The 112,125-nt window shown below is 73.7% G+C and carries 102 protein-coding genes, 3 tRNA genes and 3 pseudogenes (1 of these 108 running past the window's edge); 67 read left to right on the top strand and 41 right to left on the bottom strand.

Annotation, left to right across the window (positions count from 1 at the left end):
* Together ACGFI2_RS01575 and ACGFI2_RS01570 are read left to right on the top strand one after the other, a co-directional pair.
* Positions 1-449 carry the 3' portion of an ABC transporter ATP-binding protein gene (locus ACGFI2_RS01575; protein ID WP_393508875.1) on the top strand. 391 nt of this gene lie to the left of the window's left edge, so only the last 449 of its 840 coding nucleotides appear in the window; the start codon falls outside the window, past its left edge; the stop codon is at positions 447-449.
* 18 nt (positions 450-467) lie between these two features.
* Positions 468-1,364: a ribokinase gene (locus tag ACGFI2_RS01570; RefSeq protein WP_393508872.1), complete on the top strand. Its 897-nt coding sequence runs from the start codon at positions 468-470 to the stop codon at positions 1,362-1,364.
* Between the two features lie 70 nt (positions 1,365-1,434).
* On the opposite strand, the gene ACGFI2_RS01565 is transcribed toward ACGFI2_RS01570, so the two are convergent.
* Together ACGFI2_RS01565 and ACGFI2_RS01560 are read right to left on the bottom strand one after the other, a co-directional pair.
* Positions 1,435-2,193, bottom strand: coding sequence for a hypothetical protein (locus ACGFI2_RS01565; RefSeq protein ID WP_393508869.1), 759 nt, complete (start codon positions 2,191-2,193; stop codon positions 1,435-1,437).
* A gap of 87 nt (positions 2,194-2,280) precedes the next feature.
* Positions 2,281-2,763 carry a DUF6232 family protein gene (locus ACGFI2_RS01560; RefSeq protein ID WP_393508867.1) on the bottom strand — a complete coding sequence of 161 codons (483 nt, stop codon included), beginning with the start codon at positions 2,761-2,763 and terminating at the stop codon, positions 2,281-2,283.
* Positions 2,764-2,885: 122 nt separating this feature from the next.
* On the opposite strand from ACGFI2_RS01560, the gene ACGFI2_RS01555 reads away from it, so the two are divergent.
* Positions 2,886-3,296 carry a nuclear transport factor 2 family protein gene (locus ACGFI2_RS01555; RefSeq protein ID WP_393508864.1) on the top strand — a complete coding sequence of 137 codons (411 nt, stop codon included), beginning with the start codon at positions 2,886-2,888 and terminating at the stop codon, positions 3,294-3,296.
* Here ACGFI2_RS01555 and ACGFI2_RS01550 read toward each other — a convergent pair.
* On the bottom strand, positions 3,242-3,760 hold the full coding sequence (locus ACGFI2_RS01550) for a DUF6232 family protein (protein WP_393508861.1): 519 nt from the start codon (positions 3,758-3,760) through the stop codon (positions 3,242-3,244). The two genes, ACGFI2_RS01555 and ACGFI2_RS01550, sit on opposite strands and share 55 nt — an antisense overlap.
* 97 nt (positions 3,761-3,857) lie before the next feature.
* Here ACGFI2_RS01550 and ACGFI2_RS01545 point away from each other — a divergent pair, with 97 nt between their 5' ends.
* Entirely contained in the window at positions 3,858-4,631 is a 774-nt protein-coding gene (locus tag ACGFI2_RS01545; protein WP_393508858.1) for an enoyl-CoA hydratase/isomerase family protein, read from the top strand.
* A gap of 73 nt (positions 4,632-4,704) precedes the next feature.
* Entirely contained in the window at positions 4,705-6,327 is a 1,623-nt protein-coding gene (locus ACGFI2_RS01540; RefSeq protein WP_393508855.1) for an acetolactate synthase, read from the top strand.
* Positions 6,328-6,380: 53 nt separating this feature from the next.
* On the opposite strand, the gene ACGFI2_RS01535 is transcribed toward ACGFI2_RS01540, so the two are convergent.
* Genes ACGFI2_RS01535 through ACGFI2_RS01525 form a run of 3 tightly spaced genes read right to left on the bottom strand, consistent with a single transcriptional unit; the run spans position 6,381 to position 7,500 of the window.
* On the bottom strand, positions 6,381-6,770 hold the full coding sequence (locus ACGFI2_RS01535) for a PLD nuclease N-terminal domain-containing protein (RefSeq protein WP_393508852.1): 390 nt from the start codon (positions 6,768-6,770) through the stop codon (positions 6,381-6,383).
* 26 nt (positions 6,771-6,796) lie between these two features.
* Positions 6,797-7,093 (bottom strand): DUF202 domain-containing protein, encoded by a 297-nt coding sequence (locus tag ACGFI2_RS01530; protein WP_393508849.1) that lies wholly within the window; start codon positions 7,091-7,093, stop codon positions 6,797-6,799.
* 20 nt (positions 7,094-7,113) lie between these two features.
* Entirely contained in the window at positions 7,114-7,500 is a 387-nt protein-coding gene (locus tag ACGFI2_RS01525) for a YidH family protein (RefSeq protein ID WP_393508847.1), read from the bottom strand.
* 41 nt (positions 7,501-7,541) lie between these two features.
* Between ACGFI2_RS01525 and ACGFI2_RS01520 the strand changes: the two genes are divergently transcribed.
* The 4 genes from ACGFI2_RS01520 to ACGFI2_RS01505 all read left to right on the top strand — a co-directional run bounded on the left by ACGFI2_RS01520 (position 7,542) and on the right by ACGFI2_RS01505 (position 10,684).
* A complete protein-coding gene (locus ACGFI2_RS01520) occupies positions 7,542-8,339 on the top strand; it encodes a GNAT family N-acetyltransferase (protein WP_393508845.1) in 798 nt (265 codons plus the stop codon).
* Between the two features lie 2 nt (positions 8,340-8,341).
* Complete coding sequence (locus tag ACGFI2_RS01515) at positions 8,342-8,746, top strand: hypothetical protein (RefSeq protein ID WP_393508842.1); 405 nt, start codon at positions 8,342-8,344, stop codon at positions 8,744-8,746.
* 187 nt (positions 8,747-8,933) lie between these two features.
* Positions 8,934-9,713: an electron transfer flavoprotein subunit beta/FixA family protein gene (locus ACGFI2_RS01510; RefSeq protein WP_393508839.1), complete on the top strand. Its 780-nt coding sequence runs from the start codon at positions 8,934-8,936 to the stop codon at positions 9,711-9,713.
* A gap of 11 nt (positions 9,714-9,724) precedes the next feature.
* A complete protein-coding gene (locus tag ACGFI2_RS01505) occupies positions 9,725-10,684 on the top strand; it encodes an electron transfer flavoprotein subunit alpha/FixB family protein (RefSeq protein WP_393508836.1) in 960 nt (319 codons plus the stop codon).
* Positions 10,685-10,788: 104 nt separating this feature from the next.
* Here ACGFI2_RS01505 and ACGFI2_RS01500 read toward each other — a convergent pair whose 3' ends face one another.
* Both ACGFI2_RS01500 and ACGFI2_RS01495 read right to left on the bottom strand, forming a co-directional pair.
* A complete protein-coding gene (locus ACGFI2_RS01500) occupies positions 10,789-11,550 on the bottom strand; it encodes an anti-sigma factor (RefSeq protein WP_393508833.1) in 762 nt (253 codons plus the stop codon).
* Positions 11,504-12,109: an RNA polymerase sigma factor gene (locus tag ACGFI2_RS01495; RefSeq protein WP_393508830.1), complete on the bottom strand. Its 606-nt coding sequence runs from the start codon at positions 12,107-12,109 to the stop codon at positions 11,504-11,506. Before ACGFI2_RS01495 ends, ACGFI2_RS01500 begins: the two co-directional genes overlap by 47 nt.
* A 241-nt stretch (positions 12,110-12,350) precedes the next feature.
* Here ACGFI2_RS01495 and ACGFI2_RS01490 point away from each other — a divergent pair, with 241 nt between their 5' ends.
* From ACGFI2_RS01490 to ACGFI2_RS01460, 7 genes are all read left to right on the top strand, one after another.
* On the top strand, positions 12,351-13,181 hold the full coding sequence (locus ACGFI2_RS01490) for a DUF4397 domain-containing protein (protein ID WP_393508827.1): 831 nt from the start codon (positions 12,351-12,353) through the stop codon (positions 13,179-13,181).
* Positions 13,178-13,849: a class F sortase gene (locus ACGFI2_RS01485; protein ID WP_393508824.1), complete on the top strand. Its 672-nt coding sequence runs from the start codon at positions 13,178-13,180 to the stop codon at positions 13,847-13,849. Before ACGFI2_RS01490 ends, ACGFI2_RS01485 begins: the two co-directional genes overlap by 4 nt.
* An 85-nt stretch (positions 13,850-13,934) precedes the next feature.
* A complete protein-coding gene (locus ACGFI2_RS01480; RefSeq protein WP_393508821.1) occupies positions 13,935-15,110 on the top strand; it encodes a cysteine desulfurase family protein in 1,176 nt (391 codons plus the stop codon).
* A gap of 40 nt (positions 15,111-15,150) precedes the next feature.
* Entirely contained in the window at positions 15,151-16,224 is a 1,074-nt protein-coding gene (mnmA, locus tag ACGFI2_RS01475) for a tRNA 2-thiouridine(34) synthase MnmA (RefSeq protein WP_393508818.1), read from the top strand.
* 383 nt (positions 16,225-16,607) lie between these two features.
* A complete protein-coding gene (locus ACGFI2_RS01470; RefSeq protein ID WP_393508816.1) occupies positions 16,608-17,612 on the top strand; it encodes a methionine synthase in 1,005 nt (334 codons plus the stop codon).
* A 37-nt stretch (positions 17,613-17,649) separates the two neighbouring features.
* Positions 17,650-18,018 (top strand): VOC family protein, encoded by a 369-nt coding sequence (locus ACGFI2_RS01465; protein ID WP_393508813.1) that lies wholly within the window; start codon positions 17,650-17,652, stop codon positions 18,016-18,018.
* A 26-nt stretch (positions 18,019-18,044) separates the two neighbouring features.
* Positions 18,045-19,058: an ADP-ribosylglycohydrolase family protein gene (locus tag ACGFI2_RS01460; protein WP_393508810.1), complete on the top strand. Its 1,014-nt coding sequence runs from the start codon at positions 18,045-18,047 to the stop codon at positions 19,056-19,058.
* Between the two features lie 47 nt (positions 19,059-19,105).
* Here the strand turns inward: ACGFI2_RS01460 and ACGFI2_RS01455 are convergent, their stop codons facing one another.
* The 3 genes from ACGFI2_RS01455 to ACGFI2_RS01445 all read right to left on the bottom strand — a co-directional run bounded on the left by ACGFI2_RS01455 (position 19,106) and on the right by ACGFI2_RS01445 (position 24,484).
* Entirely contained in the window at positions 19,106-23,410 is a 4,305-nt protein-coding gene (locus ACGFI2_RS01455) for a fibronectin type III domain-containing protein (RefSeq protein WP_393508807.1), read from the bottom strand.
* 148 nt (positions 23,411-23,558) lie between these two features.
* A complete protein-coding gene (locus ACGFI2_RS01450) occupies positions 23,559-23,879 on the bottom strand; it encodes a hypothetical protein (RefSeq protein WP_393508804.1) in 321 nt (106 codons plus the stop codon).
* A gap of 23 nt (positions 23,880-23,902) precedes the next feature.
* On the bottom strand, positions 23,903-24,484 hold the full coding sequence (locus ACGFI2_RS01445; protein ID WP_393508801.1) for a type II toxin-antitoxin system PemK/MazF family toxin: 582 nt from the start codon (positions 24,482-24,484) through the stop codon (positions 23,903-23,905).
* Positions 24,485-24,691: 207 nt separating this feature from the next.
* On the opposite strand from ACGFI2_RS01445, the gene ligA reads away from it, so the two are divergent.
* The 4 genes from ligA to gatA all read left to right on the top strand — a co-directional run bounded on the left by ligA (position 24,692) and on the right by gatA (position 31,406).
* The gene (ligA, locus tag ACGFI2_RS01440) at positions 24,692-26,827 is read left to right on the top strand and encodes an NAD-dependent DNA ligase LigA (protein WP_393508798.1); all 2,136 of its coding nucleotides are present in this window, start codon (positions 24,692-24,694) and stop codon (positions 26,825-26,827) included.
* A 139-nt stretch (positions 26,828-26,966) separates the two neighbouring features.
* On the top strand, positions 26,967-29,525 hold the full coding sequence (locus ACGFI2_RS01435; RefSeq protein WP_393508795.1) for a putative bifunctional diguanylate cyclase/phosphodiesterase: 2,559 nt from the start codon (positions 26,967-26,969) through the stop codon (positions 29,523-29,525).
* Positions 29,526-29,628: 103 nt separating this feature from the next.
* Complete coding sequence (gatC, locus tag ACGFI2_RS01430) at positions 29,629-29,934, top strand: Asp-tRNA(Asn)/Glu-tRNA(Gln) amidotransferase subunit GatC (protein ID WP_091580658.1); 306 nt, start codon at positions 29,629-29,631, stop codon at positions 29,932-29,934.
* Positions 29,931-31,406, top strand: coding sequence for an Asp-tRNA(Asn)/Glu-tRNA(Gln) amidotransferase subunit GatA (gene gatA / locus ACGFI2_RS01425; protein WP_393508792.1), 1,476 nt, complete (start codon positions 29,931-29,933; stop codon positions 31,404-31,406). The genes gatC and gatA overlap by 4 nt, the downstream gene beginning before the upstream one ends.
* Here gatA and ACGFI2_RS01420 read toward each other — a convergent pair.
* Both ACGFI2_RS01420 and ACGFI2_RS01415 read right to left on the bottom strand, forming a co-directional pair.
* On the bottom strand, positions 31,387-31,953 hold the full coding sequence (locus ACGFI2_RS01420) for a hypothetical protein (protein ID WP_393508789.1): 567 nt from the start codon (positions 31,951-31,953) through the stop codon (positions 31,387-31,389). The two genes, gatA and ACGFI2_RS01420, sit on opposite strands and share 20 nt — an antisense overlap.
* A 44-nt stretch (positions 31,954-31,997) precedes the next feature.
* Positions 31,998-32,231, bottom strand: coding sequence for a hypothetical protein (locus tag ACGFI2_RS01415; RefSeq protein WP_393508786.1), 234 nt, complete (start codon positions 32,229-32,231; stop codon positions 31,998-32,000).
* A gap of 140 nt (positions 32,232-32,371) precedes the next feature.
* Between ACGFI2_RS01415 and gatB the strand changes: the two genes are divergently transcribed.
* On the top strand, positions 32,372-33,868 hold the full coding sequence (gene gatB / locus ACGFI2_RS01410; protein WP_393508783.1) for an Asp-tRNA(Asn)/Glu-tRNA(Gln) amidotransferase subunit GatB: 1,497 nt from the start codon (positions 32,372-32,374) through the stop codon (positions 33,866-33,868).
* Between the two features lie 108 nt (positions 33,869-33,976).
* Complete coding sequence (locus tag ACGFI2_RS01405) at positions 33,977-36,325, top strand: pyruvate dehydrogenase (RefSeq protein WP_393508780.1); 2,349 nt, start codon at positions 33,977-33,979, stop codon at positions 36,323-36,325.
* Between the two features lies 1 nt (position 36,326).
* Here ACGFI2_RS01405 and ACGFI2_RS01400 read toward each other — a convergent pair whose 3' ends face one another.
* From ACGFI2_RS01400 to ACGFI2_RS01390, 3 genes are read right to left on the bottom strand one after another with little or no spacing between them, the layout of a single operon-like run.
* Positions 36,327-37,934 (bottom strand): metallophosphoesterase, encoded by a 1,608-nt coding sequence (locus ACGFI2_RS01400; RefSeq protein ID WP_393508777.1) that lies wholly within the window; start codon positions 37,932-37,934, stop codon positions 36,327-36,329.
* Between the two features lie 52 nt (positions 37,935-37,986).
* Positions 37,987-39,162: a PQQ-dependent sugar dehydrogenase gene (locus ACGFI2_RS01395; protein ID WP_393508774.1), complete on the bottom strand. Its 1,176-nt coding sequence runs from the start codon at positions 39,160-39,162 to the stop codon at positions 37,987-37,989.
* A gap of 57 nt (positions 39,163-39,219) precedes the next feature.
* Complete coding sequence (locus ACGFI2_RS01390; protein ID WP_393508771.1) at positions 39,220-41,028, bottom strand: SpoIIE family protein phosphatase; 1,809 nt, start codon at positions 41,026-41,028, stop codon at positions 39,220-39,222.
* Between the two features lie 141 nt (positions 41,029-41,169).
* Between ACGFI2_RS01390 and ACGFI2_RS01385 the strand changes: the two genes are divergently transcribed.
* Positions 41,170-42,096, top strand: coding sequence for a 2-hydroxyacid dehydrogenase (locus ACGFI2_RS01385; RefSeq protein WP_393508769.1), 927 nt, complete (start codon positions 41,170-41,172; stop codon positions 42,094-42,096).
* Here the strand turns inward: ACGFI2_RS01385 and ACGFI2_RS01380 are convergent.
* Positions 42,090-42,500 (bottom strand): PH domain-containing protein, encoded by a 411-nt coding sequence (locus ACGFI2_RS01380; protein WP_393508766.1) that lies wholly within the window; start codon positions 42,498-42,500, stop codon positions 42,090-42,092. The two genes, ACGFI2_RS01385 and ACGFI2_RS01380, sit on opposite strands and share 7 nt — an antisense overlap.
* Positions 42,501-43,042: 542 nt before the next feature.
* Here ACGFI2_RS01380 and ACGFI2_RS01375 point away from each other — a divergent pair.
* On the top strand, positions 43,043-45,370 hold the full coding sequence (locus ACGFI2_RS01375; RefSeq protein ID WP_393508763.1) for a putative bifunctional diguanylate cyclase/phosphodiesterase: 2,328 nt from the start codon (positions 43,043-43,045) through the stop codon (positions 45,368-45,370).
* An 18-nt stretch (positions 45,371-45,388) separates the two neighbouring features.
* On the opposite strand, the gene ACGFI2_RS01370 is transcribed toward ACGFI2_RS01375, so the two are convergent.
* Positions 45,389-46,408, bottom strand: coding sequence for a LacI family DNA-binding transcriptional regulator (locus tag ACGFI2_RS01370; RefSeq protein ID WP_393508760.1), 1,020 nt, complete (start codon positions 46,406-46,408; stop codon positions 45,389-45,391).
* 381 nt (positions 46,409-46,789) lie between these two features.
* On the opposite strand from ACGFI2_RS01370, the gene ACGFI2_RS01365 reads away from it, so the two are divergent.
* From ACGFI2_RS01365 to ACGFI2_RS01340, 6 genes are all read left to right on the top strand, one after another.
* Entirely contained in the window at positions 46,790-48,073 is a 1,284-nt protein-coding gene (locus tag ACGFI2_RS01365) for an ABC transporter substrate-binding protein (RefSeq protein WP_393508757.1), read from the top strand.
* Positions 48,074-48,155: 82 nt separating this feature from the next.
* Positions 48,156-49,169, top strand: a complete 1,014-nt coding sequence (locus ACGFI2_RS01360; protein WP_393508754.1) for a carbohydrate ABC transporter permease — start codon at positions 48,156-48,158, stop codon at positions 49,167-49,169.
* Positions 49,166-50,053, top strand: a complete 888-nt coding sequence (locus ACGFI2_RS01355; RefSeq protein WP_393508751.1) for a carbohydrate ABC transporter permease — start codon at positions 49,166-49,168, stop codon at positions 50,051-50,053. Before ACGFI2_RS01360 ends, ACGFI2_RS01355 begins: the two co-directional genes overlap by 4 nt.
* Entirely contained in the window at positions 50,050-52,500 is a 2,451-nt protein-coding gene (locus tag ACGFI2_RS01350) for a glycoside hydrolase family 2 protein (RefSeq protein ID WP_393508748.1), read from the top strand. Before ACGFI2_RS01355 ends, ACGFI2_RS01350 begins: the two co-directional genes overlap by 4 nt.
* 75 nt (positions 52,501-52,575) lie before the next feature.
* On the top strand, positions 52,576-52,914 hold the full coding sequence (locus tag ACGFI2_RS01345; RefSeq protein ID WP_184682872.1) for a helix-turn-helix transcriptional regulator: 339 nt from the start codon (positions 52,576-52,578) through the stop codon (positions 52,912-52,914).
* Complete coding sequence (locus tag ACGFI2_RS01340; RefSeq protein ID WP_393508745.1) at positions 52,911-54,611, top strand: SulP family inorganic anion transporter; 1,701 nt, start codon at positions 52,911-52,913, stop codon at positions 54,609-54,611. Before ACGFI2_RS01345 ends, ACGFI2_RS01340 begins: the two co-directional genes overlap by 4 nt.
* Here ACGFI2_RS01340 and ACGFI2_RS01335 read toward each other — a convergent pair.
* Positions 54,608-54,838 carry a DUF4386 domain-containing protein gene (locus ACGFI2_RS01335; RefSeq protein WP_393510040.1) on the bottom strand — a complete coding sequence of 77 codons (231 nt, stop codon included), beginning with the start codon at positions 54,836-54,838 and terminating at the stop codon, positions 54,608-54,610. The genes ACGFI2_RS01340 and ACGFI2_RS01335 overlap by 4 nt on opposite strands.
* A gap of 39 nt (positions 54,839-54,877) precedes the next feature.
* On the opposite strand from ACGFI2_RS01335, the gene ACGFI2_RS01330 reads away from it, so the two are divergent.
* On the top strand, positions 54,878-55,096 hold the full coding sequence (locus ACGFI2_RS01330; RefSeq protein WP_393508742.1) for a TetR/AcrR family transcriptional regulator C-terminal domain-containing protein: 219 nt from the start codon (positions 54,878-54,880) through the stop codon (positions 55,094-55,096).
* Between the two features lie 108 nt (positions 55,097-55,204).
* Here the strand turns inward: ACGFI2_RS01330 and ACGFI2_RS01325 are convergent, their stop codons facing one another.
* Together ACGFI2_RS01325 and ilvD are read right to left on the bottom strand one after the other, a co-directional pair.
* Positions 55,205-55,915 (bottom strand): hypothetical protein, encoded by a 711-nt coding sequence (locus ACGFI2_RS01325; RefSeq protein ID WP_393508739.1) that lies wholly within the window; start codon positions 55,913-55,915, stop codon positions 55,205-55,207.
* An 88-nt stretch (positions 55,916-56,003) separates the two neighbouring features.
* Entirely contained in the window at positions 56,004-57,851 is a 1,848-nt protein-coding gene (ilvD, locus tag ACGFI2_RS01320; RefSeq protein WP_393508736.1) for a dihydroxy-acid dehydratase, read from the bottom strand.
* A gap of 128 nt (positions 57,852-57,979) precedes the next feature.
* On the opposite strand from ilvD, the gene ACGFI2_RS01315 reads away from it, so the two are divergent.
* From ACGFI2_RS01315 to serA, 5 genes are all read left to right on the top strand, one after another.
* Positions 57,980-60,397 carry a putative bifunctional diguanylate cyclase/phosphodiesterase gene (locus ACGFI2_RS01315; protein WP_393510037.1) on the top strand — a complete coding sequence of 806 codons (2,418 nt, stop codon included), beginning with the start codon at positions 57,980-57,982 and terminating at the stop codon, positions 60,395-60,397.
* A 180-nt stretch (positions 60,398-60,577) separates the two neighbouring features.
* The gene (locus ACGFI2_RS01310) at positions 60,578-62,497 is read left to right on the top strand and encodes an acetolactate synthase large subunit (RefSeq protein WP_393508733.1); all 1,920 of its coding nucleotides are present in this window, start codon (positions 60,578-60,580) and stop codon (positions 62,495-62,497) included.
* A gap of 61 nt (positions 62,498-62,558) precedes the next feature.
* Entirely contained in the window at positions 62,559-63,074 is a 516-nt protein-coding gene (gene ilvN / locus ACGFI2_RS01305) for an acetolactate synthase small subunit (RefSeq protein ID WP_393508730.1), read from the top strand.
* Positions 63,075-63,132: 58 nt separating this feature from the next.
* Positions 63,133-64,146 (top strand): ketol-acid reductoisomerase, encoded by a 1,014-nt coding sequence (ilvC, locus tag ACGFI2_RS01300; RefSeq protein WP_393508727.1) that lies wholly within the window; start codon positions 63,133-63,135, stop codon positions 64,144-64,146.
* Between the two features lie 480 nt (positions 64,147-64,626).
* Positions 64,627-66,225, top strand: coding sequence for a phosphoglycerate dehydrogenase (gene serA / locus ACGFI2_RS01295; RefSeq protein ID WP_393508724.1), 1,599 nt, complete (start codon positions 64,627-64,629; stop codon positions 66,223-66,225).
* Between the two features lie 58 nt (positions 66,226-66,283).
* Here the strand turns inward: serA and ACGFI2_RS01290 are convergent, their stop codons facing one another.
* Together ACGFI2_RS01290 and ACGFI2_RS01285 are read right to left on the bottom strand one after the other, a co-directional pair.
* Positions 66,284-66,640 (bottom strand): hypothetical protein, encoded by a 357-nt coding sequence (locus ACGFI2_RS01290; protein WP_393508721.1) that lies wholly within the window; start codon positions 66,638-66,640, stop codon positions 66,284-66,286.
* 332 nt (positions 66,641-66,972) lie between these two features.
* Entirely contained in the window at positions 66,973-67,845 is an 873-nt protein-coding gene (locus ACGFI2_RS01285; RefSeq protein WP_393508718.1) for an FAD:protein FMN transferase, read from the bottom strand.
* 219 nt (positions 67,846-68,064) lie between these two features.
* Between ACGFI2_RS01285 and ACGFI2_RS01280 the strand changes: the two genes are divergently transcribed.
* Both ACGFI2_RS01280 and ACGFI2_RS01275 read left to right on the top strand, forming a co-directional pair.
* Positions 68,065-69,096, top strand: a complete 1,032-nt coding sequence (locus tag ACGFI2_RS01280) for a 3-isopropylmalate dehydrogenase (RefSeq protein ID WP_393508715.1) — start codon at positions 68,065-68,067, stop codon at positions 69,094-69,096.
* 190 nt (positions 69,097-69,286) lie between these two features.
* Complete coding sequence (locus ACGFI2_RS01275) at positions 69,287-70,384, top strand: branched-chain amino acid aminotransferase (RefSeq protein ID WP_393508712.1); 1,098 nt, start codon at positions 69,287-69,289, stop codon at positions 70,382-70,384.
* A gap of 5 nt (positions 70,385-70,389) precedes the next feature.
* Here ACGFI2_RS01275 and ACGFI2_RS01270 read toward each other — a convergent pair whose 3' ends face one another.
* Together ACGFI2_RS01270 and ACGFI2_RS01265 are read right to left on the bottom strand one after the other, a co-directional pair.
* A complete protein-coding gene (locus tag ACGFI2_RS01270; RefSeq protein ID WP_393508709.1) occupies positions 70,390-71,175 on the bottom strand; it encodes a tyrosine-protein phosphatase in 786 nt (261 codons plus the stop codon).
* A gap of 51 nt (positions 71,176-71,226) precedes the next feature.
* Complete coding sequence (locus ACGFI2_RS01265; RefSeq protein ID WP_393508706.1) at positions 71,227-71,691, bottom strand: PRC-barrel domain-containing protein; 465 nt, start codon at positions 71,689-71,691, stop codon at positions 71,227-71,229.
* A gap of 285 nt (positions 71,692-71,976) precedes the next feature.
* On the opposite strand from ACGFI2_RS01265, the gene cimA reads away from it, so the two are divergent.
* On the top strand, positions 71,977-73,578 hold the full coding sequence (cimA, locus tag ACGFI2_RS01260; protein WP_393508703.1) for a citramalate synthase: 1,602 nt from the start codon (positions 71,977-71,979) through the stop codon (positions 73,576-73,578).
* A gap of 6 nt (positions 73,579-73,584) precedes the next feature.
* On the opposite strand, the gene ACGFI2_RS01255 is transcribed toward cimA, so the two are convergent.
* Positions 73,585-74,577: an endonuclease/exonuclease/phosphatase family protein gene (locus tag ACGFI2_RS01255; RefSeq protein WP_393508700.1), complete on the bottom strand. Its 993-nt coding sequence runs from the start codon at positions 74,575-74,577 to the stop codon at positions 73,585-73,587.
* Between the two features lie 269 nt (positions 74,578-74,846).
* Between ACGFI2_RS01255 and ACGFI2_RS01250 the strand changes: the two genes are divergently transcribed.
* The 9 genes from ACGFI2_RS01250 (at position 74,847) to ACGFI2_RS01210 (ending at position 82,228) form a co-directional block, all read left to right on the top strand.
* Positions 74,847-75,368, top strand: coding sequence for a hypothetical protein (locus tag ACGFI2_RS01250; protein WP_393508697.1), 522 nt, complete (start codon positions 74,847-74,849; stop codon positions 75,366-75,368).
* 192 nt (positions 75,369-75,560) lie between these two features.
* On the top strand, positions 75,561-76,610 hold the full coding sequence (locus ACGFI2_RS01245) for an AAA family ATPase (RefSeq protein WP_393508694.1): 1,050 nt from the start codon (positions 75,561-75,563) through the stop codon (positions 76,608-76,610).
* Positions 76,607-77,659, top strand: a complete 1,053-nt coding sequence (locus ACGFI2_RS01240; RefSeq protein WP_393508691.1) for a DUF58 domain-containing protein — start codon at positions 76,607-76,609, stop codon at positions 77,657-77,659. The genes ACGFI2_RS01245 and ACGFI2_RS01240 overlap by 4 nt, the downstream gene beginning before the upstream one ends.
* Complete coding sequence (locus ACGFI2_RS01235; protein ID WP_393508688.1) at positions 77,656-78,615, top strand: VWA domain-containing protein; 960 nt, start codon at positions 77,656-77,658, stop codon at positions 78,613-78,615. Before ACGFI2_RS01240 ends, ACGFI2_RS01235 begins: the two co-directional genes overlap by 4 nt.
* Before the next feature lie 44 nt (positions 78,616-78,659).
* Positions 78,660-79,520 carry a S1C family serine protease gene (locus ACGFI2_RS01230; protein ID WP_393508685.1) on the top strand — a complete coding sequence of 287 codons (861 nt, stop codon included), beginning with the start codon at positions 78,660-78,662 and terminating at the stop codon, positions 79,518-79,520.
* An 88-nt stretch (positions 79,521-79,608) separates the two neighbouring features.
* Complete coding sequence (locus tag ACGFI2_RS01225; protein ID WP_393508682.1) at positions 79,609-79,905, top strand: hypothetical protein; 297 nt, start codon at positions 79,609-79,611, stop codon at positions 79,903-79,905.
* Between the two features lie 9 nt (positions 79,906-79,914).
* Positions 79,915-80,340: an alternative ribosome rescue aminoacyl-tRNA hydrolase ArfB gene (arfB, locus tag ACGFI2_RS01220; RefSeq protein WP_393508679.1), complete on the top strand. Its 426-nt coding sequence runs from the start codon at positions 79,915-79,917 to the stop codon at positions 80,338-80,340.
* A gap of 51 nt (positions 80,341-80,391) precedes the next feature.
* Positions 80,392-80,964 carry a GNAT family N-acetyltransferase gene (locus ACGFI2_RS01215; protein WP_393510034.1) on the top strand — a complete coding sequence of 191 codons (573 nt, stop codon included), beginning with the start codon at positions 80,392-80,394 and terminating at the stop codon, positions 80,962-80,964.
* An 85-nt stretch (positions 80,965-81,049) separates the two neighbouring features.
* Positions 81,050-82,228, top strand: a complete 1,179-nt coding sequence (locus ACGFI2_RS01210; RefSeq protein WP_393508676.1) for a cellulose binding domain-containing protein — start codon at positions 81,050-81,052, stop codon at positions 82,226-82,228.
* Between the two features lie 33 nt (positions 82,229-82,261).
* Here ACGFI2_RS01210 and ACGFI2_RS01205 read toward each other — a convergent pair.
* Positions 82,262-82,531, bottom strand: a pseudogene (locus ACGFI2_RS01205) (3-methyladenine DNA glycosylase); the annotation flags it as partial.
* Positions 82,532-82,571: 40 nt separating this feature from the next.
* Between ACGFI2_RS01205 and ACGFI2_RS01200 the strand changes: the two are divergent.
* Both ACGFI2_RS01200 and ACGFI2_RS01195 read left to right on the top strand, forming a co-directional pair.
* On the top strand, positions 82,572-83,966 hold the full coding sequence (locus ACGFI2_RS01200; protein WP_393508673.1) for a recombinase family protein: 1,395 nt from the start codon (positions 82,572-82,574) through the stop codon (positions 83,964-83,966).
* A 460-nt stretch (positions 83,967-84,426) separates the two neighbouring features.
* Positions 84,427-84,804, top strand: coding sequence for a hypothetical protein (locus ACGFI2_RS01195; protein WP_393508670.1), 378 nt, complete (start codon positions 84,427-84,429; stop codon positions 84,802-84,804).
* Positions 84,805-85,036: 232 nt separating this feature from the next.
* On the opposite strand, the gene ACGFI2_RS01190 is transcribed toward ACGFI2_RS01195, so the two are convergent.
* From ACGFI2_RS01190 to ACGFI2_RS01180, 3 genes and pseudogenes are all read right to left on the bottom strand, one after another.
* A complete protein-coding gene (locus ACGFI2_RS01190; RefSeq protein WP_393508667.1) occupies positions 85,037-85,969 on the bottom strand; it encodes a 3-methyladenine DNA glycosylase in 933 nt (310 codons plus the stop codon).
* A 32-nt stretch (positions 85,970-86,001) separates the two neighbouring features.
* Positions 86,002-86,631, bottom strand: a pseudogene (locus tag ACGFI2_RS01185) (3-methyladenine DNA glycosylase); the annotation flags it as partial.
* Between the two features lie 34 nt (positions 86,632-86,665).
* Positions 86,666-88,066 (bottom strand): hypothetical protein, encoded by a 1,401-nt coding sequence (locus tag ACGFI2_RS01180; RefSeq protein ID WP_393508664.1) that lies wholly within the window; start codon positions 88,064-88,066, stop codon positions 86,666-86,668.
* 172 nt (positions 88,067-88,238) lie between these two features.
* Between ACGFI2_RS01180 and ACGFI2_RS01175 the strand changes: the two genes are divergently transcribed.
* The 4 genes from ACGFI2_RS01175 to ACGFI2_RS01160 all read left to right on the top strand — a co-directional run bounded on the left by ACGFI2_RS01175 (position 88,239) and on the right by ACGFI2_RS01160 (position 89,593).
* Positions 88,239-89,042, top strand: a complete 804-nt coding sequence (locus ACGFI2_RS01175) for a fumarylacetoacetate hydrolase family protein (protein ID WP_393508661.1) — start codon at positions 88,239-88,241, stop codon at positions 89,040-89,042.
* Positions 89,043-89,151: 109 nt separating this feature from the next.
* A tRNA-Gln gene (locus tag ACGFI2_RS01170) sits at positions 89,152-89,223 on the top strand.
* Between the two features lie 74 nt (positions 89,224-89,297).
* Positions 89,298-89,370: transfer RNA gene (locus ACGFI2_RS01165), tRNA-Glu, on the top strand.
* A 150-nt stretch (positions 89,371-89,520) separates the two neighbouring features.
* Positions 89,521-89,593: transfer RNA gene (locus ACGFI2_RS01160), tRNA-Glu, on the top strand.
* Between the two features lie 311 nt (positions 89,594-89,904).
* Here ACGFI2_RS01160 and ACGFI2_RS01155 read toward each other — a convergent pair.
* Positions 89,905-90,591, bottom strand: coding sequence for an IclR family transcriptional regulator (locus tag ACGFI2_RS01155; RefSeq protein ID WP_091063967.1), 687 nt, complete (start codon positions 90,589-90,591; stop codon positions 89,905-89,907).
* Positions 90,592-90,640: 49 nt separating this feature from the next.
* Between ACGFI2_RS01155 and leuC the strand changes: the two genes are divergently transcribed.
* The 4 genes from leuC to ACGFI2_RS01135 all read left to right on the top strand — a co-directional run bounded on the left by leuC (position 90,641) and on the right by ACGFI2_RS01135 (position 95,692).
* Positions 90,641-92,083: a 3-isopropylmalate dehydratase large subunit gene (leuC, locus tag ACGFI2_RS01150; RefSeq protein ID WP_393508658.1), complete on the top strand. Its 1,443-nt coding sequence runs from the start codon at positions 90,641-90,643 to the stop codon at positions 92,081-92,083.
* 15 nt (positions 92,084-92,098) lie between these two features.
* On the top strand, positions 92,099-92,686 hold the full coding sequence (gene leuD / locus ACGFI2_RS01145; protein ID WP_393508655.1) for a 3-isopropylmalate dehydratase small subunit: 588 nt from the start codon (positions 92,099-92,101) through the stop codon (positions 92,684-92,686).
* 160 nt (positions 92,687-92,846) lie between these two features.
* Entirely contained in the window at positions 92,847-93,488 is a 642-nt protein-coding gene (locus ACGFI2_RS01140; protein WP_393508652.1) for an HU family DNA-binding protein, read from the top strand.
* A gap of 131 nt (positions 93,489-93,619) precedes the next feature.
* Positions 93,620-95,692, top strand: a complete 2,073-nt coding sequence (locus tag ACGFI2_RS01135) for an endonuclease/exonuclease/phosphatase family protein (RefSeq protein ID WP_393508649.1) — start codon at positions 93,620-93,622, stop codon at positions 95,690-95,692.
* Between the two features lie 44 nt (positions 95,693-95,736).
* Here the strand turns inward: ACGFI2_RS01135 and ACGFI2_RS01130 are convergent, their stop codons facing one another.
* From ACGFI2_RS01130 to cofC, 4 genes and pseudogenes are all read right to left on the bottom strand, one after another.
* A complete protein-coding gene (locus ACGFI2_RS01130; protein ID WP_393508646.1) occupies positions 95,737-96,618 on the bottom strand; it encodes an NUDIX domain-containing protein in 882 nt (293 codons plus the stop codon).
* A gap of 40 nt (positions 96,619-96,658) precedes the next feature.
* Positions 96,659-98,965 (bottom strand): RNA degradosome polyphosphate kinase, encoded by a 2,307-nt coding sequence (locus tag ACGFI2_RS01125; RefSeq protein ID WP_393508643.1) that lies wholly within the window; start codon positions 98,963-98,965, stop codon positions 96,659-96,661.
* 54 nt (positions 98,966-99,019) lie between these two features.
* Positions 99,020-99,217, bottom strand: coding sequence for a cold-shock protein (locus tag ACGFI2_RS01120; protein ID WP_174528381.1), 198 nt, complete (start codon positions 99,215-99,217; stop codon positions 99,020-99,022).
* 27 nt (positions 99,218-99,244) lie between these two features.
* Positions 99,245-99,865: pseudogene (gene cofC, locus ACGFI2_RS01115) on the bottom strand (2-phospho-L-lactate guanylyltransferase); the annotation flags it as partial.
* Positions 99,866-99,961: 96 nt separating this feature from the next.
* Between cofC and ACGFI2_RS01110 the strand changes: the two are divergent.
* The 5 genes from ACGFI2_RS01110 (at position 99,962) to ACGFI2_RS01090 (ending at position 104,871) form a co-directional block, all read left to right on the top strand.
* A complete protein-coding gene (locus ACGFI2_RS01110; protein WP_393508640.1) occupies positions 99,962-100,687 on the top strand; it encodes a lysophospholipid acyltransferase family protein in 726 nt (241 codons plus the stop codon).
* Complete coding sequence (locus ACGFI2_RS01105) at positions 100,684-101,691, top strand: NAD(P)H-dependent glycerol-3-phosphate dehydrogenase (protein WP_393508637.1); 1,008 nt, start codon at positions 100,684-100,686, stop codon at positions 101,689-101,691. Before ACGFI2_RS01110 ends, ACGFI2_RS01105 begins: the two co-directional genes overlap by 4 nt.
* Positions 101,688-102,806 (top strand): cystathionine gamma-lyase, encoded by a 1,119-nt coding sequence (locus tag ACGFI2_RS01100; protein WP_393508634.1) that lies wholly within the window; start codon positions 101,688-101,690, stop codon positions 102,804-102,806. Before ACGFI2_RS01105 ends, ACGFI2_RS01100 begins: the two co-directional genes overlap by 4 nt.
* A gap of 172 nt (positions 102,807-102,978) precedes the next feature.
* A complete protein-coding gene (locus ACGFI2_RS01095) occupies positions 102,979-103,770 on the top strand; it encodes a putative protein N(5)-glutamine methyltransferase (protein ID WP_393508631.1) in 792 nt (263 codons plus the stop codon).
* A 66-nt stretch (positions 103,771-103,836) separates the two neighbouring features.
* Complete coding sequence (locus tag ACGFI2_RS01090) at positions 103,837-104,871, top strand: ROK family protein (protein ID WP_393508628.1); 1,035 nt, start codon at positions 103,837-103,839, stop codon at positions 104,869-104,871.
* A 40-nt stretch (positions 104,872-104,911) separates the two neighbouring features.
* On the opposite strand, the gene ACGFI2_RS01085 is transcribed toward ACGFI2_RS01090, so the two are convergent.
* Complete coding sequence (locus ACGFI2_RS01085; RefSeq protein WP_393508625.1) at positions 104,912-105,112, bottom strand: DUF397 domain-containing protein; 201 nt, start codon at positions 105,110-105,112, stop codon at positions 104,912-104,914.
* A gap of 4 nt (positions 105,113-105,116) precedes the next feature.
* Positions 105,117-105,962 (bottom strand): helix-turn-helix domain-containing protein, encoded by an 846-nt coding sequence (locus tag ACGFI2_RS01080; RefSeq protein ID WP_393508623.1) that lies wholly within the window; start codon positions 105,960-105,962, stop codon positions 105,117-105,119.
* Positions 105,963-106,239: 277 nt separating this feature from the next.
* Between ACGFI2_RS01080 and ACGFI2_RS01075 the strand changes: the two genes are divergently transcribed.
* Positions 106,240-106,464 carry a hypothetical protein gene (locus tag ACGFI2_RS01075; RefSeq protein WP_393508620.1) on the top strand — a complete coding sequence of 75 codons (225 nt, stop codon included), beginning with the start codon at positions 106,240-106,242 and terminating at the stop codon, positions 106,462-106,464.
* 242 nt (positions 106,465-106,706) lie between these two features.
* The gene (locus ACGFI2_RS01070; RefSeq protein ID WP_393508617.1) at positions 106,707-107,810 is read left to right on the top strand and encodes a D-alanine--D-alanine ligase family protein; all 1,104 of its coding nucleotides are present in this window, start codon (positions 106,707-106,709) and stop codon (positions 107,808-107,810) included.
* Positions 107,811-107,826: 16 nt separating this feature from the next.
* Here ACGFI2_RS01070 and ACGFI2_RS01065 read toward each other — a convergent pair whose 3' ends face one another.
* On the bottom strand, positions 107,827-108,414 hold the full coding sequence (locus tag ACGFI2_RS01065) for a DUF3515 family protein (protein WP_393508613.1): 588 nt from the start codon (positions 108,412-108,414) through the stop codon (positions 107,827-107,829).
* Positions 108,415-108,648 (bottom strand): Lrp/AsnC ligand binding domain-containing protein, encoded by a 234-nt coding sequence (locus ACGFI2_RS01060; RefSeq protein ID WP_013284547.1) that lies wholly within the window; start codon positions 108,646-108,648, stop codon positions 108,415-108,417.
* Positions 108,649-108,813: 165 nt separating this feature from the next.
* Here ACGFI2_RS01060 and ACGFI2_RS01055 point away from each other — a divergent pair, with 165 nt between their 5' ends.
* Together ACGFI2_RS01055 and ACGFI2_RS01050 are read left to right on the top strand one after the other, a co-directional pair.
* Positions 108,814-109,752 (top strand): thiamine-phosphate kinase, encoded by a 939-nt coding sequence (locus ACGFI2_RS01055; RefSeq protein WP_393508607.1) that lies wholly within the window; start codon positions 108,814-108,816, stop codon positions 109,750-109,752.
* Positions 109,753-109,840: 88 nt separating this feature from the next.
* A complete protein-coding gene (locus tag ACGFI2_RS01050; protein ID WP_393508604.1) occupies positions 109,841-110,308 on the top strand; it encodes a GNAT family N-acetyltransferase in 468 nt (155 codons plus the stop codon).
* 3 nt (positions 110,309-110,311) lie between these two features.
* On the opposite strand, the gene ACGFI2_RS01045 is transcribed toward ACGFI2_RS01050, so the two are convergent.
* Positions 110,312-111,568, bottom strand: a complete 1,257-nt coding sequence (locus ACGFI2_RS01045) for an ATP-grasp domain-containing protein (protein WP_393508601.1) — start codon at positions 111,566-111,568, stop codon at positions 110,312-110,314.
* A 183-nt stretch (positions 111,569-111,751) separates the two neighbouring features.
* Positions 111,752-111,943 (bottom strand): 50S ribosomal protein L28, encoded by a 192-nt coding sequence (rpmB, locus tag ACGFI2_RS01040; RefSeq protein ID WP_046569512.1) that lies wholly within the window; start codon positions 111,941-111,943, stop codon positions 111,752-111,754.
* Between the last annotated feature and the right edge of the window lie 182 nt (positions 111,944-112,125).

Genomic DNA, 112,125 nt, shown 5'->3' with positions numbered 1-112,125 from the left:
GGCGGGAGAACTACGACCGCATCGACGAGGCACGCGCCGCCGCGTTGCTCGGCCAGCTCGGCGTCGGCCACCTCGCCGACCGCGCGTACGGCACCCTCTCCGAGGGCGAGCGCAAGCGGGTGCAGATCGCGCGGGCCCTGATGACCGACCCGGAGCTGCTGCTGCTCGACGAGCCCGCCGCCGGGCTCGACCTGGGCGCTCGGGAGGACCTGGTCGCCCGGCTCGCCGAGCTGGCGTACGACCCGGACGCGCCGGCCATGGTGCTGGTCACCCACCACGTGGAGGAGATCCCGCCCGGCTTCACCCACGCGCTGCTGCTGCGCGAGGGCGGCGTGGTGGCGCAGGGCCTGCTCGCCGACGTGCTCACCGCCGACAACCTGTCCAAGACCTTCGGCCTGCCGCTGCTCGTCTCGCGCGCCGGCGACCGGTGGACCGCGCGCGCCGCCTGAGCCGACCGGACGCCCACCGTGCCGCAGACCCGCGTCGCCGTCGTCGGCAGCGCCAACATGGACCTCGTCGGGACCGCCGCCGCGCTGCCCCGGCCGGGTGAGACGGTGCTCGGCACCGACTTCGTCATGCTTCCCGGCGGCAAGGGCGCCAACCAGGCCGTCGCCGCGGTACGCGCCGGCGCCTCCTGCGTCTTCCTCGGCGCGATCGGGTCGGACGCGTTCGGCGTCACGCTCCGGGCCCGGATCACCGCGGCCGGCGTGGACACCAGCCACCTCCGGGTGGCGTACGGCCCGTCCGGCGTCGCCCTGGTCATGGTCGGCGGCGCGGGGGAGAACGCCATCCTGGTCACCCCCGGCGCGAACGAGGCGTTCGTCGCGCCGACCGAGGACGAGCTGGCCGCCGTACGCGAGGCGGACGTGCTGGTCGCGCAGCTGGAGGTGCCGGTCGAGACGGTGACCGAGGCGGCGCTGGTGGCCCGGTCGGCCGGCACCCGGGTGGTGCTCAACGCGGCGCCGGCCCGGTCGCTGCCGGCCGAGCTGCTGGCCGCGACCGACCTGCTGGTGGTCAACGAGCCGGAGGCGCAGGCGTTGACCGGCCGCGGTCGGGACGAGCCGGCGGCGCTGCTCGATCTGGTGCCCCGAGCGGTGCTCACGCTCGGCGGCGACGGCGCCTGGTACGTCGACCGGGAGCGGGCCGCCGTGCACGTGCCGGCCGTGCCGGTGGACGTGGTCGACTCCACCGCGGCCGGGGACGCCTTCACCGCCGCGCTCGCGGTGGCCTGGGGCGAGGGGCGGGACCTGGCCGAGGCGGTGCGGTGGGCCGCCGCGGCCGGGGCGGCCTGCGTCCGCAGGCTGGGCGCCTCGGTGGCGCTGCCGCACCGCGCCGAGATCGACGCGCTGTTCGGCGAGGGCTGAGCGGGTCCTCGCTGTCAACAGGGGGCCCCGCCTCTACCGAACGCGTCAACCGGGGGCCCCTCCTTGCGCCTCAGCCCTCGGCGCGCTCGCCCCGGCGGCGCAGCATGGCGAGGCCGGGGATGCCGGCCACCGCGAGCTTCAGGTCGCGGGTGACGTCCAGCAGGTCGTGCAGATCCGGGCCGACCCGGTCCAGCGTGGCCAGGATCGGCAGCACGTCCGAGGTGAGGTGCTCCTTCAACTTCGGCAGCTCGTCGACGAGCCGGATCGCCGCGGTCACCTCCTCCGGGCTGAGCTGCTCGACGAAGCGGGCCGCCATCGGCGCCGCCCGGCGCAGCGTCGCCTCGTACGCCGCCAGCAGCTCGGCCGCGGTGCCGGCCGCCGCCTCGGCGGTGGCCACCGTGCCGGCGGCCCGGGCCGCCACCGTGTCCGCCTCGGCGACCACACCGGCCGCCGCCCGGGCCACCCGGTCGGCCTCGCCGACCACCGTGCCGGCGGCGGCGGAGACCCGCTCCGCCTCGCCGACCACCACCGCGGCCGCGGCGGCCACCTCGGTCGCGGTGTCGATCGCGGTGGTGGCGGCCGCGCTGATCACACCCACCTCGCGCACCGCCGTCTCCGCGTCGGTGAGCACCCGGTCGGTGCGGTCGAGGGTGCCCTCGATCCGGTCGACCACCCCGTTGATCCGCCGGAGCAGCGCCTCCACCTCGTCGAGCACGGCGAAGGCGCGGGCGGGCACGGCGGCGAACGCGGCGGCCGAACCCAACGCCTGGTCCAGGGCGGAACGGGTGAGGCCGACGACGGCACCGGGCCGGGGGAGTGGGATCGCCATGCCCACCAGTGTGCGTGGTGCCGGCCAGCGGTGCCCGTCGACGCGGGGCGGCGCACGTCACGCGGGCCCTCCCGCCGGGGGCGCACGTCATCGTCGGTCCCCCTGCTGTTCGACGGCGCGTTGCACGGCCCGGTAGATCTGCCCGAACCGTAAGGCGTCGGGCGTCCGGACCAGCATCGTCTCCCGCCCGTGGACCTGCACCCACAGCTCGTGCACCCGGTTGCCGCGCTCGTAGGAGCGGTCCAGCCAACCGAGCGGCACCTCCAGGAACGGGGTGAGCGCCAGCCCGACCACCACGAACGCGGCCACGATGATCAGGGCCAGCTTCCAGTCGCCCCGGTCCTGCGCCGCCCAGGCCAGCGAGAGCACGCAGACCAGCGCCACCAGCGGTGGCAGCGACAGCAGCAGGACCAGCGCGCCCCGACCCAGCACCCGCCCGCGTACCGCCAGCGTGGTCTGGCCCCGGGCGTGCCAGACGTACGTGACGTCGGCGAGCGCGACGACCTGCCCGCCGGCGTGGATGGCCCGCGAGGTGACCTGTACCGCGTCGTCCCGGTAATAGAGGGTCATAAATAAGCCTAACCATCCGTACGCCACCTCGCCGGGATGGTCAGGTCCGCGTTCTTGGTTCACGCCACCTCGGCGAGATGGAGTGGATCATGGAAAGAAGGTGAGCCGGTAGCGTGGCCGGCATGACGGACGGGGACGAGCGGGCGCGCAACATCGAGGCGGTTCGCCGTTACCTGCGGACCTTCGTCACCAAGGACCTGGCCGAACTGGCCGAGGTGGTGGACGAGGACGTGGAGGTCTACGGCTCCGGCACGGCGGTACGCGGCCGGCGGTGGCCGGAGGCGGCCGTCTCCTCGCCCGGCCTGACGGTCCTCGACCAGGAGATCCTGGAGATCTTCGCGGCCGGTGACCGGGTGGTGGTGTCGATGGCGCAGACCTACCGGCGGGACGCGACCGGGGCGACCACGGTGCAGAGCGCGTGCAAGATGTATCGGTTGGCCGGCGGCCGGATCGTGCAGTTCTGGGGCGAGCAGGACACCTACGGCCTGCTGCGCGGGCTCGGCCTGCTGCCGGACGAGCCGATCACGTTCTGAGCGGGGGCGGCGGGTACGCGCTCCATGGCCCGCTGCACCGCGCGGTAGATCTGGCCGAAGCGCAGCGCGTCGCCGGTGCTCAACAGCCGCACCGGCCGGCCCTGCCAGGTCGCCCACATCTCCAGCTCCCGGCTGCCCCGCACGTAGGAGCGGTCCAGGTGCTCGAAGAGCACGTCGGCGAGGGGCCCGACGGCGAGGCCGACCAGCAGGGAGGCACCGACGATGGCGATGGTGACGGTGAGCGAGCGGTGCAGCCAGACGGCGAGCGCGATGCCCAGCAGCGCGGCCACCAGCGGCCCGGCGAGCGCGGCGCCGATCGCGCCGCGGCCGGCGAGCACGCGCCAGGAGCGGCTGCCCCGCCGGTGCCAGACCGTGGTCAGCTCGGCCAGCGGGTAGCTGCGGTCGTCGACCCGCAACGCGGTGGCGGTGACCCGGACCGACCGGTCGTCGTAGTAGGTGGTCATGGCCTCACTCCCGGTGCTCGGCGTCTACCGCAATGTCTACCCCAACGAGGCGGGCCGTAAGGTTGGCACGCGACTTCGACGAGGAAGTGAGGGCAGCGTGGGCGAGTTCGTCAGGCTGGAAGTGAAGGACGGCGTCGGCACCATCCGGCTGGAGCGGCCGCCGATGAACGCGCTCAACACGCAGGTGCAGGAGGAGTTGCGCGCCGCCGCCGCGGCGGCCACCGCCGACGCCGAGGTCCGCGCCGTCGTCGTGTACGGCGGCGAGAAGGTCTTCGCGGCCGGCGCGGACATCAAGGAGATGGCCGACATGTCCTACGTGGACATGGCGGAGCGGGCCGCCGACCTGTCCAGCGCGCTGGGCGCGATCGCCCGGATCCCCAAGCCGGTCGTCGCCGCGATCACCGGGTACGCGGTGGGCGGCGGCTGCGAGCTGGCGCTGGCCTGTGACTGGCGGATCGTGGCCGAGGACGCCAAGCTCGGCCAGCCGGAGATCAAGCTCGGCGTCATCCCGGGCGCGGGCGGCACCCAGCGGCTGGCCCGGCTGGTCGGCCCGGCCCGCGCCAAGGAACTGATCATGACGGGGCGGATGGTCGACGCCGAGGAGGCGCTGCGCATCGGCCTGGCCGACCGGGTGGTCCCGGCCGCTGAGGTCTACGACGCCGCGCTGGCGTACGTCAAGCCGTTCCTGACCGGGCCGGTGCAGGCGCTGCGGGCGGCGAAGGCGGCGGTCGACGCCGGTCTGGACATGGATCTCACCTCCGGTCTGGCCTGGGAGAGCCAGCTCTTCGCGGCGCTGTTCGCCACCGAGGACCGACGCGAGGGCATGGCCGCGTTCGTGGAGAAGCGCAAGCCGGGCTTCACCGGGCGCTGACGCGAGAGCTGTTCACATCTCGTCTACCGGCCAGTAGCGTGTGACTCCGGTCGCGCGACGAAAGGGGAGTGGCATGACGGAACGGGTCGAGGGGCACGGCGGCGAGCTGGCGCTGGCGGCACTGCGCGCGCACGGCGTACGGGAGATGTTCACCCTCTCCGGCGGGCACGTCTTCCCGCTCTACGACGCGGCGCACTCCGCCGGCTTCCCGCTCTACGACGTCCGGCACGAGCAGTCGGCCGTCTTCGCCGCCGAGGCGGTGGCCAAGCTCCAGCGCCGCCCCGGCCTGGCCGTGCTCACCGCCGGCCCCGGCGTCACCAACGGCGTGTCCGGGTTGACCAGCGCATTCTTCAACGCCTCGCCGGTGCTGGTGATGGGCGGGCGGGCCCCGCAGTTCCGCTGGGGCGCCGGCAGCCTCCAGGAGATGGACCACCTGCCGCTGGTCGCCCCGGTGACCAAGCACGCCGAGACGGTGTTCAGCGCCGACGACATCCCGCGGGCCGTCTCCGCGGCGCTGACCACCGCGCTCACCCCGCACCGCGGCCCGGTCTTCCTGGACTTCCCGCTGGAGGCGGTCTTCTCCGTCGGCGACGCCGACCTGCCGGCGGTCGTCGCGCCGGCGCCGATCGAGCCCGACCCGGACGAGGTGGCGAAGGCGGCCGGCCTGATCGCCGGCGCGTCCCGGCCGGTGATCATCGCCGGCTCCGACGTGTACGCCGGGGACGCCGTCGACGCCCTGCGCGCCGCCGCCGAGGCGCTGCGGGTGCCGGTGTTCACCAACGGGATGGGCCGGGGCGCGCTGCCGCCCACGCATCCGCTCGCCTTCGCCAAGGCCCGCCGCGTCGCGGTGAAGGGCGCCGACGTGGTGGTGGTGATCGGCACGCCGCTGGACTTCCGGCTCTCCTTCGGCGACTTCGGCGACGCGAAGGTCGTGCACGTGGTGGACGCGCCCAGCCAGCGCGCCGGGCACGTGCAGCCCGCCGCCGCGCCCGCCGGCGACCTGCGGCTGATCCTCGGCGCGTTCGCCGAGCACCCCGGCGACCGGGCCGACCACGACGACTGGATCGCCGAGCTGCGTACCGCCGAGGACGCGGCGAAGGCGCGCGACGCCGAGGCGATGGGGGCCGAGACCGACCCGATCCGGCCGGCCCGGGTCTACGGCGAGCTGCGCAAGGTGCTCGCCCCGGACGCCATCACCATCGGCGACGGCGGCGACTTCGTCTCGTACGCCGGGAAGTACCTGGAGCCCGCCCAGCCCGGCACCTGGCTCGACCCCGGCCCGTACGGCTGCCTCGGCACCGGCATGGGTTACGCGATGGGCGCCCGGGTCAGCCACCCGGACCGGCAGATCTGCGTGCTGATGGGCGACGGCGCGGCCGGCTTCTCGCTGATGGACGTGGAGTCGCTGGCCCGGCAGAAGCTGCCGGTGGTGATCGTGGTCGGCAACAACGGCATCTGGGGGTTGGAGAAGCACCCGATGCGCGCCATGTACGGCTACGACGTGGCGGCCGACCTCCAGCCCGGGCTGCGCTACGACAAGGTGGTCGAGGCGCTCGGTGGCGCGGGCGAGACGGTGGAGAAGGCCGCCGACCTTCAGCCGGCGCTCGGCCGCGCGTTCGACGCCGGGGTGCCGTACCTGGTCAACGTGCTGACCGATCCGGCCGACGCGTACCCCCGCTCGTCGAACCTGGCCTGACCGCGACGCCGCCACGGCCGCTCGCCGGGTGACCGGCGGCGGCCGTGCGGCGCTCAGACCTCCGGGCGGTCCCGGTCGTCCGGGCGGCGGCGCAGCTCCTCCTCGCGGCGGCGCAGGTCGTCCTCCCAGCGCTGGAGACGCTCCCGGTCCTCGGTGCGGGAGCGCTCGTCGAGCGAGGCGAGGAAGTCCGGGTCGTCGTCCGGCGCGATCGGGCGGCGGGCCGGGGCGGCGGGCCCGCCGGACGCGGTGACGCCGGTCGGCCGCTCACGACCGGCCACGAACCAGGCGATCGAGCCGACCAGCGGGAAGAACAGGATGACCAGCACCCAGACCAGCCGGGGCAGCGCCTTGACCTGCCCGTCCTCGGCGGAGAGGCAGCTGATCAGCGCGCACACGGCGAGCACGACCTGGACCAGGAACAGCAGTACGTAGAGGCGGGCCATGCCTCATGATGGCGCACCGGGCGCGGTCAGCGCACCTTCCCGAGCACGTGCGCCACGCCGAGCAGGGCCAGGGCGGCCGCGCCGAGCGCGGCCAGCGGCATCGACATGCGGCCGAGCCGGCGTGGGCCGGCGCCGGTGGCCCGCCGCCAGGCGGCCGCCAGCACGGCCAGCCAGACCACGACCGCGGCCCCGGCCAGCACCGCGTCCACGACGCGGCCGGTGAACGCCGGCCGGAGCTGGAGCAGCAGCACCGCGGTCAGGGTGAGCAGGGTGCGCCGCCAGGAGAGCCGGGTACGTTCCGCGGGCAGCCCGATGTCCGTCATGGGGTCCCCCGGAGTGTCCGTCATGGGGTCCCCCGGAGCAGCACGGCGATCACCAGCAGCAGCGCGCCGGCCGCGACGATCAGCGCCAGTACGGCCGGGAAGCGGGACGCCGGCAGTTCCTCGCCCAGCCGGATCGCGCGTTCGGTGCGGGCCCAGTGGTCCACCGCGCGGATCGACACGGTGGCGCCGAGCAGCAGCAGCCCGACGGCGAGCGCCTCCCGCAGGTGGGCCAGGGGCAGCGGGGGGAGGAACTGCGCGGCGGCCAACCCGCCCGCGACCAGCGCCAACCCGGTACGCAGCCAGGCCAGGAACGTCCGCTCGTTGGCCAGCGAGAAACGGTAGTCCGGCGGGGTGCCGACCGAACGCAGCTCCCGCGGGTCGAACCAGCGCCTGATCGACTCCCACACGGCACCGATTATCCGCTTGGCCTCCGGCCTAGCCTGGGGGGATGACCGATCTTGACGCGCGCGCCCTGCGTGAGGCCTACGACAGCCAGATCCGCCCGGAGCTGCCCGACCCGGTGCCCGCCGGGGTGACCGTGGACCGGGACGGCCCGCTGTTCCGGGTGCTCGGCCTGGACCAGCGCGGCTTCCTCACCTACCGGACGCTGGACGGCCTGGCCGGCGCCGAGCTGGACGCGCTGATCGCCCGGCAGGTCGAGTTCTTCCGGGCCCGGGGCGAGGCGGTCGAGTGGAAGCTCGCCGGCCACGACGAGCCGGCCGATCTGGGTGACCGGCTGCGCGCGGCCGGCTTCGTCCCGGAGGACCAGGAGACCGTCGTGATCGGCCCGGTGGCGCCGCTGGCCGCCGCCGTCCCGGTGCTCCCCGAGGGGGTACGCCTGCGCGAGGTCACCAGCCGGGCCGACCTGGAGCGGATCGCCGCCATGGAGGAGGAGGTCTGGCACTCCGACCGCGGTCACCTGGTGACCGGGCTGGCCCGCGAGATCGAGGCGGACCCGCAGTCGATCGCGATCGTGGTGGCCGAGGCCGGGGAGACGGTGGTCAGCGCCGGGTGGATCCGCTACGAGGGCGACGGCGGCTTCGTCAGCCTCTGGGGCGGGTCGACGCTGCCGCAGTGGCGGCGCAAGGGCATCTACCGGGCGCTGGTGGCCTACCGGGCGCGGCTGGCGCAGCAGCGCGGCAAGACGCTGGTGCAGGTGGACTGCTCGCCGGACAGCCGGCCCATTTTGGAGCGACTCGGGCTCGTTGCGGTCACCACCACCACGCCGTACGTCTACACTCCGTGATCATGGACCGGTTGACGGCGGACGAGCAGCTCACCCTCAAGACCGGCGCGTTCGGGGCGGTCTTCCTGGTCTCCAACGCGGTGCCGGGGATGCTGGCCATGGTGCGGGAGAGCATCGCCGCCTCCGGGGCGCTCGGCGACGCCGGCGGCGTGGTCAAGGAGGCGCTCACCACCGGCCCGCTGCCGCAGCTGCCCCGCGACTCGGCGCTGGAGATCGAGTCGGTGGTGCTGCCCGCGCTGGGCCGGGCGGTGGAGATCCTGCGGGCCAAGTCGCCGGGGGACGTCGAGGCGTACCGGTCGGTGGTGCTGGCGGCGGCGGACCGGGTGGCGCAGGCGCACCGGGGGATGGAGCCGGCCGAGGCGGCGGCGATCGACAAGGTCCGGGCGGCGCTTGCCGACGCGGCCTGAGCCCCCTCGGCTACGGTGAGTTGCGTCACCCCGGGTCCCCGGGGAGTCGATGCTACTTGCGGGTAACATTGCTCCGTGGGCAAGTGCACAGCGTCTCGCGGTTGACCGAGCGTTAAGTCACGCGGGAGGCTGCGCCCGTGACCGGGCGAGTGATCGCTACACCAAACAGGAGGGTCGTCGAAGCGCGATGAACATCGTCGTACTCGTCAAGCAGGTGCCCGATTCGGGCGCGGACCGCAACCTGCGTCCTGACGACAACACCGTCGACCGCGGCTCGGCGAACAACGTCATCAACGAGATGGACGAGTACGCCATCGAAGAGGCGTTGAAGATCAAGGAGGCGCACGGCGGCGAGGTCACCATCCTGACCATGGGGCCGGACCGGGCGACCGAGTCGATCCGCAAGGCGCTCTCCATGGGGCCGGACAAGGCCGTCCACGTCGTCGACGACGCGCTGCACGGCTCCTGCGCGGTGGCCACCTCGAAGGTGCTCGCGGCCGCCCTCGGGCAGCTCAACGCCGACCTGGTCATCTGCGGCGCCGAGTCCACCGACGGTCGGGTGCAGGTCATGCCGCACATGATCGCCGAGCGGCTGGGCGTGGCCGCCCTGACCGGCGCGCGCAAGCTCACCGTCGACGGCTCCACCCTCACCGCCGAGCGGCAGACCGAGGAGGGCTACGAGGTGGTCACCGCCTCCACCCCGGCCGTGGTCTCCGTCTGGGACACCATCAACGAGCCGCGCTACCCGTCCTTCAAGGGCATCATGGCCGCGAAGAAGAAGCCGGTGCAGACGCTCTCCCTGGGTGACCTGGGCGTGGCTCCGACCGAGGTGGGCCTCGACGGCGCTACCAGCGCGGTGCTGGAGCACACCAAGCGTCCGCCGCGCTCCGGCGGCGAGAAGATCACCGACGAGGGCGAGGGCGGCGTCAAGCTGGTCGAGTTCCTCGCCACCGAGAAGTTCGTGTGAGAGGTCTGGACATGTCTGAGGTTCTCGTCGTCGTCGAAGCCACCCGGGAATTCGGCGTCAAGAAGGTCACCCTGGAGATGCTCACCCTCGCCCGCGAGCTGGGCACCCCGAGCGCGGTCGTGCTCGGCGGCGCCGGCGCGGCCGACGCGTTGAGCGCCAAGCTTGGCGAGTACGGCGCGGAGAAGATCTACGCCGCCGAGGGCGAGGAGATCGACGGCTTCCTGGTGGCCCCGAAGGCAACCGTGGTCGCCGAGCTGGTCAAGCGGGTGCAGCCGGCTGCCGTGCTGCTCGCCTCCTCGCAGGAGGGCAAGGAGATCGCCGCCCGCCTGGCGGTCAAGCTGGGCAACGGCATCCTGACCGACGTGGTCGGCCTGGACGCCGACGGCACCGCCACCCAGGTCGCGTTCGCCGGCTCCACCATCGTCAAGGCCAAGGTCACCAAGGGCCTGCCGCTGGTCACCGTCCGGCCCAACTCGCTCAACCCGACTCCGGCCGCGGCCACCTCGGCCGTCGAGCAGCTCACCGTGTCGGTCACCGACGCGGACAAGCTGGCCAAGGTCGTCGAGCGGGTCGCCGAGCAGAAGGGCTCCCGCCCCGAGCTGACCGAGGCCTCGATCGTCGTCTCCGGCGGCCGCGGTGTCGGCAACGCCGACAACTTCAAGCTGGTGGAGGAGTTGGCCGACCTGCTCGGCGGCGCGGTCGGCGCGTCCCGCGCGGCGGTCGACTCCGGCTTCTACCCGCACCAGTTCCAGGTCGGCCAGACCGGCAAGACGGTCTCCCCGCAGCTCTACGTCGCGCTCGGCATCTCCGGCGCGATCCAGCACCGGGCCGGCATGCAGACCTCGAAGACCATCGTCGCGGTGAACAAGGACGGCGAGGCGCCGATCTTCGAGCTGGCCGACTACGGCGTGGTCGGCGACCTGTTCAAGATCGTTCCGCAGGCCGCCGAGGAGATCCGCAAGCGCAAGTGACCTCCGGGTCCGCAGGAAGAGGCCGCCGTCCGGTGATCCGGGCGGCGGCCTTCTGCCACGTAGGGAGCTGATCGGCGGGCCGGGGAGCTGAGCCGGCCCGCCGATCAGCCCGTCAGGGTGCCCCTCAGCAGGCTGTCGCCGGAGTGGGCGGGCTTGTTGTCGTACTGCTCGGCGCTGACGTCGACGACGGAGAAGGTGCCCAGGTCCACGTTGCGGGGGATCGGCAGCAACGCGTCCCCCGATCCCTTGCTCAACGTGCCCACCGAGAACATCCTCATCGTCTTCGGGTCGATCAGCCAGACCTCGTAGTACCCCGGAACGCTCGGGAGATTCGCCACATGCAGATGCAGTTGGTCGTCACCGAGCACCCGGGCGTCGCCCGAGGCGTCCTTCGGGGTCGAGCCGAACGCGGCCAGGGGCGCGCTGGCCAGCACCGTCGGCTGCGGCGCGGGTTCGTCGCCGCCGCCGAGCACCACGGCGGTGCCCGCCACCCCGATGATCGCGGCGGCGGTGGCGGTGACCGCCGTGCTCGCCCAGCGGGGCCACCGACGGCCACGGGTCGCGACAGCCGCCCGTCCGGCCGGGTCACCGGCCTCGTCGCCGGCCCGCGGCGGGCGGCGACCGTTCAACGTGGGCAGTTCCTCGGCGGCCCGGATCTCGGCGACGATGCCCTGCCAGACGTGCTCCGGCGGAGCCGGCAGGTCGGTCAGGCCCTGGGTGCCGGCGCCGAGCCCGGCGACGTGCCGGAGCGTCTCCAGTTCGCCCCGACAGTGACCGCAGGTGTCGAGATGGGTGGATTCTCCGTCGGCCGCCTCGCTCTCACCGAGCGCCAGAAAGACCAGCCGGTCGTGGTCCAGGTGCTGCACCGTCCACCTCCCATCTGCGTTTCAGGCTCTGCATTCCGCGTCGGATGTGGCTCTTCACCGTGCCGAGCGGCACTCCTGTGACGGTCGAGATCTGCTGATGTGTCAGGTCGTCGTAGAACGCCAGCTCCAGCATCCGACGTTGCTCGTCGGGTAGCCGGGCCAGCTCGTCGGCGACCACCAGCCGGTCGACCACCGTGTCGGGGTCGGGGCCGGTGTCCACCGGCTCGGGCAGTTGCTTCACCGTCTCGACCACCCGGGTCTCCCGGGCCGCGGCCCGGATCCGGTCGACCACCTTGCGTCGCGCGATGCCGAGCAGCCAGCCGATCAGTGAGCCTTTCGCCGGGTCGAACGTCTCCCGGCCGAGCCAGGCGGCGACGAACGTCGCCTGGGTCACGTCCTCGGCGTCACTCCGGTTGACAAGCGTCGTGCTGGCCAGATGCAGCACCGCTCGGCCGAACCGGTCGTACGCCTCGCGCAGGGCGGCCTCGTCGCCGTCGCGGAACCGCGTCGCGAGATCGTCCTCGACCGGCGGCTCGGGGCCCTGCCTGGCCGCCGTCACCGGGCGGCTCGCCTTCCGTGGGGCATACCCGACTGTAACTCCCACCGCCCCCGCCCCACTCTCCCGGTGTGCGTCGCGCAACCCCCGTCACCTCCCCTTCGTCGCCGAGGGCGCCGGCGGATGCGTCCGCGGCCGGAAAAAGAAACCCGATCCGGAGCGCATCCGGCGGCGTCCGGGCCGGCGTAACCCGTTCTGCAAGCCAGGCCTGACGAATCAGCACCAACCACCAGGAGGCAGTCAAATGCAGCTCGCCATGTTCCGTCGGGTCGCCGCAGGCGGCGCGGTGGCCGCCCTCACCTTCGCCGGCGTGGGCGCCGCCACCATGAGCCCGGCCTACGCCGCCTCGTCGAAGGTCTCCGTGGTCCACGGCATCCCGGACACCCCGGTCGACGTCTACGTCAACGGCAAGAAGACGCTGAACAACTTCAAGCCCGGCGACGTGGCCGGCCCGCTCACCCTCCCCGAGGGCGAGTACGACATCGCGCTGACCAAGCCCGGTGAGGCGATCGACAAGGCGATCCTCAAGGTCGACGACGCCGCGGTGCCGGGTGGGGCCAACATCAGCCTCGCCGCCCACCTGAGCGCCGACGGCAAGCCGCAGATCACCCCGTTCGTCAACGACGTGTCCAAGGTGGGCGCCGGCAAGGCCCGGCTGATCGTCCGGCACACCGCCGCCGCCCCGGCCGTCGACGTGCGGGCCGGCGGCAAGCCGGTCTTCGAGGGTCTGACCAACCCGAAGGAGGCCAAGGCCGACCTGGCCGCCGGCACCGTCAAGGCGGACGTGGTGCTCGCCGGCACCGACACCGTCGCCATCGGCCCGGCCGACCTGAACCTGAAGGAGGGCACCGCCACCATCGTCTACGCGATCGGCTCCGCCGACGCCAAGAACCTGGACCTGGTCGCGCAGACCATCAGCGGTCTGCACTCGGCCCCGGGCGGCGTGCCCAGCGGCACCGGTGGCCAGGCCGGCACCGGCGTGGACACCTGGTGGTACGTGCTGGCCGGCGCCGGCGTGCTGCTCCTGGTCGGCGGCGGGGCGCGGGTGGCGACCGCCCGGGCCGGTCGCCGATGACGGTGCGCAACCGCGGGGCGCTGGCGGCCATCGCCGCCGGCGCCGCCGCGCTCACCGTGGCGACCCTTGTCGCCTGCGGGTCCCAACCCGCCGAGGACGTCGGCGGCGACGAGGCGGCGGCGCTGGCCAGCAGCACCCCCGCCGCGACGCCGACGGCGGCGGCGACCGGGGACGCGTCCGTGCCGGTCGGCGCCGGCACGCTGCCGGCGGACGACAAGCCCGTGCCACCGGTACGGCTGCGCATCCCGCCGATCGGGGTCACCGCCTCGGTCAACCCGGTCGGCATCAACGAGCGCACCGACGAGTTCGAGGTGCCGCCCAGCGTCGACCAGGTCGGCTGGTACCGCTACGGCCCGGGCCTGGAGGCGGCCGTTGGCTCGGTGGTGATCGCCGGGCACGTGGACAGCGCCGACCAGGGCAAGGGGGCGTTCTTCCGGCTCCGCGAGCTGGACCGGGGGGACACCCTGACCGCCACCGGCTCGGACGGGAAGGAACTGCGCTACCGGGTGGTGGCCCGGGAGGAGTACACGAAGACGAAGATCCCGCTGGAGCGGTACTTCGCCCGCGACGGAAAGCCGCGCCTGACGCTGATCACCTGCGGCGGCCCGTTCGATGCGAGGACCCGGCACTACCGCGACAACATCGTGGTCACCGCGGTTCCCGCATGAAGGGCCGGACCGCCCGTCCCGGCGAGTGCGGGACGGGCGGTCCGGCCAGCGGTGGCCGGTCCACCGGCCGTTAGGCTGAGCCGTGATGGCATACCTGGATCACGCGGCGACGACCCCGATGCTCGACGAGGCACTCGAGGCGTACGTCGCCACCGCTCGCGAGGTGGGAAACGCGTCGTCGCTGCACGCGGCGGGCCGTCGTGCCCGACGCCGGGTGGAGGAGTCCCGCGAGCGGGTGGCCGCCGCGCTCGGCGCCCGCCCGTCCGAGGTGATCTTCACCGGCGGCGGCACGGAGAGCGACAACCTCGCCGTGAAGGGCATCTTCTGGGCCCGCCGTGACGCCCGGGCCGAGCGGGTCCGGGTGGTTTCCAGCGCGGTCGAGCACCACGCGGTGCTGGACTCGGTGGACTGGCTGGTCGGTCACGAGGGCGCGGAGGTCGGCTGGCTCTCCGTCGACGCGACCGGCCGGCTCGACCCGGAGCGGCTCCGCGCCGAGCTGGCCGATCACGGCGACCGGGTGGCGGTGGCCACCGCCATGTGGGCCAACAACGAGGTCGGCACCGTCCAGCCGGTGGCCGAGCTGGCCGCGGTCGCCGCCGCGCACGGGGTGCCGTTCCACACCGACGCGATCCAGGCGGTCGGGCAGGTGCCTGTCGACTTCGCCGCCAGCGGGGTGTCCGCGCTCACCGTGACCGGGCACAAGCTCGGCGGGCCGACCGGCGTGGGCGCGCTGCTGCTGGCCCGCGACGTCGCCGCGACGCCGCTGCTGCACGGCGGCGGCCAGGAGCGGGACGTCCGCTCCGGCACGCTGGACACCGCCGGCATCGTCGCGTTCGCGGTCGCCGTCGAGGCCGCGGTGAAGGGCCAGCAGGAGTACGCGGCCCGCGTCGCCGCGCTCCGCGACGAGCTGGTCGAGCGCGTCCGGCGGGCGGTGCCCGAGGTGGTCTTCAACGGCGACCCGACGGATCGGCTCCCCGGCAACGCGCACTTCTCCTTCCCCGGCTGCGAGGGGGACGCGCTGCTGCTGCTCCTCGACGCCCAGGGCATCGCCTGCTCGACCGGCTCGGCCTGCTCGGCGGGTGTGGCCCAGCCCTCGCACGTGCTGATGGCGATGGGCGCCGACGACGACCGGGCCCGCTCCTCGCTGCGTTTCACGCTCGGTCACACCAGCACCGACGCGGACGTCGACGCGCTCATCGCCGCGCTGCCGGCCGCCGTGGAGCGGGCCCGCCGCGCGGCCGCCCTCCGCACCCCCCGCTGAGCCGGATACCCTCGGTGCTGAGGACGAGGGGAGTCGGCTGGTGAGGGTTCTGGCGGCGATGTCGGGCGGGGTGGACTCCGCCGTCGCGGCGGCGCGGGCGGTGGAGGCCGGGCACGACGTGACCGGGGTGCACCTGGCGCTGGCGCGCAACCCGCAGACCTACCGCACCGGCGCCCGGGGCTGCTGCACGCTTGAGGACTCCCGGGACGCCCGGCGCGCCGCGGACGTGCTCGGCATCCCGTTCTACGTGTGGGACATGGCGGACCGGTTCCACGACGACGTGGTCGACGACTTCGTCGCCGAGTACGCCGCCGGTCGTACCCCGAACCCGTGCCTGCGCTGCAACGAGAAGATCAAGTTCGCCGCGGTGCTGGACCGGGCCGTGGCCCTGGGCTTCGACGCGGTGGTGACCGGCCACCACGCCCGGCTCGGCCCGGACGGCCTGCTGCGGCGCAGCGTCGACCCGGCCAAGGACCAGTCGTACGTGCTGGCGGTGCTGACCCGCGCGCAGCTCGACCGGTCGGTCTTCCCGCTCGGCGACTCCACCAAGGCCGAGGTGCGCGCCGAGGCGGCCCGGCGCGGCCTGGCCGTGGCCGACAAGCCGGACTCGCACGACATCTGCTTCATCGCCGACGGCGACACCCGTGGTTTCCTGGCCCAGCGGCTCGGCGAGGCGCCGGGCCAGGTGGTGGACGCGCTCACCGGCGCGGTCGTGGGCAACCACAGCGGCGCCTACCAGTACACCGTCGGGCAGCGGCGCGGGCTGCACCTGGATCGGCCGGCGCCGGACGGTCGACCCCGCTACGTGCTCTCCATCACGCCGAAGACCAACACCGTGACGGTCGGCCCGGCGGAGGCGCTGGAGGTCTCCTCGGTGCGGGCCACCCGCCCGGTCTGGACCGGCGGGCCGCGCCCGGACGGGCCGATCGAGTGCGAGGTGCAGCTGCGGGCCCACGGCGACGTGGTGCCGGCCGCCGTCTCGGTGGACGCCGACGGGCTGCACGCCTCACTGCGTCGCCCGCTGCGCGGGGTCGCCGCCGGCCAGGCGATCGTGGCCTACCGGCCGGACCCGGCCGGCGACGTGGTCCTCGGCTCCGCCACCATCGCCGCCTGACGGATCACCGCCCGGACGCGCCGCTCCGCTTCCGCCTGAGCCGCTCCGGTGCTTCCTGTCTCTCCGGCACGGACATGCCGACACGGCGGGAGCGCACCTCGCCGCGGATGCCTACAAACCTGATGGCACGGATGAGTCACCGCGACGAACGGCGGTGGACCTCCCGTCGGCGCGAACCCGTGCCCGGACTGTTTCCCACCGAGTCATCCACGCCATCAAGTTCGTAGGCACTCGGGGCGTCGATGCCGCTGGTCCACGGCGCATCGGTCGTCCGCCCGCACCCCGCGTCACCATTGGCTGTCCGTGCCTGCCCGCGCCGGCCGTGCCTGCCTGCGCCGGCCCGCGTTGCCCGCGCCGCACGGCACGGTGGATAGGCTTCGGCGGTGACTGATCAGCAGTGGCCCTGGCCGGCCGGAGCGGCGACCGGAATCGGTTCGTTGCCCGGCACCGACATCGCCGAAGCGCAGCGGATCGTGCTCGGTGAGCTGCCCGCCCTGCCGCACCTGCCGGAGCTGCCCGCCCGGGGTCCGGGCGCGGACCTCGTCGGACGCACCGCCGGCCTACTGGTCGAACTGCCGGTCGAGCTGTACGCGGCCCGTTGGCGGATCGCCCCACGGCCCGGGCGGGACCTGCGCCGGGCGCGTGACCTCATGGAACGCGACCTCGACCAGCTCGCCGAGCAGGCCGAGGAGTACGCGGGTCCGGTGAAGGTCCAGGCCGCCGGCCCGTTCACCCTGGCCGCCACGCTGGAACTGCCGCTCGGCGGCCGGGTGCTGCGTGACCCGGGCGCGGTGCGCGACCTCGCCGGCTCGCTGGGCGAAGGGTTGCGAGGGCACCTGACGGCGGTGACCCGGCGGCTGCCCCGCGCCTCGGTGCTGCTCCAGCTCGACGAGCCGTCGCTGCCGGCGGTGCTGGCCGGCCGGGTGCCCACCGAGAGCGGCTTCGGCACCCACCGTGCGGTGGAGGCGGAGGTGGCACGGGCGCTGCTGGGCGACGTGCTCGACGCGGCCGGGGTCCCCACGTTGGTGCACTGCTGCGCGCCGGACGTGCCGTTGGAGCTGATCCGCTCGGCCGGCGCCACCGGCGTCGCCCTCGACCTGTCCCTGGTCACCGACCTGGACCCGCTCGGTGCGGCGATCGACGCCGGGTTCGGTCTGCTGGCCGGCGCCGCGCCGACCCTGCCGCCGCCGTCCGGCCGGGCGCCGACGTCGGCCGAGGTCGCCGACCGGGTCCGCCGGGTCTGGGACCAGCTCGGCTTCCCCCGCCGCCGGCTGGCCGAGCAGGTGGTGGTCACGCCCGCGTGCGGCCTGGCCGGCGCCACCCCGGCGTACGCCCGGGCGGTGCTTGCCGCCTGCCGCGACGCCGGCCGGCGACTCGCCGAGGAGTGACGTTCTCCTGTCGTACCCCGGGGGCAGGATGGCTCACATGATCGGACGACTGCGTTCCACCGTGATCGACTGCCCCGATCCGCGCGCGCTGGCCGGCTTCTACGCCGAGCTGCTCGGCCTGCCGCTGATCGAGGAGAACTCCGACGGCGACGAGTGGGTGGTGCTCGGCGGCCCACCCGGGCACCTGCCGCGGCTGGCCTTCCAGAAGGCGCTCGACCTGCGCGCCCCCGCCTGGCCCGACCCGGAGCGGCCGCAGCAGTTCCACCTGGACGTGACGGTGGACGACATCGAGGTGGCCGAGAAGGCGGCGCTGGCGCTGGGCGCGCGGCGGCTGCCCGGCGAGGGGGAGGACTTCCGGGTCTACGCCGACCCGGTCGGCCACCCGTTCTGCCTCTGCTGGGACTGACCGCGCCGAGTTTGCGCGGTCGGTGCATGATCACCACCGTGACCGCCTCCACCGACCGTCGCGCCGCCGGCTCGCTCTTCGGCCTGGCCTACGGCGACGCCCTGGGCAAGCCGACCGAGTTCCTCACCGTCGCCGAGATCGTCAAGCGCTACGGCCCGGCCGGCCCGCGCGAACTGGAGGGTGACCCGGCGCAGGTCACCGACGACACCCAGATGGCGTTGGCCGTGGCCTGGGCGCTGCACGACGCGCCCACCCACACGGCCGAGGCGGTGGAGCCGCTGCTGCGGCGGCGCTTCGTCGACTGGTCGGTCAGCCCGGAGAACAACCGCGCGCCGGGCATGACCTGCCTGCGCGCCTGCGCCGAGCTGAGCCGCGGCACCCGCTGGCAGGAGGCCACGGTCGCCGGCTCGAAGGGCTGCGGCGCGAACATGCGGGTCACCCCGGTCGGGCTGATCGACGTCGACCTCGACACGATGGCCGGCCTGGCCCAGCTCCAGGCCGGGCTCACCCACGGTCACCCGACCGGGCTGGCGGCGAGCGAGCTGACCGCGTACGCGGTCCGGCTGCTGCGCGACGGCGCCGCGCTGCCCGAGCTGCCCGGCCTGCTCACCGCGCGGGCCCACGAGCAGCGCACGGTCTACCGGGGCGACTGGCTCGGCGACCTGTGGCAGCGTCCCGGCGGCACCACCGGCGCCGAGTTCATCGCCCGGGGTTGGGACGACTGCCTGCGGGTGCTCGGTCGGCTCGACGCTGCCCTGGCCCGCCCCGACGACGGCGGTGACCCGTGCCGGCTCACCGGCGAGGGCTGGATCGCCGAGGAGGCGCTGGCCACCGCGCTGCTCTGCGCGCTGCGGCACCCCGACGACCCGGTCGGCGCGCTGGCCCGCGGCGCCACCACGGCCGGCGACTCCGACTCCATCGCCGCGCTGGCCGGCGCATTCGTCGGGGCCGCGCACGGCATGGCCGCCTGGCCGGCGGCCTGGTCCACCCGCATCGAGTACGCCGACCAGCTCACCACCCTGGCCGCCGCCGCCGACTGACCTGGCGGGCGGGGCCGGGCGGACGCGCCCGCCCGGCCCCGCGCCTGTCACATCACCGACAGGTAGTTGTCCACGCTGGACGCCAGGATCCGGCGTCGTGAGTAGGCGCTCTCGTTGGTGTAGTTGTACTCCTCGATGATGATGTAGGACCCGTCGATGCCGGCCACCCAGGCGACGTGGCCGTAGTCGCCGCCGTTCCACTGGGCGATCGCACCCACCGCCGGCGTCTGCGACACCATGCCGCCGTGGTCCGGGGCGGCGTTGTCCCAGTTCTTCGCGTGCCAGTAGTTCAGCGCGGTGAAGCCCGGCGGGTCGTGCGCGATGTACTTGTAGACCCGGGACGCCACGAACGACGTGCACTGTTGCAGCACGAAGCCGTACCGGTCGATCCAGGGGAAGCCGGAACCCCACGGGTAGTCGTCGACCGTGCCGAAGGCGAACTTGCCGGAGGAGGCGGATCCCTGCTTGCCGTACCGGTCGGCGATGACCCGGTACTGGTAGCAGCCGGCGGAGTACCGGACGGTGGCGTACGTGCTGGTGATCATGATGCCGACCACTCGCCACGAGTCACCCCGGCAGGCCTTCACCTCGACCGTGTAGCCGGTCGCCGCGCTCACCGCGTTCCACGACACCCGGACGTCCGAGGAGGTGGTCTGCGGCACCGCCCGCACGTCCTGCGGGGTGCCGGGGGCGGTGATGGTGAGCGTCACGCTCGCCGTGTTCGACGCCGAGCTGTAGCCGGTGAGATTCTCCGCCCGGAGCTGGAAGTCGTACGTCTTGCCCGGGGTGAGCAGGCTCATCGTGAACGTGCAGCAGGTGCTCAGCGGGTACCGCGCCTTGGTCCAGGCCGACTGCCCGGCGAGCCGGTAGTAGATCCAGTAATAGACGTTGCCGGTGCTGCTGGCCCGCCAGGAAAGCTTGGCGGCGGTGTCCCCGGAGGCGGTCGCGGTCAAGCTGGTCGGCGGCTGTGGCAGCGGCGGCATGGGCCGGGCGCTGGCCGTGTTCGACGCCCCCGAGTCGCCGGCGAGGTTGTTGGCCCGGACCCGGAACTCGTAGGTGGTGCCGTTGTCGAGCAGTTCGGCGGTGAAGGAGCAGCAGGTGCTGTCCGGGTACGGGAGGCGTTTCCAGGCGCCGCCGGAGGGGCGCATCTCGATCCAGTAGTAGACGTTGGCCGTGGGGCTGGCGGTCCAGCGCAGCGTCACTTTCCCGTCGCCCGCGCTCGCGCTCAGCCCGGACGGCGCCTGCGGCAGCGGCGGCAGCGGCCGGGCGCTGGCCACGTTGGAGGCTCCCGAGTCACCCGAGACGTTGTTGGCCCGGAGTCGGAAGTCGTACGTGGTGCCGTTGGCGAGCAGGTCGACGGTGAAGGAGCAGCAGGTGCTGACCGGGTACGGGAGGCGTTTCCAGGCGCCGCCGGAGGAACGCATCTCGATCCAGTAGTAGACGTTGGCCGTGGGGCTGGCGGTCCAGCGCAACGTCACCTTCCCGTCGCCCGCGCTTGCGCTCAGCCCGGACGGCGGCTGTGGCAGTCCGCCGAGCGCCGTCGCTCGCACGGCGCCGGAAGCGGTTCCCTCACCACCGGCGTTGCTGGCGGCCACCTTGAACTCGTACACGTGCCCGTGCACCAGCGAGCCCCAGGTGGCCGAGGTGCGGTCGGTGGGGTACACCGACCGGGTGAAGGCGGTCTGCCCGGCGGTCACGTCCCGGAAGTAGATCCAGTAGAAGAGGTCCGGCCCCAGCGCGTCCCAGTCCAGGTCGATGCTGCCGTCACCGGCGGCCACCGCGGTGAGCCCGGCCGGGGCGGCGGGTGGCTGGTAGAACGCGGTGGCCCGGGCCACCGTCGAGGTCGGCCCGTCGCCGGTCTCGTTGTTCGCGGCCACCTTGAACTCGTAGACGTGGTTGTGGGCGAGCAGCCCGAGACTGATGGTGCAGCAGGTGGTCACCGGGTACGCCAGCTTGGTGAAGCTCGTCTGGCCGGCGGTGACGTCGCGCTGGTAGACCCAGTAGTAGAGGTTGTCCTCCGGTTTGGTCCAGCTCAGCTTGATCTTCCCGTCGCTGAGCGCGGTCGCCGACAGCGCGGTCACCTGGCCGGGGAGCGGGCGGCGCGGCGTCGCCCGCACCAGGTTCGACGGCAGGGACTCGCCGCCCTGCGCCGTGGTGGTCACCTTGAACTCGTAGGTGTGCCCGTTGGCCAGGTAACCGATGTCCACCGTGCAGCACGTCGCGACCGGCAGCGGCAGTTGGGTGAACTCGGTCTCCTCCGCGGTGACGTCCCGCCGGTAGATCCAGTACCAGGCGCTCGGTGTCGCGCTCGCGCCCCACGTCAGCTGGACCTGGCCGTTACCGGCCACGGCGGTCAGGGTGCCCGGCGCCGACGGCCTCGGGTACGTGGAGGTGGCCCGGGCGGTGTTCGACACCGCCGAGTCGCCGCCCAGGTTGCTCGCGCTGACGGTGTACTCGTACTCGTGACCGTGGGTCAGGTAGCCGGCGGTCATCGCGCAGCAACTGGTGATCGGCAGCGGCAGTTGGGTGAACTCGGTCTCGCCGGCCGTCACGTCCCGCTGGCGTACCAGGAACTGCACCCCCTCGGACGGGCCCTGCCAGGCGAGGTCGATCTGGCCGTCGGCGCGGGCCGTGGCGGTCAGGTTCGCCGGCGCGGCCGGCACCGCGTACCGGGCGGTGGCGCGGACCGACGCCGACCGGGGCGACTCACCACCGCCGTGGCTCGCGGTGATGACGAACTCGTACTCGTGGTCCCGGGCGAGCCAGGTGGCGGTGGCGGTCAGGTCGATCGGGTTGTCGTCGTTGACCGGGGCGAATTCGGTCTCCCCGGCGGTGACGTCCCGTCGCAGCACGTCGTAGCGCCAGGCGTACGGGACGGCGGACCAGGTGAGCTTGACCGAGCCGTCGGTGCCGGCGGTCGCGGTCAGGTTGGTGGGCGTGGGCGGTGGCGCGATGGTCACCGCGACGTTGCGGGTCGGCGAGGGCTGTCCCACGCCTGTGGAGTTGCGCGCGGCCACCTTGAACTCGTAGGTGTGCCCGGTCTTCGTGCCGCCCACGTCGGCGGTGGTCCCGGTCGGCTGTGCCACCCGGGCGAAGTGGGTCTGGCCGACGGTGACGTCGCGCTGGTGGACCTCGTAGCTGATCCCGGTGCCGGCTACCGCCGGCCACGACAGGTGGATCGCGCCGGTCGGGTCGGTGGTGGCGGTCAGCGCGGTCGGGGCGGCGGGCAGCAGCGCCGGGTCGGGCACCGGCCGGGGCCAGGCCACGTCGACGAAGCGGGGCCGGTAGATCCGGGCGTCGGTGTAGAGGTCGTCGGCGTTGAGGCTGTGCACGTTGTACGACACCAGCAGCCGGCCGGACGGGGCCAGCTCCGGGTGGAGCCGGGCGTCGTAGACGATCACGCCCTGCCGCGCCGCCGGTTCGGGCGCGGTGAACAGGTCGATCGGGCCGCTGAACGGGCCGGTCGGCGCGGCGGCGGTGTAGGCGATCACCTGGGTGCCGAACGTGACGTTGCCCTGCACCGTGACGATCACGTACTGGTCGCCCACCCGCTGCGCGCCGAACGCGGTGCCGACGCCGGAGAGCGGCAGCCGCGCCGAGTCGGCGACCGCGCCGGACCAGCCGGTCCCGGTCCAGAACTGCCAGCCGCCGGCGAGCCCGCCGGCGGGCACCCGGGCCAGGTGCGCGAAGCGCTGCTGGTCGGCGGCCACGTACTCGGAGCCGTAGACGTACGTCCAGGGGCCGTCCTCCAGGACGGCGGCGCCCCAGGCGATCGCGCTGCCCAACGGCAGCTCGGTGACCGAGGTGGTGGTGAGGCCGGGCAGCGCCAGGGTGGCCAGCGCGGTGCCGGTCAGCGCGACGTCGAGACTGCCCTCGCCGGTCCGCTTGTAGCGGTTGACCAGCGCCCGGACCGAGTTGCCCTCCACCGTCGCGTCGGCGATCCAGTACCACTCGCCGGGCACCCCGGAGGGGATCAGCGACTGCGGGGAGGTGGTGTTGCCACCGTGGACGGTCGCCGTGAGCGCCGCGCCGTCCTGCACCACCGCCGAGTTGTTGATCATCGGGCTGCTCCGCGGCCGGCTGAGGTCCGCGTTGACGGTGCCCAGCATGGTGTCGGAGAAGAGCCACGCCACCCGGCCGTCCGGAAGCGCCACCGAGGCGGTGCTGTCCGCGCCGCTCCACCGTCCGCTGGTGTTGCCGTAGTCGTTGAAGAGCGTCGTGAGTTGCGCTCCGGTCATCCCGCCCGACGGCAACTCCGCGGCGCGGGCCGGCGCGGCCGGCACCGCCAGCCCGGCCCAGCCGACCGCGGCAACCAGGGCCGCCGCGATTCGGGCACGCCAGTGTCCCCCCATGGTCCGTCCTCATTTCCCGGCGCCCGGGCGCCCCCCGTCGAGCGCCTAGACGCGCTCGGTCCTGGGAAGTTATCAGCGCCCGGTGGCTGCGGGGATCATCCGGATGGATCGATCGGGAGATATGTACGCCGGTTGCCCGCCGGGTGGCTCAGAGCAGTGCGCCGGCCGCGAGCCAGCCCACCGCCAGCGCCGCCGCGACGCCGACCGGCCAGGGCCACCAGCGCCCCGGCCGGCCCAGTCGGAGCCAGCCGCCGAGCAGGCAGCCGGCTGCCGCCACGCAGGTCGCCAACAGGACCACCCAGAGGACCGCGCCGCGGTCGGCGGCCCGGTCCGAGGTCACCTCGGGGCTGAACCAGGCCAGCAGATAGCCGTAGAGCAGCAGCAGCGGCCCGCCGGCGAGCGATGCCAGCACCGCCAGCACCCGGCGGGTCCGCACGGCCGGCCCGGTGTCGGGGGTACGAGTCGTCACCGCACCACTATGGCGGGTCCTGCTCAGGCGGCGAGGTGGGGGAGCCGGCGCACCTGCCGCCACAGCTCCGGGGCGCAGTCGCCGGCCTTGTCGGCGAAGTCGGCGACCGGCACCGGGATCGGTTCGCTGACGTCCAGCCAGCTGTCGTGCTCGGCGTCGGCGTCCCAGCTCCGGGTGGGGATGGCCACGTGGTCGTCCCGGTCCGACTTGTCCTGGCTGGTGATCTTCAGGACCTCGGCGTCGGCGCCGTCGACCCGCAACACCAGGCAGGGCCGCACCTTCGAGCCGGTGCCGTCGGCATAGGGCACGTCGGCCCACCAGATCTCCCCCGGGCGCGGGGCGCCCCGGTCCGGCCGCCCGGCGGCACGCGGCCGGGGCGGGGCGCTGGTCCGGCCGCCACCGGGCCCGCCCGCGGCGCGGCCACCGCGGGGCGGTCTCCCGGGCCGGCCGCCGTCCCCGGGGCCCGGTCGCCGGCCGTCCCCGGCCCGGCCGCGCCGGCCCGTCCCGGCCGTCCGGTCGGCGGACCGGCGGCGCCACTCGCTCCACAGCCATCCCGCGGCCACGCAGGCCACGATCACCAGCGCCCAGATCAACCCGTCGCGCATCAGTCGTCGCCTTCCGTCCGTTTCGGCCCACCGCCGCCGTCGCGATCGTCGCACGGTCGCGACCCATCCGCCCGGCCGGCGCGAGGCGCGCCGCCGGCACGCCCGCACGCCTGCTCAGCGCGGGTGGCCGGACGGTTGTCACCCCCGACCGCTACGGTTCTCGGGTAGCGCGAGCACGGGAGGTCGACAGCGGTGTCCGAAGGCGGCGTGTCCGAAGAAGCGGTTCCCCAGACGGTCGACGCCGCCCAGGAGGCAGCGGCCGGCGCCGAGCCGACCCCGGCGGTCCGGGAGCGGCACGCCACGTTGAGCCAGGAGCTCACCGAGCACCAATACCGCTACTACGTGCTGGACGCGCCGACGATCACCGACGCCGAGTTCGACAGGCAGTTGCGCGAGCTGGAGGCGCTGGAGGCGGAATACCCGGCGTTGCGCACCCCCGACTCGCCCACCCAGCGGGTCGGCGGCACGTTCTCCACCGACTTCACCCCGGTCACCCACGCCGAGCGGATGCTCTCGCTCGACAACGCGTTCGCCGACGAGGAGCTGGCGGCCTGGGCCGAGCGGGTCGAGCGCGACGCCGGCGGCCCGGTGCCCTACCTGTGCGAGCTGAAGGTCGACGGGCTGGCCATCAACCTGACCTACGAGAAGGGCCGGCTGGTGCGGGCGGCCACCCGCGGCGACGGCCGCACCGGTGAGGACGTCACCGCCAACGTGCGCAGCATCCGGGGCGTGCCGGCGCGACTCACCCCGGCCGACGACTTCCCCGACGTGCCGGAGCTGCTCGAGGTCCGTGGCGAGATCTACTTCCCGGTGGCCGGGTTCGCCGACCTCAACGCGAGCCTGGTCGAGCAGGGCAAGGCGCCGTTCGCCAACCCGCGCAACGCCGCCGCCGGCAGCCTCCGGCAGAAGGACCCGAGGGTCACCGCCTCCCGGCCGCTGCGCCTGGTCGTGCACGGGATCGGCGCCCGCCGGGGCTACCGGCCGGCCGCGCAGTCCGCGGCCTACGCCGCGCTCAAGGCGTGGGGGCTGCCCACCAGCGACCGCTGGAAGGTGGTGGAGGACCTGGCCGGCGTGGCGGAATACATCGCCCACTACGGCGAGCACCGCCACGACGTCGAGCACGAGATCGACGGCGTGGTGGTCAAGGTCGACCCGGTCTCCATCCAGGGCCGCCTCGGCTCCACCAGCCGCGCGCCGCGCTGGGCGATCGCCTTCAAATACCCACCGGAAGAAGTCAACACCAAGCTGCTCGACATCGACGTCAACGTCGGGCGCACCGGCCGGGTCACCCCGTTCGCCGTCCTGGAGCCGGTCCGGGTGGCCGGTTCCACGGTCGCGCTCGCCACCCTGCACAACGCCCGCGAGGTGGAACGCAAGGGCGTGCTCATCGGCGACACCGTGGTTCTGCGCAAGGCCGGCGACGTCATCCCCGAGGTGCTCGGCCCGGTGGTCGAGCTGCGCCCGCCCGACGCCCGGGCGTTCGTCATGCCGACCACCTGCCCGGCCTGCGGCACCCCGCTGGCGCCGGCCAAGGAGAGCGACGTCGACATCCGCTGCCCCAACTCGCGCAGCTGCCCGGCGCAGTTGCGGGAGCGGGTCTTCCACCTGGCCGGTCGCGGCGCCTTCGACATTGAGGTGCTCGGCTACAAGGGCGCCGCCGCGCTGCTCGACGCCGGGATCATCACCGACGAGGGCGACCTGTTCGCGCTCGACGCCGAGCAGCTGAGCCGCTCGCCGTTCTTCGTCAACAAGGACGGCACGCTCGGCAGCAACGCCACCAAGCTGCTCGACAACCTCGCCGTGGCCAAGGAACGCGACCTGTGGCGGGTGCTGGTGGCGCTCTCCATCCGGCACGTCGGCCCGACCGCGGCCCAGGCGCTGGCCCGGCACTTCCGGTCGATCACCGTGATCGAGGAGGCCGCCGAGGAGGAGCTGTCCTCGGTGGACGGCGTCGGTCCGACCATCGCCGCGAGCCTCAAGGAGTGGTTCGCCGTCGACTGGCACCGCGACGTGGTCCGCAAGTGGGCCGAGGCGGGCGTCCGGATGGTCGAGGAGGCCGGTGACGAGGGGCCCCGGCCGCTCGACGGGATCACCGTCGTGGTCACCGGCACGCTGTCCGGGTTCAGCCGCGACCAGGCCGCCGAGGAGATCCAGAGCCGGGGCGGAAAGGTCACCGGGTCGGTCTCCAAGAAGACCGGTTTCGTGGTGGTCGGCGACAATCCCGGCTCGAAGGCCGACAAGGCGGCGACGCTGAAGCTGCCGATCCTCGACGAGGACGGGTTCCGGGTGCTGCTGGATTCCGGCCCGGAGGCGGCCCGGGCGGTGGCCCGGGTGGAGGGCTGAGGGCCGCACGCGGCGTATACCAACTTAATTACGACTGCGACCGATTCGTGGCTGTCATGTCGGGGAAACCGGCCCGGAGGGCGTTTCATTGGCGTACGGCGTGTGACGGCGCGCGCCACGACCGCTCCCGGGGGGTGCGATGGCGACGGGCGACCCACGCAACTCCGTCCCGCCCGGGCGGGCCCGGCCGTTCTTCGGCTTCGTCGGTGCGGTCGGCGCGGTTGCCGTGCTCGTCTCGGCCGGGCCGCTGGCCGCGCTCCCGGGCCGGCTGACCGAGCTGCCGGTCGCGTTCTGGACCATGGCGACGCTCGCCGTGGCCTGCGACGCCCGTCCGTTCGTCCCGCCCGGGCGGCGGCAGACCTCGGCGCTCTTCCCGTCGACCTGCTTCACCTTCGCCATCCTGCTCGGCTGGGGTCTCGGCCCGGCCGTGGCGGTGCAGGCCGTGGCGGTGGCCGTGTCCGGCTGGCGGCTCGGTTACGCCGCCTGGCGCACCGGCTTCAACGCCGCCCAGTACGCGTGCGCGCTCGCCGCCGCGTACGCGGTCAGCCGGCTCGGCGCGGGCGAGCTGTTCGGCGGCGGCCGGCTGCACTGGACCGACGTGGCGGCGCTGGGCGGCGCCACGGTGGCCTGGTTCGTGGTCAACTACGGCCTGGTCAACTCCGCCATCCGGCTGCGTTTCGGCGACCGGTGGTGGCCCACCGTCCGGCTCGGGCTGGCCTACGAACTGCTCTCCACCGGTTCGCTGCTGCTGCTCGCGCCGGTGCTGGTGGCCGCCGCCCGGGTCAGCGCGGCGCTGATCCCGCTGGTGCTGGTGCCGCTCTTCGCGGTCTACCGGATGGCCCGGCTCTCCGCCGAGCGGGAACAGCTCGCCGACGTCGACCCGCTCACCGGGCTGCCCAACCGCAAGGCGCTGCTCACCGAGGTCGCCGAGCAGGTGCACCTGCACGCCGAACGGGCCGCCCGGGGCGAGCCGGACGCCCACCTCGCCCTGCTGCTGCTCGACCTCGACCGGTTCAAGCACGTCAACGACGCGCTCGGGCACGCGGTGGGCGACCGGCTGCTGGTCGAGGTGAGCGCCCGGCTGAGCGACGTGGCCGACGAGGGTGAGCTGGTGGCGCGGCTCGGCGGTGACGAGTTCGCCATCGTCGTGCCCCGGCTGGCCGGGGTCGACGAGGCCCGGGAGCGGGCCGACCGGGTGGTCGCCGCGCTCGCCGAGCCGGTGCCGCTGGACGGGCTGCCGCTGGACGTCGGCGGTTCGATAGGCGTCGCGCTCTTCCCCGACCACGGCGAGGACTTCGCCACCCTGATGCGGCACGCCGACGTCGCCATGTACGACGCCAAGCACCGCACCGACACCGTCGCGGTCTACGCGCCGGAGTCCGACCACAACTCGGCCGAGCGGCTGAGTCTCCTGGCCGACCTGCGCCGGGTGCTGGAGTCCCCGCTGTCCGCGCCGGCCGGTGAGCCGGCGGGCGTACGCGGGGGCGACGGCGCCGCGCTGGGGCCGAGCCTGCCCGCCGCCCGGCCGGCCCGCGACGAGCGACGGTCCCACGAGGACGGCCCGGGCCGGGTGCGACCCGACGCCGGTCCGGCCCGGTGGCGGCTGCGACGCCGCCGGGAGCGTGTCGAGGCGCGGCCCGACGACGACCTGATCGAGCGGATCCTGACCGGCGCCGACCCGATCCGCCGCCGGGCCGCCCACACCGGCGACCCGGCCGGCCCGGCCGCCTCCGCGGGTGGCGACACCACGCCGGCCGCGAGGGCCGCGCAGGCGGCGTCGTCCGCGTCGGCGGACCCGGCCACGGCGGCCGTCGGGCGGTCGGGCGGCGAGCCGGCCGCACCCGGCGTCGTTCCCGCCGTGCCCGGCGCGCGCGACCCGGACGACCCGGCCGGCGACCCGGGCGAGATCACCATGTACTACCAGCCGCAGATCGCCATCGCGACCGGTGAGGTGGTCGGCGTGGAGGCGCTGCTGCGCTGGCGGCACCCGCGCCGGGGGATGGTCGACCCGGGGGAGCTGATCCAGGTCGCCGAGCAGAGCGCGGTCATGCGCCTGCTCACCCGCCGGGTGGTGGACGACGTGGTGGAGCAGCTCGCCAAGTGGTCAGCGGCCGGCCTCACGCTGCGCGCGGCGCTCAACGTCAGCGTGCGGGACCTGCACACCGGCGAGATCGCCGACCAGATCGCCGACCGGTTGACCCGGTACGGTGTGCCGCCGCAGCGGCTCCAGGTGGAGATCACCGAGGGCGCGCTGATGGCCGACCCGAGACGGGTGCTGGCCAGCATCACCCAGTTGCACCGGATCGGGGTGGGCATCGCGCTCGACGACTTCGGCACCGGCTACTCCTCGTTGCAGCACCTGCGCCGGCTGCCGCTCTCCGAGGTGAAGGTGGACCGGTCGTTCGTGCTGGGGATGGCCGACGACCCGGACGACGCGGCGATCGTCCGGTCGATGATCGAGCTGGCCGGGGCGCTCGGGTTGCGGGTGGTCGCCGAGGGCGTGGAGGACGAACGCACCTGGCGGCTGTTGCACGCGGCCGGCTGCGACGTGGCGCAGGGCTGGTTCCACGCCCGGCCGATGCCGGCGGACGACCTGATCACCTGGTTGTCGCGTTACCGCCCGGTCCGCCCGGCGGCGGGGGAGGCCGAGGGGCGGGGTGGCCCGGCGGCGGAGGGGGAGTCGAGGGCGTCGTCGTGACGGCGGGACAATAGACTCGCTCCGGTCACCGCGCGTCATCGTTCGCCTCGCGCGCGGCCGGCACACCGAAGACGTCTCAGGACAGCCACGAAGGGGGCACCCGATGGCCGCCATCTCCCGCGAGGAGGTCGCGCACCTCGCGCGACTGTCGCGGCTCGCCGTCACCGAGGAGGAGTTGGACACCTTCGCCGGCCAGCTGGACGTGATCCTCCAGTCGGTCGCGCAGGTCGGCGAGGTCGCCGCGGCGGACATCCCGCCGACGTCCCACTCGGTGCCGTTGACGAACGTGCTCCGCGAGGACGTGGTGACGCCCAGCCTGACCCCGCAGGAGGTGCTGTCGGGCGCACCCGACGCCGAGGAGCAGCGGTTCCGCGTCCCGCGGATCCTGGACGAGGATGTGGCCTCATGACCGACCTGACCAAGCTCAGCGCCGTCGAGATCGCCGGGCTCGTCGCGAACGGTGACGCCTCCGCGGTCGAGGTCACCCGCGCCCACCTCGACCGGATCGGCGCCGTCGACGACCGGGTGCACGCGTTCCTGCACGTCGACACCGACGGCGCCCTGGCCGCCGCCCGGGCCGTGGACGAGCGCCGGGCCGCCGGCGAGGAGTTGGGCCCGCTGGCCGGCGTGCCGGTCGCGGTCAAGGACGTGCTCGCCACCAAGGGCGTGCCGACCACCGTCGGGTCGAAGATCCTCGAGGGCTGGCGCCCGCCGTACGACTCGACCATCGTCGAGCGGCTGCGCGCCGCCGGCACGGTGATGCTCGGCAAGACGAACATGGACGAGTTCGCCATGGGCTCCTCCACCGAATACTCCGCGTACGGGCCGACCCGCAACCCGTGGGACACCGAGCGCATCCCCGGCGGCTCCGGCGGCGGCAGCGCCGCGGCGCTCGCCGCGTACGAGGCGCCGCTGTCGATCGGCTCGGACACCGGCGGCTCGATCCGCCAGCCCGGCGCGGTCACCGGCACGGTCGGCGCGAAGCCCACCTACGGCGGCACCTCCCGGTACGGCCTGGTGGCGTTCTCCTCGTCGCTGGACACGCCCGGCCCGTGCGCGCGCAACGTGCTGGACGCCGCGCTGCTGCACCGGGTGATCGGCGGCCACGACCCGCGCGACTCCACCTCGATCCCGGCCCCGGTGCCGGACGTGGTGGGCGCCGCGAAGCTGGGCGCGAGCGGTGACCTGACCGGCGTGAAGCTCGGCGTGGTCACCGAGTTCGCCGGCGAGGGCACCGAGCCGGGCGTGATGGCCGCGTTCCGCGAGTCGGTCGAGGCGCTGGCCAAGCTGGGCGCCGAGATCGTCGAGATCTCCTGCCCGCACTTCAAGTACGCGCTGCCGGCCTACTACCTGATCGCGCCGAGCGAGTGCTCCTCCAACCTGGCCCGGTTCGACGGCGTCCGCTTCGGCCTGCGGGTCGGCGACGACGGCAACCGGTCGCTGGAGGAGGTCATGTCGCTGACCCGCGAGGCCGGTTTCGGGCCCGAGGTGAAGCGCCGCATCATGATCGGCACGTACGCGCTGTCGTCGGGCTACTACGACGCCTACTACGGCCAGGCGCAGAAGGTCCGCACGCTGATCACCCGCGACTTCACCACCGCGTTCGAGCAGGTGGACGCGCTTATCTCGCCGACCACCCCGTTCGTGGCGTTCCCGATCGGCGCGCGCACCTCCGACCCCTACCAGATGTACCTGGCGGACCTGTTCACCATCCCGACCAACCTCTACGGCGGTCCGGCCATCTCGGTGCCGTGCGGGCTGTCCGAGGGGCTTCCGGTGGGCCTGCAGATCATGGCCCCGACGATGGCCGACGACCGGATGTACCGGGTCGCCGCCGCGCTGGAGTCAAGCGTCGGCACGTTCACCCCGCCGGCCCTGTAACGCCACCGCCGACCGGCGTCGACGGATCCCCGTCGGCGCCGGTCGCCGTGTCCGGGTGGGCCGGCGTCGCGTCGAGGTAGCGGCGGGCCTCCCGGACGCCGCGCCCGCGCCACCAAGCCGTGGCCGACCAGAGCACGACGAGCACGCCTGCGGTCAGCCGGGTGGACCACCGGGTGGCGCCGACGAGCACCACCGCCTGGAGCGCCGCCAGCACCACGCAGAACCACACGTACCAGCGTTGGCCGAGCCGGCGGCGGGCCTCCCGGCGGGCGGCGGCGTCGACGGCCGGGTCGGTGGCCCGGCCCGCCCGCAACGCCTCCCGCGCCGAGCCGGTCGGGCCTCCGGCCGGGGTACGCATCCGCGGCACCAGCCACCGGCCGAGCAGCAGCGCCGCCCCGGCCCCGACGACGGCGGGCATGGCCGTCAGGACGAACAGGCCCACCACGCCGTGGAAGTCGTGGTCGCCGTCCGCCGCCCAGATCCCGGTCAGCAGTGCGGGCAGGCCGAGCGCCACCGCTCCGGCGACGAGCAGCGCGCCGGTCGTCACCGGCCCCTTTCTCGCCCACCCGTCCCGACCCCGGTCCGTCCCGGTCACCGCCGGCCCCGGGTGCGCCGGGTCACCAGCAGGGCGACGGCGATCCCCACCAACCCGGGCAACGCCGTGCCGGCCACCATCAGGGCCAGGTTGTCCGGATCGCGGTCGTCGTCGATCAGCCACTGCGCCCACGCGATCAGCGCGGCCAGCAGCCACACCGCCACCACCGCCAGCAGCACCGTCCCGGTCCGCCCGAGCCGTGCCGTCGAGTTGTCCCCCGTATTCGTCATGGTCGACACGTACCCCCGGGTCGTTTTTCCCATGCCGGCGCGGCGGGCCCCCGCGCGGCGATCTCGAAGCCCGGCAGCGGGGTGGCCGAACCAGCCGATTAGGCTGGAACGGTTCTGTCCGGATCGCGCCTGGAGCTCAGATGACGACGACACTGCCCGCGTACGACGAGGTCGTCGCGCGCTACGAACCGGTGATCGGCCTGGAGACCCACGTCGAGCTGGGCACGAACACCAAGATGTGGTGCGGCTGCCCGACCGACTTCGGCGGCGAGCCGAACACCCGGGTCTGCCCGGTCTGCCTGGGGCTGCCCGGTTCGCTGCCGGTGGCCAACAAGGCGGCCATCGAGGCGACGATCCGGATCGGCCTGGCGCTGAACTGCTCGATCGCCGAGTGGTCCCGGTTCGCCCGGAAGAACTACTTCTACCCGGACATGCCGAAGAACTTCCAGATCAGCCAGTACGACGAGCCGCTCTGCTTCGACGGCTACCTGGACGTCGAGGTCAACGGCGAGCTGGTGCGAATCGGCATCGAGCGGGTGCACCTGGAGGAGGACACCGGCAAGACGCTGCACGTCGGCGGCGCCACCGGTCGCATCCACGGCGCCACCGAGTCGCTCGTCGACTACAACCGGGCCGGCATTCCGCTGGTCGAGATCGTCACCAAGCCGATCCCCGGCACCGGCGCGCTCGCCCCGGAGATCGCCCGGGCGTACGTCGCCGAGCTGCGCGACGTGATCCGCTCGCTGGGCGTCTCGGACGTGCGGATGGAGGAGGGCTCGCTGCGCTGCGACGTCAACACCTCGCTGAACCTGCCGGGCGAGGAGTGGGGCACGCGCACCGAGACCAAGAACGTCAACTCGCTGCGCTCGGTCGAGCGGGCGGTCCGTTCGGAGATGCTGCGCCAGGCGTCCGTGCTGGACGCGGGCGGCCGGATCGTCCAGGAGACCCGGCACTTCCACGAGGACACCGGGGACACCACCTCGGGCCGGTCCAAGGAGACCGCCACCGACTACCGCTACTTCCCGGAGCCGGACCTGGTGCCGCTCGCGCCGGACACCGCCTGGGTGGCCGAGTTGAAGGCCGCCCTGCCGGAGCTGCCGCGGCTGCGCCGCAAGCGGATCCAGCAGGACTGGGGCCTGTCCGACCTGGACATGGAGTCGGTGGTCAACGCCGGCGCGGTCGAGCTGATCGAGGCGACCGTCGCCGCCGGCGCCACCCCGGCCGCGGCCCGCAAGTGGTGGCTGGGCGAGCTGTCCCGCCGGGCCAACGAGACCGGCGTGGAGCTGGCCGACGTGGGCGCCACCCCGGCGCAGGTCGCCGAGCTGCAGGGCCTGGTCGACGCGGGCAAGCTCAACGACAAGCTGGCCCGGGCCGTGCTGGAGGGCGTGGTGGCCGGCGAGGGCTCGCCGACCGAGATCATGACCAACCGCAACCTGGAGGTCGTCTCGGACACCGGCGCGCTCACCGCAGCCGTGGACGAGGCGATCGCCGCCAACCCGGGCATCGCCGACAAGATCCGCAGCGGCAAGGTCGCGGCGGCCGGCGCGCTGGTCGGCGCGGTCATGAAGACCACCCGCGGCCAGGCGGACGCGAAGACCGTCCGCGAGCTGATCCTGGAGCGCCTCGGCGCTGCCTGAGAAGTGTTGAAAGGGGCCCCCGCCTATGCAGAATGCGTTAAGCGGGGGCCCCTCCTTACCCCCACCCCTGGAGAGGGCGTCAACGGCGACGCCCCGGATGGAGTCACCGTGAACGAGGACGTCCTCGACGAGATCCAGCGCCGGGTGCTCTGGCTCGCCACCCGCATCGTCGACGCCGCCAACCACGACCGGGACACCGGCGACGGCGTCAAGGTCGGCGGCCACCAGGCGTCGAGCGCCTCGCTGGTCACCGCGATGACCGCGCTCTGGTTCCAGCACCTCGACGCCGAGGACCGGGTCGCGGTGAAACCGCACGCCTCCCCGGTGTTCCACGCCATCCAGTACCTGCTCGGCAACCTGGACCGGTCCTACCTGCCGAGGCTGCGCGCCCGCGGCGGCCTCCAGTCGTACCCGTCGCGGACCAAGGACCCGGACCAGGTGGACTTCTCCACCGGCTCGGTCGGCCTGGGCGCCGCCGCGCCGCTGTTCGCCGCCGTCACCCGCCGCTACGTCGACGCGCACTTCGGCGAGCGGCCGCACTCCCGGTTCATCGCGCTGATCGGCGACGCCGAGCTGGACGAGGGCAACATCTGGGAGGCGGTCGCCGACCCGGCCACCACCGGGCTGGGCAACGTGATGTGGCTTGTCGACTTCAACCGGCAGTCGCTGGACCGGGTCGTGCCCGGCATCCGGATCAACCAGTGGCGGGGCCAGTTCGAGGCCGCCGGCTGGCACGTCGTCGAGGTCAAGTACGGCCGCAAGCTCGCCGAGGCGTACGCCCGGCCGGGCGGGGCGGCGTTGCGCGACTGGATCGACCTGATGCCGAACGAGCAGTACCAGTCGCTGTTCGGGCTGGCCGGGCCGGCCCTGCGCAAGCAGTTCCTGGACGGCGCGCCGGCCGAGGTGGCCGCGTTCGTCGCCGACATCGCCGACGACGAGCTGGGTCCGCTCGTCACCGACCTGGGCGGGCACGACGCCCAGGCGATGCTGGACGCGTACGCCCAGTGCGACGCGGTGACCGACCGGCCCAGCGTGGTCTTCGCCTACACGGTCAAGGGCTGGGGCCTGCCCATCGCCGGCAACCCGCGCAACCACTCGGCGCTGCTCAGCACCGAGCAGGTGGACGCGCTGCGGGCCGCGAACGGCCTGACCGCGGAGACCGAGTGGGACCGCCTCGACCCGGCGTCGGCGGCCGGCATCCGGGCCGGCGAGCGCCGGGAGGCGCTGTCCCGCGCGCCGCGCGAGCGGGCGCTCGGCGTCACCGTTCCGGAAACCACCCGGGTACGCGCGAACAAGCCGGTCTCCACCCAGGAGGTGTTCGGCCGGGTGCTGGTCGACCTGGCCCGCGACCCGCAGGTGGCGCCGTACCTGGTGACCACCGCGCCGGACGTGGCCACCTCCACCAACCTGGCCGGGTTCATCAACAAGACCGGTGTGTTCGCGCCCACCGAGCAGCGGTCCTGGACCGAGGACCGGATGCTGCGCTGGACGGAGAGCCCCGCCGGGCAGCACATCGAGCTGGGCATCTCCGAGATGAACCTGTTCCTGCTGCTGGGCCAGCTCGGCCTGTCGTGGGACCTGTCCGGCCAGCCGCTGCTGCCGGTCGGCACGGTCTACGACCCGTTCGTGCTGCGCGGGCTGGACGCGTTCCTCTACGGCACCTACTCGGGCTCCCGGTTCGTGGTGGCCGGCACCCCGTCCGGCATCACGCTGGCCCCCGAGGGCGGCGCGCACCAGTCCACCATCACCGCCTCGGTCGGCTTGGAGCTGCCCGGGGTGACGTTCCTGGAGCCCGCGTACGCCGGCAGCCTCGACTGGCTGCTCTGCGACGCGCTCGGGCAGATCGCCGGCGGCGGCGCGCCGGCCGCCACCGCCGCGCCGGCCGAGGACGGGGCGTACTACTTCCGGCTGAGCACCCGGCCGATCGACCAGGCCCCGTTCGAGGCGGCCCGGGCCCGGCTCGGCGACGCGGTGCTGCGCCGGCAGGTGGTGGCCGGGGCGTACCGGCTGGTCGACGCGCACCAGGCGTACCCCGAGCTGGCGGACGCGCCGGTGGTGCAGCTCGCCGCCTCCGGCGCGGTGCTGCCGGAGGTGCTGGCCGCCGCCGCGGAGCTGGCGGAGGAGGGCGTCGCGGCGCACGTGGTCGACGTGACCAGCCTGGACCGGCTCTACCGGGCGTGGCAGCGGACGCTGCGCCAGGGCGTGCGGACCGCCACCGTGCCGAGCGTGCCCGGCGCGCTGCGGTCGGCGTTCGTCGACCGGGTGCCGGTGGTCACCGTGCACGACGCGGCCTCGCACGCGATGGCCTGGTTGGGCTCGGCGGTCGGGGCGCCGGCGGTGCCGCTCGGCGTGGACGAGTTCGGCCAGTCCGGCACCGTCCGGGAGCTGTACGAACTGCACGACCTGCTGCCCGGCAGCATCGTCAACGCCGCGCTGGCCGCGCTCGCCCTGCGCTGACTCAGCTGGAGGTCGGGGCCGGGGTCGCGCTCGTCGAGGGCGACTCCGGCGCCCCGCGCGTCGGCGTCGGGGTGACCGGCACCTCGTCGCCCTTGGTCGGGTCCCGGATCACGTGCCGCTCCAGGTTGACCTGCGACTGACCGGTGCCGCCCACGGTGATCTCGTCGTACGCCTGGAGCAGCTTCTGCTGGTCGAAGTAGAGCACCGTCATGGTCAGCGGGGTGGGTTTCTCGCCCTCCAGCCCACGCAGCCCGGCCCCGCCGGTCGAACCCTCCACCATCAACGTCGTCGGCTGCCGGCCCGGCGCCTGCGGCAGCTTCGACACCTGCCGGGCATGGGTGTGCCCGGCGAGCACCAGCGGGCAGGCTCCGGAGAGCGGCCCGGCCGACGCCGGGTCGTGCACCAGCGCGATGTCCACCTTCCGGGGCGACTTCCCGATCGTGGTGGCGAGCTGCTCGCCGGCGCCGATCACCTGGTCGGCGACCGCCGAGGTGAGGCCGCTGCCGGCCGGTGAGGTCTCCTTGTCCGGGGTGAACCGGGGGTCGCCGATGCCGGCGATGGTCAACCCGGCCACGGTCGTGGTCGAGTTGTTCAGCACGACGGCGTTCGGCTGCTGGGCCACCGCCGCGGCCGTACGCGGCGAGTCGTGGTTGCCCCGGATGAACACGTAGGGCTTCTTGAGCAGGCCGACCGAGCCGACGAAGGACGCCTCCGGTTCGCTGCCCCAGTCGGTCATGTCGCCGGTGTCGATCACCACGTCGATGCCGAACTGCTCGACCACCGTGCGGATCAACTGCCACCCGGTCGGGTTGAGGTGCATGTCGGAGACGTGCAGCACCCGGGTGGTGCCGGGGGACGGCTGCACCACCGGCAGCGCGGAGACCGTGGTGTAGAGCTTGCTGACGTTGCCGACCAGCCGCTGCAACTGCTCGGCGTACTTGGTGTAGTCGTTGGCGATCCGCCGCGCGTCACCCACGATCGCGGGCGCGTTGACCAGCAGGCCCTCGTACCTCGGTTCCTCGATCGCCTGCGGTCGGAGGGTGGCGGCGGCCAGGCCGAGGCTGCCGCCGGTGACGGCCAGCGCCAGCCCGCCCGCCCAGGCGGTGCGCCGGACGTCGCGGAAGACGAGCCCGGCCAGGATCAGGGTGGCCAGCACCGCCGAGGCGAGCGTCTTCAAGCCGAGGCGCATCACGCCGTCGCGGACGTCCTGCACCGCCGACTGGCTGGCCCGGCTGATGCTCGCCGGGTCGTCGATCAGCGCCTCGGTGCGCCCCTGGTCCAGCGAGCCCACCTCGACGGTCAGGTACGCCGGCCCGTCGTGGCTGTTCAGCAGCAGCGCGCCCAGCGGCGGGATGTCGACGGTGGTGCCGCCGGTCAGCGACGGGCTGAGTTTGAGTTCCGCCCGGAACGGCCCGATGTCGGTGCCGACGTGACCGCCGGCGTACGTGCCGACCACGATGCCGCCCAGGGTGACCGCGAGCAGGGCCAGCACCACACCGACCCGGCGCAGCCGGTGGCCGGGCCGCCACGCGGTGAGGCGGTGGACGCGCCCGGTCTCCGGTGACGTCCGGTCCCCGGCGCGCTGCTCTTCGTTCTCCTGGCCGTCCATGCTGAGATTCTGACCTGCCCAATGTGTGATCTTGGCAAACCCGCCGAGTGGATCAGCTCCGGCCGGCTCCGCCGTCCGCGAAGACCAGCCGCAGGATCCGGTCGTCCTCGGCGGCCGGCTTGCCCCGGCCGTCCCGGTTCGAGGTGCTCACCCAGATCGAGCCGTCCGGCGCCACGGCGGCGGCGCGCAGCCGACCGTACCGGCCGGTGAGCAGCTCGCGCGGCTGGCCCAGGACGGTCCCGTTGCCGGCCAGCTCGACCAGCCACAGCCGCTGCCCGCGCAGGCAGGCGGTGACCAGCAGCCGCTGCACCGCCGCCAGCCCGGAGCAGGACGCGTCGGCGGTGCGCCACTGCACGATCGGGTTCACGTAGCGCTTGTCGTCGCCGCGCCCCTCGATCTGCGGCCAACCGTAGTTGCCGCCCTGGTTGATCTGGTTGATCTCGTCCCAGGTGTTCTGGCCGAACTCCACGGCGTACATCCGCTTGTCCGGCATCCAGGCGAAGCCCTGCACGTTGCGGTGCCCCGACGACCACACCGGCGAACCGGCGGTCGGGTTGCCCGGTGCCGGCTTGCCGTCCGGCGTGATCCGCAGGATCTTGCCGCCGAGGCTCTTCGGGTCCTGCGCGTTCGCGGTCTGCCCGGCGTCCCCGGTGCTCACGTAGAGGAAGCCGTCCGGGCCGAAGCCCAACCCGCCGCCGTCGTGGTTGCCGGCCTTGGGGATGCCGGTGAGGATGGGCGTCGGCGGCTGGCCGAGCCGCAACTTCGCGACCCGGTTGTCGGCCTGCGCGGTGTAGTAGACGAAGACCGTGCGGTCGCGCGCGTAGCCCGGGGAGACGGCGATGCCGAGCAGGCCGCCCTCACCGCCGGACGCCACACCCGGCACCGTCTGCACCGGTCGCACGGCGAGCCCGTCCGGCCCGGACTCCGGGCCGACCTGGAGGATCCGCCCCTTGTCGCGCTCGGTGACCAGCGCCGCGCCGTCGGGCAGGAACGCGATCGCCCACGGCACCTCCAGGCCCTTCGCCAGCACGGTGGCCACCACCTGCTGGCCGGCCCCGCCGGGGCTGGCCGTGTTCGACGGCGTCGGCAGGTTGGGCGGCTCGCCCGCCGGGTCCGGCTCGGGCTCGCCGAGGGCGCATCCGGCGGTGCCCAGCAGCAGCGCCGCGCAGGACGCCGCCAACGCCGTCCGGAGGCGGCGAACACGGGGGTACGACAGACGCGGGCTCACCCGGCCCAGCCTAGCCGGACGAAACGGCGAACCGGGCGGGTCGGCGGCGTGGCGCGCTCAGGCGGCGCGCAGGGCGAGCACCGCGACGTCGTCCTCGTGGCGGTCGGCGGCGGTGAGCAGCCGATCGCAGAGGGCGACCAGTCCGACGGCGGGCCCGACCGCGGCGAGTCGCTCCAGCAGCTCCGCCTGACCCTCGTCGATCGGCTGGTCCCGGCGTTCGATCAGCCCGTCGGTGTGCAGCAGCAGCGTGTCGCCCGGGGCGAGGGTCAGCGTCCGGGCGGTGCGCCGGGGCGGGCGGGTCAGGCCGAGCAACGGGCCCCGTCCCTCCGCCACCGACACCGTGCCGTCGGCGCGGAGCAGCAGCGGCGGCGGGTGCCCGGCGTTGCACCAGCGGACCCGCAGCCCGCCGTCGTCCGGGCGGACCCGGGCCAGCACCGCGGTGGCGACCGTGGGCACCCGCAGTCCGCCGATGGCCCGGTCGAGGTTGGCCACCAGTTCCTCGACCGGGTCGTCCCGCCCGTACGCGTTGCCGCGGACCAGGTTGCGCAACTGGCCCATGGTGGCCGCGGCCTCGATGTCGTGGCCGGCGACGTCGCCGATCGCGGCGACCAGCTCGCCGTCGGGCTGGACGAAGGCGTCGTACCAGTCGCCACCGACCTCGACCCGGTCCGCCGCCGGCAGGTAACGGGCGGCCAGCTCGATCTTCGGCACCGTCGGCAGCACCGGCAGCATGCTGTGCTGGAGCACCTCCGCGACGTGCCGCTGCTCGCCGTAGAGCCGGCTGTTGCCGACCGCCTGACCGGCCCGTACGCCGATGTCCTGCGCGGTCCGCAGGTCGCTCGCGTCGAAGCCGCGCCGGCCGGGCCGGTTGACCAGCGTGACCGTGCCGATCACCCGGTCACCGCCGGCGGCGGTGATCGGCACGGTCAGGTGGGAGCTGATGCCGAGGCGGTCGGCCAGCGGCACCAGCTCCGGGCGGGTGGTGCCGCGCGCCACGTCCTCGATGCCGGCGGCGCCGCGCATCACCGGCCGGCCGGTGCGCAGCACCGACCGGATCAGCGACTCCGGGCCGAGCCCGGTGACCAGCAGCTGGGCGAAGCGGGTCAGGTCGGCGCCGCGCTCGGGGTCCCGGTGCGCGCCGGAGACGCCGCGCGGCCGGCCGGCCGGGTCGACAAGCGTGATGAGGCACCAGTCGGCGAGCAGCGGCACCATGGCGTGGGCGAGGCGGTCGACCGCGGTGGTCACGTCGAGCGTGCCGCCGAGCATCTCGCTCATCCCGGCCAGCATGGCGAGCCGGTCATGCGCCTCCTCGGCGCGGCGACGGGCCTGCTCGGAGCTGCGCACCGCGATCCGCAGCCGCAGCTCCGAGGAGCAGGCGGCGGCCAGGTCGGCGAGCGTCCGCAGCTGCTCCCCGGTCCAGGCCCGGGGCTTGCTGTCGATCGCGCAGAGCGAGCCGAGCACCCGCCCGTCCAAATCGGTCAGCGGCATCCCGGCGTACGCCACCACGCCCAGGTCCTCGATGGCGAGGTTCAGCCGCACGCGGGGGTAGAGGCGGGCGTCGGGCAGCACCATCGGCGCCTCGATGTCGACGACGTGCTGGCAGAACGAGTGGCTGAGCGGCGTCTCCCGACGGTCCGCCCAGGGCTGTGGCAGCCCGGTCTCGCCGGGGAAGAACTGGCGGTGAGCGTCGACCAGGGACACCAGCGCGACCGGCACGTCGAGCAGGTCGCCGACCAGGCGCGCGAACCGGTCGAACGCCTCGTCCGGCACCGCGTCGAGGCGGGTCTCGTCGAGGGAGCGCAGCCGGTCGGGATCGGTCAGCGCCGGCATCGGCGCCGCCTTCCGCTCCGGGTCGTCGTCGCTCATCGCTCCCCTGTCCGGTGCGTCGCGGCGCCGGTCGGCGTCCCGCCCTCGATTAAACCCTGTCGCACGTGTGTCCGACCGGTGGCGGGGCGTTCGTCACGGCCGACGCTGCGCCGAGCTGCGGTACGGATATCGTCGACAGTCGTGAAGGTATGGCTCCCGCACCCCGACGGCCGCCGGCTCCTCGGCGAGCTGCCACCCGACGTCACCGTGGAGGTGCTGGCGGATCCGGCCCGGCTCCCGTCGTCCCCGGCCGGGGTGCGGTTCTGGGTGCCGCCGTTCCTGTCCGGCCCGGACGCCGGCGCGCTCCTGGCCGAGCTGCCGGACGTCGAGGTGGTGCAGCTCCTCTCCGCCGGCGCGGACGCGTGGGTGGGACGGATGCCGGCCGGCGTGACGCTCTGCGACGCCCGGGGCGTGCACGACTCGGCCACCGCGGAGTGGGTGGTCGCCGCGATCCTGGCCGCGCTGCGCGGGTTCGCGCCGCTGGCCCGCGCCCAGGCCCGCCGGGAGTGGGCGTACGACGAGGTCGCCCCGACCGACGAGCTGGCCGGCAAGCGGGTGCTGATCGTCGGCGCCGGTTCGATCGGCACGGCGGTGCGGGCCCGGCTCGCCCCGTTCGAGGTGAGCTTCACCCTGGTCGCCCGCACGCCGCGCCCGGACGAGGGGGTGCACGGGGTGGCCGAGCTGCCCGCGCTGCTGCCCGCGGCGGACGTGGTGGTGCTGCTGGTGCCGCTGACCGAGCAGACCCGGGGCCTGGTCGACGAGCGTTTCCTCGCCGCGATGCCGGACGGCGCGCTGCTGGTGAACGCCGCGCGGGGGCCGGTGGCCCGCACTTCGGCGCTGGTCGCCGAGCTGGCGTCGGGGCGGCTGCGGGCCGCGTTGGACGTCACCGATCCGGAGCCGCTACCGGCCGACCATCCCCTGTGGGAGCTGCCGAACGTGCTGCTCACCCCGCACGTCGCCGGCTCGGTACGGGGCCTGCTGCCGCGCGCGTACCGGCTGGTGGGGGAGCAGCTGCGCCGCTTCGTGGCCGGCGCGGAGCTGGTGAACCGGGTGACGGACGGCTACTGACCGGCGTCGTCGCCGGAGCGCGCCGGCCCGGTGTCGTCGCCGGGCAGGTCCGGCCCGGTGGCGGCGACCAGCCGGGGCAGGTCGGTGGCGCGTACCGCCGGCAGCACCAGCACCTGACCGTCGTCGAGCCGGGCGACCGCCCGGCCGCGCGGATCCCCACCCAGCTCGACCACCCGGGTCCAGGGCACCCGCCGCTGCCCGACGAGGGCGCGCAGCCGCAGTTCCCGGGGATCGGCGTCGGTGCCGGCCCGCCAGGCCCAGGCCCCGACCGCGAGCGGGACGAGCAGCACCCAGAGGAGCCACCAGCGGGCGGTGGCCAGCGGCAGCGCGCCGATGAAGGCGACGATCGCGGCGGCCAGGACGGCCTGGTTGTGGCGGAAACGGACGGTGTCGGCGCGGCTCACCCTCCGATGATCGCATCCGCCCAGCTCAAGCTCCCCTCCGGGCGACCCGGCCTCCTTCCCGGGCGACCCGGGCGCCGGTGGCGACCGCGCGCGTCCGATCGCACCGCCACCTCGTCTGCCGAGACTCTCGCCGGCTGCCGAGACGGTCGCCGCCTGGCCCTCCGAGCCGGGCGCCCCGGCCCACCAGGTCGTTCGAGCAGCCTCCCGAGATCTTGGTACCGGACGGCCCCTCCAGGGGCCGTTTCGTACCAAGATCTCTTGTTGTCCCGGCTAATGGAACACGGATCCCGGTTGCTGGGAGTGAATCGGGTGGAGTGCCCGTGAGCGTTCGGCTCGTCAATTCGTGGGCGATGAGCGCGATGCTGGCTGCGGAGACGCGCGGGTCGTTTGTGACGCACGTCACTAGTCGTGTTGCGTAACCGGTTGCTTCCGGGATCGTTCTTAGGCATGGCCGCAGCGATCCCCGCCGTGCGGCCGTGACCGCCCCGACGACCCCGCACCGCAACCGCACCGCCCCGTGCCCCCTCACGAAGGCGACCGTCGTGCCCGTCACCCCTCCCGCCGGTCCCCGCCGGTGGCTCGCACCGCCCGACCTCGCCGTCTCGCTGGCCGGCGCGTTCTTCCTGCTGGCCGGCATCGCCGGGATCATGCCCGGCCCGGCGGCGGCCGCGCTCGCCGTCGCCGGCGGCTGCGCCCTCGCCTGCGTCCGGCTCGCCTGGCTGGCCGGCGTCCCACCCACGCCCTCCCCGCCGCCCCACGCCACCCTGGCGCCGGAGCGCCGTGCGCCGGAAGGACCGGCCGGCCGGGCGGGCGGGGCCGTGTCGGGCACGACGACCGGGCGACAGGCCCGCCGGGTCGCGTTGTCCCGCCGGGTCGCCGCGATCCTCGACGCCGCCGTCCTGGTCGCCGGGCTCACCGTCGCGGTGCTGCCGCTCAGCGATCCGGCGCACCGGTTGCCGGTCGCGCTGACCGGGCTCGGCCTGGCCGGGGCGCTGCACGCCACGGCCCTGCTCCGCCTGCCCGGCCGGTCCCGGCTGCCCGGCCGGGAGCGACTGCGCCGTAGCGTCGACGTGCTCGCCCTCGGCGTCAGCCTGGTCTTCGCCGGCTGGATGCTGATGCCCGCCGGTCCGGTGCCGCCGGCCGCGCTGATCGCCATCGTGGGCGGGGCGGTGACGCTGGCCGTGCTCGCCATCGCGGCGCTGGCCGAACGCCGCCGCCGGCCGGGTGCCGCGCGCTGCCACGCCGGGGCCGGCCTCACGCTGGGCGGGCTGGCCCTGCTCGTGGTGCTGCTGGCGTACGACGCCCCGGACCGGGCGTTGTCGGCCGTCGCGCCGCCGGTGCTGGCCGGGGCGTTGCTCACCGCGGCCGGCGCGCGGCGTACCTCGGCCGGCGAGCGACCGCACCACGGCGCCGCGCCGGCCGCCTGGCCGCGCCTCACCGCGCCCGCCGGCATCGCCGCCGTCGCCGCCGGGGTGCATCTGGGTACGGGGGGGAACTTCACCCCGGCGGCCATGGCCCTCGGGCTGTCGGTCATCCCGCCGATCATGGTGGGTGAGCTGCTCGCCGCCGCCGACCAGCGCCGCCGGGTCGAGCGCCTGGTCGCCAGCGAGGCGTGGCTGCGGCGTCTGGTCGGCGCGGACGGCGACACCGGTGAGCCGGCGCCGCTGACCCGGGCCGAGCTGGTCCGGGCGCTTCCCCTGCGCAGCGGCGGCGCGCTGCTCGTGGTGGACCTGCACGGCGACGACGTCGCGGCGCCGAACGGGCCGGTGCTGGCCGAGGTCGGGCGGCGGCTGCGCGCCGGATGCGGGCCGCACGACCTTCTCGCCCGGGTCGGTGACACCGGGTACGCCGTGCTCACCGACCTCGGACCGGTGCCCGCGTACGCGCTGGGCATCCGGCTGCTGGCGGCGCTCGGCGAGCCGTACCCCGGTCCGGGCGGTGCGGCCCGGATCCGGGTCAGCATCGGGTTGGCCGAGACCACCGGCGGCGACCCGGAGGACGTGTTGCGTCAGGCCGACCTGGCCCGGCGGCGGGCGGTGCAGCTCGGCCGGGACCGGGTCGAGTGGTACGACGCCTACCTGGAGGAGCAGCTGGTCCGCCGGCTCGACCTGGAGCGGGAGCTGCCCGGCGCGGTGGCCCGGGGCGAGCTGGACCTGGTCTACCAGCCGGTGGTGGCGCTGGCCGACCGGATGCCGGCGGGCACCGAGGCGCTGCTGCGCTGGCGCAGTCCGGTGCTGGGCACGGTGCTGCCGGCGGAGCTGCTGCCGGTGGCGACCGACCTCGACCTGCTGGGCGAGGTCGGGTGGTGGGTGGTGGACCGGGCCTGCCGGCAGCTCGCCGCCTGGTCGGAGGGGGGCCGCGAGCTGTGGATGGCGGTCAACGTCACCCCGCGGGAGCTGGCCGCGAAGGACTTCGTGGCGCGGACCGCGACCGCGCTGGCGGCGTACGACGTGCCGCCGGAGCGGCTGGTGGTGGAGGTGGCCGAGCCGGCGGTGGGGGCGGAGCTGTCCACCGTGGTGGCCCGGCTCGCCGGCCTGCGGTCGCTCGGCGTCCGCACCGCGCTTGACGACTTCCGGGCCGAGCACGCCTCGCTGGCCCAGCTTCGCCGGCTGCCGATCGACCTGCTCAAGGTCGGCCCGCACCTGGTCGCGCCGGGCGCCGACGGGCAGCGCCCGCTGATCGACGTGGTGGCGAACCTGGGTGACCGGCTGGGCGTGGAGGTGGTGGTGGAAGGGTTGGAGTCGGACGGTCAGGTGGCCGGGGCGCGGCGGGCCGGCTGCCGGTATGGGCAGGGCTTCGCGCTGGCCCGGCCGGCCACCGCGGAACGGGTCGAGGCGTGGTTCGAGGAGTTCCCCTCGGCGTCGAGGTGAGCGAGTTGCTTAACCGGTTCAGTGGACCCGTGGCGGCGCGGTGCTGCCGCGCGGGGTGAGGTGGGCGGTCTCGTCCTGCACGACGGTCACCTCCTCGCCGGCGATCACCGCGAGGAGCCGGCGGGCGGCGTGCGCGCCGTACGCCGGGATGTCCCGGCCCAGCGCGGTCAGCGGCGGGTGCACGAGCTGGCAGAGCGGTGAGTCGTCCCAGGCCACGATGGACAGGTCGCCGGGAACGGCGAGCCCCATCTCCTGAGCCACGGAAAGGCCGGCGATCGCCATCACGTCGTTGTCGTAGATCACCGCGGTCGGGCGTCTGGCGGAGCTGAGCAGCCGGCGGGTGGCCCGCGCGCCCTCCTCGCCGGTGTAGTCGGACCAGACCGTGCTCGCCTCGTCCAGCCCGAGCCGCCGGCACACGTCGGTGAACGCGTCGGTGCGGATCTCGGTGTGCAGCAGCGAGGGCAGCCCGCCGACCCGGGCGATCCGCCGGTGCCCGAGCGCGACCAGGTATTCCACCGTCTCGACCAGGGCCGCCGCGTCGTCGGACCAGACGCTGGCCAGGCTGCCGGTGTGCCCCGGGCCGCCGATGACCACGGCGGGCAGTTGCAGCTCCTCCAGCGCGGGCACCCGCCGGTCGTCGGTACGCAGGTCGCAGACGAAGACGCCGTCCACCCGGCGCTCGGCCCACCACCGCCGGTAGACCGCGATCTCGGCCTCCTGGTCGGTGACCACCTGGAGGGTCAGCGCGTACGAGCGGGCCGACAGCTCGGACTCGACGCCGCTGATCAGCTCCATGAAGAACGGCTCGATGCCGAGTATCCGGGCGGGCCGGCACAGCGCCAGGCCGACCGCCTTGGCGGTGGCGCCGGAGAGCGCCCGGGCGGCGCTGCTGGGGCTGAACCCGATCTCGGCGGCGATCGCCAGGATGCGCTGGCGGGTCGCCTCGGAGACGCCGGGCTGTCCGTTCAGCGCGTACGACACCGCGCCCTTGGAGACCCCGGCGCGCCGGGCGACGTCGGCGATGGTCGGCCGCTTCACCGAAGCGTTCCTCCACTGTGTCCGGCCCTCGCGGGCGCTTCCCGACCGGCGGTGGCCGGCGGCTGTGACGCTACTGCACCCGGCCCGCCGCCCGGTCGGCACGGCAGTGTGCCGGCGACTGAACCGCACAGTTGGTCACTTGTGCGGTTCAGCGTACGGCCAGCCTCGTTCCTGCCCACACCCGTCCGCTCTCGAAACTGCTCCGGAAAGCGCTCCACCACGCATGGTCGCGCTCCCACCGAGGCCCGAAGGTTACCGGACGGCCTCGCTGTTGACCGGCCGTTGACAGTGCAGGGGGTGAACCGTACGGTGGCCTCACTTATCCGGTTCAGTCAACGTCTCTCGATATCGGGAGCGTTCCCATTCGGCGCGGAGGATGACATGAAACGGTCCTGGACGCACTGGGCGCGCACGGCCGCCGTCGGTGCCGTCAGCCTGGTCATGATCGCCGCCTGTAGCGGCAGGAGCACCACCGGCGGCTCGGACGCGGCCGACGGTCAGGTCACGTTGAAGATCAATTTCTGGGGCGACTTCGGCCTCCAGGACCTCAAGACCAAGTACGAGGCCGAGCACAAGAACGTCAAGATCCAGCTCAACTCGGGCGAGTACAACGCCCAGCACGAGGACCTGCAGAAGAAGCTCGTCGCCGGCAACGGCGCGCCGGACATCGCGGCGATCGACGAGGGCTTCATGGTCCAGTTCCGCAGCCAGTCCGACAAGTTCGTCAACCTGCTCGACAAGGGCGCGGGCTCCTACGAGAGCAAGTATCTGCCCTGGAAGTGGAAGCAGTCGCTGTCGGCCGACGGCAAGACGCAGATCGGCCTCGGCACCGACGTCGGCGGCCTGGCCATGTGCTACCGCACCGACCTGTTCAAGGCCGCCGGCCTGCCCACCGAGCGTGACCAGGTCTCCGCGCTCTGGCCCACCTGGGACAGGTTCATCGAGGTCGGCCAGCAGTACACCGGCAAGACCAAGAAGAAGTTCATCGACGCCGGCACCAACCTGTTCAACCCGGTCCTCGGACAGCAGCAGGTCGGCTTCTACAACGACCAGGAGCAGCTCCAGATGGACGGCGGCCCGAAGGTCGCCTTCGACTACACGGTCAAGGCCGTCGACGCCGGGCTCTCCGCCAACCTGGTCAGCTTCCAGGCCGACTGGGACAAGGGCTTCACCAGCGGCGCGTTCGCGGTGCTCGCCTGCCCGGCGTGGATGCTCGGCCACATCAAGGACACCGCGCCCGGCACCCAGGGCAAGTGGGACATCGCCGCGGTCCCCGGAGGCGGCGGCAACTGGGGCGGCTCGTTCCTGACCATCCCCAAGCAGGGCAAGAACGTCGACGAGGCGTACAAGCTGCTGGAGTGGCTGGTCGCGCCGGAACAGCAGATCGAGATCTTCAAGAAGGTCGGCAACCTGCCGTCGCAGCCGGCGCTCTACGCCGACCCGGCCATCGCCGACTTCAAGAACCCGTTCTTCAACGACGCCCCGGTCGGCCAGATCTTCCCGAAGATGGCGCAGGGCCTCACCCCGCAGTACCTGGGGAAGAAGAACGGCCCGACCCGGGTCGCGGTGGAGAACGTGATCCGGCGGGTGGAGAACAAGTCGCTGAAGCCGGACGCCGCCTGGAGCGAGGCGGTCAAGCAGGCCGACAAGGCCGCCAAGTCCTGACGCGCCACCGGCGCCGGAGCGGGACCCGACCCGCTCCGGCGCCGTCGTACCCGTCCACCCTCCTCGGCTCTGGAGTGATCCGATGTCCAGCACCCGTGCCGCGCCCGCGCCGCCGAGCCGCCGACCCGCGCCGGAGCGCGGCCGACCCGGGGCCGACGAGCGGCGGCTGACCTGGCGCAACCGGCTGTACCGCTTCGACATGCGCTACATGCCGTACCTCATGATCGCGCCGTTCTTCCTGCTCTTCCTCGTGTTCGGACTCTTCCCGCTGCTGTTCAACGCGGTGGTCTCGCTGCGCAACTACCGCCTCGACGACCCGACGCTGCCCTACTGGGCGGGGTTCGCGAACTTCAGCCGGCTCTTCGCCGACGAGGACTTCTGGAACGCGCTCTACAACACGTTCGGCATCTTCCTGCTCTCCACCGTGCCGCAGCTGCTGCTCGCCCTGCTGGTCGCCTCGCTGCTCAACCGGCGGCTGCGGGCGCAGACCTGGTGGCGGGTCGGCGTGCTGCTGCCGTACGTGACGCCGATCGTGGCCTCCACCATGGTGTTCAGCGTCTTCTTCTCCCGCGACTTCGGCATGGCCAACTGGGTTCTCGGGCTGTTCGGCATCGGCGGCGCGGACGCCCCGATCGACTGGCGGGCCGACAAGACGCACGCCTGGATCGCCATCGCCACCATGGTCAACTGGAAGTGGATCGGCTACAACGCGCTGCTCTACCTGGCCGCCATGCAGTCCATCCCGCGCGACGTCTACGAGGCGTCGGCGATCGACGGCGCCGGCCAGTGGAAACAGCTCTGGCGGATCACCGTCCCGATGATCCAGCCGGTGGTGGTGTTCACCGTGATCCTCTCCACCATCGGCGGGTTGCAGCTGTTCACCGAGCCGATGCTCTTCGACCCGAACGCCCAGGCGGCCACCGGCGGGCCGAACGGCGAGTGGCAGACCATCGCCCAGCTCATCTACAAGGTCGGCTGGAAGGACCTCAACCTCGGTTACGCCGCCGCCATGTCCTGGGCCCTGTTCCTGATCGTCCTGGTCGTCGCCGGCCTGAACTACCTGCTGACGAACCGACTGTCCGGAGGTCGTAAATGAGTGCCGTCGCCTCCCCGCCGCTCCGCCGCAAGCGACGCCCCATCGCCCGTGCCCCGCAGGAGACCCCGGCCGGCCTCTGGACCTACCTGCTCCTCGCGGTCAGCATGCTCTTCGCCGCGTTCCCGCTCTACTGGATGTTCGTCATCGCCACCAGCAACGACGAGGCGCTGGCGAAGCTGCCACCGGCGGTCGTCCCGGGCGACCGGTTCCTGACCAACGTCGACGAGGTCTTCTCACTCCAGGACGTCTACTTCGCCGCCTCGCTTGTCAACAGCGTCATCGTGTCGACCGTGGTGACCGCCTCGGTGCTGTTCTTCTGCTCGCTGGCCGGGTTCGCGTTCGCCAAGCTGCGCTTCAAGGGCAGCAAGGCGCTGATGCTCTTCGTGGTGCTCACGCTGACCGTGCCGAACCAGCTCGGCATCGTGGCGCTCTACATCGTGATGGGCAAGCTCGGCTGGAACGGCACCCTGCTCGCGGTCATCGCGCCCGGCCTGGTCACCGCGTTCGGCGTGTTCTACATGCGGCAGTTCATCGTGAACACCGTCCCCGACGAGCTGGTCGAGTCGGCCCGGGTCGACGGCGCCACGACCATGCGGGTGTACGCCACCATCGTGCTGCCCGCGATCCGCCCGGCCCTCGCGGTGCTCGGCCTGCTCACGTTCGTGGCCACCTGGAACGACTTCCAGTGGCCGCTGATCACGCTGAGCGGCACCGACTTCCCCACCTCCATGGTGGCGGTCTCCGACCTGGCCAGCGGCAACTATGTGATCTACCGGCGGGTGCTGGCCGGCGCGTTCATCGCCACCATCCCGCTGCTGCTCATGCTGTTCATCGGTGGACGTCAGATCGTCCGCGGAATCATGGAAGGCGCGGTGAAGTCGTGAGCCGTTGCACGCTGCTGCACGAGGGCTGGACGCTGCGGGCCGAACCCGGCCCGCAGGTGCCGCCGGAGATCGCCGGTACATCGGTGCCGGCAACCGTGCCCGGGTGCGTACACACCGACCTGCTGGCGGCCGGCCTCATCCCCGACCCGTACCTCGACGACAACGAGAACCGGCTCACCTGGATCGGGCGCACCGACTGGCGCTACGAGAACACCTTCGAGTGGCAACCCGGCGACGGCGCGGACCGGGTCGACCTGGCCTGCGCCGGCCTGGACACGGTCGCCACGATCACGCTCAACGGTGTCGAGGCGGGGCGCACCGAGAACCAGCACCGCTCCTACCGGTTCGACGTCCGGTCGCTGTTGCGCCCGGGCAAGAACACCCTGGCCGTACGCTTCGCCTCGCCCTACCGCTACGCCGAGGCGCACCGGGACCGGCTCGGCGACCGGCCCAACGCGTACCCGGAGCCGTTCCACTTCATCCGCAAGACCGCCTGCAACTTCGGCTGGGACTGGGGACCGACCGTGGTCACCGCCGGCATCTGGCAGCGGATCGGGCTGCACGCCTGGTCCACCGCCCGGCTCGCGTCGGTCCGGCCGCTGGTCACGGTGTCCGACGGCGCCGGCCGGGTGGAGCTGCACGTCCACGTCGAGCGGGCCGGCGACGAGCCGCTGACCGTACGCGCCACCGTCGCCGGCGTCGCCGCCGACGTCACCGTGCCGGCGGGGGAGCGGGCCGCCGTCCTCACGCTCACCGTGCCGGACCCGGCGCTGTGGTGGCCGGTCGGGTACGGCGACCAGCCGCTGCACGACCTCGACGTCACCCTGCACGCCGCCGACGGCCGGGAGCTGGACACCGCCTCCCGCCGGGTCGGCTTCCGCTCGGTCCGGCTGGACACCACGCCCGACGCCCACGGCACCCCGTTCACGCTGCACGTCAACGACGTGCCGATCTTCGTCAGGGGCGTCAACTGGATCCCCGACGACGCGTTCCCCAACCGGGTCACCCGGGCCCGCCTCGGCGAACGGTTCGGTCAGGCGGTCGGGGCGAACATCAACCTGCTGCGGATCTGGGGCGGCGGCCGCTACGAGTCGGACGACTTCTACCAACTGGCCGACGAACTCGGGCTGCTGGTGCAGCAGGACTTCCTGTTCGCCTGCGCGGCCTACCCCGAGGAGGAGCCGTTCCGCACCGAGGTCGAGGCGGAGGCGCGGGAACAGGTGGCCCGCCTCGCCGGCCACCCGTCGCTGGTGCTCTGGACCGGCAACAACGAGAACATCTGGGGCTGGCACGACTGGGACTGGCAGGAGCCGCTCGCCGGCCGCACCTGGGGGCGCGGCTACTACCTGGAGATGCTGCCCGCGATCGTCGGCGAGCTGGACCCGACCGTCCCCTACTGGCCGGGCAGCCCGTGGTCCGGCCGCGAGGACCTGCACCCCAACGACCCGGCGCACGGCACCATGCACATCTGGGACGTGTGGAACGACGACGACTACACCAAATATCGCGAGTACGTGCCGCGCTTCGTCGCCGAGTTCGGCTACCAGGCGCCACCCGCGTACGCGACGCTGCGCCGGGCCATCTCCGACGAGCCGCTGGCGCACGACTCGCCCGGCATGGCCCACCACCAGAAGGCGATGGACGGGGACGGCAAGCTCCGACGCGGGCTCGACGCCCACCTGCCGCCGCCCGCCGACTTCGACGACTGGCACTACCTCACCCAGCTCAACCAGGCCCGCGCCATCCAACTCGGTGTCGAGCACTTCCGCTCGCACCGGCCCATCTGCATGGGCACCATCGTCTGGCAGCTCAACGACTGCTGGCCGGTCACCTCCTGGGCCGCCGTCGACGGCGACGGCCGGCGCAAACCCCTGTGGTACGCGCTGCGCCGCGCCTACGCCGACCGGCTGCTCACCGTGCAGCCGCGCGACGGCGGGCTGGCACTGGTCGCGGTGAACGAGACCGCCGAGGCGTGGACCGTGCCGGCCACCGTCACCCGGCTCGCCCTCACCGGGGAGCCGAGGGCGAAGACCTCGGTAGACCTCGACGTCCCGGCGTACTCCTCGGTGGTGCTGGCGCTGCCGGCGGAGCTGGCGCGGCCGGACGACAGGCGCGCCGAACTGCTCGTCGCGGACGCCGGGGACGCCGCCGAGCGCGCGCTGTGGTTCTTCGCCGAGGACCGCGACGTGCGGTGGCCGACGGCGGAGTGGGACGCGACCGTCGAGTCGGCGGACGGCGGCCGGCGGGTCCGGGTGACCGCTCGGACCGTGCTGCGCGACCTGACGCTGTTCCCGGACCGCCTCGATCCGGCCGCGCAGGTGGACCGGGCGCTGGTGACGCTGCTGCCGGGGGAGAGCGTGACGTTCACCGTGCGCGCCACCCGCCCGCTCGACGCCGCCGCGCTCACCTCCCGACCGGTGCTGCGCTGCGTCAACGACCTCACCTGAGGCGGACGCCCATCTCCGTCGATTTGAAGACTTCTGCAAGTGCTAAAGTCTTCAGAGTCGTCGGAGGGTTGAGTCATGTCGGTGCCGCTGTACCAGGCGAAGGCGGAGCTGTTCCGGACCCTCGGGCACCCGGTCCGCATCCGGGTGCTCGAACTGCTCCAGGACGGGCCGAAGCCGGTACGCGACCTGCTCGCCGCCATCGACGTGGAGGCCTCGAACCTCTCCCAGCAGCTCGCCGTGCTGCGCCGCGCCGGCATGGTCACCTCCTACCGGGACGGCCCCCTGGTCATGTACGCGCTCAGCACCCCCGACGTGGCCGATCTGCTCGCCGCCGGGCGGCGCATTCTCGGCGCGGTCCTCACCGACCGGGACGCCCTGCTGGACGAGCTGCGGGCCTCCGGGGCGGACCGGTGAGCACGGCGGCGGCCGGTCGCCTTCGCGCCGCCGAGGTCGTGCGGCAGGCGGGCCGGCTGTTCGGCGGGCTGCTGCCCGGCCGGGCCGACTGGGCGGCCGTGCGCCGCTCGCCCCGGCGCGACCTGCTCGCCGGCCTCACCGTCGCCGTGGTGGCGCTGCCCCTGGCGCTCGCCTTCGGCGTCACCTCCGGGCTCGGCGCGCAGGCCGGCCTGGTCACCGCCGTGGTCGCCGGGGCCGTCGCGGCGACCTTCGGCGGCTCCAACCTCCAGGTCTCCGGCCCCACCGGGGCCATGACTGTCGTGCTGGTGCCGGTGGTGCAGCAGTTCGGCGCCGGTGGCGTGCTGATGGTCGGCGCGCTGGCCGGGCTGATCCTGATCGCGCTCGCCCTGGCCCGCCTCGGCCGGTACGTCCGTTACCTGCCGACTCCGGTGATCGAGGGCTTCACCGCCGGCATCGCCGTCGTCATCGCGCTGCAACAGGTGCCGGCCGCGCTCGGCGTCGCCGGGGCGCACGGCGAGAAGGTGTGGGCGGTGGCCGCCGACGCGGTCGCCCGGTTCGCCGCGCATCCCCGGCCCGCCGCGATCGCGGTGGCGCTCGGCGTGGCGGCGCTGATGCTGCTCGGCGCCCGGTGGCGGCCCGCCGTGCCGTTCTCCCTGGTCGGGGTGGCCGCCGCCACGATCCTCGCCGAGCTGGCCCCGATCGACCTGGCCCGGATCGGCGAGCTGCCGCAAGGGCTGCCCGCGCCGTCGCTGAGCTTCCTGGACCTCGGCGCGGTGGGCGTGCTGCTGCCCAGTGCCCTGGCCGTGGCCGCGCTCGCCGCGCTGGAGAGCCTGCTCTCCGCCACCGTGGCGGACGGCATGACGGTGGGCGAGCGGCACGACCCCGACCGGGAACTGTTCGGCCAGGGCCTGGCCAACCTCGCCTCCCCGGTGTTCGGCGGCATCCCGGCGACCGCCGCCATCGCCCGTACGGCGGTCAACGTCCGCGCCGGGGCGTCCTCGAAGCTCGCCGCGCTCACCCACGCGGTCGCTCTCGCCGCGATCGTGCTCGCCGCCGCCCCGCTCGTCGGCCGCATCCCGCTGGCCGCCCTGGCCGGCGTGCTGCTCGCCACCACCGTCCGGATGGTGGAGGCCGCCTCCCTGCTGGCGCTGATGCGGGCCACCCGGGCCGACGCGGTGGTGCTGGTGCTGACGTTCGCCGTCACGGTGATCTGGGACCTGGTGACAGCGGTGGTCGTCGGGCTCGCCGTCGCGGTCGTGCTGGCGCTGCGCGCGGTGGCCCGCAGCGCCAGGCTGGAACAGGTGCCGCTGGACACCGGCGAGCACAGCGCCGAGGAGCACGAGCTGCTCGCCGAGCACATCGTGGCGTACCGGCTCGACGGGCCGCTGTTCTTCGCCGCCGCGCACACCTTCCTGCTGGAGCTGGCCGAGGTGGCCGACGTGCGGGTGGTGATCCTACGGATGTCCCGCGTCTCCGCCATCGACGCCACCGGCGCCCAGGTGCTCGGCGACGCCGTCGCCCGGCTGCGCGGCCGGGGGATCACGGTGCTGCTCTCCGGCATCACCCCGGGCCACGACCAGGTGCTCAGCACGCTCGGCGTCGCCGAGGAGCTGCGCCGCGAGGGCCTGGTGTTCGCGGACACCCCGGCCGCCATCCGGTACGCCCGGGGTGTCGCCCTCGCCGCGAGCCCCGCCTAGACTGCGGTCCCTTCGAGTGCCCGCCTGCGCACGCCGAAGACGATCAGGTAGCCGAGGATCCACACCTCGCCCACGGTGTCGGGAACCACCAGCAGGTCACCGGCGATGCCGGCGCCGGGGGCGAGGTACGCGACGAACGTCATGAGCACGTAGCCGACGCCACCGGCGACGAGGACCCAGCCGAGGGGGCGGGGCAGCCAGCCCGACCGGAGCACGCACCAGCCCATCGGCACCAGCCACAGACCGAACTCGGCTTCGCGCAGGAGGTGTTCCGGCCGGACGCGGGCGGGGCGGCCGACGCCGCAGCCGCGGAAGCGGAGATGATGGCGCTGGCCGAACGGCTGCCGCACCTGGCCGCGATGGTGGCCGCCGAGACGCACGACGCGGCCGATCCGACGCTCGGGTGGTGCGACAGCCAGACCGAGTTCGAGTTCACCCTCGACCTGCTCTTCGACGGCCTCGAACGTCACCTGCCGCACCCCTGAACCCCCCGCTGGTTCGTGCGGGGCCCTCGCGGCGAGTGGAACGCCATGGGTGTCAAACGGGACCAGAGACACCCATGGCGTTGCACCCAACGGCTCTGCGGGTGAGCACTAGTTGGGCAGGGCGGCGAGGCCGGCCAGCAGTTCCCACCGCTCGGCCTCGGTGAGCACCGTGTACGCGGGCTCGTCGCGGCGGTCGGTGTCCGCCTCGATCGCCGCGCGCTGCGGCCCGTCCGGCAGCGCGCGGATCTCGTCGGCCGTCAGCCCGGCGGCCCGCCACGCGGCCCGGTGGGCGTCCGCGCGGTGGTGCCGCAGCGAGCCCAGCCGGGTGACCAGCAGCAGCGCCGGGGAGGCGTCCTCCGGCTCGTACGGCGGGGACATCGCCTGGAACGCCGGCCCGCCGGTGGCCTGCGCGTGCGCCAGCACCCGGCCGACGAGGTCGGCGAGCCGGGGCACGATGCCCAGGCCGGGCAGCACCCAGGGCAGCATGGCCCACAGTTCCTCGGCGGCCTCGCCGGTGGCCCGCTGCGCGAACAGCGTCAACTCCCGGCCCAGCTCGGTCAGGTGCCAGGCGCCATCGTCGTCCCGGACGAAGATGCCCTGCTTCAACTCCCGGCTCATGTCACCGTCGGTGTAGACCAGGCCGTCGGCGAGCGCCTCGGCCGGGATCGGGCGGGCCAGCACCCCGGAGAAGAAGCTGTTCTCCGCGCCGAGGTCGCAGCCGCGCTCGGCGTAGAACGCCTCCATCCGGGGCCGGGCCGCCCAGCGGGCGCCCACGTAGACCCGGTCGATCGCCGGTCGGACCAGTCGCGCGTAACTCACCGTCGTCTCCACGCCGCCGGACCTTACCGGCGGCGCGTGTTGAGCGGGGGCCCCTCCTGTACCGCAGGCGTTAACAGGGGGCCCCGCCTTACTCCGGGACGCGGCGGTAGGCGCCGTCGCTGGCGGAGGTGGCCATCGAGGCGTACGCGCGCAGCGCCGCCGACACCGGGCGCTGCCGGTCGACGGGGGTGTAGGGGCGGTCGCGCTTCTCCTCGGCCACCCGGCGCGCCTCCAGCTCGTCGGCTGGGACGTTCAGCTCGATCGACCGGCCCGGGATGTCGATGACGATCTCGTCGCCGTCGCGCACCAGCGCGATCAGCCCGCCGGCGGCGGCCTCCGGTGAGGCGTGCCCGATGGACAGGCCGGAGGTGCCGCCGGAGAACCGGCCGTCGGTGAGCAGCGCGCAGGAGCGGCCCAGGCCGCGGCCCTTGAGGAACGAGGTGGGGTAGAGCATCTCCTGCATGCCGGGGCCGCCCTTCGGGCCCTCGTAGCGGATCACCACCACGTCGCCGGCGACGACCTGTTTGGCGAGGATGGCGGTCACCGCGTCGTCCTGCGACTCGTAGACCTTCGCCGGCCCGCGGAAGGTGAGGCAGTCGTCGGGCACCCCGGCGGTCTTCACCACGCAGCCGTCCGGCGCCAGGTTGCCGTGCAGGATGGCCAGCCCGCCGTCGGCGCTGTAGGCGTGTTCCAGGTCGCGGATGCAACCGCCGGCCGCGTCGGTGTCCAGCGACGACCAGCGGTTGCCGGTGGAGAACGGCTCGGTGGTACGCACGCCGCCCGGCGCGGCGTGGAACAGCTCGACCGCCTCCGGCGTGGCCGCGCCACCCCGGACGTCCCAGTCGGCGAGCCACCGGTCCAGGCTGGGGGAGTGCACCGCGCGCACGTCGCGGTGGAGCAGGCCGGCGCGGTCCAGCTCGCCGAGGATGGCCGGGATGCCGCCGGCCCGGTGCACGTCCTCCATGTGGTAGTTCGGTGAGTTCGGCGCGACCTTGGCCAGGCACGGCACCCGCCGGGAGATGGCGTCGATGTCGGCCACCTCGAAGTCCAGTTCCGCCTCGCGGGCGGCGGCGAGCAGGTGCAGGATCGTGTTCGTCGAGCCGCCCATGGCGACGTCGAGGGCGACCGCGTTCTCGAACGCGGCCCGACCGGCGATCGAGCGGGGCAGCACCGAGGCGTCGTCCTGGTCGTACCAGCGCTTGGCGATCTCCACGGCGGTGCGGCCGGCCTCGACGAAGAGCGACCGGCGGGCGGCGTGGGTGGCCAGCGTCGACCCGTTGCCGGGCAGCGCCAGGCCGATCGCCTCGGTGAGGCAGTTCATCGAGTTGGCGGTGAACATGCCGGAGCAGGAGCCACAGGTCGGGCACGCCGAGCGCTCGATCTCGCCGAGCTGGTCGTCGGTGACCGCCTCGTTCGAGGAGGCGATCATGGCGTCGATCAGATCGATCTTGGAGTGGACGACGCCCTCGATCGCCACCGTCTTGCCGGCCTCCATCGGGCCGCCGGAGACGAAGACGGTCGGGATGTTCAGCCGCAGCGCGGCGAGCAGCATCCCCGGGGTGATCTTGTCGCAGTTGGAGATGCAGACCAGGGCGTCCGCGCAGTGCGCGTTGACCATGTATTCCACCGCGTCGGCGATCAGCTCCCGGCTGGGCAGCGAGTAGAGCATGCCGCCGTGGCCCATGGCGATGCCGTCGTCCACGGCGATCGTGTTGAACTCCCGCCCCACGCCGCCGGCCTCGGCCACCGCGTCGGCGACCAGGCCGCCGAGGTCCTTCAGGTGGACGTGACCGGGTACGAACTGGGTGAAACTGTTCGCGATGGCGACGATCGGCTTGCCGAAGTCGTCGTCGGTCATCCCGGTGGCCCGCCAGAGGGCCCGGGCGCCGGCCATCGTCCGACCATGGGTGGATGTCCTCGACCGCAGCTCAGGCATGCGTACCAGTCTGACACCGCCGGCCCGGCGGATCCCGGCCCTACACCCTGTGTCCCAACAGTTGCACACCCGGTGCCCCACGGAGGGCGCGAATCCGGCAGAGTTGACCCGTGCAGTCGTCCCCGGGGATGGTCACCGTCGCGGCGCTGAGCGGTCTCGCCGCGGCGAGCGCCGCCGTGCTGCTCGCCGGGTCGGCCCGTCGCCGCACGTGCCCCCGGCGGCAGGCCCACGTGCTGCTGGCCGTCGCCGGCGCGGCCGCCCTGCTCAGCCTGCTCCTCGGTCTCGTCGGTCTGCTGGTCGCCGGGGACCACTGGGCCCACCGGCAGGGCCAGCGCACCGGCTGGGCCATGCTCGTCTCCACGTCCGTCACGGTGGCCGGGCTCGGCCTCGGCGCCGCGCTGCTCCGGCTGCCCGGCGCCGCCGCGACCCGGGCCGCGACCGCCCGGCTGCTCCTCGACGGCGTCATCATGGCCACCGCGCTCTGGTTCGTCGGCTGGGTGGCGTTCAGCGAGCCGACCCGCCTGCTCGGCGGGGCCACCCCGGTGGGCTGCCTGCCCATCCTGCTGGCCACCGTCGGCGCGGCGCTCACCGCCGGGCTGACGCTGATCCTGGTGCTGCGGGCCGCCCCGCCGCGCGGCTGGCTGGCCCTGCTGGGCGCCGGGACGATCGCGGTGACCGTCGGCGGGCTGGGGGTGTCGGCCGGGCTCTGTCAGGGCGGCCCCGGGATGCTCGCGATCGGCGCCGTGATGACCGCCTCGGGCCTGCTGGCCGTCGCCGTCGCCGGGCGCCGGGCCGACTCGACGCAGTTCGACGTCGACCTCATCCGCCGCGACGGCGAGTACGCCTTCGTGCCGATGTTCGCCATCGCCGCCTCCGCGATGTACCACCTGACGCAGGGCGGCCGGTTCGACGGGTACGGCATCGTGGCCGGCAGCGTCGAGGGGTTCGCGCTGGTGGCCCGGCAATATCTGGCCCTCAACGACGTCCGGGGCTACGCCGCCCGGCTGGCCGAGCGGGAGGCGCACTTCCGCGAGCTGGCGCACACCGATCCGCTCACCGGTCTGGCCAACCGGCGGGGCCTGCTGCGCGCCCTGCAACGATGCGCCGAGACCGGCGTCCCGTGCGTGCTGCTCGGGCTCGACCTGGACGGCTTCAAGAACGTCAACGACATGCGCGGGCACGACGTCGGCGACGCGGTGCTGGCCGAGGTGGGCCGGCGGCTGCGCGGCAACCTGCGCCCGGGTGATCTCGCCGCCCGGCTGGGCGGCGACGAGTTCGCGGTGCTGATGCACGGGTCGGCCGATCCCGGCCCGGTGGCCGATCGGTTGCTCGGGGTGCTCGGCCGCCCGTACGAGGAGGGGGACGGGCCGGTCTTCCTCTCGGTCAGCATCGGGGTGGCCGGCGGCCACGGTGACCACGACGTCGAGCTGCTGCTGCGCAACGCCGACCTGGCGCTGCGCTACGCCAAGCAGCGGGGCAAGAACCGGATCGAGCGCTACGACGCCACGTACGACCAGTTGCTGAGCCGGCGGACCCGGTTGGAGCACGAGTTGCGCGGCGCGATCGAGCGGGACGAGCTGCGGCTGGTCTTCCAGCCGGTGGCCTCGCTGCCCTCGGTCCGGCCGGTCGGCGCCGAGGCGCTGCTCCGCTGGCACCACCCCGAGCTGGGCAACGTCCGGCCGGACGAGTTCATCCCGCTCGCCGAGGAGTGCGGGATGATCGCCAAGCTCGGCGCGTGGGTGCTGCACCAGGCCTGCTACCAGCTTTCCCGGTGGCTGGCCGACGGGCACGACGTCTGGGTGTCGGTGAACGTGTCGCCGCGCGAGCTGCACGCCCCGGAGTACGTGGTCCAGGTCGCCGACGCGCTGCGCGCGCACCACGTGCCGCCGCAGCGGCTGGTGCTGGAGGTGACCGAGCACGCCGTGGCCACCGACCTGGACGAGCTGATCCGGCGGCTGACCGCGTTGCGGCTGACCGGGGTGCGCATCGCGCTGGACGACTTCGGCGCCGGCTACTCCTCGCTGGGGCAGCTGCGCCGGCTGCCGATCGACATCCTCAAGATCGATCACGGTCTGGTCGCCGAGCACGAGCCGGTGCGCCCGGTCGGCCGGGAGGGCCCGGCGTTCGCGCCGATGGTCGACATCGTCATGCGCCTCGGTCACCAGTTCGGGCTGGAGGTGATCGCCGAGGGCGTCACCAATCCCATGGAGCTGGCCGCCGTGGTGGCCGCCGGTTGCCGCTTCGGCCAGGGCGCGCTCTTCGGCTGGGGGGTGCCGGCCGAGCACCTGGAGGCGATGCTGGAGGCGGCCACCGCGCCGGGCAACCGGCCCGCGCCGCTCCCGCCCGCGCCGCCGCCCCCGCCGGTGCGTACCCCGTCGCCGCTGCTGCCCCGGCTGCGGAACAACCCGCCCGCCCCGCGCCCCCCGATCGACGCGTCGTCGCAGCTCGGACCCGGTGCGGACGGGGTGCCGACGGCCGACACGCCCACGTCCGTGAACCAGAATGTGGGATCAGTTGACTCATCGCGTGAGATGCGTCAGGCTTAGCCACATGTCGTCGAACCGGTCGCTGCGAGTACTTACCTGAGCGCACTCTCCTCCTGAGAGTGCGCTGGCCCCGTGCATCCTGCACGTGGGCTTTTTTGTTGCCGTCGGACCATCGCCGGGGCGCCCGCGTCCCACCCTGACAACCGCGTCACCCACTCACAGCCGAAGGCCTGAACCGCCATGACGAGACCCACGCCCGAGACCCTCGCCCACTCCGCCCGGCGGGCCCGCCCGGGTGCCGGCGCTGCCGGCGACCCCGACCCCGCCGCGGCCCGCGCCGGCGCCGTCCCCGCCACGAGCCGGAGCGTCCCGGCCGGCGCGGACACCACCGCCACGCCCGTACGGCAGTCCGCCACCGCGCAGGTCTCCGGCGCCGCCTCGCTGGTGCGGTCGCTCGAGGCGCTCGGCGTCGACGTGGTCTTCGGCATCCCGGGCGGCGCGATCCTGCCCGCGTACGATCCGCTCTACGACTCCACGGTCCGGCACATCCTGGTCCGCCACGAGCAGGGCGCGGGGCACGCGGCCACCGGCTACGCGCAGGCCACCGGCCGGGTCGGCGTCTGCATCGCCACCTCCGGCCCCGGCGCGACCAACCTGGTCACCCCGATCGCCGACGCCTACATGGACTCGGTGCCGATCGTGGCGATCACCGGCCAGGTGGCCCGGCCGTCGATCGGCACGGACGCCTTCCAGGAGGCCGACATCCAGGGCATCACGTTGCCGATCACCAAGCACAACTTCCTGGTGCAGACCGCCGACGAGATCCCCCGGGTGCTGGCCGAGGCGTTCCACCTGGCCTCGACCGGCCGACCCGGCCCGGTGCTGGTCGACATCCCCAAGGACGTCCTCCAGGCGCCGGCCACCTTCTCCTGGCCGCCCACGTTGGACCTGCCCGGCTACCGGCCCACCCTGCACCCGCACGGCAAGCAGATCCGCGAGGCGGCCCGGCTGATGACCGCGGCCCGAAGGCCGGTGCTCTACGTCGGCGGCGGCGTGCTCAAGGCCGGCGCGACCGAGGGGCTGCGCCGGCTGGCCGAGCAGACCGGGATCCCGGTCGTCACCACGCTGATGGCGCTCGGCGCGTTCCCCGACTCGCACCGCCAGCACCTGGGCATGCCCGGCATGCACGGCACCGTCGCGGCGGTCTACGGCCTCCAGAAGGCCGATCTGATCGTGGCGCTCGGCGCCCGCTTCGACGACCGGGTGACCGGCAAGCTGGACTCGTTCGCACCGGACGCCACCGTGGTGCACGCCGACATCGACCCGGCGGAGATCGGCAAGAACCGGCACGCCGACGTCCCGATCGTGGGCGACGCGCGGCACGTGATCGACGAGCTGATCGCGTCGGTCACCGCCGAGCAGGCCGCCCACCCGGCCACCGACCTGGCCGACTGGTGGACCCAGCTCGACGACCTGCGCGAGCGCTACCCGCTCGGCTACGAGGAGCCGGCCGACGGCACGCTCTCCCCGCATCAGGTGATCAAGCGGCTGGGCGAGATCGCCGGGCCGGACACGATCTACGTGGCCGGCGTCGGCCAGCACCAGATGTGGGCCAGCCAGTTCATCTCGTACGAGAAGCCGAACACCTGGCTCAACTCCGGCGGCCTGGGCACCATGGGCTACGCCGTGCCGGCCGCGATGGGCGCGAAGGTCGGCCGGCCGGACACCACGGTGTGGGCGGTGGACGGTGACGGCTGCTTCCAGATGACCAATCAGGAGCTGGCCACCTGCGCGTTGGAGGGCATCCCGATCAAGGTCGCCGTGATCAACAACGGCAACCTGGGCATGGTCCGGCAGTGGCAGACCCTGTTCTACGGGGAGCGCTACTCCAACACCGAGCTGGGCACGCACAAGCACCGCATCCCCGACTTCGTCAAGCTGGCCGAGGCGCTCGGCTGCATCGGGCTGCGCTGCGAGAACGCCGCGGACGTGGACAAGACCATCGAGGCGGCCATGGCGATCGACGACGCGCCGGTGGTCATCGACTTCGTGGTCGGCAAGGACGCGATGGTCTGGCCGATGGTGGCCGCCGGCACCAGCAACGACGAGATCATGTTCGCGAGGGGCGTCCGCCCCGCGTTCGATGAGGATGACATCTAGTCATGACCGAATGCACCGAGCGCAGCGAGGGCCATGAGGGCATGACGAGGAAGGCACAGCAATGACGCTGCATACGTTGTCCGTGCTTGTCGAGAACAAGCCGGGCGTGCTGGCCCGGGTCTCCGGGCTGTTCTCCCGGCGCGGGTTCAACATCGACAGCCTCGCCGTGGGCGAGACCGAGAACCCCGACGTCTCCCGGATCACCATCGTGGTCAACGCCGAGTCCTCGCCGCTGGAGCAGGTGACCAAGCAGCTCAACAAGCTGGTCAACGTACTCAAGATCGTGGAGCTGGACCCGCAGGTGTCGGTGGCCCGGGAGCTGCTGCTGATCAAGGTCCGCGCGGACCGCAGCGCCCGCGCCCAGGTGCTGGAGACGGTCGCCCTGTTCCGGGCGCGGGTGGTCGACGTCGCGCCGGACACGCTCACCGTCGAGGCCACCGGCACGCCGGACAAGCTCGACGCGCTGCTGCGTGACCTGGAGCCGTTCGGCATCAAGGAGATGGTCCAGTCCGGCACGGTGGCCATCGGGCGTGGCTCCCGGGCCATCACCGCCGGCCCGGCGCTGCGCGCCGCCTGATCCGTACCCACAAGTTTTTCGACGGGCCGACGGGCACCGCCGTACGAAAGGGAAGTCAATGAGCGTTGAGGTTTTCTACGACGACGACGCCGACCTGGGCCTGATCCAGGGCCGCAGGGTCGCCGTGATCGGTTACGGCAGCCAGGGCCACGCGCACGCGCTGTCGTTGCGCGACTCCGGCGTCGACGTGGTGATCGGCCTGCCCGCCGGCTCGAAGAGCCGGCCCAAGGCCGAGGAGCAGGGCCTGCGGGTGCTCACCCCGGCGGAGGCGGCGGCCGAGGCCGACGTGATCATGATCCTGGCGCCGGACACCGCCCAGCGCGCCCTCTACACCGACGCCATCGCGCCGAACCTGGCGCCCGGCAAGGCCATCTTCTTCGGGCACGGTTTCAACATCCGGTACGGCCTGATCACGCCGCCGGCCGAGGTGGACGTGGCGATGGTCGCCCCGAAGGGCCCCGGTCACCTGGTGCGCCGCCAGTACGTCGACGGCAAGGGCGTGCCCTGCCTGGTCGCCGTCGAGCAGGACGCCAGCGGCAACGCGTTCGGCCTGGCGCTGGCGTACGCCAAGGCGATCGGCGGCACCCGGGCCGGCGCGATCCGGACCACGTTCACCGAGGAGACCGAGACCGACCTCTTCGGCGAGCAGGCGGTGCTCTGCGGCGGCGCGGCGGCGCTGGTGCAGACCGGCTTCGAGGTGCTCACCGAGGCCGGCTACGCCCCCGAGGTGGCCTACTTCGAGTGCCTGCACGAGCTGAAGCTCATCGTCGACCTGATGTACGAGGGCGGCATCGCCCGGATGCGCTACAGCATCTCCGACACCGCCGAGTACGGCGACCTGTCCCGTGGCCCCCGCGTCGTCGACGCCCGGGTCAAGGAGGAGATGCGCAAGATCCTCGGTGAGATCCAATCCGGCGAGTTCGCCCGCGAGTGGGTGGCCGAGGACGAGGCCGGGCGGCCCAACTTCGCCAAGTGGCGGGCCGAGGGCGCGGCGCACCCGATCGAGGAGACCGGGCAGAAGCTGCGCGCCATGATGAGCTGGGTCGACCGCCCGATCACCGAGACCGCCTGAGCCGGCACGCCACGCGGCCCGCGACCTGACGCTCTCCCCGGCGTCGGGTGGCGGGCCGCGGTCCGTCACGCCGGTGCGTCGGACCGTCGAACCCGGCAGGGCGTTCACCTTGTGGGACCGGGTGACCAAGACCTCGGCCAGCGTCGGCCCCCACCGGTGCGGGCCGAGCCGGGCCAGCGGCCGCAGCAACGCGATCCGGACCACGAGCGACATCACTGGCTCCCTCCCCCGTGCGGATGCTGGTTCCGTCGTACGAGGGCTTCGCCAGTCGCCGAGCACGTGAACGGCGGATGTCGAGCGTTCGACGGGCTGTGTGAGGGCGCTCACCCGGCGGTCCGGGACCTGGAGGGCGGACCGCCCCCTACCATCCTTGGTGTGGTGCCCCGGCGCACCAGACGGCCGTGGCACGGATCGGCGCAGGGCGCAGCGCGGCGTCCCGACGCCCCAGGCCGAACCGACACCGAGCGTCTACGAGGACCGATGAATCCTGTCGTACTGATCGCCGAAGAACTCGCCCCCGCCGCCATCGAGGTGCTCGCGCACGACTTCGACGTGCGCCACGTGGACGGCACCGACCGCCCGGCCCTGCTCTCCGCCCTCTCCGAGGCCGACGCGGTGATCGTACGCAGCGCCACCCAGATCGACGCCGAGGCGATCGCCGCGGCGCCCCGGCTGAAGGTGGTCGCCCGGGCCGGCGTCGGCCTGGACAACGTCGAGGTTCCCGCCGCCACCGCCCGGGGCGTCATGGTGGTCAACGCGCCCACCTCCAACATCGTCTCCGCCGCCGAGCAGGCCGTCGCGCTGCTGCTCGCGGTGGCTCGGAACACCGCCAGCGCCAGCGCCGCGCTGAAGGCCGGCGAGTGGAAGCGGTCCAGGTACACCGGCGTGGAGCTGCAGGGCAAGACCGTCGGCGTGGTCGGCCTCGGCCGGATCGGAGTGCTGTTCGCCCAGCGCATCGCCGCGTTCGGCACCCGGCTGATCGCGTACGACCCGTACATCCAGCCGGCTCGCGCCGCGCAGCTCGGCGTGCGCCTGGTCGGGCTGGAGGAGCTGCTGCGGGAGAGCGACTTCATCTCGATCCACCTGCCGAAGACGCCGGAGACCGTGGGCCTGATCGGCGAGAAGGAGCTGGCGGTCGTCAAGCCGGGCGTACGGATCGTCAACGCCGCCCGGGGTGGCCTGGTCGACGAGCAGGCCCTCGCCGACGCGATCGCCGAGGGCCGGGTCGCCGGCGCCGGCATCGACGTCTACGCCAAGGAGCCGTGCACCTCGTCGCCGTTGTTCGCGTTCGACAACGTGGTGGCCACGCCGCACCTGGGCGCCTCCACCAACGAGGCGCAGGACAAGGCCGGCCTCGCGGTGGCGAAGAGCGTCAAGCTCGCGCTCCAGGGCGAGTTCGTGCCGGACGCGGTGAACGTGCAGGCCGGCGGCGTGGTCGCCGAGGACGTCCGGCCGCTGCTGCCGCTGGCCGAGAAGCTGGGTCGGGCCTTCACCGCGCTGGCCGGTGGGGTGGCCGCCAGCGTCACCGTCGAGGTGCGCGGCGAGATCGCCACCCACGACGTGTCGGTGCTGAAGCTCGCCGCCACCAAGGGCCTGTTCAGCTCCGTGGTGGAGGAGCAGGTCACCTACGTCAACGCGCCGCACCTGGCCGCCGAGCGGGGCGTCGAGGTCACGCTGGCCACGCCGGCCGAGACCGTCGACCACCCGAACCTGGTGACCGTGCGCGGCGCGCTGCCGGACGGGCGGACCGTCCGGGTCTCCGGCACGGTGTCCCACGCCGGCGCCCGTGACGTGCTCAAGGTGACCGAGGTGGACGGCTTCGACGTGGAGATCGGCGCGGAGGGCATCCTGGTCTTCCTGCGCTACGTCGACCGGCCCGGCGTGGTCGGCACGGTCGGCACGCTGCTCGGCGAGGCCGGCGTCAACATCGCCGCCATGCAGGTGGCCCGGCGGGAGGCCGGCGGCGAGACGCTGATGACGCTCACCGTCGACCAGGCGCTCGGCGCCGACCTGCTCACCTCCGCGGCCGACTCGATCGGCGCGGTCGCGGCCAGCGCGGCCGACCTGCGCGACGAGTAGTCCGAACAGGACGGATCGGGGCCCGGCCGCTGCGGTCGGGCCCTGCGTCGTGTCGGGGTCAGGAGCGGGCGCGGGCCGGTGGCGGGTAGACCGAGCCGTCCTGCGCGTCGAAGAGCATCAGGTCGTGCTCGCCGGCCAGCCGCTCGATGTCCAGCAGAACCTGGTCCGGACAGGCGGGATGCAGGTTCATCTCGACGTGGTCGGCGGCCGCGTGCAGCGGCGCCACCTCCCACGGGGTGCCCGGCCGGGCCGGACGGTCGGGGTAGCTCGCCGTGATCGCCCGGTAGAAGCCGACCACCCGCGGGTCGGGGTGCTGCTCGCCGTGCCACCCCTCGCGGCACTGCCGTACCGCCGCCCGCACCTGCTCCGGTGTCGCCCCGTTCGGCAGGGCCCACACGCTCAGATCGAAACTCACGGCGGACAGCGTGCCATCCCGGGCGGCCCACGTCACTTCTGCCCCACCCCCGGGATTCACCTGCTGATTGTTGACACGGTGGCGATGGGTCCGCTGTGGAGACTCTTGCGTCGAGTTGCGTCGATTCGCTAGCGTACCGGTGCGGTGCACGGCTGAGTCGATTTCCCGGCCCGCCTTCGGGTGGCGTGGTCGGGCGTCCGACCTGTCGGCCCGCACCCCTCGATTGCGCGAGCCACGCGCACTCGTCGCTGACCGGCCCCCACGGTCGTTGCCGAGACCGCGGGGGCCGATCGCGGCCCACGCCCAGGATGCGAGAGCGGGGCGCGGCCGTGTCAGCGGCGGTGGTGCGCGAAGAGCGGGCGATAGTCCGAGCCGTCGCGGAACCAGGCCAGGCCGGCCGGGCCGGCGGCGTACAGCGCGGTGGCGTAGGCGTCGGCGACCGCCAGGTCCGGGCCGACCACGGTGGCGGCCACCAGCCGGTCGGTCGGCTCGCCGGTGTGCGGGTCGACGACGTGCCCGCGCCGACCGGTGACGCCGGACGTGCCCACCGCGCCCGCGGTCATCTCCAGCACCAGTGGGGCCCGGCGCGCCTCGGTCGGGTGGTGCACCGCCACCCGCCACGGGCCGCCGTGCGCGGCGTGCCCGCGTACCGTCAGGTCGGCGCCGCTGAGCACGGCGTAGTCGTGGATGCCGGCGGCGCGCAACCGGGCCGCGGCCCGCTCCACCGCCCAGCCGCCGAGCAGGCCGCCCGGGTCGAAGCCGCCCGGCACCGCCCACGCGTCGAACCACCCGTCGGTCGCCGCCCGCATCGCGGCGCAGCGGTCGACCAGGTCGGCCAGCGGGGGGTACGAATCGGGGCTGATCTCGTCGCGGCGCAGCCGTGACACCAGGCTGTCCGGCTGGTTGGGGCCGTAGGTGAGGTCGACGGCGCGCAGCTCGGCCACGGCGTCCCGGAGCGCCTCGCCGACGCCCCGGTGACCGAACCAGTCGGGCGCGTTGAGCAGCAGCGTGTAGTCCGCGGTGGAGGTGCTCAGGGTGTGCCGGACACTGATCCGGTCGTGGGCGGCGGTCCCGTCCCGTTCCACCCGGTGGCTGCGGGCGCCGAGGCGCAGGTCGGGGCGGGGCTGACGGAACGCGGACTGGTCGACCCAGCGGGTCCGGGGTTGCTCGTCCGCCCAGTGCGTCCGCCGCTGGTCGATCCGCATGACACCCGCCCCCTCGCTGGCCGCCGCCGCCCGAGCGGCGATGCCGGTCCGGGTCCTCGTCGACCCGCTCGTCCTGACCATAGGCAGTGGAGATGACCGCGCCATGAATGCCGGCTGGGAGCCTCCTGTGCATCGCGAATCCCGAATTATGGAAGACTCGTACCGGGGTGCGGGACGGCGACGTACCGTTGCGCAGAACGACGAGGTGAGGAGCGCCAGGTGGCACGCATCGCGGTGGTGGCCGGCGACGGCATCGGTCCCGAGGTGGTCGGGCAGGCCCGCAAGGTCCTCGACGCGGTGCTGCCCGGGATCGAGGCCACCGAGTACGACCTGGGCGCCGCGCGCTGGCACCGCACCGGTGAGGTGCTGCCCGACACCGTCCTGGACGAGCTGGCCGGCCACGACGCCATCCTGCTCGGCGCGGTCGGCGACCCGACCGTGCCGCCGGGCGTGCTGGAGCGGGGCCTGCTGCTGAAGCTCCGGTTCGCCTTCGACCAATACGTCAACCTCCGCCCGTCCCGGCTCTGGTCCGGCGTGACCGGCCCGCTGGCCGCCGTCAAGCCCGGCGAGGTGGACCTCGTGGTGGTCCGGGAGGGCACCGAGGGGCTGTACGCGGGCGCCGGCGGCAGCCTGCACCGGGGCACCCCGGCCGAGGTGGCCACCGAGGAGAGCCTGAACACCCGGCACGGCGTCGAGCGGGTGATCCGCGACGCGTTCGCCCGGGCCGGCCGCCGGGAACGGCGCAAGGTGACGCTGGTGCACAAGACCAATGTGCTCACCCACGCCGGCTCGCTCTGGTCCCGGGCCTTCGCCGAGGTGGCCGCCGAGCACCCCGACGTGACCACGGAGTACCAGCACGTCGACGCCGCGGCGATGTTCCTGGTGACCAATCCGTCCCGGTACGACGTGGTGGTGACCGACAACCTCTTCGGCGACATCCTCACCGACATCGCCGCCGCGGTGACCGGTGGCATCGGCCTGGCCGCCAGCGGTTGCATCAACCCGGAGGGGCGCTACCCGTCGATGTTCGAGCCGGTGCACGGCTCCGCGCCGGACATCGCCGGCAAGGGCGTCGCCGACCCGGTGGCGGCCGTGCTCTCCGCCGCGCTGCTGCTCGACCAGCTCGGCCACGCCGAGGCCGCCGCGCGGGTCTCCGCCGCCGTGGCCGCCGAGCTGGCCGGGCGTACCCCGGGTGCGCCGCTGAGCACGGAGGAGGTCGGCGACCGGCTCGCCGGCCACGCCGTAGCCTGACCGGGCCGACCCTCCTCGGCGGCCCGGAACCGGGCCGCCGGACCCGTCTTCCGGTCCAGCTCCTGCCAATTGGCATCGTCGATGTGCTGGGGCGGAGGTATCCGCTGAACGACCGTTCGGGGTAGGTTTCTGGCACCAGTGACATCGGCGTGCGATCCGTACGCCGTGGGATCCCCAGGAGGTCAGCGCGATGAGCGGTGGTGACAAGCTCGATTTCGAGATCCGTCCGAATCCCGCGCCGGTATCCGCCGCCGACCGGGCCGCCCTGCTGGTGAACCCGGGCTTCGGTCGGGTGTTCACCGACCACATGGTCACCGTCCGCTACGCCGAGGGCAAGGGCTGGTACGACGCCCGGGTCGAGGCGCGCGCGCCGATCCCGATGGACCCGGCCTCGGCGGTGCTGCACTACGCGCAGGAGATCTTCGAGGGTCTGAAGGCCTACCGCACCGGCGACGGGTCGGTCACCATGTTCCGGCCGGAGGCCAACGCGGCCCGGTTCGTCGCGTCCGCCCGGCGGCTGGCCATGCCGGAGCTGCCGCCGGAGACGTTCGTGGAGTCGCTGCGCCGGCTGGTCGAGATCGACCGGGAGTGGATCCCGGAGGACGAGGACGGCAGCCTCTACCTGCGCCCGTTCATGTTCGCCAGCGAGGTCTTCCTCGGGGTGCGCCCGGCCAGCGAATACCTCTACTGCGTCATCGCGTCGCCGGCCGGGGCCTACTTCGCCGGTGGGGTGAAGCCGGTGACGGTCTGGGTCTCCCCGGACTACACCCGGGCCGCGCCCGGCGGCACCGGCGCGGCCAAGTGCGGCGGCAACTACGCCGCCTCGCTGTCGGCCCAGGCCGAGGCGATCGAGGCCGGCTGCGACCAGGTGGTCTTCCTGGACGCGGTCGAGCGGCGGTACGTCGACGAGTTGGGCGGCATGAACGTCTTCTTCGTCTACGACGACGGCACGCTTGTCACGCCGCCGCTGGGTGGCACGATCCTGCCGGGCATCACCCGCGACGCGATCCTGACCCTGGCCGCCGAGGCCGGGCACGGGGTGCAGGAGCGGCCGGTCAGCTTCGCCGACTGGCAGGCGGACGCGGCCAGCGGGCGGCTGCGTGAGGTCTTCGCCTGCGGCACCGCCGCCGTGATCACCCCGATCGGCGGCGTGCGGTTCCCGGACGGTGAGTTCCTCATCGGTGGCGGCGAGCCGGGCCGCACCACCATGGCCCTGCGGCAGAAGCTTGTCGACGTCCAGCGCGGTCGCGCCGAGGACCGCCACGGCTGGGTGACGAACATCCTCTGACGGCTCTACCCGCGGCCGGCTCCGTCCTCGGGCGGGGCCGGCCGCGCCGGTCCCGCCAGCAGGTGCGCGCGGAGCGCTTCGAGCTGGGCCTCGGTGACGCCGGCGTGGGTCAGGTAGCCCTCGACCGAGCCGTGGCCGGCGCGCAGCTCGGCGAGGAACAGCTCCATCGCCTCGGCGGGGGAGGCCAGGAACGGCGGTGGCGGCTCGTCGGCGTCCGGCAGCGTGGCCCGCACCCAGGCGCTGAACCGCCCGGACGCGGCGGTGCTCAACGCGTAGTCGGCGACGATGTCGTCGTCCGGCACCCCGAGCACGGCCAGGGTGAGCGCGCAGACGATGCCGGTGCGGTCCTTGCCGGCGACGCAGTGCACCACCACCGGGGCGTTGGCGCTGTCGGCGATCAGACCGACCGCCTCGGCCAGCCCTGCCGTGCCGGTGCGGGCCAGGTCGGCGTAGCGGTCGGCGAGGTAGCGGGCCAGGCTGACGCCGGACGACGCGTACTGCCGGGTGGCCCAGTCCTCGTGCTCGGGGTGGATGTGCCGGTAGACCAGCCCGTCGTAGGCGGGCACCCGGCCGTCGCGCTCCACCTCGGTGGGGCGGCGCAGGTCGATCACGGTGCGGATGCCGAGCGCGGTGAACGCCGCCCGATCGGTCTCGTCGACCCGGTGCAGCGAGTCGGAGCGGTAGAGCCGGCGGCGGCGGACCGTGCGCCCGTCGCGGGCGCGGTAGCCGCCGACGTCGCGGAAGTTGAACAACGCGGGGAAGGGTGTCTCCGGGGCGTCCACCTCTGACACGGTAACGGCCGGCGGCGGCATCGGTGTGCCCCCGCCGGCCGGTGCCGGGTGTCAGATCCGGGCCGGGCCGTCCGGCGGCAGCGCGGAGTGGTTCTCGCCGTAGTAGCCGCCGAGCTTGTCCCGGTAGGCCGGGTCGGCGTGGTTGGCCTCGTCGTACTCCGGGGCGGCCTTGATCTGGTCCTTGTCCCGGTCGACGAAGACCTTCCGCTCGTCGTGGTCGACGTGGTTCACGGTGCCGGCCGGCAGCATGACCTTCTTGCCGAAGATCCACGGGCCGGTGTCGACGACCAGGTAGCTGTCGTCGACCTCGTGGCTCGCCTTGTCGATCTTGCCGATGCTGCCGTCGGTGGCCTCGACCTTGTAGCCGGTGAGGTCCGCGCTGGCCACGCCGGCCTCGTCGCGGTAACGCCACGGGTCGAACGCGCCGCCGGGCGCGCCGCCGGCGTAGGCGCCCTGGCCGCCGTCGGCGACCGGGTCGGTGGTGCCGTGCGTGGTGTGCGGGTCGAGCCTGTCCATAGGGGTGACTCCTGTCCCGACCTGTCGGTCGTCCTGGGGAGCGATGTGTCGTTGCTGCGGCGTTTCTACCCGTCGGCCGCCTTCTCAATCCTCGCGCCCGCGTCCCGGAATGTGGATTACTCCTCCCACGGACCGGCGGAAGTGGCAGAGTACCGGTCGTGACCAGTTCCGTCCTGATCATTAGCAGCTAGCGCGCCGGCCTTCCCCCTCGCCGAGCGCGCAGACCTCCCGCATCCGCGGGGGGTCTTTTTGTTGCTCTACCCCAGGCACGAGAAGAGGACTCCGATGACCTTCCAGGTGTACGACACGACGCTGCGCGACGGCGCCCAGCGCGAAGGGCTCAGCTACTCGGTGGTCGACAAGCTGGCGGTGGCCCGCCTGCTCGACGACCTCGGGGTCGGCTTCATCGAGGGTGGCTGGCCGGGCGCGGTACCCAAGGACACCGAGTTCTTCCGCCGTGCCCGCGGCGAGCTGGAGCTGCGGCACGCGGTCCTGGTCGCGTTCGGCGCCACCCGCAAGGCCGGCCGGGCGGTCGAGGACGACCCCCAGGTGCGCGCGCTGCTCGACGCGGGGACCCCGGCCGTGGCGCTGGTCGCCAAGGCGGACCTGCGGCACGTCGAGCGGGCGCTGCGCACCACCGCCGAGGAGAACCTGGCGATGGTCACCGATACCGTGTCGTACCTGGTGGCGCAGGGGCGGCGCGTCTTCGTCGACGGGGAGCACACCTTCGACGGCTTCCGCCACGACCCCGGCTACACGGCCGCCGTGGCGCAGGCCGCGCTGGCCGCCGGCGCCGAGCGGTTCGTGCTCTGCGACACCAACGGCGGCATGCTGCCCTCCCAGGTCACCGCCGCGATCGAGGACCTGGTCGCGCGCACCGGGGTCGCGCCGGAGCGGCTCGGCATGCACGCCCAGAACGACACCGCCTGCGCGGTGGCCAACACCATCGCCGCGGTCGAGGCCGGCGTCCGGCACGTGCAGGGCACCGCGAACGGGTACGGCGAACGCCCCGGCAACGCGGACCTGTTCGCGGTCGTCGCCAACCTCCAGCTCAAGCTCGGCATGCCCGTCCTACCGGAGGGCTGCCTGGAACAGATGGTGCGGGTCTCGCACGCCATCGCCGAGATCGCCAACATCGCCCCCGACACCCACCAGGCCTACGTCGGGGCCGCCTCCTTCGCCCACAAGGCGGGGCTGCACGCGAGCGCGATCAAGGTCGACCCGTTGCTCTACAACCACGTGGACCCCGCCGTGGTGGGCAACGACATGCGGATCCTGGTGACCGAGATGGCCGGCCGGGCCAGCATCGAGCTCAAGAGCCGTGAGCTCGGTCTGGACCTGGCCGGCCATCCGGACGCGCTGTCCCGGGTCACCGGCCGGGTCAAGGAGTTGGAGGCCGGCGGCTGGTCGTTCGAGGCCGCCGACGCGTCGTTCGAGCTGCTGGTCCGCTCGGAGCTGCCGGACGCGGCGCCGGCCCGGCCGTTCGCGCTGGAGTCGTATCGGGTGCTCGTGGAGCACCGCGAGGACGGCGCGGTGGTCTCCGAGGCGACCGTCAAGATCCGGGTACGGGGCGAGCGGGTGATCGCCACCGCCGAGGGCAACGGCCCGGTCAACGCGCTCGACGAGGCGCTACGGGTGGGGCTGGCCCGGCACTACCCGGAGCTGCGCGAGTTCGAGCTCGCCGACTACAAGGTCCGGATCCTGGAGGGCAGCCACGGCACCGGCGCGGTGACCCGGGTGCTGGTGGAGACCGCCGGCGCCGGCCGGGACTGGACCACGGTCGGCGTGCACCCCAACGTGGTGGAGGCGAGCTGGCACGCGCTTGTCGACGCGCTCACCTACGGCCTCGACCGGGCCCGCGTGCCGGGCGGCGCCCCGACGCCCTGACGCGGTTCACGCCGCCGGCAGGCGCAGCTCGGCCAGCAGGGCCCGGTGGTCGCTGCCGGGCACCGGCCACGTGCCGGCGGCCCGGACCGCGATGCGCCGGTCCACCAGCACATGGTCGATGGTGACCGGTGGGATCGGGTCGCCGTCGTACGGGCCCCACGTGCCGGCGAGCCCGGCCCCGGCCGCGTCCGCGGCGTCGGTGTAGCCGGTCGCGATCAGCTCACGCAGCGCGGCGTGGTCCAGGGTGGCGTTGAAGTCGCCGGCCAGCACGCTGATCCCGGCGCCCGGGGTGGCCGGCGGCTGGGCGCGCTGGTCGGTCCACCAGTCCGGCACCACGTCGAGGTCGTACGGCGCGGCCGGGTGCGCCGACTCCACCCGCAGCGGCGGCGCTCCCGGCACGGCCACGGTCCCATACGCCTGGGTGAAGAAGAAGCCCCGGTTGCGGCGGTGGCCGGTGTCGCGCAGCGGTTGGCGGGCGTAGAGGCCGGAGCCGGTGGCGCCCACCTCAGGGCTCAGCGACCGGTGCGGCAGCAGCGTGGCCAGGCCGAGCCGGTCCAGGTCGGCGGCGAGCTGCGGGGTGAGTTCCTGCACGGTGAGCACGTCCACCCGGTGCGCCCGGACCAGGGCCACCAGCGCCGCCGCGTCGGCCGAGCCCAGGCGCAGGTTGGCGGTGAGCAGCCGCAGCACCGGGCCGCCGGCCGAGGGCGGGTCATCGGCGACCGCTCGTGGGGCCACCGCGCCGACCAGCGCCAGCGCGGCCAGCGCCGCGACCACCGCGGGCGCGCGGCGCCGCAGCGCGAGCGCCAGCACCGCGACGGCCGGCGCCACCGCGGCGACGTACGGCGTGAAGGCCGTCGTCAGCACCAGCGGGCCCCGTTCCAGCCCGGCCAGGCGCAGCAGCGCCCAGGCGGCCACCGGCGCGACCGTCAGCCAGCACGCCGCCGTCGCCCACCGGCCGCCCCGGATGCCGCCGCTCGGGGGAGTGTCCACCGTGATCACGTCGGTCACCCTACCGGGGTCCTACGAAGCGATTTCGTGAATGGTCGAGCGCTTCCTTCTCACAATTTCCGGCTCGTTCTTAAACGGTCGTGGACACGCGATAGGCACTATTGACCGCCCCATTTCGCGGTGTTAGGTTCCACCTGTTGAGGCGCTCAACTCTCCGTAGTAAGACCAGCTCAGCAGCGGTGTGCTCCGACGCGGATCCCCGATGATCCGCAATTGTTCGCGCCCGCCGTATCACCATGGTCAAAAGAGGGAGATCTGTCATGGCTACATTCTTCAAGCGAAAGGCGACGGTGGTGGCGATCGCCGCGCTGTCCCTCACCGTGGCCGGTGGCGGGATCGCGGTCGCCGCCCAGCCCGAGTCGAAGGGCGGGCAGCCCGCCGTACGACAGGCCGGTCAGCAGCCGCCGGTGACCGCCGCCGAGCAGCGGGTCGCCAAGGCCGCCATGCGGGCCACCCTGGCGCCGCCCGCGCCGGGCCAGACCGCCTGGGCGGTCGTCGCCCAGAACGGGACGCTGCTCCAGCACTCCGGCAACGTCGTGTCCGCGTCCAAGTTCTCCGGACCGGGCTCGTTCGCCGGGCAGTACCAGGTGCTGCTGGACTACGACATCCACCGGAAGGCGTTCCTGGCCGGTATCGGCACCGTCGACCCGGCGAACGTCCCACCCCCGGGTGAGATCTCCGTCGCGCCGAGGTTGCTGACGCCGAACGGCGTCTTCGTGCAGACCCGCAACTCCACCGGTGGCTACGCGGACCGTCCCTTCCACGTGGTGGTCACCAACTGACCCGCCCCGCCGCGCACCGGCCCCCGCCACGGCGGGGGCCGGTGTCGTCTTCCGTCCCGATCCGGTGCTCCGCGCACCGCTTCGCGCGGTTGCCGCCCGATCGGGGAGGTCCTCCCGGTCCGGCCCGTCCCGGGTCGTGCTGGGGCCGATAATCCGACGTTTGTCGCGGCTCCGGCACGGGAAGCAAGCACCGTGACGGACATCTCGGACACCCTGGCCAGCGTGCCCACCCCGGTCGATGCGGACGCGAGCGGCGTCGAGCTGGACCAGACCCTCTTCGAGGTCAAACGCGTGATCGTCGGGCAGGACCGGCTCGTCGACCGCCTGCTCACCGCGCTGATCGCGGACGGTCACTGCCTGCTGGAGGGCGTGCCGGGGGTGGCCAAGACGCTTGCCGCGCAGACGCTCGCCACCGTGGTCGGCGGGACGTTCTCCCGGATCCAGTTCACGCCCGACCTCGTCCCGTCGGACATCGTCGGCACCCGGATCTACCGGGCGTCCACCGAAGCGTTCGACGTGGAGCTGGGACCGATCATGGCGAACCTGGTGCTCGCCGACGAGATCAACCGGGCCCCGGCCAAGGTGCAGTCGGCGCTGCTCGAGGCGATGGCCGAGCGGCAGGTCTCCATCGCCGGGCGGAGCTGGCCCGTGCCCGATCCGTTCCTGGTGCTGGCGACCCAGAACCCGATCGAGTCGGAGGGGGTCTACCAGCTGCCCGAGGCGCAGCGGGACCGGTTCCTCATGAAGGTGGTGGTGGACTACCCGAGCGACGCCGACGAGCTGGCCATCCTCTACCGGATGAGCGCCGACCGGCCGACCGCCCGCCCGGTCCTCGACCCGGTCCGGCTGCGGGAGCTGCAACGCCGCGCGGCCGACGTCTTCGTCCACCACGCGCTGGCCGAGTACGTGGTCCGGCTCATCCTCGCCACCCGCGACCCGGGCCGCTTCGGCCTGCCCGAGGTCGCGCCGCTGCTGGCGTACGGGGCGAGCCCACGCGCCACGCTCGGCCTGGTGGCGGCCGCCCGCGCCCAGGCGCTGGTCCACGGCCGGGACTACGTGCTCCCCGAGGACGTGCGCGAGCTGGCGGTGGACGTGCTGGCGCACCGGCTGGTGCTCTCCTTCGACGCGGTGGCCGACGGGGTCTCCGGCGAGGACGTGGTGCGTCGCCTGGTCGAGGCGGTGCCACCGCCCCGTCTGGTGACCGGACCCGCGCCGGCGGCGCCGGACCTGGCGGCGGCGTGACCCGCCGGGCCGCCCCCGCGCCCGCCCGCCGGGACGACCTCGGCGCCACCGAACCGCGGCTCGCCGACCTCGCCCCCGACCAACGGTTGCGGCGGTTGGAGCTGACCGTGACCCGACGGCTCGACGGACTGCTGCACGGCCGATACCGGGGCCTGCTGCCCGGGCCCGGCAGCGAGGCGGCCGGCAGCCGGGAGTACCGACCCGGCGAGGACGAGGTACGCCGGATGGACTGGGCGGTGACCGCGCGGACGACCGTGCCGCACGTGCGGGAGGTCGACGCCGACCGCGAGCTGACCACCTGGATGCTTGTCGACGCCAGCGCCAGCATGGAGTACGGAACGTCCACGCTGGACAAACGGGAACTGGCGGTGGCGGCGGTGGCCTGCGTGGGCTTCCTCACCGCCGGGGTGGGCAACCGGCTCGGCGCCCAGGTGCTCGCTCCGGAGGGGCTGCGGCGCTTCCCGGCCCGCAGCGGGCGCATCCATCTGCTCGGACTGCTCCGCGCGTTGCTCGGCGCCCCGCGTACCGGCGACGCGCCCGGGCCCGGCGTGGCGGGCCGGGCCGACGGGCGCCGCGCCACCCCGGTGCCCGGCCTGGCCGACGGCCTGGCCGGCCTCCAGCGGGTGGCCACCCGGCGCGGCCTGGTGGTGGTGGTCTCCGACTTCCTCGACGACCTGCCCGACGACCCGGACGCACCGCCGCCCTGGGCGACCGCGCTGCGCCGCCTGGCGGTACGGCACCAGGTGCTCGCCGTGGAGGTGACCGACCCGCGCGAGCTGGAGCTGCCCGACGTCGGGCTGATCACCCTGGTCGACCCGGAGAGCGGACGGCACCGCGAGGTGTGGACCGGCGACCCGGCGCTGCGCGAGCGGTACGCGCGGGCCGCCGCCGCCCAGCGCGACCAGGTGCGCCGCGCCCTGCACCGGGCCGGCGCGACCCACCTGGCGCTGCGCACCGACCGGGACTGGTGCGTGGACGTCGTCCGGCACGTGCACGAGCAGCGCCGGCTGGCCACCGCGCCGGCCGCGGCCCGGGGAGGCGCCGTATGAGCTGGCAGTCGCCCGCCCGCCTCTGGCTGCTGCTCGCGGTCGCCGCGCTGGTCGCCGGCTACCTGGTGCTCCAGCGCCGGCAGAGCCGGTACGCGGTCCGCTTCACCAACCTGCGCCTGCTGGACCGGGTCGCCCCGCGCCGGCCGGCCTGGCGGCGGCACGTCCCGGCGGGGCTCTTCCTCGGCATGCTGGCGCTGCTGGTGGTCGGGTTCGCCCGACCCGAGACCGAGGTCCGGGTGCCCCGGGAGCGGGCCACCGTGATGGTCGCGGTGGACGTCTCCACCTCGATGCTCGCCGGTGACGTGGACCCGGATCGGCTGACCGCGGCGAAGGAGGCCGGCCGGAAGTTCGTCGACGGGCTGCCGGACGAGTTCAACGTGGGCCTGGTCGCGTTCGCCGGCAGCGCGGCGGTGCTGGTGCCGCCGAGCACCGACCGCGAGGCGCTGCACGAGGGGATCGAACGGCTCGCCGAGGGGATCACCGGAGTGCAGGGCACCGCGATCGGCGAGGCGATCAGCACCTCGCTGGGCGCGGTGAAGAGCCTCGACGCCACCGCCGCGAAGGATCCGCCGCCGGCCCGGATCATCATCCTCTCCGACGGCGCGAACACCTCCGGGATGGACCCGATGGAGGCGGCCGACCAGGCGGTGGCGGCCAAGGTCCCGGTGCACACCATCTCCTTCGGCACGCCCGGCGGTTCGGTCGACCGGGGTGGCCGGGCGATCCAGGTGCCGGTGGACGGGCAGACGCTCAAGGCGGTCGCCGAGGAGACCGGCGGCGGCTTCCACGAGGCGTCCACGAGCCGCGAGCTGAAGGACGTCTACGAGGACATCGGCACCTCGGTCGGTTACCGCACCCAACGGCAGGACATCTCGGCCCGCTTCATCGGGTTCGGGCTGGTGCTGGCGATGGGCGCCGCCGCCGGATCGCTGCGGTGGTTCTCCCGACTGCCCTGACCGCACTTCCGAGGCGACGACGCACGACACGTGAGGAGCCAGGCATGGCAGTGCAGACCGGACTCGGTGAACCCCGCGGCCCGTGGTTCGTCTCGCCGGAGCTGGACCCGGACGGGCGCGGCTGGTCCGACGTACCCGGATCCGGCGGGCCGGCGGGGCGGCGGAGCTGGCGGGGCCGGTTGCTGAGCGCGGCGGCGGTGGTGGCGCTCTCCACCGTCTCCGGCGCGGCGGCCGGCACCTGGGCGGCCGAGCGGGACGCGCCGGGCCCGTCGGCGGCCTCCGCCGCACCGGTGCCGGCCGAACTGGTGACCGCCGCCGGCAAGACGGTGCCCGGGGTGGTCTCGGTGATGGTCGGGGGCAGGTCCGGCGCGGGGGCGTCCGGCTCCGGCTTCGCCATCGACAACGAGCAGCACATCGTCACCAACGACCACATCCTGGCCCGCGGCGGCTCCGGCCCGGTGACGGTGGAGACCTCGGACGGGCGTCGCCTCGCCGCCGAGGTGGTGGGGCGGGCGCCGGACAGCGACCTGGCCGTGCTCAAGGTGCCCGCGTCGGCCGGGTTGCCGCCGCTGCCGCTGGCCAAGGCGAACTCGACCCGGGTGGGCGAGCCGGTGCTCGCGGTCGGCTCCCCGCTCGGGCTCGCCGGTACGGTCACCGCCGGCATCGTCAGCGCGCTCAACCGGCAGGTGCGGATCGGCAACGGCCGGCACACCGCGGTGCAGACCGACGCCTCCATCAACCCGGGCAACTCCGGGGGGCCGCTGGTGAACGCGCGCGGTGAGGTGGTCGGGGTGAACACCGCCATCGCCACCATCGACGGGAACGGCTCGATCGGCATCGGCTTCGCCATCCCGATCGACCAGGTGCAGCAGACCGCCGACACGATCATCGGGCGAGGTGGCTGACCTGCGCGGACGGCCCGGAACTGTCGGATATCCGGCGTGGGAGCATCGGACCATGGAAATATTACGCTGAGTATGGATACTGGCGGAGGTGGAGCAAGCTGTCATCGCGGCCCTCCTCCTGGTGGGCCTGGTCATCGGCGCCGGAGTCGGCGCGTCGTACGCCCGTGCCAAGCGCGGCTGGAAGGACTATCAGACGGTCCGGACCAGCGTGCCGGGCGCGCGGCGCACCGCCTGGGCGGCGATCCGGGGCGTGGCGATCAAGGCTGCCGTGATCGCCCTGCTGCTGGTCGGCGCCGCCGCGTACGCGGCGTCCGGCTCGGACGAGGAGCGGGCCGGTCCCGCCCCGACCGCCACCCCGAGCCCGAGTCACCGCCCGGGGCGTTAGCCTCGGGGCGTGGACGACGGACTGCGGGTGACCGACCGGCTCGTGGTGCCGGCCGCCGAGCTGCGGGAGCGGTTCTCCCGGTCGTCCGGGCCGGGCGGTCAGGGCGTCAACACCACCGACTCCCGGGTGGAGCTGAGCTTCGACCTGGCCGGCTCGCCGAGCGTGCCGGAGGCGCTGCGGGAGCGGGCCCTGGGCCGGCTCGCCGGCCGGCTGGTCGACGGCGTGCTCACGGTGGCGGCCAGCGAGCACCGCGCGCAACTGGCCAACCGGGAGGCGGCCCGGGAGCGGATGGCGGCGCTGCTGCGCGAGGCGGTCGCCCCGCCACCGAAGGCGCGCCGGCCGACCCGCCCGTCGCGGGGCGCGAAGGAGCGCCGGCTGGCCGACAAGAAGCGGCAGTCCCAGCGCAAACGCGACCGCCGGGCGGACGACGACTGACCGGAAATCCGGTTGAGCCGGCGGCCTCGCGGCCCGGAGAATCGCTCCGTGTTGATCGACTTCTCCGTCAAACCCACGCTCACCGGCGAGCGGGTGGTGCTGCGCCCGTTCTCCGACGACGACCTGCCGGCGCTCGCGGAGATCCTGGCCGACCCGGAGGTCGCCCGGCTCACCGGCAGCCCGCCCGGCGAGGGATTCGAGCCGGCCCGGTTGCGTGCCTGGTACGGCACCCGCAACAGCCAGGCCGACCGGCTCGACCTGGCCGTGGTGGACCGGGCCACCGGGGCCTGCGTCGGCGAGGTGGTCCTCAACGAGTGGGACCGGACCAACGCGAGCTGCAACTTCCGCACCCTGATCGGCCCGGGCGGGCGCGACCGCGGCCTCGGCACCGAGGCGGTCCGGCTGATCGTCGGGTACGGCTTCGAGCGGCTCGGCCTGCACCGTGTCGGGTTGGAGGTGTTCGCGTTCAACCCGCGCGCCCGCCGGGCCTACGAGAAGGTCGGCTTCGTGGCCGAGGGCACGCTGCGGCAGGTGCTGCGCGACGGCGACGACTGGGTGGACGCCACCGTCATGTCGATCCTCGCGCCGGAGTGGGCCCGGCACCGGGGCCGTCCGGAGGATTGAGTCGAGGGCTTCGAAGCGCTTCAATGCGTACGGGAGCATCAGGGCCGTCACCGACCGACCGTCACGTGACAGGAGTCCCTACCGCATGTCCCGAAACCGCCTGCGCGCCGCACTGACCGCGGTCGCCGCGCTGCTGCCCGCCCTCGCCATCGGCCTCGCGCTCGTCTCCACCCCGCCGGCGGCCGCGGCCGCCGCCCCGGTCCGCGTCATGCCGCTCGGCGACTCCATCACCGGGTCGCCCGGCTGCTGGCGTGCCGTGCTCTGGAACCGCCTCCAGTCCACCGGCCACACCGACGTCGACTTCGTCGGCACGCTCGGCCCGCAGGGCTGCGGCGTGACCTACGACGGCGACAACGAGGGCCACGGCGGCTACCTGGCGACCAACATCGCCAACCAGAACCTGCTCCCCGGCTGGCTCGCCGCCACCCACCCCGACGTGGTGCTGATGCACCTCGGCACCAACGACGTGTGGAGCAACATCGCGCCGGCCACGATCCTGGCCGCGTACTCGAAGCTGGTGGACCAGATGCGGGCCGCCAACCCGGCCACCACCGTGCTGGTCGCGAAGATCATCCCGATGAACCCGGCGAGCTGCCCGGAGTGCGGGCAGCGGACCGTCGCGCTCAACGCCGCCATCGACGGCTGGGCGGCGGGGAGGACCACCACCGCCTCGCCGATCGTGGTGGTCGACCAGTGGACCGGTTTCAGCACCGCCACCGACACGTACGACGGGGTGCACCCGAACGCCGCCGGTGACCAGAAGATGTCCGACCGCTGGTATCCGGCGCTGACCGCCGTGCTGCGCCGGACCACCCCGACGCCCACGTCGACGCCGACCGGTCTTCCGTACCCGACCGACAGCCCGTCGCCGACGCCCACCGGGTCGCCGACCCCGACGCCCACCTGGACGCCGACCGGACCCCCGCACCCGACCGACAGCCCGTCGCCGACGCCGACGGTCGGTGGCTGCACGGCCACCTGGCGCACCGCCGGGCAGTGGCCGGGCGGCTTCCAGGCCGAGGTGACGGTCCGCAACAACGGCACCGTGTCGATCCCCTTCTGGGTGGTCCGGTTCGCGCTCACCGGCGGGCAGCGGATCACCCAGGCGTGGAGTGCCCAGGTGGCGCAGGGCGGAACCGCGGTGACCGCCCGGAGCGCGGCCTGGAACGGCGCGCTGGCCCCGGGCGCGCAGGCCACGTTCGGCTTCCTGGCCGACGGCGCGGTCCCGGACCCGGTGCCGCTGCCGGCCTGCACCCTCGGCTGACCGGGCGTGGCGCAGCCGTGGGACGAGCGCTTCTCAGGCCGGCGCGGCCCGGTCCAGCGCGGCCAGCAGCCGGGCCCGCAGGCCGGCGGCCCGCTCGGCGAAACCGCGCTGGGCGGTGGCGTACTCCGCCCGGCCCTCCGGGGTTTCCACCCGCACCGGCGGATGGCCCAGGTCGGCCAGGTCGTACGGGCTGGCCCGCATGTCCAGCGCGCGGATCTCCCGGGCCAGCGCGAACGCGTCCGCCACCAGCTCCGACGGCACCAGCGGGGAGAGCTTGTAGGACCACTTGTAGAGATCCATGCGTATCCTCATCCCAGGCAAGTCTGAGGGAGGGAACGCAGGGATGGACGTCGTCATCTACGCACGGCTCAGCCTGGACAAGCTGGGTAACGAGCTGGGCGTTGATCGGCAGCTCGAAGCTTGCCGGGAGTTGGCAGCTCGTCAGGGTTGGACGGTGACACGGGAGCTGATCGACAACAGCATCAGCGCCACGACCGGCCGGGTCCGGCCGGCGTTCGAGAAGCTGCTCACCCTGAGCCCGAAGCCGGACGCCATCATCGTGTGGCATCTCGACCGGCTCGTCCGCCTCACCCGTGAGCTGGACCGGGTGATCAGCTACGGCGTACCCGTCCACGCCGTGACCGCTGGGATGCTGGACCTGAGCAACCCGACAGGCGTCCTGATGGCGAACGTGGTCACGGCGTTCTCCCAGTTCGAGGGTCAGCAGAAGGCTGCTCGTCAGCGTCTGGCAGCCACTCAGCGCGCTTCCCAGGGTCGGCCCTGGTGGTCTGCTCGACCCTTCGGATACGAGCGTGACGGAACACCTCGTGGTGGTGAAGCCGAGGCCGTCCAGCGTGCGTACCAGGATCTGTTGGCGGGGCGCTCCCTGTTGTCCATCGCCGAGGAGTGGAACCGTCAGGGCATGGTTACCACCAGGGGGAGGAACTGGACGGGAGCAACTGTTCGGCAGCTCCTCATGTCCGCCAGGAACTGCGCTATCCGGACGTACGCAGGGGATGAGGTCGGCCCTGGCAACTGGGATGCCCTGGTACCCGAGGAGATCTACCGTTCCGCTGTCCGTGTGCTCAACTCTCCTACCCGTAAGGCTGGTGGTGGCGGTCCCCGTCGCAGCCTGCTGACCGGCGTCGCTACCTGCGCCAAGTGCGGTGGCCCCATCCGCACGGCATGGCGTGGGCGCAAGGGCGAGCAGGGCAGCTACGCCGTCTATGAGTGCAAGTTCAAGCACTGCGTATCCCACCGTCAGGACGAGGCTGACACCATGGTCGGTGAGCGGGTGATCCGGTTCCTGACCGCGCCGCAGTTCGCGGAAGCGTTCGAGCAGAGCGAGGACGATCTGCCTGTTCAGCAGATGAGGGACGAGCTGGGGAGCCTGCGGTCACGGCTCGACGATCTGGCCACCGACTACGCTGCCGGACTCGTTACGCGATCGCAGTTCCTGACTGCATCCCAGACCATGCGCAGTCGGGTGGATGAGTTGGAGGATCAGCTATCCCAGTCGGGGAGTGACAGCGCCGTCAAGGGGGTCACCGGGATGACGGACGAGCAGGTACGCCGTCACTGGGACGGGTTGGATGTAGACCGCAGGCGATCCCTGATCCTCGCGGTTGTCGTGAGCTGCCGTCTCCGCCAGAAGGGGCGTGGCGTCCGCCGCACCGATGAGCGGCATGTCGATGTGTTGTTCAGGGCGGGAGACCCCGCGAAGGTCGCGAGCATCTGAGCCAGGGGAGGAACCGAACCGGGAAGAGGGCCCCGAAGGGGCCCATCTTCGGGTTCCTGATCTTCGGGTTCTCCGCCGACGCATGAACACCAGGGAGCGCAGTGATCCTGTGGCGCGGACGCTTCGCGTCAGTGCCCCTGCATCCCAGTATCCAGCTATACAGATAGAGACCCCTTCGGGGTCTATCTAAGATCTACTGCTTACAGGTTGTAGATCTACAGCAGAACAGCACTACTCCTACGGAGTAGTTCCTTGGTACGCGCACGCGGGGACGCGCGCCTACGCGCGTAGGAGGACATCTCCCCGGCTTCCTGCCGCCGCATCACCCTGCCGACGCTGGCGCTCCTGACAGCTCAGCCAGCAGTTCCTGCGAGAGCCGCAACGGTGCGAGGAGGTCTCGCACGTATGCCGCACGTTGTTCGTCGCTGGCGTCCTGCCACCACTCGCCTGCCTGAGCCAGGTGAGCGCGGACGGCCTCTACGCGGTGGGGGTGCGCATCGGCGTTCCGCCAGGTGCGCCACCCTTGGCCTGGGTCGGCGGCCTCAAGGGCGTCAACCAGGCGATGCTGGATGGCGGCTATGAACGGGCTGCCTGCGTAGACGCTTCCAAGATCCTCGGACTTGCACTCCATGAGCATGCGATGAAGCGCCAGGACCTCGTAATAGCCCTCGACTCGTACCGCCTCGACATCCACCGCTCAAGCTTGCCCGATGCCGTCGGCCTGGCTCTTGGCCGGCTCCATCACTCCCTGCGGATCTTCAACCCTCCCAGGGCGCCACTGAGCCATCGAGTTGACTTTGGGTATACCCGCATGCCCCGCGGCCTTGTTCGGCCGTGAGCGTGGCTCTAAGGTCGGCCTACGGGCTTGTCTGGGTGATGATCCAACCCCTCATCATGCTCCTGCCGCCTCTCCGGGGCAAGGAACTGGCCGTTCGAACCCCTGTTATGGGTGGCGGGCCGTCGCTGTCTTCGCAGGTAAAGAGCCAGATCCCCGCTTCTGGGCAACCTTGGAACCGGGGCAAGATGGCGGATGCTATGACGTAGCGGTGCGGAGAGGGTGCCTCAGGGGGTCATGCCCCCATCCTTGCCGGTGGCTCCGCTCCCTCAAGCAGCGCCGCACACACATCGATCAACCGGGCGCGTAGTCGGCCCGCGCGCTGCGAGAACTCGCGTTGACGAGCGACGTACTCGGCCTTGCCCTCGGGTGTCTCGATGGCTACCGCCGGTTCCCCGTAGGAGGAGAAGTCGTACGGGGATGCCTGCATGTCGAGCAGCCGGATGTCCCTCGCCAACTCGAAGCAGTCAAGCGCCAGATCCCCCGGAACCGCAGGGCCCAGCTTGGTCGCCCACTTGTGGCAGTCCATCGAGGCATGCAAGCAGCCCGGCTGGTCAAGCTCTACCTGGCTCTCCCTCGCTGGCTGGAGCCGGTTGAGTCTGACTGCGTCAGGGGTGAAGAACCGGAACGCATCGAAGTGAGTGCAGCGGATCTGGTGAGACTCGACTACCGCGTCAGTCCCCTCTTGCCCAAGTCTCAGGGGGAGTGGATGCCGATGCTCACGTTGGCGGTACACCATCGCCCACTCGTGCAGTCCGAAGCAGCCAGTGAAGGCTGGTCGCGACGCGATCGCGGACAACAGTCGATGGATGAAGCGCACCGACTCAGCCCGGTCGGCGAGGAACGTTGCGACGTCGAAGCTCACTACTCCGTCCGTGCCCGTGGCGTACCAACGCCACTGCCGGTGTGGGGCAGAGCCGTTCGGTCCCGGTTCCAAGGAGATGCCCACGCCGGGGTGCCACCGTCGAAGCACGGAGGGCCTGGTGCCGTAGTAGTCGTACAAGAAGTCATCGATCGCGTGGCGTTCCCTCGTGGCCTTGCGGGCGCGGTGGCCTGCGGTAAGGGAGTCGGCGCGCTTCTCGTGAGCTTCCAAGAGGGGAAGCCAGCTTGCGGCGGGGATGCTGGTCAACGGTTCGGACCCCTGTTGTCCGCTTCGTGCCGCTTGCATACCCCCCACCTCTGATAGGTGCCTGAATTGCGCTTACGCAGATCCATGTTGGCGTGCAGGCAGCCCGGCTGCTCCAGCGCGTGCTGGCTCTCCCGGGCCGGCTGGAGCACGTTGAGCGGCCGGGCCGGCGCGGTGAAGAACCGGAACGCGTCGAAGTGGCTGCACCGGACGCCGCGCTCCTCGACCACCGCCGCGGTCGCCGCCGGGCTGAGCCGCAGCGGCCAGGCGTTGTGCCGCACCTGCTCCTGGGTCTGCCGGTAGACCATCGCCCACTCGTGCATGCCGAAGCAGCCGAACTGCGCCGGCCGGCCGGCGGTCGCCGCCAGCAGCGTACGGATCCAGGCGATGGACTCGGCGCGGCGCGCGCGTACCCGCTCGGTGTCGAGGGTGAGCCCGGCGGCGACCGCGGCGTAGTCCGGGCCGAACCCGGCCGGGTCGGCGTCGCGCAGCACCACGCCCGCGCCCGGGTGCCAGCGGCGCAGCTGGGCGGGACGGTGCGAGTAGTAGGTGAAGAGAAAATCCTCCACCGGGTGCTTCACCCCGGTGCGGCGCCGGGCCAGGTGCGGCGCCAGCCAGGCGTCGACCCGCTCCTCGTGGTCACGCCGGCGGGCCTGCCAGTCGGCCGCGTCGAGCACGGCGGCGGGGGCGAGGGCGGCGGTCACGAACCCCAGGGTACGGCCGCCGCCCGACCCGCAGTCAGTCCACGTCCACCCGCACGCCGGCGGAGAACACGCCGCTGCGCAGCTCCAACCGCTTCGGCGGCTGCGCCCCGTGCACGGTGAACACCAGCGGCAGCAGGACCCGCCGCCCGGCGGCCACCGGTTGGGCGAACACGTCCCGGCCGAGGTTCGCCACCCGGGTGGCGTCCTCGTCGGCGGCCACCCAGTTGCCGCTGGGCAGGTACGCGCGCTGCAACTGCCCGTGCCAGGTCTGCTGCTCGGAGGTGACGTTGCGCACGCCGACCGTGGCCAGGCAGGGTCGCCCGCCGCCCGGACCCGCCGGCACCACACCCGCGCCGCAGCTCATCCGGTAGACGGTGAACTCGAACGCGGTCTCCCGCAGCGGCACCCCCAGCCCGCCGTTGACGGTGCTGCCCACCCACGCGCCGCTGGTCGGCTGCTTGGTGGTGTCCATCGCGGCGACCCGCTGCGTGGCGGTCCACGCCGCCGCGCCGACCACGCCGGCCAGCACCGCCGCCGCCACGCCGACCGCCAGCCAGACCGGCGGCCGGCGACGCCGGGAGGCGGGCGCGGGCAGCGCCGGGCGCGGGTAGACGGTCCCCCGGTCGGCCGCCACGCCGCCCGTGGGCACGGCGCCGCCGGTCGGGGCGCCGCCGGAGGCGGCCGCGCGCCGCGCGTGCGGGGCGGACCGCCGGCGGCGCCGCGCCGCCCACCCGAGCACCCCGCCGGTGACCACAAGCAACGCGGCGAGCGCGGCCAGCAGGACCGGCGGGCGGCGCCAGGCCGGGGCCGCCGTCGCGTGCGCCGCCGGGGCGGTGGCCGTGTCCACCCAGGTCGCCGTGGCGCAGTCGTACGGCCGGGTGCCGTCGGTGCCGTAGACGCAGGTGGGGGCCGTCACCGAGCGGCCCGGCGAGGTGACCGCGAGCGCGGTGTGCAACGCGGTCGTGCTCCGCGCCGGCAGCCGCAGCCGCCAGGTGATCTCACCGGCGGTCGCCCCGACCGGGCCGGTGGCCTGCCCGCCGCCGGTCACCGTGGTGGCCCGGGAACCGCTCGGCAGCTCCTGCCGGACCATCGTCTCGACCGGTGTCGTACCGGCGTTGCGGACCTCGATCCGGTAACCCGGCGCCGGGGTGCCGGCCGCGCCGACGGCCACGCTGACCGGTGGCATCGACGGCTGGACCGGCGCCGGGCCGGTGGTCGGCACCGCCGGGGGCACCGCCGGCACCCCGGTCGGGATCGGGGTGACCACCGCCTGCGGGCGGGCGGGTGCGGCGACCACGGCCGGTGGCGGCACGGGCTGGGCGGGAGCGGCCGCCGCCCGGGGCGCCGCCGGGGGCAGCGCGGGCACGGCGGCGATGACGCCGAGGCAGTTCACGAGCACTGCCAGGGTCCTGTGGTGTCGTCTCGATGCAGGCATACCAACGAACCTCCGGAACCGAAGCTATGGGCCGAGGGCTGCCGGGCGGGTACGAAGTCGGCATTCCCGCCCCGGCCGGCGGGATCCGGCGTACCCTGGCGCGCCCGGTCGCGACCGGCGTCACCTGCCGGTGTCCGGCGGCCGGTCCGCCGGACCGGGATAGATTGGCCGGGTGCGTATCGCTCGTTTCGCTCATGCCAAGGGAATGTCGTTCGGGGTCGTCGAGGGCGGGATGGAGGCCGGGCCGCAGGGCCTGACCATCGCCGAGATCGAGGGCCACCCGTTCGGGCAGATCCAGTTCTCCGGCGCCCGCTGGGCGCTCTCCGACGTCCGGCTCCTGTCGCCGATCCTGCCCAGCAAGGTGGTGTGCGTCGGCCGCAACTACGCCGAGCACGCCGCCGAGCACGGCAGCGAGGTGCCGAAGGAGCCGCTGCTCTTCCTCAAGCCGTCCACCTCGGTGATCGGCCCGCGCGACGCCATCCGCCTGCCGATCTTCTCCAAGCAGGTCGAGCACGAGGCGGAACTCGCCGTGGTGATCGGCGCGCCCGGCGCGCGGCGGGCCGACCGGGCCGCCGCCGAGCGGGCCATCTTCGGCTACACCTGCGCCAACGACGTCACCGCGCGGGACCTCCAGCGTTCCGACGGGCAGTGGACCCGGGCGAAGGGCTTCGACTCGTTCTGCCCGATCGGCCCGTGGATCACCACCGGGCTGGACGTCCGCGACCTGGAGATCCGCTGCGAGGTGGGCCGCGGTCCGGAGGAGATGGAGGTGCGCCAGCTGGGCCGGACCAAGGACATGGTGTTCGACGTGCCGGGCCTGGTGTCGTACATCTCGCACGTGATGACGCTGCTGCCCGGCGACGTGGTGCTCACCGGCACCCCGGCCGGGGTTAGCCCGCTCACCGACGGGGATACGGTCACCGTGCGGATCGAGGGGATCGGGGAGCTGAGCAACCCGGTGGTCCCGGTCGCCTGATCCGGCTTCGATGCCTCGTTTCCGCAGGTCACGTGCGGTTCGGGGGGGTTGGATTTGGCCTGCCGGCACGGGGAGGGTAAAGTTCATTCCCGGCGCCGCAAGGGGCCAATGGGGTATGGGGTAATTGGCAGCCCGACTGATTCTGGTTCAGTTAGTCTAGGTTCGAGTCCTGGTACCCCAGCGCAGCCGCGGGTTCGTGAGAATCCCGGCCGCTGGATTCTGGCAGTTGCCGCTGCCGGATTGCACGAAAGTTCTGGCCCCGTCGTCTAGTGGCCCAGGACGCCGCCCTCTCAAGGCGGTAGCGCCGGTTCGAATCCGGTCGGGGCTACAGCACCGTCAGCCCGTCCCGTTCCACGGGGCGGGCTGTTCTGCTGTTCGGCCCACGCGCGGGGATGACCCCCCTCGGCGGTGCCGGACGTGGTGCCGCTAGACTACTGCGGCACCGCCCGTGCGGGTGGTGAAGCAGGAAAAAGTGCCTGGCCCCGTCGTCTAGTGGCCCAGGACGCCGCCCTCTCAAGGCGGTAGCGCCGGTTCGAATCCGGTCGGGGCTACGTATCGAACGGCCCGTCTCGCTCCGCGAGGCGGGCCGTTCGCCGTTTCCAGGGCCACCCGCCCCGCCGCAGCCCCCGGGGCGGCCCGGTCGCCCCGGGCGCCGCCCCGCCGCCGTCGACACCGGCCGAGCGCTTTCGATCCGGTGCGATTCACCGCCCGCAGACTCGAACGCCCTCGTCGACCGGACCGCGTCCCAGCTTTCCGGACGCGGCTCCCGCTCTACGGGAATCGCGAAGATCTTGGTACGGAATGGCCCCCTGGAGGGCCGTTTCGTACCAAGATTTCGCAGCCGGGCAGCCGGGCAGCCGGGTCAGAGGCCGGAGAGGCGCTGGCCGGCGCGGACGACGGCCATGGCGTGGCGTTCGCCGGGGCGGCGACCGAGGCGTTCGATCGGGCCGGAGATGCTGACCGCGGCGATCACCCGCCCCGTACGGTCCCGGATCGGCGCCGAGACGCTCGCCACACCGGCCTCCCGCTCGGCCACGCTCTGGGCCCAGCCGCGCCGGCGCACCTCGGCCAGGGTGCGGCCGGTGAACTTGGCGCGTGGCAGCAGCGGCATGACCGCCTCCGGCGGCTCCCAGGCGAGCAGGATCTGCGCCGCCGAGCCGGCGGTCATCGGCAGCACCGAGCCGACCGGGACGGTGTCCCGCAGGCCGCTGGCGCGTTCGGCGGCGGCCACGCAGATGCGCTCGTCGGCGCGGCGCAGGTAGAGCTGGGCGCTCTCACCGGTGGCGTCGCGCAGCGCGGCCAGCAGCGGCTCGGCCGCGGTGAGCAGCACGTCGGGGGCCGCGTTGGCCAGCTCGCCCAGGCGTGGACCCGGGCGCCATCGGCCCTGCGTGTCCCGGACCAGCATCCGGTGGATCTCCAGCGCCTGTGCCAGCCGGTGCGCGGTGGCCCGGGGCAGCTTGGTGCGTTCAACGAGTTCGGCCAGGCTGGCGCCGTCGACACAGGCGGCCAGGATGACCACCGCCTTGTCGAGAACGCCGACACCGCTCATACTGTGTCCCACAAGCCGAAATTTACCTCCCAGAATTTAGGATGTCCAGATGGTGGGAGTCACTCGACCGAGGACCCTGGCCGAGAAGGTCTGGGACGCGCACGTGGTCCGCTCCGCCGCCGGCGAGCCGGACCTGCTCTTCATCGACCTGCACCTGCTGCACGAGGTGACCAGCCCGCAGGCGTTCGACGGGCTCCGCCTGGCCGGGCGCGGGGTCCGCCGGACCGACCTGACGATCGCGACCGAAGACCACAACACCCCGACCGGGTACGACGACCCGGCGTTCCGCGCCCGGCGCGGCGACCTGCTCACCATCGCGGACCCCACCTCCCGCACCCAGATCGAGACGCTGCGCCGCAACTGCGCCGAGTTCGGCGTACGGCTGCACCCGCTGGGCGACGAGAACCAGGGCATCGTGCACGTCATCGGCCCGCAGCTCGGCCTCACCCAGCCGGGCATGACGATCGTCTGCGGCGACTCGCACACCGCCACCCACGGCGCGTTCGGCGCGCTCGCCTTCGGCATCGGCACCAGCGAGGTCGAGCACGTGCTGGCCACCCAGACGCTGCCGCAGGCCCGGCCGAGGACCATGGCGGTGAACGTGGTCGGCGACCTGGCGCCCGGCGTCACCGCCAAGGACCTCGTGCTCGCGCTGATCGCGCAGGTGGGCACCGGTGGCGGGCGCGGCCACATCGTGGAGTACCGGGGCGAGGCGATCCGCGAGCTCTCCATGGAGGGCCGGATGACGATCGCGAACATGTCCATCGAGTGGGGCGCCAAGGCCGGCATGATCGCGCCGGACGAGACCACGTTCGCGTACCTGAAGGGGCGGCCCAACGCGCCCCAGGGGGCCGACTGGGACGCGGCGCTGGAGCACTGGCGGACGCTGCCCACCGACGAGGGGGCGACCTTCGACACCGAGGTGACGCTGGACGCGAGCCGGATCACGCCGTTCGTCACCTGGGGCACCAACCCCGGTCAGGGCGTGCCGCTGGGCGCGACCGTGCCGGATCCGGAGGAGTTCGTCACCGAACCGGAGCGGGTCGCCGCCCGCCGGGCGCTTGAGTACATGGACCTCACCCCGGGCACGCCCCTGCGCGACGTCGCCGTGGACGTGGTCTTCGTCGGCTCCTGCACCAACGGTCGGCTGGAGGACCTGCGGGCCGCCGCCGACGTGGTGCGCGGGCGCCGGGTCGCCGACGGCGTACGCATGCTGGTGGTCCCCGGCTCCGCCGCGGTCCGGGAGGCGGCCGAGATCGAGGGGCTGGACCAGGTCTTCACCGACGCGGGCGCCGAGTGGCGGTTCGCCGGCTGCTCGATGTGCCTCGGGATGAACCCCGACACGCTGAAGCCGGGGGAGCGCTCCGCCTCGACCTCCAACCGCAACTTCGAGGGCCGCCAGGGCCGGGGCGGGCGTACTCATCTGGTGTCCCCGCCGGTCGCCGCCGCCACCGCCGTGGTCGGCCGGCTGGCCGCCCCCGCCGACCTGTAGAAGGGCAGCCGAGAGATGGACAAGTTCACCGCACACACCGGCACCGCCGTGCCGTTGCGCCGGTCCAACGTGGACACCGACCAGATCATCCCCGCCGTGTACCTCAAGCGGGTGACCCGGACCGGCTTCGCCGACGGGCTCTTCAGCGCGTGGCGGGAGGACCCGTCATTCGTGCTCAACAACCCTGCCTATTCGGGAGCGTCGATTCTTGTCGCCGGCCCCGAGTTCGGCACCGGCTCGTCCCGCGAGCACGCCGTCTGGGCGCTCCGGGACTGGGGTTTCCGGGCGGTGATCTCCCCCCGGTTCGGTGACATCTTCCGGGGTAACGCCCTCAAGGAAGGACTCCTTCCGGTGGAGCTGGAATTGAAGGCCGTTGAGGAACTGTGGGATCTGGTGGAATCCGAGCCCACCACCGCCGTCACGGTCGACCTCACCGCCCGCGAGGTCCACGCCGGGGACGCCACCTGGGTCTTCCCGCTGGACGACCACAGCCGGTGGCGGCTGATGGAGGGCTTGGACGACATTGGACTCACCCTTCGGCACGAGGCCGAGATCGGCGCGTACGAGACCGCCAGGCCGGCGTTCCTGCCCTCGATCGCCTGACCTCAGAGCCCTTTTCGCCCCCACCGGCCCGGCCGGTGGGGGCGAATCCGTTACGACACAAGGGCTTTTTTCCACCGAATGTTTGTGTCCAGGCAGCACAGGGCATACGGTGCGCGCAGAATGGCTCGCGTCGAGTCAGTTGCACAATCGGGAGGAAGTCGTGAACAAGGCCGAGCTCATCGAGGCGCTCGCCGTTCGCCTGGGGGACCGGAAGACGGCGACGGCCGCGCTCGACGCGGTGCTCGCTGAGGTCCAGGCGGCGGTCACCAAGGGCGAGAAGGTGGCGATCACCGGTTTCGGAGCGTTCGAGAAGCGCGTCCGGGGGGCCCGAACAGCCCGCAACCCGCGGACCGGCGAGGCGGTGAAGGTCAAGAAGACCTCCGTCCCGACCTTCCGGGCGGGTGCGGGCTTCAAGGAGATGGTGGCCAGCGGGAAGGTTCCGAAGGACACCAGCGCCGCGAAGAAGACCGCCGGCGCCGCCAAGACCACGGCGGCGAAGAAGACCACGGCGGCGAAGACCACCGGGGCCGCCAAGAAGACCACGGCGGCGAAGGCCGCCAAGACCACCGCCGCGAGCAAGAAGGCCGCGCCGGCCAAGAAGGCCGCCGCGACCAAGACGACCACGGCGGCGAAGAAGACGACCGCGGCGAAGTCCGCCACGGCGAAGAAGACCACCGCGGCCAAGAAGACCACCGCGGCGAAGTCCGCCACGGCCAAGAAGACCACGGCGGCGAAGAAGGCGCCCGCGAAGAAGGCGCCCGCGAAGAAGGCTTCGGCCAAGAAGGCCGCCAGCCGGCGCTGACCGGACGGCCCGCACGAGGGCGCCCACCGTTCGCGGTGGTCGCCCTCGTGCGTGGTACGCGTTGACCGGCCGCCGCACCGCCCCGCAGAATCGCCGTGCCGAAACCCCCGTCGGTCACGAGAAGAGGCGCCGTGCGGCACCGTCACCTCTCCACCCTCACGCTCGCCCTGGGCGTCGCGGTTCTGCTGGACGTGCTGCGGGTCTGGCTCCCGTCGGTCATCACCCTCTTCGGCCGGGCCGCCGAGACGCCCGCCGAGCTGCTCGGCGCGTTCGCGCTCGGCTGGTTCGTGCTCGGCCTGGGCGCGCCCACCCTGGTACGCCGGCTCGGCGCCCGCCCGGTCGGGCTGGTCGCGGCCGGTGTGCTCGCCGCCGTCCGGCTGGCGCTGACCGCCGCACCCGGTGGCGCCGCCCAGCTCTGGCTCGCCTGTGCCGGGCTGCTCGCCGGCCTGGTCTGGCTCGCGGCCACCGCGGCGTCGGTCGACCGGCCGGTTCCGGGGCTGGCGCTCGGGCTGGCCGGCAACGCCGTGGGGCACGCGCTGCTCGGCACCGAGGACCTGGTCTGGCGCGGCGGCGCGCTCGGCTGGACCCTGAGCGCGGCACTGGTGGCGGCGTTCCTGGCCGCGACCGTGCGCGTCCCGGTGGGACGGCGCGGCTCACCGGCGGCGGCCCGGGCGGACGCGGCACCGGTGTCGGCCGGCTCGCCGGCGGCGGCCCGGGCGGACGCGGCCGGGTCGTCGGCGGTGCCGGTTTCGCCGGCCGGGCCGGTTCTGACCGGCATGCCGGCCGGGCCGAAGGCGGCGCCGACGTCGACGGGCGGGCGCCGGGCGTGGTTGCTGTGCGGCCCGGCGCTGTTGCTGGCCAACCAGATCGCGCTCGCCCCGGCGGTCTGGAACGCCGCCGCCGGCGCCGATCCGCCCGGCTTCCCCGGCCTCGTCCGCCCCACCGGCAGCGGCTCGGTGCTTGGCGCGTACGCGGTCCTGCTGTTCCTGGCGGCCGTGCTGCTCCGGATACCGGCGCGGCCGGCCCGGGTGCTCTGGCCGGTCGCGCTGGTCGCCGGCGCGGCGCTGTTCGCAGCCGGGCGGTTGGTCCCGGCGTACCTGCTCACCGCCGCCGGCCTCGGCGGCTGCCTGGCGCTGACCGACTCGGTCACCGACGACTCGGTCACCGACGACTCGGTCACCGACGACTCGGTCACCGACGACGACCCGGACGGCCGGGTCGCGGCGCGGCGCGGACGCGCCGCCGTCGTCGGGATGCTCGTCTTCGCGGTGGCCACGGTGGCCTACTACGCCGCCTACGACCTCGGGTACCCCAACGGGTGGGTGCCGGTCGCCGCGGCCCTCCTGGTCGCTCTCGTGGCGTTCACCGGGCCGCCGTGGTCCGCCCCGGCCCTGCCCGATCCGGCGCGGACCTGGATCCTCGTCGGCCTGACGGCGCTGGCCGGGTTCGGGACCCAGCTGGACGTCCCGCCGTCGGATCCCCGGCCGGGCGGCACGCCGCCGGCGGTACGCGTCACCGCCTACAACATCCGGATGGGCTTCGGGCTGGACGGCCGGCTGGACCTGGACGCGGTGGCCCGGCAACTGCGCGGGTCGGACGTGGTGCTGCTCAGCGAGGTAGACCGGGGTTGGTGGCTCAACGGCGGCCACGACACGCTGGCGCTGCTGGCCGGGCGGCTGCGGATGCCGTACGTCTTCGCGCCCGCCGCGGACCCGCTCTGGGGCGACGCGGTGCTCAGCCGGTTCCCGGCGCGTTCCGGCCGGACCCGGCCGCTGGCCGCGCACGGCGCGCCGACCGGCGCGCAGGCCCTCGGCGTCACGCTCGACCTCGGCGGCCGTGAGCTGGCCGTGGTCGCCACCCACCTGCAACCGCCGCCCGGCCGGGACCCGGTGGAGCAGGCCCGTGAGGTGGCCGCGTTCGCCGCCGGGTACGCGGCCGGCCGGCCGCTGCTGCTCGGCGGCGACCTGAACACCGAGCCGGACGACCCGGCGTTCGCCGAGTTCACCCGCGCCGGCCTGGTGGACGCGCTGGCCGCGGCCCGGCCGCTGCGGACCAGCCCGGCCGACGACCCGCGCACCCAGATCGACCACGTCTTCGTCTCGCCGGGACTGGTGGCCACCGAGGCACGCGCCCCGCGCACCGAGGCCAGCGACCATCTCCCGGTGACGCTCACCGTCGCGCTGCCCGGAGCGGCCGTCGGTTGAGAGGCGGCCCCGTCCATACCGGAGGCGTTAACCGGGGCCCCTCCTTACAAGCGGTCGGGGGGTAGGAGGCGGTCGCCGGCGAAGGGGAGCAGCCAGCCGCCGCCCTTGGCGGTGGTGAAGTCGCCCAAGCCGCCGGTGAGCCGTTCCAGCGCGCCCGGGATCACCTTGCCCTGGCCGCACACCGCGACCGGCTCGGCGGCGGCGGCCAGGTCGACCAGCCGCGCGGCGGCGGCGAGCACGCACTCCTCGGGCTGCTGGCCCGGCTTCGGCTCGTCCAGGTCGCCGCAGATCTCGATCGGCAGGTCCAGCCGGGCCGCCGCCGGGTCCAGCGTCTGCACGCACCGGCGGGCCGAGGCGGAGAGCAGGCGCACCGGTCGGACCAGCGCCACCAGCGGGACCAGCGCCTCCGCCTGGGCCAGGCCCTCGGCGTCCAGCGGCCGGCCGGTGTCCGGACCGGTCCAGGTGCCCCGCTTCCCGGCGTGCGCGTGCCGGACCAGCAGCACCGTGGTGGTGACCGGCGGCAGCGCCGCGAACGCGCCGAGCACCTCGGCGTCGTGCGGATAGCTGACCCGGCGGGCCGCCACGTCGACCGGGAACCAGGCCACCTCGTCCACCTCGGTGCCGGGCTGGAAGCCGCCGGTGCCGACGGCCCGCATCGACCACCAGTCGACCGCCTTGGCGTGGCCCTCGCTGCGGTAGCGGACCGTGGGCAGGCGCACCTGCGGCACCGCCCGGACGTCGGTCTCCTCGGCGACCTCCCGGACGGCGGCGACCAGCGGGTGCTCGCCGGCGTCCAGCTTGCCCTTGGGCAGCGACCAGTCGCCGTACCGGGGACGGTGCACCAGGCAGACCTCGACGCCGGCCGGGCCCGCCCGCCAGACCACCCCGCCCGCCGCCCGGATCCGCACCGGCTCGTCGTCGCTCATCGGCCCACCGTATGCCCGCCCGCCGCGCGTCACGGCCCGCTCAGTCCGCCCGGCCGCCGACCCGGCGCAACAGCAGGTCCTGCAGGTGGGTCAGCGGCGTGTCGCCGTCGCCGGTACGCCGGTGCCAGGTGCCGTCGGCGGCCAGCTCGAACGCGTCCACGTCGGGGTCGAACGCGGCGGCGAGCACATGGTCCAGCTCGGCCCGGGCCACCGGGTCGCTCACCTGCACCAGCGCCTCCACCCGGCGGTCCAGGTTGCGGTGCATCAGGTCGGCCGAGCCCATCCAGAACTCGGCGTCGCCGTTGTTGCCGAACCGGAAGATGCGGGAGTGCTCCAGGAACCGGCCGAGGATCGACCGGACCCGGATGTTCTCCGACAGCCCCGGCACCCCCGGGCGCAGCATGCACATGCCCCGGATCAGCAGGTCGACGTGCACGCCGGCCCGGGAGGCCCGGTAGAGCGCGTCGGTGATCTCCTCGTCGACAAGCGCGTTCACCTTGAACTGCACCAGCCCCGGCATGCCCAGCCGGACATGCTCGATCTCCCGGTCGATCCGCTCGATCAGACCGCTGCGGATGCCCTGCGGCGCGACCAGCAACCGCCGGAAGGCGGTCTGCCGGCTGTAGCCGGTGAGCACGTTGAACAGGTCGGTCAGGTCGGCCCCGATCTCCGGGTCGGCGGTGAGCATGCCGAAGTCCTCGTAGAGCCGGGCCGTCTTCGGGTGGTAGTTGCCGGTGCCGATGTGGCAGTAGCGCCGGATCTGGTTGCCCTCCTGCCGCACCACCAGCGCGGTCTTGCAGTGCGTCTTCAGGCCCACCAGGCCGTAGACCACGTGGCAGCCGGCCCGTTCCAGGGTGCGCGCCCAACCGATGTTGGCCACCTCGTCGAAGCGTGCCTTCAGCTCGACCAGCACCACCACCTGCTTGCCGGCGGCGGCCGCGTCGACAAGCGCGTCGACGATCGGGGAGTCGCCGCTGGTGCGGTAGAGCGTCTGCTTGATGGCGAGCACGTCCGGGTCGGCGGCGGCCTGCTCGACGAAGCGCTGCACGCTCGTCGCGAACGAGTGGTAGGGGTGGTGCACCAGCACGTCACCGTCGCGCAGGGTGGCGAAGACGCTGCGCGGCACCTCGCCCTCGGCCAGGCGTTGGTGGGTGGCCGGCACGAACGGACGGTCCTTCAGGTCCGGACGGTCGGCCTCGCCGTAGACCTGCCAGAGCGCGGAGAGGTCGAGCAGGCCGCGGACCCGGAGCACGTCCTGGTCGTCCACGTCCAGCTCGCGGACGAGCAGCTCCAGCATGTGGTCGGAGATGGAGGCGGCCACCTCCAACCGCACCGGGGGACCGAACCGGCGCCGGGCCAGCTCCCGTTCCAGCGCCTGGAGCAGATCCTCGTCCCGGTCCTCGTCGACCTCCACCTCGGCGTTGCGGGTGACCCGGAACAGGTGGCACTCGACCACCTGCATGCCGGAGAAGAGCTGCCCGAGGTGGACGGAGATGAGGTCCTCCACCGGCAGGAACCGGACGCCGGGGCGGTCACGGGTGACCCGGACGAACCGGGGCACGTTGTTCGGCACCTTGACCCGGGCGAACAGCTCGGAGCCGCCGTCCGGGTCGCGCACCGAGACGGCCAGGTTCAACGACCGGCCGGAGATGTAGGGGAACGGGTGCGCCGGGTCGACCGCGAGCGGGGTGAGCACCGGGAAGATGTGCTCCCGGAACCAGGTGCGCAGCCGCTCCCGCTCGGCGTCGTCCAGCTCGCTCCAGCGCAGGATGCGGACGTCGGACTCGGCGAGCCGGGGGAGCACGTGGTCGACGAAGCAGGCGGCGTGCCGGGCGACCAGGTCGGCCGCCTTCTCCGTGATCAGTTCGAGCTGGGTGCGCAGCGGCAGCCGGTCGCCGCCGCGGACCGGCAGGCCGGCGGAGAGTCGGCGCTTTAACCCGGCCACCCGCACCATGTAGAACTCGTCCAGGTTGCCGGCGAAGATCGCCAGGAACTTCGCCCGCTCCAGCAGCGGCGTCCGGGGGTCCTCGGCGAGCGCGAGCACCCGGGCGTTGAAGTCGAGCCAGGACAGCTCCCGGTTGAGGAAGCGGTCCTCCGGCAGCGGCTCGGTGGCCGGCGGTTCGTCGTCCGGGGCGGTCCCGGTGACCGGGCCCGGCCCCTCGACCGGGTCGAGCGGCTCGTCCAGCCCGCTGGCGCCGGCCGCGTCCGGGTCGGCGCCGAGGCGCTCCTCGGGCGGCCGGGTCTGGCGGAACCGCCCGTCCGCGCCGCGCGTCGGGCGGCCGTTGCGGGGCGTGCCGGGGTCGAGGAGGGGCGGCGGACCGTCGGAGTGCTCGCGAGGGGTGCTCACCACCTCATGATTCCCTGACGAGGGTGAACAGAAAATGAACTCCGGCCAGGTTGTTCAGGCCATCGTCGGCAAGGTCACCCGAACGACCTCGCCGGCGGCGTCCCGCTCGACCCGCACCCGCTGCCCGAGCCGCAGCAGCCGTAACCCGGAGGCGTCGAACGCGCGTGCCGGGAACGCCAGCTCGGTGCCGTCGTCGAGCAGCAGCACCCCGCTGCGGGTCGACGCGTCGTAGGTGGCCACCGTGCCCTGCATGCCAGCACCGTACCGGACCGGGTCGCCGGCCCGGGCCAGCAGCGTGCCGGTGCGCGGGCCGACGCCCAGCCGGGCGGCGGCGGCCAGGTCGGCCTCGGTGTCCACGTCCCGGCGGAGGCTGGGCCAGTCGCCGGCCAGCGGCAGCGCCCCGCTCGCCGCGTGCGCGCCGGCCGAGCCGGGCCCGAAGCGGGGCGCCAGCGGCACCCCGGCCGGCGCGGCCAGCAGCACCGTGCCGGCGCCCGGGGCGTCGGCCACGAACCCGCGTACCCCCTCGGCCGCGCGCAGCGCCGCGGCCAGCTCGGCCGGGCGAAGCGCGGGCAGGTCCGCGGTGACGCCGGCCACCGCGGCGTGCGACCCGGCCGCCGCCGCGCCGTGCCGGAAGGCCGCGTTGAGCCCGGCGCCCGGGTCGGCCGCGACCCCGGCGCCCGCCGCGGTCACCGTGGCGGTCACCCGGGGGTCGTCGGTGACCACCAGCACCCGGCCGACCGCCGGGCAGGCCAGCGCCGCGCGTACCGTGTCGGCCGCGAGGGCCAGCGCCAGCTCCTCGTGGGGTACGCCGGGCAGCGCGCCCCGCAGGCGGCTCTTGGCCGCCCCGAGTCGCTTCACCGGCATCACCACGGTCCAGCTGGGCTCAGGCACACCGACCATCCTGCCAGCGCAGGCGGCGGTACCCGCACTGGCCGGACCGGGGGCGAGCAGGCATGATTCTCTCCCGGGGCGCGTGGGGCGGAACGAGGAGGCACTGTGGCACCGCGGAGGCTGGGATTCTGGCAACGGTTCGCCGTGGTGCTGGTGAAGCCGGTGTTGACCGTCTGGACCCGGCGCACCTGGCGGGGCATGGAGCACCTGCGGCGCGACGGCGGGATCATCATCGTGCCCAACCACATCTCGCACGCGGACCCGCTGGTCTCCGCGCACTACATCTACGACGCGGGGCGCTGGCCGCGGTTCCTCGGCAAGGCCAGCGTCTTCCGGGTGCCGGTGGTCGGCTGGATCCTGCACCGGTGCAAGCAGATCCCGGTCGAGCGGGGCAGCGTCGAGGCGGTCAAGTCGCTGGACAAGCTGATCGCCGCGCTGGACGAGGGAGGCGCCGTGGTGATCTATCCGGAGGGGACCACCACCCGGGAGCCGGAGCTGTGGCCGATGAAGGGCAAGACCGGCGCGGCCCGGCTGGCGCTGGCCACCGGCGCCCCGGTGATCCCGGTGGCCATGATCGGTCCGGAGCGGATGTTCGACCCGCGTACCGCCCGGATCGGGCTGCGCCCGCGTACCCCGGTGACGGTGGTCGCCGGGCCGCCGGTCGACCTGGGCCGGTGGGCCGGCGCCACGCCGACCCGGGCGATCCTGGAGGAGATGACGGACACCATCATGCTGCGGATCCGGGACCTGGTCGCCGAGATCCGCGGCGGCACGCCGCCGCCGCTCTGGGAGCGGCCGGCCCGCACCGGCACGCCGGAGGTCTCCGAATGAGCGGGCACGTGGCGGTGCTGGGCGCGGGGTCGTGGGGGACCGCGTTCGCCAAGATCCTCGCCGACGCCGGCCGGGACGTGACGGTCCTGGCCCGCCGGCCCGCGGTGGCCGAGGCGATCCGCGCCGGTCGGCACAACCCGGAGTACCTGCCGGACGTGCGCCTGCCCGAGCGGGTCACCGCCACCGGCGACGCCGCCGAGGCGATCGAGGGCGCCGAGGTGGTGGTGCTCTCGGTGCCCTCGCAGACGCTGCGCGGCAACCTCGCCGAGTGGACGCCGCACCTCGCCCCCGACGCCACGCTGGTCTCCCTGATGAAGGGCATCGAGCTGGGCACCACCAAGCGGATGAGCCAGGTGATCATGGAGACCGCCGGGGTGCCGGCGGACCGGGTGGTCGTCGTCTCCGGGCCCAACCTGGCCCCGGAGATCGCCGCCGAGCAGCCGGCCGCCACCGTGGTCGCCGGCACCGACAGCAGGCGTACGGCGCTGGTCCAGGCCGCGATCCGGACGCCCTACTTCCGCCCGTACACCAACGACGACGTGATCGGCTGCGAGCTGGGCGGCGCGGTGAAGAACGTGATCGCGCTGTCGTACGGCATCGCCACCGCGATGGGCTTCGGCGACAACACCCGGGCCATGCTGATGACCCGCGGCCTGGCCGAGACCGCCCGGCTGGGCGTGGCGCTCGGCGCCGACCCGATCACCTTCGCCGGGCTGGCCGGGATGGGCGATCTGGTCGCCTCCTGCACCTCGCCGCTGGCCCGCAACCGCACCTTCGGCGAGCACCTGGGCCGGGGGGAGACGCTGGAGCAGGCCCAGGCGGCCACCCGGCAGACCGCCGAGGGCGTGAAGAGCTGCCTGGCCATCCGGGACCTGGCCCGGGCGCACGGGGTGGAGATGCCGATCACCGAGCAGATCGAGCGGATCTGCCACGAGGGGATGGACCCGCGCCTGGCCGTCGACGCGCTGATGAGCCGCACCGCGAAGCCGGAGTCCTACGAGTGAGTGCGGGTTGGGGGGACGGCACCCGCAGCGTGCGCGCCGGGCTGCCGGAGCCCGCGCCGGGCCAGCCGTTCCTGCCCGGCCCGGTCTTCGCCGCGCCCTACCACCTCGACCCGTGGCGCGGGCCGGCGGCGGCGCCCGACGGGTACGGGCGGCCGGACAACCCCACCCGCCGGCTCCTGGAGGCGGCGATCGGCGAGCTGGAGGGCGGCGACTGCCGGGTCTTCGCCAGCGGTCAGGCGGCCATCACCGGGTTGCTGCTGACCGTGCTGCGCCCCGGCGACACCGTGCTGCTCCCCGCCGACGGCTACTTCCCGGTGCGCGCCTTCGCCACCGACACGCTGGAGCGGATCGGGGTACGCGTCGGCCTGGCGCCGACCGCCGGGCCGTACCCGTCCTTCGACGGCGTCCGGCTGGTGCTGCTGGAGACGCCGGCGAACCCCGGCCTCGACGTCGCCGACGTGCCGGCGCTGGCCGCCGCGGCGCGCGCCGCCGGCGCGCTGCTGGCGGTGGACAACACCACCGCCACGCCGCTCGGGCAGCGCCCGCTTGATCTCGGCGCGGACGTGGTGGTCGCCTCCGGCACGAAGGCGCTCACCGGCCACTCGGACCTGCTGCTCGGCTACGTGGCGACGCGCGACGACGCGCTGCGCGACGCGGTGACCGGCTGGCGGACCACCACCGGCGGGGTGCCCGGCGCGTTCGACTGCTGGCTGGCCCACCGCTCGCTGGCCACCGTCGACCTGCGGCTGGCCCGGCAGACCGCCAACGCCGAGGCGCTGGCCGGGCTGCTCGCCGGCCGGCCGGACGTCGCGGGCCTGCGCTGGCCCGGGCGGCCGGCGGACCCGGCGTACCCGGTGGCGTCGGCGCAGATGCGCCGGATGCCCGGCGTGCTCTCCTTCGACCTGGGCGACGCCGACCGGGTGGCCCGGTTCCTCGACGCGTCCCGCCTGGTGGCCGCCGCCACCTCGTTCGGCGGGCTGCACACCACGGCCGATCGGCGGGCCCAGTGGGGCGACGACACCTCGCCCGGGTTCGTGCGGCTCTCCTGCGGCGTCGAGGACCCGGCCGACCTGCTCGCCGACGTGGCCGCGGCACTGGACGCCGCCGCGGGCTGACGGCGGGCGGGGCGCTGGGCTATCGTGACGGCAGCCACGGCCCGTGCGGCCCCGACATCGAGGAGGTGAGTCCGATCCACCAGCAGAGGACCGGCGCTCCCTCCGAGTCCGTGTCGCCCCGGGGCTGAGGCGACGCCGGGGGCGCCGACGAGCGTTCCCCGAAAGGCTTGCCATGGCACCCACCGTGTTCACTCCCGACCGTCAGGCCCTCGTCCGCCGGCTGCGCGCCGCCGGCTGCGTCTTCGCCGAGGACGAGGCGGACCTGCTGATCGCCGCCGCCGACTCGGCGCAGGCGCTGACCCGGCTGGCCGACCGCCGCGTCGCCGGCCTCCCGCTGGAGCACCTGCTCGGCTGGGCCGAGTTCTGCGGGCGGCGGGTCGCCGTCCACCCGGGCGTCTTCGTGCCCCGCGGGCGTACCGCGCTGCTGGTCGCCGCCGCGGCGGCGGTCGCCGGGCCGGCGCCGGCGGTGCTCGACCTGTGCTGCGGCTCGGGCGCCGCGGCGGTGGTGCTGCACGACCGGCTGGCGCCCCGGTGGCTGGGCGCCGCCGACATCGACCCGGTCGCGGTGGCCTGCGCCCGGCGCAACCTCGACCCGCTGGGCGTGCCGGTCTACCAGGGTGACCTGTTCGACCCGGTGCCTACCCGCTGGCGCGGCCGGCTGGACCTGGTGGTGGCGAACGCCCCGTACGTGCCGAGCGACGCGGTGGCGACGCTGCCGGTCGAGGCGCGGGTGCACGAGGCCGCGGTGGCGCTGGACGGCGGCGCGGACGGGCTGGCGGTGCTGCGCCGGGTCGCCGCCGGCGCGGTCGAGTGGCTGGCTCCGGGCGGGCACCTCGCGGTCGAGGTGAGCGCCGAGCAGGCCCCGGCGCTCGGTGCGGCGTTCACCGCCGCCGGGCTCGACCCGAACGTGGTGTACGACGAGGAGTGGGAGGCCACCGCCGTGACCGGCCGCCGTCCCGGCTGACGTGGCGTGGCGGGTCGGCCCGCCGAGCACTAACCTCGGCTCAGGCTCGACGGGGAGGCGGTGGCGGTGGGCAGCGCAGGGGTACCGGTGGTGGTGGGGCTGGACAACGGCGGCACGAGCAACAACGCCACCGTGCTGACCGTCGACGGCCGCTTCCTGGTGGACGGGCTGCTGGAGATCCCGAGCGAGGTCGGCGCCGGGCCGGAGGCGGCGATCGAGGCCCTCGCGCGCGCGTTCGAGGGCGTGTTGACGCACACCCGGGTGCCCCGCGAGCTGGTGCGTGCGGTCGGGCTGGACACGCCCGGTCCGGCCAGCGCCACCGGGGTGATCTCCTCGCGCGGTTCGACCAACTTCGCCCAGCCGGCGTGGCGTGGCTACGACGTGCGCGGCGCGCTGGAGCAGCGGCTCGGCCTGCCGGTGGTCTACGCCAACGACGGCAACGCCGCCGCCCTCTACGCCCATCACGTGCACTTCGGCGCGGACGCGATGGCCCGCTCGTCGGTGTCCGCGATCGTCGGCACCGGCCTGGGCGGGGGCGTGGTGTGCGGCGGTCGGGTGGTCGGTGGCGCGGCCGGCATGGCCGGCGAGTTCGGGCACGTGCACATCCCGCTGGACGGGCTGCTCGAGCCGGGCCAGCCGGTGCCGGTCTGCGCCTGCGGGTTCGCCGGGGACGCGGAGAGCGTCGCCTCGCTCACCGCGATCCGGCGCAACCTGCTGCCGTACTGGCTGTCCCGGTACCCGGACCACCCGCTGGCCGTGGAGGAGCCGGCCCGGGCCGCGAAGCTGCTCCGCGACCACGGCGAACGGGGCGACGTGCTGGCCCGCCAGGTGTTCGGCCAGCAGGCCCGGGCGCTGGGGCGGCTGTTCACCATCGCGGCCAACTTCACCGACCCGCACGCGTACTTCGTCGGCGGTGGCGTGGTGGAGGCCGCGCCGGAGTTCCGCGACTGGTTCCTCGCCACGGTCGTCGAGCACACGGTGCTCCGCGACGAGCAGCGAGCCGTGGCGACGTTCGCCCTGGTGCCGGACCGCGACATGGCCGGCGCCCGCGGCGTCGCCATCGCCGCCCTGGAGGCGGTGCAAGGCGGGGCCCCCGCTTAACGCCTACGGCATAGCAGGGGGCCCCGCTTGACACGTGCGGTCAGGGGCGTGGGGGTGCGGCGGCGAAGGCCGTCCAGGCGGCCGACGGGAACACCAGCACCGGGCCGGTCGGGTCCTTGGAGTCGCGTACCGCGACCGACTCCGGCAGCGGCGCCATCTCCACGCACGCGCCCTCGTCGCCACTGTGGCTGCTCTTGCGCCAGCTGGTCGGCATCGGGTGGGGCCGGTTCGTGCCGTTCATGCGGTCACCTCTCGTTCAGCAGACGGAGGAGCTGGTCCCGACTGGCCGCCGGGCTCAGCGCCACGGTCCGCAGGTGCTCCATGATCTTGGTGCAGGTACGCAGGTCGCCCGGCCGGTCGAGCACCATCTGACCGGCGACGGTCTCCACCGAGGCGATGATCGGGTCCTCGGGGTCGGCGAACTCCAGGATGTGCAGCGACCCCCGGGTTCCCCGGTGGTAGCCGGCGGCCAGCGGGATCACCTGCACGGTGATGTTCGGCAGTTCGGCCATCTTGAGCAGGTGGTGGAGTTGGTCGGCCATCACCGAGTGGCCGCCGACCGGGCGCAGCAGCGCGGCCTCGTCGATGATGGCGTCGAGGATCGGCGGGTCCTCCCCGGAGATGCGTTGCTGACGGTCCAGCCGCAGATGGACGCGTTGTTCGACCTGTTCGTCGCTGAGCGTGTGCGGGCCGCCGCGCATCACCCCACGGATGTAGTCGGCGGTCTGCAGCAGGCCCGGCACCACCGACGGCTCGAAGTTGGCGATGCCGGTGGCCTCGGCCTCCAGCGCGATGAAGTCGATGGTGCGGCGGTCCAGCAGGTAGGAGTAGGACACCCACCAGCCGGGCTTGCGGGCGTCCTTGGCCAGTTGCACCGCCGCGGCGATCTCGTCGGGTCCCACGCCGTAGCTGGTGAGCAGCGCGCGCACGGTGGCCGGGCTGATCAGCGTCTGTGCGTTCTCGTAGCGGGACAGGGTGCTCCGGGTGCTGTTGATCTCGTCGGCCGCGGTTTCCAGGGTGAGGCCGGCGGCCTCCCGGTGGGTCCGCAGGGCTATGCCGAGCCGTCGGGCCCGGGCGGTCTTCGGCGCCATGCATCGATGGTCGCACATCCTGTGGGAAGTTGGGCATGAGAGAAAGCCGATGAGAGTTGCATTCACGCCCATCCACCTGTCAATCTGTGACAGCGTCCTCACCGCCGGTTGTCGTGGCGACGGTGGTGGTGAGTGACCGGAGGGGATGGGGCGCGCGGCGATCGGGTTTTACTCCCCCACGACCTGATCGTCGCGTGCCCCTACCGGGTCCGTCAGACGGGGAGGGGTGCGCGATGACCGTGACGGCCTGCCGACCCGGCGACGAGGGTGGCCGGACATGACCCGGTTCCTCGTGGTCCTCACCGACGTGCGACCGACGAACGGTCACGAACGCGACGAACGCACCACCCCCGAGCGCCGCCGGCAGGTCGTCGGCGCGAGCAGCCGGGAGGCGGCCGACCGGATCGCCGGGGCGTTCATGGCGCTGGGCATGGTCCGGGCCGGCCGCCAGCGGGTCAAGGTCATCGCGGTCGGCCGCCGGCCCCGGCACCCGGCCCCCTGAACCACACCGGGCCCGACCCCGTGGACGCGGCGACCGGGGTCGGGGAGCCGGGCGGCCGGTGGCAGGTCCCGCCGCCGGCCGCCCGCGCCGTTACTCCCTGTATATGGCGCCTTGACCGTTTGCCACCTGGCTCCGCGTCTCCCCGGGTATCGACCACCGCCCCCGACAACGCACAGTAAGGTCAACCGGGTGAGCGCCACCGGCGAGCACGGCCAGCCGCAGCCGCGAACGATGAGGTGACCATGACCACCCCAGGCAAGACCCGTGTGGCGATCGTCTTCGGCGGCCGCAGCCCCGAACACGGCATCTCGTGCGTCAGCGCCGGCAGCGTGCTGGCCGCCCTCGACGCGGACGAGTTCGAGGTCGTCCCGGTCGGCATCACCCGGCAGGGCCAGTGGGTGCTCGCCAGCGGCGACCCGGCGCAGCTCGCCATCGCCGATCGCAAGCTGCCCGAGATCACCGCCGGCTCCGGCGCCGAACTGGTGCTGCGCGCCGACCCGGCCGCCGGTGGCCTGATGGTGCTCGACCCGACCCAGGGCCCGGTGGCGCTGGCCGATGTCGACGTGGTCTTCCCCGTGCTGCACGGCGCGTACGGCGAGGACGGCACCATCCAGGGCATGCTGGAGATGGCGGACATCCCCTACGTCGGGGCGAACGTGTTCGCGTCCGCCGCCGCCATGGACAAGGAGTTCACCAAGAAGCTCTGCGCGGCCGAGGGCATCCCGGTCGGCCCGTACGCGGTGCTGCGCGCCGGCATGTCGCTGTGCGAGGAGGACAAGGAGCGCCTCGGGCTGCCGGTCTTCGTCAAGCCGTCCCGGGCCGGCTCCTCGTTCGGCATCACCAAGGTCGACGACTGGGCGCAGTTGGACGCCGCCCTGGCCACCGCGCGGGAGATCGACAGCAAGGTGCTGGTCGAGGGCGCCGTGGTGGGCCGCGAGATCGAGTGCGGCGTGCTGGAGGGCGAGGCCGGCGGCGCGCCCGAGGCGTCGGTGCTCGCCGAGGTGCGGATGATCGGCGACCGCGACTGGTACGACTTCGAGGCCAAGTACATCTTCGCCGACGAGGTCTGCGAGTACGACGTCCCGGCCGGCCTGCCCGACGCGGTGACCCGGCAGGTGCGCGACTACGCCACCCGCGCCTTCACCGCGCTGGACTGCTCCGGCCTGGCCCGGGTCGACTTCTTCGTCACCCCGGAGCTGGACGTCTATCTCAACGAGATCAACACGATGCCGGGCTTCACCCCGACGTCGATGTTCCCGCGCATGTGGGCGGCCAGCGGGCTGGAATATCCGAAGCTGGTCAACCGGCTGATCCGGACCGCCCTGCAGCGCCGCGCCGGCCGCTGACCGGCCGGCGCGGGCGTCAGCCGGAGCAGCCCGAGGGAACCTGCTTCGCCGAGGGAACCGTGCTGACGATCGTGTCCGAGATCGGGGTCACCCACTGCAGCGGCTGCTCGTACGTCTTCGGCACCCGTACCCGGACCGGGGTCTCCCGGTCGACGGTGGTCAGCACCGTGGCGTCGGCCTCCTGCACCGGGTGCCAGCAGACCTGGTTCACCGTCCACACCTCGTCGGTGGGCGGCACCAGCGGCGCGGTCCCGCCGCAGGCCACGGTGAGCGCCGGGTCGCCGTAGGCGGCGTTCTGCTCCGGGCCCGCGGTGACCGGACGCTGCCGCAGGTCACGCACGCTGTCGGGCAGCTGCGACACCAGCGCGCGGCAGAGGATCGCCGGGCGCTGGGCCAGCGCCGGGGCGGGCAGCTCGACCGGCGCGCTCGACTGCGCCCGAGGGCTGGCCGGGGCGCTCGGCGTGGCGTCCGGCGACTCGGGAGCCAGCTTGGCGAAGGTGAAGCCGGCCACCGCCACGGTCACCGGCACCGCCACCAGGGTCGCCCAGAGCGCGGCACGGCGGGTGCGGTGGTCCCGGCGCGGGGTGGTCTCCGTCTCGTCCACTTACAGCCGCACCACCGAACACGTGAGGGTGCGGGTGATGCCGGGCACCATCTGCACCTTGCTGACGATGAGTTTTCCCAGCTCGTCGACCGTGTTCGCCTCGGTGAGCACGACCACGTCGTAGGGCCCGGTGACGGCGTCGACCCGAACCACGCCGGCAAGGTCCGCGATCAGACCGGCCACGTCACGCGCCCGACCGACCTCGGTCTGGATGAGGATGTACGCCTGTACCACGACTCGACCTCCGTCCGTCGCCGCCTGGGGCGGCCCGAAGGGTGAAACTACCGCACCGGGCGGGGGTGATCCCTATCGGTCGCCAGGTGGACGCGGTGAGCGAGCACGCGGGTACGGGGACAGGGGTGGGACGTGCGGGACGACGGAGCGGGACGAGGGGACGGCATGACGGTCGCGGGTGTCGGGGAGTTCGGGCTGATCGACCGGGTGACCGCCCGGCTGTCGTACGGGGAGAGCTGCCTGCTCGGCCCCGGCGACGACGCCGCGCTGGTGGCGGCGCCGGATCGGCGGGTGGTCGCCTCCACCGACGTGCTGGTCGAGGGGCGGCACTTCCGCCGGGACTGGTCGTCGGCGCGGGACGTCGGGCACCGGGCGGCGGCGGCCAATCTCGCCGACGTCGCCGCCATGGGGGCCACCCCGACCGCGCTGCTGGTCGCGCTCTGCATGCCGGCCGAGCTGGACCCGGCCTGGGCGGAGGAACTGGCCGACGGGCTGGGCGCGGAGGCGGCCCTGGTCGGCGCGAGCGTGGTCGGCGGGGACATGTCGGCCAGCCCGACGCTGACCGTCGCGGTGACCGCGCTCGGCGACCTGGCCGGCCGGCCGCCGGTGGTCCGCTCCGGGGCCGGGCCGGGCGACGTGGTGGCGCTCGCCGGGCGGACCGGCTGGGCGGCGGCCGGCTTCACCGTGCTGTCCCGCGGCTTCCGCACGCCCCGCCTGCTTGTCGAGGCGTTCCGCCGGCCCGAGGTGCCCTACGCCGCCGGGCCGGCGGCCGCGGCGGCCGGCGCCACCGCCATGATCGACGTGTCGGACGGGCTGCTCGCCGACCTCGGGCACGTGGCGGCGGCCAGCGGGGTGGCGATCGACCTGCACCGGGACGCGTTCGAGGTGCCCCGGCAGATGCGCGACGCGGCGCAGGCGCTCGGCGTCGACCCGTACACCTGGATCCTGGCCGGCGGCGACGACCACGCCCTGGCGGCGACGTTCCCGGCGGGCGCGGCGCTGCCGGACGGCTGGCGGCCGGTCGGGCGGGTGACCGACGGCGCCGGGGTCACCGTCGACGGCGCCGGCTACGACGGCCCGCCCGGCTGGGACCACTTCCGTTAGGAGACGCCGCGGCACGCGCCGCAGTGATCTGCGTCCGACCTCGGCGGCCGGGCCGGCCCGGCGTCGGGGCCGGTCGTAGCCTGGCCCGGTGAGTGAGATCGAGATCCTCCAGCGGCGCTTCGACGCGCCCGAGTCGCAGGCGTTGATCCGGGCGGCGCTGGCCGACCTGGGCACGCGGTACGGCGGCGGCGGCGACGAGACGCCTGTCGACGCGGCCGAGTTCGTCCCGCCGGCCGGCGCGTTCCTGGTCGCCTACCTGGACGGGCGGCCGGTGGGCTGTGGCGGCTGGCGCAGCCACGGTGAGGACGGCGACGCGGCCGAGCTGAAGCGGATGTACACCGCGCCGGCCGCGCGGGGCCGGGGCGTGGCCCGTTCGGTGCTCGCCGCGATCGAGCGGTCCGCGCGCGACGCCGGCCGCAAACGGATCGTGCTGGAGTGTGGCGACAAGCAGCCCGAGGCGATCGCCATGTACACGTCGGCCGGCTACGAGCGGATCCCGAACTTCGGCTACTACAAGGACGCGCCGGGCTGCCTGTCGTTCGGCCGCACGCTCTGACCGTCAGCCGACGGTGATGCGGATCTCCGCGGCGGCGCGGCGGGCCGCGACCGCCGCCTCGTCCGGGGTGGCGCCCCACGCCATCAGGTGTCCGCTGCGGTGCGCCGAGGAGAGCAGCTCGGGCACGGTCTGCCCGACCTTCGTCTCGACCTGCACGTCGAGCACCCCGGGCACCCGCAGCGCGGCCCGCCGGCCGTCCACCGCGGTGACCCGGCCGGGCGGGGCGACCAGGAACTCGATCGCCGCCGCGCCGGTCGGCCGCTGCGGCAGCGCCGGACGCTCGCCGCACAGCACCCGCAGGTACGCCTCGATGACGTCCCGCTCGTAGGCGATCGAGATGAGCGCGGTGATCATGTCGCCGGGCATCCGGGCCGCGCACTCGACGAGCGTCGGCACGCCGCCGACCAGGATCCACTCGCTGTGCAGCATGCCGCTGCGGAAGCCGGCCGCCTCGGCGAGGCGTACCGCCGCGGACCGCAGCGCGTCGTGTTCGGCCGGGGGCAGCGCGGACGGCACGGTGTGCCCGGTTTCCACCGGGTACCGGCCGCCGGCGACCCGCTTGTCGGTGACGTTCGCGAAGAGCACCTCGCCGTCGGCGACCAGCAGCTCCACGCTGTGCTCGGAGCCGACCAGCAACTCCTCGACCAGCACGCCGGTGGGCAGGCCCCGCTCGGTGGCCTCGGCCGGCTCGGGCGGGGTGGCGCTGGCCGCCCAGCGGGCCGGCAGCTCGGCCGGGTCGGTGATCAGCTGCACGCCGAGGCTGCCCGAGCGGCGGGTCGGCTTGAGCACGCACCGGCCGCCGTGCGCCCGGGCGAACCCGGCCGCCCGGTCCGGGTCGCCGACCAGCTCGTAGGCGGGGTTGGCCAGGCCGATCCGGTCGGCGAGCAGGCGCATCCGGTGCTTGTCGGAGAAGACCTCCGCGGCGGTCACCCCGGCGCCGGGCAGGCCCAACCGGTCGGCCAGCCGGGCGGTGGCGCCCACCGCGTACTCCAGGCCGGGCAGGACCAGCCGCGCGCCGGCCAGGTCGGGCTCCCGGGCGAGCAGGTCGTCGACGTCCAGGCCGGTCTGGTATTCCGCCGCCACCAGCCGGCCGATCAGCGGCAGCTCGGCGGCGAACCGGGCCAGGTCGCGGCGGCGGATCACGTCCGGCTCCTCGACCAGCACCACGCTGCCGGCCGGCAGCTCCTGGTCGAACCAGCGCAGCGAGCCGAACGACCCGCCCACCACCACCAGTTGCTCGCGACCCAGATCGAGGTGCACCGGTCGTTCCTCCCCACGGCTCGCGCCGGAACCGGACGGCCGGCGCAGCAGCACCCTAACCGGCGGATGCCAGCAGGTCGCCGTACGGTCGGTCAGCCGTCGTCGCGGGTCGGTGGACACGACAGAAGCCGGCGACCCCGAGGGGGCCGCCGGCGACCGACGATGTCCGGTGGTGCTGCCGCGTCAGGCGCGGGTGACCTTGCCGGCCTTGATGCAGGAGGTGCACACCTGAAGCTTCTTGGTGGTGCCGCCACCGGCCGGGGTACGCACCGACTGGATGTTCGGGTTCCAGCGGCGGTTGGTCTTCTTCTTGGACCAGGGCACGTTGTGGCCGAAGCCCGGCCCCTTGCCACAGACGTCGCACACGCTAGCCACGGGATACTCCTGGGATTGATACGTTCATGAGGTCGCCGCCAGGCGCAGCCCGGGCAACCTGGCCAGGTTACCCGATGCCGATCCGTACGCCCAACCGGCCCTTCGCCGGCCCCCCAGCCTACCGGCCGGCCGGACCCGACCGCCCCGCCGGTTCGGACACGCCGGAGGACCCCGGCGCGTGT

The organism is Micromonospora sp. NPDC049282 (assembly GCF_043197045.1).
In the GTDB taxonomy this organism is placed as follows: Bacteria; Actinomycetota; Actinomycetes; order Mycobacteriales; family Micromonosporaceae; genus Micromonospora.
Note: the sequence above shows the minus strand (reverse complement) of the source record. Positions and strands in the feature narration are given on the sequence as shown.

Bases quoted from the DNA above. Each gene is read 5' to 3' on its own strand.
- ACGFI2_RS01565 (WP_393508869.1), bottom strand. From the start codon at position 2,193: ATGGCGATCCCACTCCCCCGGCCCGGTGCCGTCGTCGGCCTCACCCGT.
- ACGFI2_RS01560 (WP_393508867.1), bottom strand. From the start codon at position 2,763: ATGACCCTCTATTACCGGGACGACGCGGTACAGGTCACCTCGCGGGCC.
- ACGFI2_RS01555 (WP_393508864.1), top strand. From the start codon at position 2,886: ATGACGGACGGGGACGAGCGGGCGCGCAACATCGAGGCGGTTCGCCGT.
- ACGFI2_RS01550 (WP_393508861.1), bottom strand. From the start codon at position 3,760: ATGACCACCTACTACGACGACCGGTCGGTCCGGGTCACCGCCACCGCG.
- ACGFI2_RS01540 (WP_393508855.1), top strand. From the start codon at position 4,705: ATGACGGAACGGGTCGAGGGGCACGGCGGCGAGCTGGCGCTGGCGGCA.
- ACGFI2_RS01535 (WP_393508852.1), bottom strand. From the start codon at position 6,770: ATGGCCCGCCTCTACGTACTGCTGTTCCTGGTCCAGGTCGTGCTCGCC.
- ACGFI2_RS01530 (WP_393508849.1), bottom strand. From the start codon at position 7,093: ATGACGGACATCGGGCTGCCCGCGGAACGTACCCGGCTCTCCTGGCGG.
- ACGFI2_RS01520 (WP_393508845.1), top strand. From the start codon at position 7,542: ATGACCGATCTTGACGCGCGCGCCCTGCGTGAGGCCTACGACAGCCAG.
- ACGFI2_RS01515 (WP_393508842.1), top strand. From the start codon at position 8,342: ATGGACCGGTTGACGGCGGACGAGCAGCTCACCCTCAAGACCGGCGCG.
- ACGFI2_RS01510 (WP_393508839.1), top strand. From the start codon at position 8,934: ATGAACATCGTCGTACTCGTCAAGCAGGTGCCCGATTCGGGCGCGGAC.
- ACGFI2_RS01505 (WP_393508836.1), top strand. From the start codon at position 9,725: ATGTCTGAGGTTCTCGTCGTCGTCGAAGCCACCCGGGAATTCGGCGTC.
- ACGFI2_RS01490 (WP_393508827.1), top strand. From the start codon at position 12,351: ATGCAGCTCGCCATGTTCCGTCGGGTCGCCGCAGGCGGCGCGGTGGCC.
- ACGFI2_RS01485 (WP_393508824.1), top strand. From the start codon at position 13,178: ATGACGGTGCGCAACCGCGGGGCGCTGGCGGCCATCGCCGCCGGCGCC.
- ACGFI2_RS01480 (WP_393508821.1), top strand. From the start codon at position 13,935: ATGGCATACCTGGATCACGCGGCGACGACCCCGATGCTCGACGAGGCA.
- ACGFI2_RS01465 (WP_393508813.1), top strand. From the start codon at position 17,650: ATGATCGGACGACTGCGTTCCACCGTGATCGACTGCCCCGATCCGCGC.
- ACGFI2_RS01460 (WP_393508810.1), top strand. From the start codon at position 18,045: ATGATCACCACCGTGACCGCCTCCACCGACCGTCGCGCCGCCGGCTCG.
- ACGFI2_RS01455 (WP_393508807.1), bottom strand. From the start codon at position 23,410: ATGGGGGGACACTGGCGTGCCCGAATCGCGGCGGCCCTGGTTGCCGCG.
- ACGFI2_RS01445 (WP_393508801.1), bottom strand. From the start codon at position 24,484: ATGCGCGACGGGTTGATCTGGGCGCTGGTGATCGTGGCCTGCGTGGCC.
- ACGFI2_RS01435 (WP_393508795.1), top strand. From the start codon at position 26,967: ATGGCGACGGGCGACCCACGCAACTCCGTCCCGCCCGGGCGGGCCCGG.
- gatC (WP_091580658.1), top strand. From the start codon at position 29,629: ATGGCCGCCATCTCCCGCGAGGAGGTCGCGCACCTCGCGCGACTGTCG.
- gatA (WP_393508792.1), top strand. From the start codon at position 29,931: ATGACCGACCTGACCAAGCTCAGCGCCGTCGAGATCGCCGGGCTCGTC.
- ACGFI2_RS01415 (WP_393508786.1), bottom strand. From the start codon at position 32,231: ATGACGAATACGGGGGACAACTCGACGGCACGGCTCGGGCGGACCGGG.
- gatB (WP_393508783.1), top strand. From the start codon at position 32,372: ATGACGACGACACTGCCCGCGTACGACGAGGTCGTCGCGCGCTACGAA.
- ACGFI2_RS01400 (WP_393508777.1), bottom strand. From the start codon at position 37,934: ATGGACGGCCAGGAGAACGAAGAGCAGCGCGCCGGGGACCGGACGTCA.
- ACGFI2_RS01390 (WP_393508771.1), bottom strand. From the start codon at position 41,028: ATGAGCGACGACGACCCGGAGCGGAAGGCGGCGCCGATGCCGGCGCTG.
- ACGFI2_RS01365 (WP_393508757.1), top strand. From the start codon at position 46,790: ATGAAACGGTCCTGGACGCACTGGGCGCGCACGGCCGCCGTCGGTGCC.
- ACGFI2_RS01360 (WP_393508754.1), top strand. From the start codon at position 48,156: ATGTCCAGCACCCGTGCCGCGCCCGCGCCGCCGAGCCGCCGACCCGCG.
- ACGFI2_RS01355 (WP_393508751.1), top strand. From the start codon at position 49,166: ATGAGTGCCGTCGCCTCCCCGCCGCTCCGCCGCAAGCGACGCCCCATC.
- ACGFI2_RS01345 (WP_184682872.1), top strand. From the start codon at position 52,576: ATGTCGGTGCCGCTGTACCAGGCGAAGGCGGAGCTGTTCCGGACCCTC.
- ACGFI2_RS01335 (WP_393510040.1), bottom strand. From the start codon at position 54,838: ATGGGCTGGTGCGTGCTCCGGTCGGGCTGGCTGCCCCGCCCCCTCGGC.
- ilvD (WP_393508736.1), bottom strand. From the start codon at position 57,851: ATGCCTGAGCTGCGGTCGAGGACATCCACCCATGGTCGGACGATGGCC.
- ACGFI2_RS01315 (WP_393510037.1), top strand. From the start codon at position 57,980: ATGGTCACCGTCGCGGCGCTGAGCGGTCTCGCCGCGGCGAGCGCCGCC.
- ACGFI2_RS01310 (WP_393508733.1), top strand. From the start codon at position 60,578: ATGACGAGACCCACGCCCGAGACCCTCGCCCACTCCGCCCGGCGGGCC.
- ilvN (WP_393508730.1), top strand. From the start codon at position 62,559: ATGACGCTGCATACGTTGTCCGTGCTTGTCGAGAACAAGCCGGGCGTG.
- ilvC (WP_393508727.1), top strand. From the start codon at position 63,133: ATGAGCGTTGAGGTTTTCTACGACGACGACGCCGACCTGGGCCTGATC.
- serA (WP_393508724.1), top strand. From the start codon at position 64,627: ATGAATCCTGTCGTACTGATCGCCGAAGAACTCGCCCCCGCCGCCATC.
- ACGFI2_RS01285 (WP_393508718.1), bottom strand. From the start codon at position 67,845: ATGCGGATCGACCAGCGGCGGACGCACTGGGCGGACGAGCAACCCCGG.
- ACGFI2_RS01275 (WP_393508712.1), top strand. From the start codon at position 69,287: ATGAGCGGTGGTGACAAGCTCGATTTCGAGATCCGTCCGAATCCCGCG.
- ACGFI2_RS01265 (WP_393508706.1), bottom strand. From the start codon at position 71,691: ATGGACAGGCTCGACCCGCACACCACGCACGGCACCACCGACCCGGTC.
- cimA (WP_393508703.1), top strand. From the start codon at position 71,977: ATGACCTTCCAGGTGTACGACACGACGCTGCGCGACGGCGCCCAGCGC.
- ACGFI2_RS01250 (WP_393508697.1), top strand. From the start codon at position 74,847: ATGGCTACATTCTTCAAGCGAAAGGCGACGGTGGTGGCGATCGCCGCG.
- ACGFI2_RS01235 (WP_393508688.1), top strand. From the start codon at position 77,656: ATGAGCTGGCAGTCGCCCGCCCGCCTCTGGCTGCTGCTCGCGGTCGCC.
- ACGFI2_RS01230 (WP_393508685.1), top strand. From the start codon at position 78,660: ATGGCAGTGCAGACCGGACTCGGTGAACCCCGCGGCCCGTGGTTCGTC.
- ACGFI2_RS01210 (WP_393508676.1), top strand. From the start codon at position 81,050: ATGTCCCGAAACCGCCTGCGCGCCGCACTGACCGCGGTCGCCGCGCTG.
- ACGFI2_RS01200 (WP_393508673.1), top strand. From the start codon at position 82,572: ATGGACGTCGTCATCTACGCACGGCTCAGCCTGGACAAGCTGGGTAAC.
- ACGFI2_RS01190 (WP_393508667.1), bottom strand. From the start codon at position 85,969: ATGCAAGCGGCACGAAGCGGACAACAGGGGTCCGAACCGTTGACCAGC.
- ACGFI2_RS01180 (WP_393508664.1), bottom strand. From the start codon at position 88,066: ATGCCTGCATCGAGACGACACCACAGGACCCTGGCAGTGCTCGTGAAC.
- ACGFI2_RS01155 (WP_091063967.1), bottom strand. From the start codon at position 90,591: ATGAGCGGTGTCGGCGTTCTCGACAAGGCGGTGGTCATCCTGGCCGCC.
- leuC (WP_393508658.1), top strand. From the start codon at position 90,641: ATGGTGGGAGTCACTCGACCGAGGACCCTGGCCGAGAAGGTCTGGGAC.
- leuD (WP_393508655.1), top strand. From the start codon at position 92,099: ATGGACAAGTTCACCGCACACACCGGCACCGCCGTGCCGTTGCGCCGG.
- ACGFI2_RS01130 (WP_393508646.1), bottom strand. From the start codon at position 96,618: ATGAGCGACGACGAGCCGGTGCGGATCCGGGCGGCGGGCGGGGTGGTC.
- ACGFI2_RS01120 (WP_174528381.1), bottom strand. From the start codon at position 99,217: ATGCAGGGCACGGTGGCCACCTACGACGCGTCGACCCGCAGCGGGGTG.
- ACGFI2_RS01105 (WP_393508637.1), top strand. From the start codon at position 100,684: ATGAGCGGGCACGTGGCGGTGCTGGGCGCGGGGTCGTGGGGGACCGCG.
- ACGFI2_RS01095 (WP_393508631.1), top strand. From the start codon at position 102,979: ATGGCACCCACCGTGTTCACTCCCGACCGTCAGGCCCTCGTCCGCCGG.
- ACGFI2_RS01085 (WP_393508625.1), bottom strand. From the start codon at position 105,112: ATGAACGGCACGAACCGGCCCCACCCGATGCCGACCAGCTGGCGCAAG.
- ACGFI2_RS01080 (WP_393508623.1), bottom strand. From the start codon at position 105,962: ATGGCGCCGAAGACCGCCCGGGCCCGACGGCTCGGCATAGCCCTGCGG.
- ACGFI2_RS01075 (WP_393508620.1), top strand. From the start codon at position 106,240: ATGACCCGGTTCCTCGTGGTCCTCACCGACGTGCGACCGACGAACGGT.
- ACGFI2_RS01070 (WP_393508617.1), top strand. From the start codon at position 106,707: ATGACCACCCCAGGCAAGACCCGTGTGGCGATCGTCTTCGGCGGCCGC.
- ACGFI2_RS01055 (WP_393508607.1), top strand. From the start codon at position 108,814: ATGACGGTCGCGGGTGTCGGGGAGTTCGGGCTGATCGACCGGGTGACC.